The sequence below is a fragment of the Arthrobacter sp. Y3221048 genome (assembly GCF_059092685.1).
On sequence record NZ_JBNHHX010000002.1, the window covers coordinates 1 to 111,836 of the forward strand.

Annotated in this window: 107 protein-coding genes and 1 pseudogene (1 of these 108 running past the window's edge); 45 read left to right on the top strand and 63 right to left on the bottom strand. The window is 67.0% G+C overall.

Annotated elements, in window-relative coordinates; genetic code table 11:
* Positions 1-412: 412 nt before the first annotated feature.
* The gene (locus AC5RVS_RS04605; protein WP_494107853.1) at positions 413-1,777 is read left to right on the top strand and encodes a DUF2254 domain-containing protein; all 1,365 of its coding nucleotides are present in this window, start codon (positions 413-415) and stop codon (positions 1,775-1,777) included.
* Between the two features lie 86 nt (positions 1,778-1,863).
* Here AC5RVS_RS04605 and AC5RVS_RS04610 read toward each other — a convergent pair whose 3' ends face one another.
* Positions 1,864-2,229 (bottom strand): hypothetical protein, encoded by a 366-nt coding sequence (locus tag AC5RVS_RS04610; protein ID WP_494107321.1) that lies wholly within the window; start codon positions 2,227-2,229, stop codon positions 1,864-1,866.
* Positions 2,230-2,395: 166 nt separating this feature from the next.
* On the opposite strand from AC5RVS_RS04610, the gene AC5RVS_RS04615 reads away from it, so the two are divergent.
* Positions 2,396-2,842 (top strand): MarR family winged helix-turn-helix transcriptional regulator, encoded by a 447-nt coding sequence (locus AC5RVS_RS04615; RefSeq protein WP_493989831.1) that lies wholly within the window; start codon positions 2,396-2,398, stop codon positions 2,840-2,842.
* Between the two features lie 55 nt (positions 2,843-2,897).
* Here AC5RVS_RS04615 and AC5RVS_RS04620 read toward each other — a convergent pair whose 3' ends face one another.
* From AC5RVS_RS04620 to AC5RVS_RS04665, 10 genes and pseudogenes are all read right to left on the bottom strand, one after another.
* A complete protein-coding gene (locus AC5RVS_RS04620; protein WP_494107322.1) occupies positions 2,898-3,944 on the bottom strand; it encodes a HoxN/HupN/NixA family nickel/cobalt transporter in 1,047 nt (348 codons plus the stop codon).
* 56 nt (positions 3,945-4,000) lie between these two features.
* On the bottom strand, positions 4,001-4,855 hold the full coding sequence (locus AC5RVS_RS04625) for an urease accessory protein UreD (RefSeq protein ID WP_494107323.1): 855 nt from the start codon (positions 4,853-4,855) through the stop codon (positions 4,001-4,003).
* Positions 4,852-5,466 carry an urease accessory protein UreG gene (gene ureG, locus AC5RVS_RS04630; RefSeq protein WP_493940768.1) on the bottom strand — a complete coding sequence of 205 codons (615 nt, stop codon included), beginning with the start codon at positions 5,464-5,466 and terminating at the stop codon, positions 4,852-4,854. The genes AC5RVS_RS04625 and ureG overlap by 4 nt, the downstream gene beginning before the upstream one ends.
* A 65-nt stretch (positions 5,467-5,531) precedes the next feature.
* Complete coding sequence (locus AC5RVS_RS04635) at positions 5,532-6,245, bottom strand: urease accessory protein UreF (RefSeq protein WP_494107324.1); 714 nt, start codon at positions 6,243-6,245, stop codon at positions 5,532-5,534.
* Positions 6,226-6,699 carry an urease accessory protein UreE gene (gene ureE / locus AC5RVS_RS04640; protein WP_494107325.1) on the bottom strand — a complete coding sequence of 158 codons (474 nt, stop codon included), beginning with the start codon at positions 6,697-6,699 and terminating at the stop codon, positions 6,226-6,228. Before ureE ends, AC5RVS_RS04635 begins: the two co-directional genes overlap by 20 nt.
* A 29-nt stretch (positions 6,700-6,728) precedes the next feature.
* A complete protein-coding gene (gene ureC / locus AC5RVS_RS04645) occupies positions 6,729-8,441 on the bottom strand; it encodes an urease subunit alpha (protein ID WP_494107326.1) in 1,713 nt (570 codons plus the stop codon).
* Between the two features lie 149 nt (positions 8,442-8,590).
* Positions 8,591-9,025 (bottom strand): annotated as a pseudogene (locus AC5RVS_RS04650) (urease subunit beta); the annotation flags it as partial.
* 18 nt (positions 9,026-9,043) lie between these two features.
* Positions 9,044-9,346 (bottom strand): urease subunit gamma, encoded by a 303-nt coding sequence (locus AC5RVS_RS04655; protein ID WP_493989825.1) that lies wholly within the window; start codon positions 9,344-9,346, stop codon positions 9,044-9,046.
* Positions 9,347-9,569: 223 nt separating this feature from the next.
* Entirely contained in the window at positions 9,570-10,583 is a 1,014-nt protein-coding gene (locus tag AC5RVS_RS04660; protein WP_494107327.1) for a squalene cyclase, read from the bottom strand.
* Between the two features lie 189 nt (positions 10,584-10,772).
* Positions 10,773-11,471 carry a dienelactone hydrolase family protein gene (locus AC5RVS_RS04665; protein ID WP_494107328.1) on the bottom strand — a complete coding sequence of 233 codons (699 nt, stop codon included), beginning with the start codon at positions 11,469-11,471 and terminating at the stop codon, positions 10,773-10,775.
* A gap of 138 nt (positions 11,472-11,609) precedes the next feature.
* On the opposite strand from AC5RVS_RS04665, the gene AC5RVS_RS04670 reads away from it, so the two are divergent.
* The gene (locus AC5RVS_RS04670; RefSeq protein WP_494107329.1) at positions 11,610-12,194 is read left to right on the top strand and encodes a PepSY domain-containing protein; all 585 of its coding nucleotides are present in this window, start codon (positions 11,610-11,612) and stop codon (positions 12,192-12,194) included.
* A 129-nt stretch (positions 12,195-12,323) separates the two neighbouring features.
* Here the strand turns inward: AC5RVS_RS04670 and AC5RVS_RS04675 are convergent, their stop codons facing one another.
* From AC5RVS_RS04675 to AC5RVS_RS04690, 4 genes are all read right to left on the bottom strand, one after another.
* Positions 12,324-13,304, bottom strand: coding sequence for a D-2-hydroxyacid dehydrogenase (locus AC5RVS_RS04675; RefSeq protein ID WP_494107330.1), 981 nt, complete (start codon positions 13,302-13,304; stop codon positions 12,324-12,326).
* Complete coding sequence (locus AC5RVS_RS04680; protein WP_494107331.1) at positions 13,304-13,993, bottom strand: PspA/IM30 family protein; 690 nt, start codon at positions 13,991-13,993, stop codon at positions 13,304-13,306. The genes AC5RVS_RS04675 and AC5RVS_RS04680 overlap by 1 nt, the downstream gene beginning before the upstream one ends.
* A 1-nt stretch (position 13,994) precedes the next feature.
* Positions 13,995-14,693 carry a hypothetical protein gene (locus AC5RVS_RS04685; RefSeq protein ID WP_493989819.1) on the bottom strand — a complete coding sequence of 233 codons (699 nt, stop codon included), beginning with the start codon at positions 14,691-14,693 and terminating at the stop codon, positions 13,995-13,997.
* 182 nt (positions 14,694-14,875) lie between these two features.
* Positions 14,876-15,082, bottom strand: a complete 207-nt coding sequence (locus AC5RVS_RS04690; RefSeq protein WP_127512299.1) for a cold-shock protein — start codon at positions 15,080-15,082, stop codon at positions 14,876-14,878.
* A gap of 304 nt (positions 15,083-15,386) precedes the next feature.
* Here AC5RVS_RS04690 and AC5RVS_RS04695 point away from each other — a divergent pair, with 304 nt between their 5' ends.
* Positions 15,387-16,490 carry a fatty acid desaturase family protein gene (locus AC5RVS_RS04695; protein ID WP_493989818.1) on the top strand — a complete coding sequence of 368 codons (1,104 nt, stop codon included), beginning with the start codon at positions 15,387-15,389 and terminating at the stop codon, positions 16,488-16,490.
* A gap of 59 nt (positions 16,491-16,549) precedes the next feature.
* Here AC5RVS_RS04695 and AC5RVS_RS04700 read toward each other — a convergent pair whose 3' ends face one another.
* The 4 genes from AC5RVS_RS04700 to AC5RVS_RS04715 all read right to left on the bottom strand — a co-directional run bounded on the left by AC5RVS_RS04700 (position 16,550) and on the right by AC5RVS_RS04715 (position 18,766).
* The gene (locus tag AC5RVS_RS04700; RefSeq protein ID WP_494107332.1) at positions 16,550-17,380 is read right to left on the bottom strand and encodes an aldo/keto reductase; all 831 of its coding nucleotides are present in this window, start codon (positions 17,378-17,380) and stop codon (positions 16,550-16,552) included.
* A gap of 29 nt (positions 17,381-17,409) precedes the next feature.
* Positions 17,410-17,841: a hotdog fold thioesterase gene (locus AC5RVS_RS04705; protein WP_493989816.1), complete on the bottom strand. Its 432-nt coding sequence runs from the start codon at positions 17,839-17,841 to the stop codon at positions 17,410-17,412.
* A gap of 114 nt (positions 17,842-17,955) precedes the next feature.
* Positions 17,956-18,249, bottom strand: coding sequence for a DUF503 domain-containing protein (locus tag AC5RVS_RS04710; protein ID WP_493989815.1), 294 nt, complete (start codon positions 18,247-18,249; stop codon positions 17,956-17,958).
* A gap of 10 nt (positions 18,250-18,259) precedes the next feature.
* Positions 18,260-18,766: a MarR family winged helix-turn-helix transcriptional regulator gene (locus AC5RVS_RS04715; protein WP_494107333.1), complete on the bottom strand. Its 507-nt coding sequence runs from the start codon at positions 18,764-18,766 to the stop codon at positions 18,260-18,262.
* A 91-nt stretch (positions 18,767-18,857) separates the two neighbouring features.
* On the opposite strand from AC5RVS_RS04715, the gene AC5RVS_RS04720 reads away from it, so the two are divergent.
* From AC5RVS_RS04720 to AC5RVS_RS04750, 7 genes are all read left to right on the top strand, one after another.
* Positions 18,858-19,508, top strand: a complete 651-nt coding sequence (locus AC5RVS_RS04720) for an NADPH-dependent F420 reductase (RefSeq protein ID WP_494107334.1) — start codon at positions 18,858-18,860, stop codon at positions 19,506-19,508.
* Between the two features lie 29 nt (positions 19,509-19,537).
* Positions 19,538-20,581, top strand: a complete 1,044-nt coding sequence (locus tag AC5RVS_RS04725; protein WP_494107335.1) for an LLM class flavin-dependent oxidoreductase — start codon at positions 19,538-19,540, stop codon at positions 20,579-20,581.
* Positions 20,582-20,635: 54 nt separating this feature from the next.
* Positions 20,636-21,379, top strand: coding sequence for an NUDIX hydrolase (locus AC5RVS_RS04730; RefSeq protein WP_494107336.1), 744 nt, complete (start codon positions 20,636-20,638; stop codon positions 21,377-21,379).
* A 71-nt stretch (positions 21,380-21,450) separates the two neighbouring features.
* Positions 21,451-21,678 (top strand): PLDc N-terminal domain-containing protein, encoded by a 228-nt coding sequence (locus tag AC5RVS_RS04735; RefSeq protein WP_494107337.1) that lies wholly within the window; start codon positions 21,451-21,453, stop codon positions 21,676-21,678.
* A 243-nt stretch (positions 21,679-21,921) separates the two neighbouring features.
* Positions 21,922-22,767 (top strand): ABC transporter permease, encoded by an 846-nt coding sequence (locus AC5RVS_RS04740; RefSeq protein WP_493989809.1) that lies wholly within the window; start codon positions 21,922-21,924, stop codon positions 22,765-22,767.
* The gene (locus AC5RVS_RS04745; protein ID WP_493989808.1) at positions 22,764-23,537 is read left to right on the top strand and encodes an ABC transporter permease; all 774 of its coding nucleotides are present in this window, start codon (positions 22,764-22,766) and stop codon (positions 23,535-23,537) included. Before AC5RVS_RS04740 ends, AC5RVS_RS04745 begins: the two co-directional genes overlap by 4 nt.
* Entirely contained in the window at positions 23,527-24,390 is an 864-nt protein-coding gene (locus AC5RVS_RS04750; RefSeq protein ID WP_493989807.1) for an ABC transporter ATP-binding protein, read from the top strand. Before AC5RVS_RS04745 ends, AC5RVS_RS04750 begins: the two co-directional genes overlap by 11 nt.
* 107 nt (positions 24,391-24,497) lie before the next feature.
* Here AC5RVS_RS04750 and AC5RVS_RS04755 read toward each other — a convergent pair whose 3' ends face one another.
* A complete protein-coding gene (locus tag AC5RVS_RS04755; protein WP_493989806.1) occupies positions 24,498-24,971 on the bottom strand; it encodes a MarR family winged helix-turn-helix transcriptional regulator in 474 nt (157 codons plus the stop codon).
* A gap of 124 nt (positions 24,972-25,095) precedes the next feature.
* Between AC5RVS_RS04755 and AC5RVS_RS04760 the strand changes: the two genes are divergently transcribed.
* The 7 genes from AC5RVS_RS04760 to AC5RVS_RS04790 all read left to right on the top strand — a co-directional run bounded on the left by AC5RVS_RS04760 (position 25,096) and on the right by AC5RVS_RS04790 (position 33,006).
* The gene (locus tag AC5RVS_RS04760; protein ID WP_494107338.1) at positions 25,096-26,028 is read left to right on the top strand and encodes an SDR family NAD(P)-dependent oxidoreductase; all 933 of its coding nucleotides are present in this window, start codon (positions 25,096-25,098) and stop codon (positions 26,026-26,028) included.
* 2 nt (positions 26,029-26,030) lie between these two features.
* Positions 26,031-26,933, top strand: coding sequence for an amidohydrolase family protein (locus AC5RVS_RS04765; protein ID WP_493989804.1), 903 nt, complete (start codon positions 26,031-26,033; stop codon positions 26,931-26,933).
* Complete coding sequence (locus AC5RVS_RS04770) at positions 26,930-28,141, top strand: acyl-CoA dehydrogenase family protein (RefSeq protein ID WP_494107339.1); 1,212 nt, start codon at positions 26,930-26,932, stop codon at positions 28,139-28,141. The genes AC5RVS_RS04765 and AC5RVS_RS04770 overlap by 4 nt, the downstream gene beginning before the upstream one ends.
* A gap of 34 nt (positions 28,142-28,175) precedes the next feature.
* Positions 28,176-28,631 (top strand): MaoC family dehydratase, encoded by a 456-nt coding sequence (locus tag AC5RVS_RS04775; protein WP_494107340.1) that lies wholly within the window; start codon positions 28,176-28,178, stop codon positions 28,629-28,631.
* A 162-nt stretch (positions 28,632-28,793) separates the two neighbouring features.
* Complete coding sequence (locus AC5RVS_RS04780) at positions 28,794-29,789, top strand: ABC transporter substrate-binding protein (protein WP_494107341.1); 996 nt, start codon at positions 28,794-28,796, stop codon at positions 29,787-29,789.
* 249 nt (positions 29,790-30,038) lie between these two features.
* The gene (locus AC5RVS_RS04785) at positions 30,039-31,025 is read left to right on the top strand and encodes an ABC transporter substrate-binding protein (protein WP_493989800.1); all 987 of its coding nucleotides are present in this window, start codon (positions 30,039-30,041) and stop codon (positions 31,023-31,025) included.
* A 427-nt stretch (positions 31,026-31,452) separates the two neighbouring features.
* A complete protein-coding gene (locus AC5RVS_RS04790) occupies positions 31,453-33,006 on the top strand; it encodes an acyl-CoA synthetase (RefSeq protein WP_494107342.1) in 1,554 nt (517 codons plus the stop codon).
* 26 nt (positions 33,007-33,032) lie between these two features.
* Here AC5RVS_RS04790 and AC5RVS_RS04795 read toward each other — a convergent pair whose 3' ends face one another.
* Together AC5RVS_RS04795 and AC5RVS_RS04800 are read right to left on the bottom strand one after the other, a co-directional pair.
* Entirely contained in the window at positions 33,033-33,668 is a 636-nt protein-coding gene (locus AC5RVS_RS04795) for a PadR family transcriptional regulator (protein WP_494107343.1), read from the bottom strand.
* A gap of 149 nt (positions 33,669-33,817) precedes the next feature.
* The gene (locus AC5RVS_RS04800; protein WP_494107344.1) at positions 33,818-35,125 is read right to left on the bottom strand and encodes an MFS transporter; all 1,308 of its coding nucleotides are present in this window, start codon (positions 35,123-35,125) and stop codon (positions 33,818-33,820) included.
* Positions 35,126-35,286: 161 nt separating this feature from the next.
* Here AC5RVS_RS04800 and AC5RVS_RS04805 point away from each other — a divergent pair, with 161 nt between their 5' ends.
* Together AC5RVS_RS04805 and AC5RVS_RS04810 are read left to right on the top strand one after the other, a co-directional pair.
* Entirely contained in the window at positions 35,287-36,153 is an 867-nt protein-coding gene (locus tag AC5RVS_RS04805; RefSeq protein ID WP_493989796.1) for a methylenetetrahydrofolate reductase, read from the top strand.
* Positions 36,154-36,494: 341 nt separating this feature from the next.
* On the top strand, positions 36,495-36,797 hold the full coding sequence (locus AC5RVS_RS04810) for a hypothetical protein (protein WP_494107345.1): 303 nt from the start codon (positions 36,495-36,497) through the stop codon (positions 36,795-36,797).
* A 206-nt stretch (positions 36,798-37,003) separates the two neighbouring features.
* Here AC5RVS_RS04810 and ligM read toward each other — a convergent pair whose 3' ends face one another.
* The gene (gene ligM, locus AC5RVS_RS04815) at positions 37,004-38,410 is read right to left on the bottom strand and encodes a vanillate/3-O-methylgallate O-demethylase (RefSeq protein WP_494107346.1); all 1,407 of its coding nucleotides are present in this window, start codon (positions 38,408-38,410) and stop codon (positions 37,004-37,006) included.
* Positions 38,411-38,670: 260 nt separating this feature from the next.
* Positions 38,671-40,182 carry a sodium/proline symporter PutP gene (gene putP / locus AC5RVS_RS04820; RefSeq protein WP_494107347.1) on the bottom strand — a complete coding sequence of 504 codons (1,512 nt, stop codon included), beginning with the start codon at positions 40,180-40,182 and terminating at the stop codon, positions 38,671-38,673.
* Positions 40,183-40,413: 231 nt separating this feature from the next.
* Between putP and AC5RVS_RS04825 the strand changes: the two genes are divergently transcribed.
* Both AC5RVS_RS04825 and AC5RVS_RS04830 read left to right on the top strand, forming a co-directional pair.
* Entirely contained in the window at positions 40,414-42,147 is a 1,734-nt protein-coding gene (locus AC5RVS_RS04825) for an ABC transporter ATP-binding protein (RefSeq protein WP_494107348.1), read from the top strand.
* A gap of 137 nt (positions 42,148-42,284) precedes the next feature.
* Entirely contained in the window at positions 42,285-44,183 is a 1,899-nt protein-coding gene (locus AC5RVS_RS04830) for an ABC transporter ATP-binding protein (protein ID WP_494107854.1), read from the top strand.
* Between the two features lie 81 nt (positions 44,184-44,264).
* Here the strand turns inward: AC5RVS_RS04830 and AC5RVS_RS04835 are convergent, their stop codons facing one another.
* A complete protein-coding gene (locus AC5RVS_RS04835) occupies positions 44,265-45,053 on the bottom strand; it encodes an IclR family transcriptional regulator (protein ID WP_494107349.1) in 789 nt (262 codons plus the stop codon).
* A 59-nt stretch (positions 45,054-45,112) separates the two neighbouring features.
* On the bottom strand, positions 45,113-45,736 hold the full coding sequence (locus tag AC5RVS_RS04840) for a cob(I)yrinic acid a,c-diamide adenosyltransferase (protein WP_493989790.1): 624 nt from the start codon (positions 45,734-45,736) through the stop codon (positions 45,113-45,115).
* Positions 45,737-45,829: 93 nt separating this feature from the next.
* On the opposite strand from AC5RVS_RS04840, the gene AC5RVS_RS04845 reads away from it, so the two are divergent.
* Positions 45,830-47,596 carry a BCCT family transporter gene (locus AC5RVS_RS04845; RefSeq protein WP_494107350.1) on the top strand — a complete coding sequence of 589 codons (1,767 nt, stop codon included), beginning with the start codon at positions 45,830-45,832 and terminating at the stop codon, positions 47,594-47,596.
* 78 nt (positions 47,597-47,674) lie between these two features.
* Here AC5RVS_RS04845 and AC5RVS_RS04850 read toward each other — a convergent pair whose 3' ends face one another.
* The gene (locus tag AC5RVS_RS04850; RefSeq protein WP_494107351.1) at positions 47,675-49,591 is read right to left on the bottom strand and encodes an FAD-binding monooxygenase; all 1,917 of its coding nucleotides are present in this window, start codon (positions 49,589-49,591) and stop codon (positions 47,675-47,677) included.
* Between the two features lie 113 nt (positions 49,592-49,704).
* Positions 49,705-50,493 (bottom strand): IclR family transcriptional regulator, encoded by a 789-nt coding sequence (locus AC5RVS_RS04855; RefSeq protein ID WP_494107855.1) that lies wholly within the window; start codon positions 50,491-50,493, stop codon positions 49,705-49,707.
* Between the two features lie 136 nt (positions 50,494-50,629).
* Between AC5RVS_RS04855 and AC5RVS_RS04860 the strand changes: the two genes are divergently transcribed.
* Both AC5RVS_RS04860 and AC5RVS_RS04865 read left to right on the top strand, forming a co-directional pair.
* A complete protein-coding gene (locus AC5RVS_RS04860; protein WP_494107352.1) occupies positions 50,630-51,181 on the top strand; it encodes an acyl-CoA thioesterase in 552 nt (183 codons plus the stop codon).
* A 54-nt stretch (positions 51,182-51,235) separates the two neighbouring features.
* The gene (locus AC5RVS_RS04865) at positions 51,236-51,424 is read left to right on the top strand and encodes a DUF1918 domain-containing protein (RefSeq protein WP_494107353.1); all 189 of its coding nucleotides are present in this window, start codon (positions 51,236-51,238) and stop codon (positions 51,422-51,424) included.
* On the opposite strand, the gene AC5RVS_RS04870 is transcribed toward AC5RVS_RS04865, so the two are convergent.
* Entirely contained in the window at positions 51,421-52,065 is a 645-nt protein-coding gene (locus AC5RVS_RS04870; protein ID WP_494107354.1) for an SAM-dependent methyltransferase, read from the bottom strand. The two genes, AC5RVS_RS04865 and AC5RVS_RS04870, sit on opposite strands and share 4 nt — an antisense overlap.
* A gap of 160 nt (positions 52,066-52,225) precedes the next feature.
* Here AC5RVS_RS04870 and AC5RVS_RS04875 point away from each other — a divergent pair, with 160 nt between their 5' ends.
* Entirely contained in the window at positions 52,226-53,212 is a 987-nt protein-coding gene (locus tag AC5RVS_RS04875) for an LLM class flavin-dependent oxidoreductase (protein WP_494107355.1), read from the top strand.
* 105 nt (positions 53,213-53,317) lie between these two features.
* Here the strand turns inward: AC5RVS_RS04875 and AC5RVS_RS04880 are convergent, their stop codons facing one another.
* Both AC5RVS_RS04880 and AC5RVS_RS04885 read right to left on the bottom strand, forming a co-directional pair.
* Complete coding sequence (locus AC5RVS_RS04880; protein ID WP_494107356.1) at positions 53,318-54,406, bottom strand: class I SAM-dependent methyltransferase; 1,089 nt, start codon at positions 54,404-54,406, stop codon at positions 53,318-53,320.
* 130 nt (positions 54,407-54,536) lie between these two features.
* Positions 54,537-56,171 carry a LuxR C-terminal-related transcriptional regulator gene (locus AC5RVS_RS04885; RefSeq protein WP_494107357.1) on the bottom strand — a complete coding sequence of 545 codons (1,635 nt, stop codon included), beginning with the start codon at positions 56,169-56,171 and terminating at the stop codon, positions 54,537-54,539.
* Between the two features lie 155 nt (positions 56,172-56,326).
* Between AC5RVS_RS04885 and AC5RVS_RS04890 the strand changes: the two genes are divergently transcribed.
* Both AC5RVS_RS04890 and AC5RVS_RS04895 read left to right on the top strand, forming a co-directional pair.
* Positions 56,327-56,929, top strand: a complete 603-nt coding sequence (locus tag AC5RVS_RS04890) for a biotin transporter BioY (RefSeq protein ID WP_494107358.1) — start codon at positions 56,327-56,329, stop codon at positions 56,927-56,929.
* Positions 56,930-57,254: 325 nt separating this feature from the next.
* Complete coding sequence (locus tag AC5RVS_RS04895) at positions 57,255-57,917, top strand: uracil-DNA glycosylase (RefSeq protein WP_494107359.1); 663 nt, start codon at positions 57,255-57,257, stop codon at positions 57,915-57,917.
* 219 nt (positions 57,918-58,136) lie between these two features.
* On the opposite strand, the gene AC5RVS_RS04900 is transcribed toward AC5RVS_RS04895, so the two are convergent.
* Genes AC5RVS_RS04900 through AC5RVS_RS04910 form a run of 3 tightly spaced genes read right to left on the bottom strand, consistent with a single transcriptional unit; the run spans position 58,137 to position 60,779 of the window.
* Entirely contained in the window at positions 58,137-59,327 is a 1,191-nt protein-coding gene (locus AC5RVS_RS04900) for an acetyl-CoA acetyltransferase (RefSeq protein WP_494107360.1), read from the bottom strand.
* Positions 59,327-60,037, bottom strand: coding sequence for a CoA transferase subunit B (locus tag AC5RVS_RS04905; RefSeq protein WP_494107361.1), 711 nt, complete (start codon positions 60,035-60,037; stop codon positions 59,327-59,329). Before AC5RVS_RS04905 ends, AC5RVS_RS04900 begins: the two co-directional genes overlap by 1 nt.
* 25 nt (positions 60,038-60,062) lie before the next feature.
* Positions 60,063-60,779, bottom strand: coding sequence for a CoA transferase subunit A (locus AC5RVS_RS04910; protein WP_494107362.1), 717 nt, complete (start codon positions 60,777-60,779; stop codon positions 60,063-60,065).
* Between the two features lie 235 nt (positions 60,780-61,014).
* Here AC5RVS_RS04910 and AC5RVS_RS04915 point away from each other — a divergent pair, with 235 nt between their 5' ends.
* Positions 61,015-61,806: an IclR family transcriptional regulator gene (locus tag AC5RVS_RS04915; RefSeq protein WP_494107363.1), complete on the top strand. Its 792-nt coding sequence runs from the start codon at positions 61,015-61,017 to the stop codon at positions 61,804-61,806.
* 52 nt (positions 61,807-61,858) lie between these two features.
* Entirely contained in the window at positions 61,859-62,920 is a 1,062-nt protein-coding gene (locus AC5RVS_RS04920) for a Gfo/Idh/MocA family protein (RefSeq protein ID WP_494107364.1), read from the top strand.
* Positions 62,921-62,977: 57 nt separating this feature from the next.
* Here AC5RVS_RS04920 and AC5RVS_RS04925 read toward each other — a convergent pair whose 3' ends face one another.
* The 10 genes from AC5RVS_RS04925 to AC5RVS_RS04970 all read right to left on the bottom strand — a co-directional run bounded on the left by AC5RVS_RS04925 (position 62,978) and on the right by AC5RVS_RS04970 (position 73,862).
* Positions 62,978-64,156 (bottom strand): amidohydrolase, encoded by a 1,179-nt coding sequence (locus AC5RVS_RS04925; protein ID WP_494107856.1) that lies wholly within the window; start codon positions 64,154-64,156, stop codon positions 62,978-62,980.
* Positions 64,157-64,274: 118 nt separating this feature from the next.
* A complete protein-coding gene (locus AC5RVS_RS04930) occupies positions 64,275-65,003 on the bottom strand; it encodes a hypothetical protein (RefSeq protein WP_493989774.1) in 729 nt (242 codons plus the stop codon).
* Between the two features lie 27 nt (positions 65,004-65,030).
* Complete coding sequence (locus tag AC5RVS_RS04935) at positions 65,031-65,795, bottom strand: DUF5058 family protein (protein WP_494107365.1); 765 nt, start codon at positions 65,793-65,795, stop codon at positions 65,031-65,033.
* 173 nt (positions 65,796-65,968) lie between these two features.
* Positions 65,969-66,937, bottom strand: coding sequence for an Lrp/AsnC family transcriptional regulator (locus AC5RVS_RS04940; RefSeq protein WP_493989772.1), 969 nt, complete (start codon positions 66,935-66,937; stop codon positions 65,969-65,971).
* On the bottom strand, positions 66,937-67,569 hold the full coding sequence (locus AC5RVS_RS04945) for a trimeric intracellular cation channel family protein (RefSeq protein ID WP_494107366.1): 633 nt from the start codon (positions 67,567-67,569) through the stop codon (positions 66,937-66,939). Before AC5RVS_RS04945 ends, AC5RVS_RS04940 begins: the two co-directional genes overlap by 1 nt.
* Before the next feature lie 167 nt (positions 67,570-67,736).
* On the bottom strand, positions 67,737-68,705 hold the full coding sequence (locus AC5RVS_RS04950; protein WP_494107367.1) for an AEC family transporter: 969 nt from the start codon (positions 68,703-68,705) through the stop codon (positions 67,737-67,739).
* Positions 68,706-68,823: 118 nt separating this feature from the next.
* Positions 68,824-70,152: an enolase C-terminal domain-like protein gene (locus AC5RVS_RS04955; RefSeq protein ID WP_494107368.1), complete on the bottom strand. Its 1,329-nt coding sequence runs from the start codon at positions 70,150-70,152 to the stop codon at positions 68,824-68,826.
* 3 nt (positions 70,153-70,155) lie between these two features.
* Entirely contained in the window at positions 70,156-71,757 is a 1,602-nt protein-coding gene (locus AC5RVS_RS04960) for an aldehyde dehydrogenase (NADP(+)) (protein WP_494107369.1), read from the bottom strand.
* Between the two features lie 92 nt (positions 71,758-71,849).
* Complete coding sequence (kdgD, locus tag AC5RVS_RS04965) at positions 71,850-72,794, bottom strand: 5-dehydro-4-deoxyglucarate dehydratase (RefSeq protein ID WP_494107370.1); 945 nt, start codon at positions 72,792-72,794, stop codon at positions 71,850-71,852.
* A gap of 183 nt (positions 72,795-72,977) precedes the next feature.
* Positions 72,978-73,862, bottom strand: a complete 885-nt coding sequence (locus AC5RVS_RS04970; protein ID WP_493989767.1) for a LysR family transcriptional regulator — start codon at positions 73,860-73,862, stop codon at positions 72,978-72,980.
* A 158-nt stretch (positions 73,863-74,020) separates the two neighbouring features.
* Between AC5RVS_RS04970 and AC5RVS_RS04975 the strand changes: the two genes are divergently transcribed.
* The 4 genes from AC5RVS_RS04975 (at position 74,021) to AC5RVS_RS04990 (ending at position 77,646) form a co-directional block, all read left to right on the top strand.
* Complete coding sequence (locus tag AC5RVS_RS04975; RefSeq protein WP_494107371.1) at positions 74,021-75,022, top strand: tripartite tricarboxylate transporter substrate binding protein; 1,002 nt, start codon at positions 74,021-74,023, stop codon at positions 75,020-75,022.
* Positions 75,023-75,073: 51 nt separating this feature from the next.
* A complete protein-coding gene (locus AC5RVS_RS04980; protein WP_493989765.1) occupies positions 75,074-75,625 on the top strand; it encodes a tripartite tricarboxylate transporter TctB family protein in 552 nt (183 codons plus the stop codon).
* Between the two features lie 102 nt (positions 75,626-75,727).
* On the top strand, positions 75,728-77,254 hold the full coding sequence (locus tag AC5RVS_RS04985) for a tripartite tricarboxylate transporter permease (RefSeq protein ID WP_494107372.1): 1,527 nt from the start codon (positions 75,728-75,730) through the stop codon (positions 77,252-77,254).
* Positions 77,251-77,646 carry a universal stress protein gene (locus AC5RVS_RS04990; RefSeq protein ID WP_493989763.1) on the top strand — a complete coding sequence of 132 codons (396 nt, stop codon included), beginning with the start codon at positions 77,251-77,253 and terminating at the stop codon, positions 77,644-77,646. The genes AC5RVS_RS04985 and AC5RVS_RS04990 overlap by 4 nt, the downstream gene beginning before the upstream one ends.
* Positions 77,647-77,808: 162 nt before the next feature.
* Here AC5RVS_RS04990 and AC5RVS_RS04995 read toward each other — a convergent pair whose 3' ends face one another.
* The 5 genes from AC5RVS_RS04995 to AC5RVS_RS05015 form a co-directional block, all read right to left on the bottom strand.
* A complete protein-coding gene (locus AC5RVS_RS04995) occupies positions 77,809-78,504 on the bottom strand; it encodes a FadR/GntR family transcriptional regulator (RefSeq protein WP_494107373.1) in 696 nt (231 codons plus the stop codon).
* 85 nt (positions 78,505-78,589) lie between these two features.
* Positions 78,590-79,723, bottom strand: a complete 1,134-nt coding sequence (locus AC5RVS_RS05000; RefSeq protein ID WP_494107374.1) for an L-talarate/galactarate dehydratase — start codon at positions 79,721-79,723, stop codon at positions 78,590-78,592.
* Between the two features lie 80 nt (positions 79,724-79,803).
* Positions 79,804-80,790, bottom strand: coding sequence for a 2-hydroxyacid dehydrogenase (locus AC5RVS_RS05005; protein WP_494107375.1), 987 nt, complete (start codon positions 80,788-80,790; stop codon positions 79,804-79,806).
* Between the two features lie 119 nt (positions 80,791-80,909).
* Positions 80,910-81,173: a PLD nuclease N-terminal domain-containing protein gene (locus tag AC5RVS_RS05010; protein ID WP_493989759.1), complete on the bottom strand. Its 264-nt coding sequence runs from the start codon at positions 81,171-81,173 to the stop codon at positions 80,910-80,912.
* 153 nt (positions 81,174-81,326) lie between these two features.
* Positions 81,327-81,905, bottom strand: a complete 579-nt coding sequence (locus tag AC5RVS_RS05015; RefSeq protein WP_494107376.1) for a DUF1697 domain-containing protein — start codon at positions 81,903-81,905, stop codon at positions 81,327-81,329.
* Positions 81,906-82,461: 556 nt separating this feature from the next.
* On the opposite strand from AC5RVS_RS05015, the gene AC5RVS_RS05020 reads away from it, so the two are divergent.
* From AC5RVS_RS05020 to AC5RVS_RS05040, 5 genes are all read left to right on the top strand, one after another.
* Positions 82,462-84,366, top strand: a complete 1,905-nt coding sequence (locus AC5RVS_RS05020; protein ID WP_494107377.1) for an Hsp70 family protein — start codon at positions 82,462-82,464, stop codon at positions 84,364-84,366.
* Positions 84,363-86,951, top strand: a complete 2,589-nt coding sequence (locus AC5RVS_RS05025; RefSeq protein ID WP_494107378.1) for a LuxR C-terminal-related transcriptional regulator — start codon at positions 84,363-84,365, stop codon at positions 86,949-86,951. The genes AC5RVS_RS05020 and AC5RVS_RS05025 overlap by 4 nt, the downstream gene beginning before the upstream one ends.
* Before the next feature lie 209 nt (positions 86,952-87,160).
* On the top strand, positions 87,161-88,330 hold the full coding sequence (locus tag AC5RVS_RS05030; protein WP_494107379.1) for an IniB N-terminal domain-containing protein: 1,170 nt from the start codon (positions 87,161-87,163) through the stop codon (positions 88,328-88,330).
* Between the two features lie 112 nt (positions 88,331-88,442).
* Positions 88,443-90,272: a dynamin family protein gene (locus tag AC5RVS_RS05035; RefSeq protein ID WP_494107380.1), complete on the top strand. Its 1,830-nt coding sequence runs from the start codon at positions 88,443-88,445 to the stop codon at positions 90,270-90,272.
* On the top strand, positions 90,269-91,846 hold the full coding sequence (locus AC5RVS_RS05040) for a dynamin family protein (protein ID WP_494107381.1): 1,578 nt from the start codon (positions 90,269-90,271) through the stop codon (positions 91,844-91,846). Before AC5RVS_RS05035 ends, AC5RVS_RS05040 begins: the two co-directional genes overlap by 4 nt.
* Here the strand turns inward: AC5RVS_RS05040 and AC5RVS_RS05045 are convergent.
* The 3 genes from AC5RVS_RS05045 to AC5RVS_RS05055 all read right to left on the bottom strand — a co-directional run bounded on the left by AC5RVS_RS05045 (position 91,751) and on the right by AC5RVS_RS05055 (position 95,005).
* A complete protein-coding gene (locus AC5RVS_RS05045; protein ID WP_494107382.1) occupies positions 91,751-92,320 on the bottom strand; it encodes a hypothetical protein in 570 nt (189 codons plus the stop codon). The two genes, AC5RVS_RS05040 and AC5RVS_RS05045, sit on opposite strands and share 96 nt — an antisense overlap.
* Positions 92,321-92,584: 264 nt before the next feature.
* A complete protein-coding gene (locus AC5RVS_RS05050) occupies positions 92,585-93,220 on the bottom strand; it encodes a uracil-DNA glycosylase family protein (RefSeq protein WP_494107383.1) in 636 nt (211 codons plus the stop codon).
* Positions 93,221-93,433: 213 nt separating this feature from the next.
* On the bottom strand, positions 93,434-95,005 hold the full coding sequence (locus AC5RVS_RS05055) for a molybdopterin-dependent oxidoreductase (protein ID WP_494107384.1): 1,572 nt from the start codon (positions 95,003-95,005) through the stop codon (positions 93,434-93,436).
* A 263-nt stretch (positions 95,006-95,268) separates the two neighbouring features.
* Between AC5RVS_RS05055 and AC5RVS_RS05060 the strand changes: the two genes are divergently transcribed.
* Together AC5RVS_RS05060 and AC5RVS_RS05065 are read left to right on the top strand one after the other, a co-directional pair.
* Complete coding sequence (locus AC5RVS_RS05060) at positions 95,269-95,811, top strand: YceI family protein (protein WP_493989749.1); 543 nt, start codon at positions 95,269-95,271, stop codon at positions 95,809-95,811.
* Positions 95,812-95,964: 153 nt separating this feature from the next.
* On the top strand, positions 95,965-96,912 hold the full coding sequence (locus AC5RVS_RS05065; protein WP_494107385.1) for a D-2-hydroxyacid dehydrogenase family protein: 948 nt from the start codon (positions 95,965-95,967) through the stop codon (positions 96,910-96,912).
* Between the two features lie 65 nt (positions 96,913-96,977).
* Here AC5RVS_RS05065 and AC5RVS_RS05070 read toward each other — a convergent pair whose 3' ends face one another.
* On the bottom strand, positions 96,978-98,189 hold the full coding sequence (locus AC5RVS_RS05070) for an ROK family protein (protein WP_494107386.1): 1,212 nt from the start codon (positions 98,187-98,189) through the stop codon (positions 96,978-96,980).
* Positions 98,190-98,271: 82 nt separating this feature from the next.
* Between AC5RVS_RS05070 and gap the strand changes: the two genes are divergently transcribed.
* A complete protein-coding gene (gap, locus tag AC5RVS_RS05075) occupies positions 98,272-99,291 on the top strand; it encodes a type I glyceraldehyde-3-phosphate dehydrogenase (RefSeq protein ID WP_494107387.1) in 1,020 nt (339 codons plus the stop codon).
* Positions 99,292-99,427: 136 nt separating this feature from the next.
* Here gap and AC5RVS_RS05080 read toward each other — a convergent pair whose 3' ends face one another.
* The 5 genes from AC5RVS_RS05080 to hpaH form a co-directional block, all read right to left on the bottom strand.
* Complete coding sequence (locus tag AC5RVS_RS05080) at positions 99,428-100,180, bottom strand: ArsR/SmtB family transcription factor (RefSeq protein ID WP_494107388.1); 753 nt, start codon at positions 100,178-100,180, stop codon at positions 99,428-99,430.
* A gap of 45 nt (positions 100,181-100,225) precedes the next feature.
* On the bottom strand, positions 100,226-101,290 hold the full coding sequence (locus AC5RVS_RS05085) for a zinc-dependent alcohol dehydrogenase (protein ID WP_493989742.1): 1,065 nt from the start codon (positions 101,288-101,290) through the stop codon (positions 100,226-100,228).
* A gap of 83 nt (positions 101,291-101,373) precedes the next feature.
* On the bottom strand, positions 101,374-101,586 hold the full coding sequence (locus AC5RVS_RS05090; RefSeq protein ID WP_494107389.1) for a hypervirulence associated TUDOR domain-containing protein: 213 nt from the start codon (positions 101,584-101,586) through the stop codon (positions 101,374-101,376).
* A gap of 129 nt (positions 101,587-101,715) precedes the next feature.
* On the bottom strand, positions 101,716-102,534 hold the full coding sequence (locus AC5RVS_RS05095) for an HpcH/HpaI aldolase family protein (protein WP_494107390.1): 819 nt from the start codon (positions 102,532-102,534) through the stop codon (positions 101,716-101,718).
* Positions 102,519-103,304 (bottom strand): 2-oxo-hept-4-ene-1,7-dioate hydratase, encoded by a 786-nt coding sequence (hpaH, locus tag AC5RVS_RS05100; RefSeq protein WP_494107391.1) that lies wholly within the window; start codon positions 103,302-103,304, stop codon positions 102,519-102,521. The genes AC5RVS_RS05095 and hpaH overlap by 16 nt, the downstream gene beginning before the upstream one ends.
* Positions 103,305-103,589: 285 nt before the next feature.
* On the opposite strand from hpaH, the gene AC5RVS_RS05105 reads away from it, so the two are divergent.
* The 3 genes from AC5RVS_RS05105 (at position 103,590) to AC5RVS_RS05115 (ending at position 106,263) form a co-directional block, all read left to right on the top strand.
* On the top strand, positions 103,590-104,204 hold the full coding sequence (locus AC5RVS_RS05105; RefSeq protein ID WP_494107392.1) for a flavodoxin family protein: 615 nt from the start codon (positions 103,590-103,592) through the stop codon (positions 104,202-104,204).
* 28 nt (positions 104,205-104,232) lie between these two features.
* Positions 104,233-105,624, top strand: coding sequence for an MFS transporter (locus AC5RVS_RS05110; protein ID WP_494107393.1), 1,392 nt, complete (start codon positions 104,233-104,235; stop codon positions 105,622-105,624).
* 168 nt (positions 105,625-105,792) lie between these two features.
* On the top strand, positions 105,793-106,263 hold the full coding sequence (locus AC5RVS_RS05115) for a hypothetical protein (protein ID WP_494107394.1): 471 nt from the start codon (positions 105,793-105,795) through the stop codon (positions 106,261-106,263).
* 18 nt (positions 106,264-106,281) lie between these two features.
* Here the strand turns inward: AC5RVS_RS05115 and AC5RVS_RS05120 are convergent, their stop codons facing one another.
* From AC5RVS_RS05120 to AC5RVS_RS05140, 5 genes are all read right to left on the bottom strand, one after another.
* On the bottom strand, positions 106,282-106,881 hold the full coding sequence (locus tag AC5RVS_RS05120; RefSeq protein WP_494107395.1) for a protoglobin domain-containing protein: 600 nt from the start codon (positions 106,879-106,881) through the stop codon (positions 106,282-106,284).
* A gap of 162 nt (positions 106,882-107,043) precedes the next feature.
* Positions 107,044-108,297, bottom strand: coding sequence for a M20 family metallopeptidase (locus tag AC5RVS_RS05125; RefSeq protein WP_494107396.1), 1,254 nt, complete (start codon positions 108,295-108,297; stop codon positions 107,044-107,046).
* A gap of 188 nt (positions 108,298-108,485) precedes the next feature.
* Positions 108,486-109,427 carry a S1C family serine protease gene (locus AC5RVS_RS05130; RefSeq protein ID WP_494107857.1) on the bottom strand — a complete coding sequence of 314 codons (942 nt, stop codon included), beginning with the start codon at positions 109,425-109,427 and terminating at the stop codon, positions 108,486-108,488.
* 283 nt (positions 109,428-109,710) lie between these two features.
* Positions 109,711-111,168, bottom strand: coding sequence for an aldehyde dehydrogenase family protein (locus AC5RVS_RS05135; RefSeq protein WP_494107397.1), 1,458 nt, complete (start codon positions 111,166-111,168; stop codon positions 109,711-109,713).
* A 68-nt stretch (positions 111,169-111,236) separates the two neighbouring features.
* Positions 111,237-111,836: the 3' portion of an NAD(P)-dependent alcohol dehydrogenase gene (locus tag AC5RVS_RS05140; RefSeq protein ID WP_494107398.1), read on the bottom strand. The gene runs 516 nt beyond the window's last position; only the last 600 of its 1,116 coding nucleotides appear in the window; its start codon lies off the right edge, out of view — the gene reads right to left on this strand; its stop codon occupies positions 111,237-111,239.

Here is a 111,836-nt window from a genome sequence, read left to right on the forward strand (position 1 = left end):
GGATGGACAGTGTAGGAACTTCCATCATCGGAAGACCTCGACCTCTATCCGGACACCGACGCGCCAACGCTATCTACACTCTCGATTCCGATGAGCCATGTTGGCGGCCGTACAGGAAGTAGATGGTGAAGCCCGCCACCAGGGCAACCAGGGCGCCGGCCAAGATCTGCACCCGCGCCGGGGTTTTTGATGCTCGGTGGTGTGGCCCAGCCACCGCGGCAGCAGGCCGTCACGGCTCATCGCGAAGGCGACCCGGGCGAGGCCCATCAGAATGCCCATCACGCCATACTGCTGAGGCTCGGCGCCGCTAAGGAAGGGAAACATCAGGACTGGTTCCACCCTTCTGGGTCCCCGAACGCTCGAGCAACGGTGTTTTGACTGGCCTCGCGCTCCTCCATAGTCTCAGCCCATGATGTGGACAAGGTTCGGGATCAGGGCCAGTGCGGCGGCATATGCCTTTCGGGAGAGCCTGTTTCTTCTTCCGGCGATCATCGTCGTGTGCGGTGCGGGGTTGGCGGAAGCTGCCAGCGCAATTGACGCGGCGGGTAAGGAGACTCCGCTGCTTGGCTTTACGTTCGGGATGTCGAGCAACGCTGCGGTCTGGTTATTGAGCGTGGTTTCGGGTGCGACAATCACGACCGCAGGTGTTGTTTTCTCCCTGACGGTCGTGAGCCTGCAGCTGGCCAGCAGCCAGTTCTCGCCCCGGGTAATGCGCTCTTTCGTCCGGGACCGCTTGAGCCAATGCGTGGTGGGACTGCTCGTAGCATCGTTCGTCTACTGCGTCCTGGTGATGCGGAACATCAATGCCGAATCCAGCGACCCCGCGCCCCGCTTATCCATGACCATTGCGGTGCTGCTGACGGTGGGGACGGTGCTGCTCATCATCGCGCACCTCAACCACCTCGCGCACCGGCTACAGGTGGGCGAAATTGTCCGGACCATCGCCAACGAAGGCCAAAGAATTGCGGCTACCGTCCTGCACAGCAGTGGAGACGAAACAAGTCCCACAGGGTCACCGGTGCCGCCGGAAGCGCAACCAGGATTCATTGTCCGCGCGCATCGGGACGGCTGGGTGACCCAGGCCCTGAGCAAGAATATTCTTGCCGCCGTTCCCGCCCGCACCACCGTCCGGCTCGAGACCCGCGTCGGGGCTTACATCCACCAGGGCGAACCGCTGGCCACCGTCTGGCCTGACGGCGACGCGGCCGTCGCCCGCCGCTTGAGGGGGGTGATCAGGGTCAGCAACGCGCGCACTGCCCAACAGGACATCGACTTTTCCATTCGGCAGTTGGTCGATATCGGCCTGCGGGCGCTGAGCTCGGCGATTAACGACCCGAACACCGCCGTCGAAGTGGTGTTGCGGCTCGGAAGCCTCCTGCGCAAACTGGTGCTCTCGGAGCTGCCTCCGGAAAGGATCGCCGGACGCCAAGGCAGGCTCCTGCTGCGGCCCTGGGAGCTCAACATGGATGAATACATTGACCACGCTTTTGACCAGCTGCGGCATGCCGCAACGGAGCAGCCGCAGGTGGCTGCCGCAATCTTGAGAACACTCCGCATGCTCATCCAGTTGTCACAAGAGTCGGGTCGTCCCCAGCACGTCCCGGTGCTCCGCAAGCACCTGACGATACTGACGGAAGCGATCGACGGGAACTCCAGGCTGCACCCTGCGGACCGGCAGCACCTGCGTGATCTCTCAGCCAACGAAACAGACCCGGCTGACCATAGCCGGCAACGTCCCCCTCGTACCGACGCGTCGACGCCCGGTGGCAGAGGCTGATCGCCTGCCTCGGGCTTCGTGGGTCAACTGGGTAGCGGCCCCCGCAGCGCGCCATGGCGGCCGGACCGGCGTACCGGCAGAGCAGGTCAGCCGATGGCCACTAGACTCAGCGGGTTCGCGGCAGCCGCACCGGTCGGTGCCGCGAGGGCAGAGGCACACGTTCCGGCGGCTTCGGCAACCAGTTCGGCAGGTACACCGGAGGCCAAAGCGGCGGCTGTCTGCTCCTGGAAGACGGCCTTCGCCTGGTCCAGGGCCCATTCCGCCGCCTCGACTTGTCCCGCGCGGACGGTGACGGCCTCCAGTGCTTTCTTCTGCCCCGGGGTCAGGTCGGAAACTGTCTGCGCCCGCCCCACAGGGAGTGTGTCTGTCGACGCTGGCCGTCCGGTATAGATCGTGGAGTCCAACTCCGCGATGGACATGGGCAGCGTGTTGGTTTCGTTCACGGGATCCATCAATGTCCCTTTCAAGGGAAAATGCAGCGCTTCTTCCTCTGGTGAGAGAGCGCTTGCTGCGTGTTGTAGACAGACAGGCCTGCCCACTGAGTCGAATCTACAGCACGGGTGTAAAAGGCCGGCTAAACCATTGACCTCTCAACGGTCAGTTTGCTTATAATCCTGCATGCCTGATCTTTCCAAGTGGCCCATGCCCCGGCTCCTGTCCACAGCCGCGAGGCTTGTCGAATACGAGTGGAACGAGCAGCTGGCTTCCCTCGGCCTGACCCATGCCGGAGCAACTGTGCTGGAAATCCTGGCCGTGGAGGGGCCGATGGCGCAGGCACAGCTGGCAAAGCGGGTGCGGGTGCAGCCACAGACCGTGGGCAAGACCCTGGCACGGCTGGAAGCAACCGGTTACATATCCCGCGCTCGCAGCAAAAACGACCGGCGCGAGCAACGGGTTAATATCTCGGAGCGAGGCGAGGAGACCTTCCAACAGGTGGTGAAACTGGGACAGGAGCTGCTGGGTGAGGACGGCGAGGTCGAGCAGCTCAAGACGCGGCTCATCGATGTCATCCGGGACCTCGGTAATGACAGGTTCGGCATCAAGAGGCCCTTGCGCCCTGCCTGACCCGGCAGAAACCACGGGGTTCTACGCCGGCTGGGCTGCGTCCGTGCCGCACTGGTCAGGCGGCTACGGCCCGGCGGCGCCAGCCGAGGGTGGCGATGCCCCAAATGGCAAGGAAGACGGCGACCAGCAGCAGGCCGGCGTGGCCGAGGTCGAGCGCGCCCAGCCAACGGGTTAACGGATCGTTCAGGCCGGCTTCATGCAGGATGCCGCCGGCGGTCAGCACGGCGATGAACAGTGCGGAGCAGGAGGAGAGGCCGGTGATGACCATGTTGAAGCCGATCTTCTTCTGCGGGTCCAAGATGGCGGTGCGGTACATCTTCATCATGGCCATGCCGTTGGCTGTATCGCACAGCGTCATGGCGGCCGTGAAGCCCAGGGGCAGGGCCATCAGGGCCAGGGGCGAGACGCCGGCGAGGGCGGCGGAGGCGGTCAGGAGCAGGAAGGCGATGGTGGTGGCGGTGTCGAAGCCGAGGCCGAACAGGAAGCCAAGTACATAGATGTCCCGCGGGCGGTTGATGCGGGACAGCGGCTTGTCCAGCAGCCGGGCGACCAGGCCCTGCGGGCGCAGCTCCTCCGCGGTGACGTGTCCGCCGTCGCGCACGTGCCGGTAGAGCCGGGCGGTGCGGCGGAAGGCGGCGCCGTTGAAGACGCCGATAACAAGCAGGAAAGTGGCCGAGACGGCTGCGCCGATCAGGCCGAGCACCGTGTTGACGGTGGAGCCTTCCTCCAAAGCCGAGCCCATGATGGTGGCGCCGCTGACTACGAGAATGCCGGCCAGCATCACGATGGTGCTGTGCCCGAGGCTGAAGGCGAAGCCAACGCTGACCGGCGAGCGGCCCTGGGCGGCAAATTTGCGGCTGGAGTTGTCGATGGCGGCGATGTGGTCCCAGTCGTAGCTGTGCTTGACGCCGGCCAGGTAAGCGGTGAAGAACAGGCCGATGGCCAGCGGGTGCGTGTCGGTCGCGAACGAGTAGGCGAGCAGGCCGAGGCAGAGCACGTGCAGCAGGGCGACGGCGCCGAAGGTCGTGGCGATCCGGCGCGAGGCCGGCAGTTTTTCCCGCTCAAGGTAGCTGGAAGCGAGGGGGAACGGCTGTGCGTTCATGCTTTGTCTCCTTTGGGGCCTGGCCGGAGTCAGGGCGGGTGGTGTCCGGCGCCGGGTCAGTACTTGCGAAGATTCAGTGGTTGCTGGCCGAACCAGCGGTGGCGGAGCAGGTCGACGGCGGCGTGCAGCATGGCGTTCAGCGTGTCGGTGCTGCGGGACAGGGCGCGCAGGGCGAAGCCGGGGCCGTTCAGCAGCGACAGGCCGAGCTGCCCGGCGGGATCCATTGGTGCCAACAGGTCCTGCAACTCGCGCACCAGGTCACCGTCCACGCGGGGGTCGACCACGAGCATCGAGCCCAGGTGCGAGTAGTCCTCGAGGAAGAGCATGCTGGACAGCGGCGCGTCCGGATCGCCGGGGCGGATCAGCAGGTTGTCCAGGGCGAGCAGGCGGCCGTCGCGGTAGATGTCGTTGCGGATGCGCACCTCCTCGTACCGGAAGGGCCTGCCGTCTGGGGACCAGCCGGGAGTGACCACGTCGCACATCACCAGGGAGGAGTCCGCGGCGAGTTCGACGACGGTCTCCTGGCGGTAGGTAGCCTCCCGGTACGCGATGAGCTGGTCCGGCAGGAACTCCAGGCTGGCGCCGGGGCCGAGCCGGAACCGGGTGTGCTGCACGGCCGGATCGCCCGGCGTCCGGTAGATCTTGGTGGCGGACTGGGTGGTCAGCAACAGGCGGGCCTGGTCCTCGACCTGGATGTCGATCTCGTAGACGTCCCCTCCCAGGTAGCCGCCGCCCGGGTTGACGATCGTGTAGGCGACCTGCGCGGACGCGTCCAGGTAGTGCGGGCGGATGACGCGCAGCGCGCCCTGGTGGTATTGCGAGGTGGCGACGCCGCGGCCGCCGCGCTGGCCAACCGTCAGGCGCAGCTCACCGGTCGGAAGCTGCACGCCCGCCGGCTGGGCCGCGCTCATTGCGCCAGGTCCTGCATCAGCACATCGCGGCGGAGCCATTCGATGACCTTGTCCAGGCCCTCGTCCGTCTTCAGGTTGGTGAAGCAGAACGGCTTGTCTCCGCGGAATTCCTTCGAGTCGGACTCCATCACCGACAGGTCGGCGCCCACGTGCGGCGCCAAGTCGGTCTTGTTGATGATGAACAGGTCCGACTTGATCATGCCCTGGCCGGCCTTGCGCGGGATCTTCTCGCCCTGCGCCACGTCGATGATGTAGATGGAGAAGTCCACCAGTTCCGGGCTGAACGTCGCCGAGAGGTTGTCGCCCCCGCTTTCGATGAACACGACCTGCAGGTCCGGGTGCCGGTTCTTCAATTCCTCCACGGCGGCGGAGTTCATCGAGGTGTCCTCGCGGATGGCTGTGTGCGGGCAGCCGCCGGTTTCGATGCCGATGATCCGGTCCAGCGGCAGCACGCCGTTGGCGGCCAGGATCTTGGCGTCCTCGATTGTGTAGATGTCGTTGGTGATGGCGGCCATGGAGATCTCGCCGGACAGGTGCCGGGTCAGGCGTTCGACCAGCTGGGTCTTGCCGGCGCCGACGGGGCCGCCGATACCGATCTTGATGGGTTCCATTGTCTTACTCCTTGTTCCGTGGGCCGGCCGCTGGGCGGCCGGGTCTTGCGGTATGCGACGGCGGGTCAGGACATGAACATGCGGGCCCGCTGCCGCTCGTGACGCATTTGGGCGATTTCCAGCCCAGGGGCGGCGGCGCCGAAGTCGCTGCGGTCCAGTCCGGAGATCCGGGCCGTGGCCGCGGTGATCTCCGGATGGACCTGGCGCAGCACCCGCTGCCCGGCGTCCTGGCCGATTGAGATGCCGCGGATGGCGTTCTGCGTCAGCGAGGTCGCCGTCGAAAACAGGTAGGTGCCCAGCAGCTCCGGCAGCGGAACCTGCAGGCTGCGCCCGGCGACGGCGAAGGCCAGCGCCGGATGTCCGCTGCACGCGCCGCTTGCGACGTCTTCGCGGTACTGCTCGATCTCGTCGCTATCGAGGATTACCGAGGCGATCTGGAGCATCCGCGCGCCCATTTTCACGCCGGCCTCGCGCACCTGCCGCGGCAGGGCCTGCGCTGCCAGCATCGCGTCCAGCTCCCGCAGTTCTGCCGTCGAGCGGGCTTCCAGGGCCAGCCGGATGGCGAGGCCGTCGCTGTAGGTCAGCTGGCTGTGGATGAACTGGCCGAGCCAGACCGCGAAGGTCTTCTCGTCGCGGACCAGTCCGCGTTCCAGGAACGTCTCGAGCCCAAACGAGTGGCTGAAGGCGCCGGTGGGCAGGGCGGAGTCGGCCAGCTGCAGCAGGGGCAGCAGGTACGACGACGGGCGGCGGCCGGGTGCCTCAGTGCGTGTGTTCGGCATGTCGAAACGGCACGGGCATGACCCGTTCCTGCCGGGAGTAGGGCACCTGCATGTGCTGCAGATAGTCTTCGACGGTGTGGTCGTACTGCACCACCATGACCTCCGCGCGGTAGTCGCTTCCGGCGTCGAAAAATTGCGCCTGCAGGTGCCGGTTGCCCAGGCTGTGGGCCACCACGCCCATCTCCCGGATCGTGCGCGGGGCGATGACCAGGACGTCCGTGGGCAGGACGCTGACGACGATGACGTTCGACTCGTCGCGGAACAGGATGTCGCCGTCGCGCAGGTCGCCCGGCGTGACCAGGCGGATGCCGATTTCGCGGCCGTGATCGGTGGTGACGCGCTGGACGCGCTTGACCAGTTCGCTGCTGGGAAGCGCTACCTTCTCCTCGTGCAGGCCGGCAAGCTCCGTGTTGGGAAGATCGTGCCGGTTGGCGATGACGCGCTCAATGATCATTGACTACGTCCTTTCGGGTATGGCTCGGTCTAGAACAGGAAGTAGCGCTGGGCCATCGGCAGCACACTCGAGGGCTCGCAGGTCGCTACTTCACCGTTCACCGTGACGGTGTAGGTTTGCGGGTCGACCTGGATGTCCGGGGTCTCCCCGTTGTACTTCAGGTCGGCCTTGGTCAGGGTGCGGATGCCGTGTGCTGCGCGGATGGTCCGGCGCAGGTTCAGCCGGTCCGGGATGCCTTCGTCGATGGCGATCTTCGGCATGAACGTGATCGAGGATGAGTGCACTGCGTTGCCCAACGCCCCGAAGTTCCGCCGCAGGGCGCGTGGTTGCGGCGTGGGAATGGAACCGTTGGCGTCGCCCATGATCGACTGGACGATCTGTCCGCCCTTGAGCACCATCTCCGGTTTGACGCCGAAGAAGGCCGGATCCCAAAGCACCAGGTCGGCGAACTTGCCCACCTCGACGCTGCCGACCGAGTCGGCGATGCCGTGTGCCAGCGCGGGGTTGATGGTGTACTTGGCGACGTAGCGCTTGAGCCGGAAGTTGTCGCCAATTTCCGGGTCTTGCTCAAACTTGCCGCGCTGGCGCTTCATCGCATCCGCCACCTGCCAGGTCCGCAGCACCATCTCGCCGACGCGGCCCATGGCCTGGGCGTCCGAGCTGGTGATCGAGAAGACGCCGAGATCGTGCAGCACGTCTTCGGCTGCGATGGTCTCCTTGCGGATCCTGGAGTCGGCGAAGGCTACGTCCTCGGGGATGTCCGGGTTCAGGTGGTGGGCGACCATGAGCATGTCCAGATGCTCGTCGAGCGTGTTGGTGGTGTAGGGCAGGGTCGGGTTGGTCGAAGCGGGCAGGACGTTCGGCAGCCCGGCGACGCGGATAATGTCCGGGGCGTGCCCGCCGCCGGCGCCTTCGGTGTGGAAGGTGTGGATCACCCGACCGTCGATGGCGCGGATGGTGTCCTCCACGAAACCGCACTCGTTGAGCGTGTCCGCGTGGATGGCGACCTGCACGTCGAACTCGTCGGCGATCCGCAGCGACATGTCAATGGAGGAGGTCGTGGCGCCCCAGTCCTCGTGCACCTTGAAGCCGATGGCACCGGCCCGGATCTGTTCGGCCAGCGGACCGCGCGCGCTGGCGTGGCCCTTGGCAAGCAGCCCGATGTTGACCGGCAGGTCGTCGACCGCCTGCAACATCCGGCCGATGTGCCACGGTCCCGGCGTCACGGTCGTCGCCTTGGAGGCATCCGACGGGCCGGCGCCGCCGCCGATCAGCGTGGTGACGCCGTTCGCCAGGGCAACCGGCACCTGGTCGGGGCTGATGAAGTGCACGTGGGTGTCGATGCCGCCCGCGGTGAGGATCTTGTGCTCCCCGGCGATCACGTCCGTCGCGGCACCGATGGTGATGTCGACGCCGCCGGAGATGTCGGGGTTCCCGGCCTTGCCGATCTTGAAGATGTGTCCGTCGCGCAGCGCGACGTCGGCCTTGTAGATCCCGCTGTAGTCCAGCACCACGACGTTCGTGATGACCGTGTCCGGAATGTCCTGGTCGCGCGTCCGCTGTCCGTTCTGGCCCATGCCGTCCCGGATCACCTTCCCGCCGCCGAAGACCACTTCCTCGCCGTAGCGGGTGTAGTCGTGCTCGATCTCCAGCAGCAGGTCGGTGTCTGCGAGCCGGATCGCATCGCCGGTGGTCGGCCCGTACATCTCGGCATAGTGCCTGCGCTTCATCTCGAAACTCATCGCTGCTCCTCCCCGCCGCCGTTGGTCTTCCCGGTGGCAGCACCGTCGTCGGTCTTCTCGGCGGCCTCGCCACGGCCCGGCTTCTTGCCGGCGCCGCGGGCCTTCGGTCCGCGCGATTCGTCGACCGGGTCCAGGCCGTACGTGGTGTGGAAGCCGGCCCCCTCGAAGCCAACGTTGGGCAGATCAATGGCGTATTCGGCCGCCAGTTCGGGCTCGGCCTCCGCATTGATGCCGGCGGTGCCTCCGATGGCCTCGGTGTAGCCCGGGGGGACGCTGGCGCCCAGCGACCCGTTCACGTGGTTTCGGAAGCCATGGACCTCGCGGTTCCCGGCGATCTCCACCAGGTGCACGCTGCGCGCATCGCCCGGTTCGAAACGCACGGCCGTGCCTGCCGGAATGTCCAGCCGGAAGCCGCGCGCCGCGACCCGGTCCATGTCCAGCGCCGGATTTACCTCGGCGAAGTGGTAGTGCGACCCGACCTGGACCGGCCGGTCGCCCCGGTTGGTCACGTTCATAATGCGGGTCGCGGCGCCCTCATTGCAGGTGATGGGCTCGCCGCGCAGGATGTATTCTCCGGGTTTCATGGGTGCTCCTCCTTAGGCTCAGCGGATCGGGTTATGGACGGTGACCAGCTTGGTGCCGTCGGGGAAAGTGGCCTCGACCTGCACGTCGGCGATCATCTCTGCCACGCCGTCCATAACGTCGCTGCGGGAAAGGATCGTGGACCCGTAGCTCATCAGGTCCGCGACCGTCCGGCCGTCGCGCGCCCCCTCGATCAGCTCGTACGTGATCAGGGCGACCGCTTCGGGATGGTTGAGTTTAAGGCCGCGCTGCTGGCGCCTTCGGGCCAGGTCGGCGGCGACCACAATCATGAGTTTTTCGTGCTCACGGGGCGTTAAATGCATGTAGAACTCCCTAGTCCTTAACGAAAAGAAGTGTCCACCCGTTATCTACAACCGGTCAGAGACTAGACCGGGAGGCCCGTGGATAAGGCAAGGATAGCCACGGGAGATTGCACCCGGCAACTTGATGGGAATCCGGTGGCACCACCGCCTCGCAATTGCTTGAAATGGAGCTCCCCGGTGTCACCCGCTTCGCTCCGTCTGTCTCAAGGGGCCGCGATCGACCTCACACGGTCTCGGACCTGTAGCCCGGTGCAGGCGGGAAGGCGCCGGCCTCGTCCCACCACGCCAGGGCGCGCAGGCCGTGGAACGTGAGCCACTTGGACGGCTCGCCGGGGGGTACGTCGACGTCGAACCAGACGCGGCCGGGGTGGCGGCGTTCCTGCAGCCAGGTTCCGTCGGGCTGGCGCGCGGAGTCGATGAGCTCCATGGCGTCGGCCAGCCGGGGATCGGGGTTCGTGCCGTCATGGAGGGTCGCCGACCTGAAGTAGTCCACGGCGTTCAGTGTGCTGTACAGCCAGCGGAACGGGTAGGCGAAGTGCGTGGCCCACGGGGCGACGAGTTCGCCGGTCGAGTGAGTGTACAGCAGCCGGCGTTCGAGCAGGTACTCCTCGCCGGCGTGGCGGGCGGCGCGGATTTCGTCGGAGCCGCCGGTGGCGGACTCGAAGTACAGCAGCCCCTTCAGGGTGTTGAGCGTGGAGTGGAACGATGAACGGGTGGAACCTTCGATCCACTCGCAGTTCCAGCCGCCGTCGGGCAATTGGTGCTCGATGAACCAGTTGGCGATGCCGTCCACATCAGCACCCAGCCACGCGCCGTTCGCGATGGTAAAGGCGTTGATGCAGCAGTCCACTTCGCCGTCCCAGTACGGCAGGTTCTCGTATTCCCAGCGGCTGTTGGCGGCGAGCTGTTCGGCGGTGCCGGCGAGCACGGCGGCGTCGAGGCCCCAGTCCCGAAGGGAATTGAGCGACCACGTGGTGGCCGTCCACGGCTGTCCGGCACCCTCGGCTGCTTCCGGCCCCTGGAAGTCGAAGTCGCTGGGGAAGTACGCTCCGCCGGCCCACTGGCCGTCCAGGTCCTGGTGCGCGAGCAGCCGCGCGCCGAAACCCTCCGTAGCCACGCGCGCCTTCGTCGCGGCCCACTGTTCAGGGGGTGCATGTGCGAGGTCCCGTTCGACCTGCCAGCGCAGTGCCGGATCGGAGTCGAGCAACCAGTCGACCAACGCCGCCTCGGGCTTCATGGTCAACAGAGTAGCGGCCCCTGTGAAAGAACAACATGGCTGAACCGCCACGCCGCCGGGGGAGGGGCTACTTCCGCGTGCGGGGACTGCGGCCGGGCCGGCGGAAGCCGCTCCGACACTCGGTCACAAACACAAGGGACGACGTCGGTGCCAAGGTGGGCACCGACGTCGTCCTATGACTCGTGGAGGCTACTTGACCTTGTCCTTGAGGAACTGCACCGAGCGGCTCCAGGCCAGTTTGGCCTCCTCGGGACGGTAGTTGCCCTGCGGGTTCTCGTCGTTGTGAAAGGCGTGCGGGGCGTCGTAGAAGTAGTAGGTCACTTCCGCGCCCGACTCGCGGCGGATCTGCTCCTCCTGCGCCTTGGCCTTCTCCACCGGGTAGGACGAGTCCTGTTCGCCGTAGTGGCCCTGGATGGCGGCGCGGACCCCTTCGTACGATTTGGGCACGCCCTGGCCGACGCCGTAGAACGGCACGGCTGCGCTGATGCGCTCGCCCTGCTGTGCGGCCAGCGCCAGCACAAAGCCGCCGCCCATGCAGAAACCGATGGCGCCCACGGTGGAACTGGTGACCGCCTCGTGGGCCAGCAGGTAGTCCACGGCGCCGGCCAGCAACCGGGCACCTTCCTGTTCCGGCAGCTTGGACATCATCGCGGCGGCTTCCTTGCCGTCGTGGGCAATGCGTCCGCCGTAGAGGTCGGGTGCCAACGCGACGAAACCTTCGGCGGCCAGGCGGTCGGCAACGTCCCGGATGTGGTCCACCAGGCCCCACCACTCCTGAATGACGATGACGCCGGGGCCGGACCCGGACTCAGGTACGGCCAGATAGCCGTGGGCCTCGGTGCCTGCGGATTCGAACGTGACGTTCTGGTACGTCGGGTTGTTGGCCAAAGTCCTACTCCTGATCACTCGGGGGCATTCCATGTCAGTCTAGGACAGCAGCGGGTGTTGTCGTGCTTACCGGGGGTGGCGACCCGGCGGAGGCTCCGGGGCATGGCCAAGCCGGTTGTCGGGGCGGAGAATCGGTCTATGGAACAGCTGAGGAAGACCTTCACCGCCCTTTCGATTGCTGCCGGCCTGGCCGTCACAGTGTCGGCCTGTGACGCCACCGGAGACGACATATCCCAGCCCGAACCGGGCCAGGCCCAGCCGGCCGAAACCCCAGCCGGGGCCGGCAACCCCAGCCCTGCCGGCACCGGATCTGCCATGCCAAGTGAACGAAATGCGATAGCCGCTGTCGAAACCGCGGTTAATGCCGTCCACGGCAGTTCCGCGATCGAACTCGACTTCAGCGACCGGCTTCAGGCCTGGGAAGTGGACGTCTTCGACGTCGATGCTGAGGTCGAGGTGCAGGTCTCGCCGGACGGCAGCGAGGTGCTTGAGCAGCGGGAATCCGGGGGTGCCGAACCGGAGCATGCCCGGGAGTTGGAGCAGACCAGGGTTTCCATGGTTGAAGCGCTTGAAACCGCCGCGGAGGCAGAACCAGGCAACGTGGATGAAGTGACGCTGGGGAATGAGGGCGGCCTGCCGGTGTGGGAGATCGAGATCGACCGCGAAGACGGCTCCAGCATTGATGTGCTGATTGACGGCATAACCGGTGAGCAAATGCGCTAAGAGGGAGAACCTTGCGAAGGCCCGCGTCGAAACGCTTCGAGGCTGACGGGATCGGTCATTCGCGGTAGATCTTTGGCGGCGCCGCACGGATTATCAGGCTGCCCCGATCGACCCTGCCCGCATGCTCGTTCATGATTTTGCTGGGGCGGCGAAACCCAGCTTTTTGTCGATCATGTTCTCCAGCGGCAGCTGCCGAATGTAGCGCGCGAAATTGTCCGCGAACTGCCCGGCCAGCTGGGGCAGCCAGCCACGCGCGTCACCGCTGAGGTGCGGCGAGATGATCACGTTGTCCATCGTCCAGAGCGCGTGGTCGGCCGGCAGCGGCTCGGTTTCGAACACGTCCAGGGCGGCTCCGGCGATGACGCCGGATTGCAACGCTGCCACCAGCGCGTCGGTGTCCACGCACGCCCCGCGGCCCACGTTGACCAGCCGGGCGGTCGGCTTCATGGCCTCCAGCACGGTTGCGTCGACGAGGTGCCGGGTCTCTTCGGTCAGCGGTGCCACCATCACTACCCAGTCGAAGTCTCCGACGACGGCGGCAAGCTCGTTCGATGCGTAAACCTCGTCGAAATCGGCGTCACCGCTGCGGGCAGTGCGCCCAGCCCCGGCAACCCGCAGGCCGAGGGCCTTGAGCACGCGGGCGATTTCGCGTCCGATGGCCCCGGTGCCGACGATGAGCGCGTGGCCGGACTCAAGGCGTTCGGTCTCGCGGTGCTGCCAGGTCCGCCCCCGCTGCAGGGACAGCAGGCCGGGCAGGTCCTTGGCGAAGGCCAGCATCCCGGCGAGGACGAATTCGGCGATTGGCCGGTCGAAGATGCCGCGGGCGTTGGTAACCACCACGCCCGAATCCCGCAGGTCCTGGAACAGCAGCTTGTCCACGCCGGCGGCGGCCACGTGAATCCACTCCAGCGAGCCGGCGGCATGCCAGGCATCCTCCAGCGCGGGGGAGAAAAAGTCCCAGAGAAACAGCACCTGGGCGCCATCCAGGGCCTCGGCGAGTTGGTCCGCGGTGGCATAACGCACCTCCGCGGCGGCCTCGACGTCCTCCATGCCCGGCGGCAGTTGGTCTTTGTACAGGACGGTGACGACGGGTCTGGCGGCTGCGGCCATCAGGCTTCCGGCGCCTTGTTGCGCCGCGACTTCAGCGCGCCCAGTTGGTCGTCAACTTCCGTGCTGGCCTCCAGCCATTCGAAGGCCTCCTGCACTTGCGGCGAATCCGGGTCCGACCACGCGATTTCGTTGCGGGCGGATGCCTCGGCCTCGATGCGACGGGTCTCCCGCTCGGCATCCCGGGCAGCGGACTGCATTCCGGTTGCGCTGCCGGCTGCCGCCGAGGCGGCCTGCTGCATGCCGAGCGTGGCCTGGGCGACGTTGTGGCGGGCCTGGAGGGTCTGGTACCGCAGGCGGCTCTCGCCTATGCGCGAGGACAGGCGGGCGAGCTCCCCGTCCAGCCGGCGCCACTGCTCGGCCATGCGCTCATATTGCCGGGCGAGCGTTTCCACGCGCTTCGACGCCGTGATGCTCCGGTGCAGGAACTCGCGGGCCCCGTCGTCGTCGCCGCGGGCCACGCACTCTTCGGCTTGGCGGTCGCAGTACGCCTGCTCTGCTTTGGCCTCATCCAGCAGCAACCCGATGCGGCGGCAATCGGCCGCGATGTCCGCGACGCTGCGGCGGGCTTGGTCCACCGCTTCGGACTGTTGCTGCTGGCTGGCCTCAATGGCCGCCAGGGGATCGACCGGAGTCTCTTTGGCCGCGCGGTTGGCGCGGATGATGCGTCCAAGGCGGTGCTTGATGGACACGTTAGCTCCTCAGGGGATCGGGCCGACGCTGCGCCGGGGCGGGCTGGCGGCGCGGCGGGAAGCCGGACCGGGGGTGCGGCGGGACAGCAGTGGTGCGCCCGTCACGGACACCGCGGTAGGCCGAGGACCATGCGTGCAGCGCCTCGATCTCCCGCGACAAATGCCGTCCGGCCAGTTCCAGCTGTTCGGCGTCGGCAGAGTACCCGGCTTCCACCAGGTGTTGCCGCAGTTGGCCCGACAGCCGGGTGAGTTGTTCGGCCCGCCCGCTCAAGCTGGCGGCGAGGGAGCGCTTGACCTCCGGCACCGGCTCGCCTTCCGCCAACTTCAGTTGTTCGTCCAGGGACCGGGAAGCCGTCTCAAGCCTGGCCGCCACCAACGGCAGTTCCCCGACGGGGCGGCCCTCCGCCCGGGCGGCGGCGAGTGTCCGTTCCGTTGCTTCCGTCGAGCGCTGCAACCCGAGCCGCTGGCGCGCAAGGCGGCGGCCGGCGTCGTCCTTGGTGAAACTGCGGACGGTGAGAGATCCCCGGCGCAGCCCGTTGCGGAACCGGCGGGAGCGCCGGATCCTGCGGATGACCAGCCAAACGGTCACGGCCGCCGCCGTCCCGACGCACAGCACGGCGATGCCGGTGAACATCAGGATCTGCAGGACCATGTCGGCCACAAAGGTACCGGTACTGGCGGGCACTGGTGTCAAGGGCATGCCTCAAGTTTGCCCCCGGATGCTCGATTCCTGCCAGTGGGAGTGAATCGCCGGGTAAAACAGCCGGGCAAAACAGCCGGGCAAAAACACCAGCGGCAAGACAGCGGGCAAAACAATGGAGCCGGCTCCCTTACGGGAACCGGCTCCATTGGAAAGACTAGAGCGGCGTTGCCGCTGCCGTCTTAGAGGCCGCGGATGTTGGCAGCCTGCAGGCCCTTGGGGCCCTGCACGGTTTCGAATTCGACCTTCTGGTCTTCACGCAGTTCGCGGTATCCGCCACTGTTCTCGATAGCCGAGTAGTGAGCGAAGACGTCGGCCGAGCCGTCGTCCGGAGCGATGAAGCCGAAGCCCTTTTCAGAGTTAAACCACTTGACGGTTCCAGTTGCCATTTTTGTACTCCTCCGAGTAATTACACGGCCCGCGGACTTCACGGGTCGCTTGCAGCGGTGTTTTTCGTCCGCCGTTCAGAGAAGCACAAGCCCTTCGGTGAAAGGCCTGTTGCTCAAAATCAAATGCGCAACACAACAACTACAAGAACTACTGTACAGGACTTTGTCCGGGAATCCGAATGGCGCTACCACGGCACCTACTGTTCAGGACTCGTTCAGGTTGCTACCGTAAAGTGATCTTCATCTACGGGGCACTCGCCCTACTCCACGGCTGGGAAGCCGGACCCGATCCACTGAAGGCTGCATGAGCATATCTGTATCTCCCCCGACAACTTCTACCCGTAGCAAGCGCGGTTCTTCCGCCGCCAGCGGCTACTCCCAGCTGTTGAGTACGGTGCGGGATGCAGGTCTGCTGCGAAAGCGCAGGGGGTTTTACATCAGCCTCTTTGTTGCGCTGGCGCTGGGGCTGGCCGGCGCGGTCACCGGATTCGTACTGCTCGGCGACAGCTGGTTCCAGCTGTTGATTGCCGGCGCACTGGGCATCCTGTTCACCCAGCTGGCGTTCCTGGCCCACGAGGCCGCCCACCGGCAGGTCTTCGAAACCGGGCCGGCCAACGACCGTGCCGGACGGTTCCTGGCCAACGCCGTCGTTGGGATCAGCTACCAGTGGTGGATGAACAAGCACACCCGGCACCACGGCAACCCGAACACGATCGGGAAAGACCCGGACATCGAGCAGGACACCGTCTCCTTCCTGCCCGAACAGGCTGCCGAACGCCGGGGCCTGATGGCCTGGTTCACCCGCAGACAGGGCTACCTGTTCTTTCCGCTGCTGATGCTCGAGGGCATCAACCTGCACATCACCTCCATCAAGTCGCTGTTTGCCCGCGGCCCCGTCAAGGGCCGCAAGCGGGAAATCTCCGTGCTGTTCGCCCGGCTGACTCTCTACGTCGCGGCCATCTTCGTCTTCCTGCCGCCCGGCATCGCCTTCGCGTTCCTCGGAGTCCAGCTGGCCGTTTTCGGCGTCTACATGGGCGCGTCCTTCGCGCCGAACCACAAGGGCATGCCGCTGATCCCCAAGGACTCGAAGGTGGACTTCCTCAGCCGCCAGGTCCTGACCAGCCGCAACATCGTTGGCCGCACCCCCAGGGGAAGCGGTGCCATCAACGCACTCATGGGCGGACTCAACTACCAGGTGGAGCACCACCTGTTCCCGAGCATGCCCCGGCCCAACCTGGCTAAGGCGGCCCAGATCGTGCGCGAATACTGCGCCAACCACAGCATCCCGTACACCGAAACCTCGCTGCCCAAGTCCTACGGCATCGTGGTCCAGTACCTGAACAAGGTTGGCCTGTCGGCACGAGATCCGTTCGACTGCCCGATGGTGGCCGAGTACCGCCGCCTCTAGCGCTCAGCAGGTTCCCCACGGTTGCCGGTGTCCAACGCGGACACCGGCAACCGTCGTTTCTAGAGCTGCGTGAAGGCGGCCGTGGCCGGGTCCGCGCCGATGCGACCGCCGGCGTCAAGCGCCGTGATCGCGGCCAGGTCCTCCGCGTCGAGCGTGAGCCGTGCCGCGGTCAGGTTTTTCGCTATCCGGTCCGGGTTGGCGGACTTGGGGATCACGATGTTGCCGTTGGCCAGATGCCAGGCGAGCACCACTTGGGCCGGGGTCGCCAGATACTTTGCCGCGATGGCGGTGACCGTCCGGCTCTCCAAATCGGCGCCCTGGCCCAGAGGGCTGTAGGCTTCGACGGCGATGCCGTGCTGGCGGCTGAGTGCCGCCACTTCGCGCTGCTGGAACGTGGGATGGATTTCGATCTGGTTGACCGCCGGCACCATGCCTCCGGCGGCCAGCAGGGTCTCCAGATGCTCGGACAGGAAGTTGGAGACGCCGATGGCCCGGCTGAGGCCTTCGGCGTAGAGCTCTTCGAGTTCATGCCACGCCTGCACGTACAGGTTCTGCGAGGGCACCGGCCAGTGGATCAAGTACAGGTCCACGAAGTCCAAGCCGAGTTCGCGCAGGCTGTTATCAAAAGCCCGGCGGGCGTCGGCCTGTTCGCCGTTGCGGAGCTTGGTGGTGATGAACAGATCCTCACGGGGAATTCCGCTGGAGGAGATGGCGGCGCCGACGCCGGACTCGTTCCGGTACGCGGCAGCCGTGTCGATGTGGCGGTAGCCTGCTTCAAGGGCAGCTTCAACTGCCCGCTGCGTTTCAGCCGGCGGCACCTTGAAAACGCCGAAGCCCAGTTGCGGGATGCTGACGCCGTTATTGAGATCGATCGCGGGCACTACGACCATCGGGAATGCTCCTTCGGTGCGGGGCGGAACTACTTCTTCGGGACCAGCACGCCGTAGACGCGCATTTCGGCCAAGTGCTGGCCGTCTTGGTCGTGAATGGAAATATCCACGATGTTGTTGCGGCCATAGCGGGTGCGTTCGACGCCGGTGGCCACCAGGCGGGCTTCCGCCGCGCCGGGCGCAATGTACGTTATCTCGGCCTGACGGGAGACCGACGGCCGGCCCAGCGACTCGCAAACGAACGCGAAGCACGTATCGCCGAGCGTAAACAGATAGCCGCCGTGCAGGATGTGGTGGCCGTTCAGCATGTAGTCCTGCACGCCCATGGCCATTACAACGCGGCCTTCTTCGGCCTCGAGCACCTCGATGCCAAGATGCTGCGACGCTTTGTCGGAGGCATAGCGGTGGCGGACAAGCTCCTCAACGGTAGAAAACTGCTCGTCGGTGGCGGGGGTGGTCAACAGAGCCTCCGGATGTGGCACGGATCATGGGCGTGACCAACGCTACCAATATCCGCGCCGGTCGATGCGCACCAGCTGCCTGCAGGGCCGGTTTGCAGCGGTCCGCTGCCGGACTTAGTCGTCGCTGGAGTGGATTCTGCGCCGCGTGCTCAGCAAGTCCACGCCGGGGCGGTAGGCAATGTAGTTCTCGGCCGCGTCAAGCACCTGGACCACATGGGCCCGGTCGGCGCCTACCAGCCCGATGCCCAGTTCGGCCCGGCGGTAGAGGTTCTGTTGGCCGACTTCCGCCACGGAAACATCGAACCGCTTCCGTACCTCGGCGACGATCGGCCGCAGCACGGATCGCTTTTCCTTGAGTGAATGCACGTCGCCCAGGAGCAGGTCGAACTCAATCCAGCCGATCCACATGCTGACGAGTTTAGGGCAGGTGGTCCATCGCCTCGCACGGGCTGGAGTTCGGCTGCGCGCGGTGGATCTCCATGGCCAACACCTCGACCAGGGTGGAGAGCCGGCGCACGTCCTCCGGCGACAAGCCGGAGAGCAGGGCCTGCTCGGCACGTGCGACGCGGACCTCGAGGTCCGAGAGCGCTTCGCGTCCTTGCGCGGTGGGGACGATTTTCCGGGCACGCCGGTCGTTGGCGGCGGGTACGCGCTCCACCAGCCGGGCGGCCACGAGCTTGTCCAAGATGTAGGTCAGCACGGTTCGGTCAATTACCAAGTGAGCCCCGAGGGCCTGCTGGTTCGGCGGGTCCCGATGCACGACGGCGGAGAGGATTTGGTAGCCGCGGATGCCTTCCGGCATGCCGGTGACGGCCTCCTCGAATTTTTCCTGGTACCCGCGCAGCACCATGCCGAGGTTCCAGCCGAGATCGCCAGGAACCGGGCTGTGCGTCCTGTCCGCTGTGGCGGCTCGTTCTCCTGTCATGCCTCACATGATATCCAACCAAACGAAGTTGCACAGATAATCTGCGCACAATATAGTCTGTCAGACAACATATTTGCAGACTGGAGTTGGTATGGAGCTGGGCACCATTGGCATCCTGGGAGCCGGCCGGGTGGGTACCGCCGTGGCCCGTCAAGCGCTCAAAGCCGGCTACCGGGTGAAGATCGCAACATCCAAGCCGGCCGCAGAGATCGCCTTGCTGGCGGAAATCATCACGCCGGGCGCGGAGCCGGTCGACGCCGCCGAGGTTGTGACGGCGGGCCTGGTCCTCGCCGCGGTGCCGCTGCACAGATACCGCACCCTGGATCCGGGCATCCTGGCCGGACAGACCGTGATAGATGTGATGAATTACTGGGCGCCCACCGACGGCGTGATCGACGACTTCGAGAACGACCCGCGCGGCAGCAGCGAGGTCATCCAGGATTTCCTGGCGGGCGCGCGCCTGGTGAAAACGCTGAACCATATTGGCTACCGGGAACTCGAAGAGGACGGCCGCGACTCGGGCTCCGCCAACCGCCGGGCCTTGGCTCTTGCCGGCGATGATGACGACGCCAAGTCCCTGGTCGCCGGATTCATCGACCGCCTCGGCTATGACCCGGTCGATGCCGGCCCGCTGTCCGCCGGCCGCGTCTTCCAACCGGGCACCCGCATTTTCAACGCGGCCCATACCGCCGGACAGCTCCGTGGCCTCTTGGCGGAGGCCCACGAACCCGCACGTCCATGACGGCGACGACAGGCAGGACAGGACAAGACATGGAAATCGGTGCCTACAGCTTCGGCGACACGCAACTGAATCCGGACGGCACCCAGCGGGCGACGTCCGAGGCCATCCGCAACCTCTTCGACGCGATCGTCCACGCCGACAAGGTTGGCCTGGATTACTTCGGGATCGGCGAGCACCACACCACCAGCATGCCCGCGTCCTCGCCGGGCGCAATCGTCGCCGCGGCCGCGGCCGCCACGAAGCAGATCCGGCTCGGGAGCGCCGCCAGCATTATTTCCACGGACGATCCCGTTCGCGTGTTCCAGCAGTTTTCCACCGCCGACGCGATCTCCGGTGGCGGCCGTGTGGAAATCACCGCCGGCCGCGGTTCATCGGTGGAAACCTTTCCGCTGTTCGGCTACGACCTGGGCGACTACGACGAGTTGTATGCGCAGAAGCTGGATTTGTTGATGACCATCAACAACAGCCGCGCCCCGGAAGTGTCGTGGAGCGGATCCCGGCGGCCGGCCATCACGGACCTGGCCGTCGTGCCGCGGCCCGCCGCCGGGCCGCTGCCGATCTGGCTGGCAACCGGGGGCAACGCCGCTTCGTCGGCCCGGGCCGGGCAGCTCGGGCTGCCCGTCTCCTATGGGATTATCGGCGGAGCCCCGCACCGGTTCGCGCCGCTGGCCGAGCTCTACCGGCGCACCGCGGCCCAGGCCGGACACAGCGGTCCGCAGATCAAGGTTTCCGTAGCCGCCCTCGGGTTGGTAGCGCCGAGCAAGCAGGAGGCCCTCGACCGGTTTTACCCCGGCTGGCACAACCTCAATGTGGAAATGGGCCGGCTGCGTGGCTGGCCCGCGCCGGACAAGCGCGCTTTCCTGGCCCAGGCCGAAGCGCCGGGCGCCTATTATGTCGGCGATCCGGACGACGTGGCCGAGCGGATTGTCCACCTGCACGGATACTTGGGACACATGCGCCACTTCCTGCAGACCGACATCGGCGGGCTGCCGCACGAGCACCTGATCGAATCCATCACGTTGCTGGCCACCGAGGTCAGGCCGCGGGTTGAGCGGCTGCTGTCACGGAAGTAGGCGCGACAGGGTTGGCTGGAACCAACGCTTCAGCCATCGTCCTAAGCTAAGGGCGTGGATAAAGCGGAGGACAAGCAGGCGAACCAAGCGGAACTGGCGTCAACAGTCATCCTGCTGCGCGATTGCCCCGAGGGACTGGAAGTCCTGATGCTGGAACGCCCCGGCAGGGGGTCCTTCGCCGGTGCCTGGGTATTCCCCGGCGGCAAGGTGGATCCGGGGGACTACCTGGCGGCCGAAGCGGAAGCCCCCGGCGGCACGGGGATCGGCAGCGCCGTCGAGGGTGAACATGGCAGGCAGCTGGCGGCGGCGAAAGTTGCAGGGGTGCGCGAGACATTCGAAGAGACCGGACTGCGGATCGCCGCGCAGGAACTGGTGCACCTGTCGAACTGGGTTCCGCGGCACAGCTTGGTCCGCCGCTTCCAAACGTGGTTTTTTGCGGCAGCGGCGCCGGCCGGGGAGATCGTGCTCAACGACGGCGAGCTGGCCGGCTTTGCCTGGATGCCGCCCGGGGAAGCGCTCCGCCGGCATGAATACGGCCGGATGCGGCTGGTCCCGCCGACCTGGGTGACACTGCATGAACTGGGCCGCTTCGGCACCGTGGCGGACGCGCTGGAAGCCGCCCGGAAGGCGGAGCCTTTCAACTATGAGAGCCACGTGATTGACGACCCGGCCGGCGGGCAGGTCATCGTGTGGGCGGGTGATGACGCCTATCCCGGTCCGGGGCCAGCGGCTTTCGCCGGGTCCCGGCACCGGCTCTCCACCGCGTCGCTGCCGTGGCTGTACGAACGGGACCGCTGAGCCCCTACGCGGCCGGCCGGTGCACGCCTACACTTGAGGCACCTGCTGCCAGAACAGACCGGGAGGCCGCCATGAAGAAAGCCATGAAGAAGAAGTCCTTCAAGGATTTGAGCGGGGGACAGCGGCTGCGCGTGGCCATCATGGCCGGACTGCAGCTTGTCTTGCAGACGGCCGCACTCAAGGATTTGAAGAAGCGCCCGGCCGCCTTGGTCAACGGGCCGAAGCCGGTGTGGTTTGCGGCATCCTTCCTGAATTTCATCGGCCCGTTGGCCTACTTCCTGCTCGGCCGAAAGCGCTGAGCTGCCAAGCACAAACCGTTGATCATTTCAATTCACTGGCGTTAAACACCGTCGCGCAGTGTTGCCTGCGTAACGATGGCCTAGAGTGTTTGACGTCACCAAGTGGCGTCGACCACACTGGAGCTAGTGAACGCATGTTCGGCTAGCGAACAGGGCGGTCTGTATCCCCGTTCTCCGCGGGGCAGAAGGAGTGGAAATGAAATGTGCGCTGTATAGGGCGCCGCACCTCGCGGAGATGCTCTCATGAGCGCCCCCGCGGTGACCACGGACAGCAAGGGTCCGGCGGCCAGCCGGTCCCGCCGGCGCCCGTCGAAGAAGCGTCCCGCCAAGCAGTTGCTGGGGCTTGCCGGGATCCTCGCGTTCCTGCTGGTGTGGGAGCTGGTTCCGCGGGTGGGGATTGTCGAGGCGCGCTTCCTGCCGCCGGCGTCCGAGGTGCTCGCCGTGCTCTTCAACGACTTCGGTTTGGCGGCGTTCTGGTTGGCAGTGGGCGAGACAATGCTCGCGTGGTTCCTTGGCCTGCTGATGGCGGTGCTGCTGGCCGTGGTGCTTGGCTTCATTATCGGTTCGTCAAACTTCCTGCGGAAGTTCACCAACTCCACGGTGGAGTTCCTGCGGCCGATCCCGTCGGTGGCGCTGATTCCGCTGGCCGTGCTGCTGTTCGGCGTGAAGATCGAATCCTCGTTGATGCTGATCGTCTACGCATCGTTCTGGCAGGTCTTCATCCAGGTCCTGTACGGGGTGGCCGACGTGGACAACGTTGCAATGCAGACGGCGAAGTCCTACGGCCTGGGCCGGTTCGCCCGGGTCCGCCACGTGGTGTTCCCCACCGCCCTGCCGTACCTGATGACCGGGGTGCGGCTGGCAGCAGCGGTCGCCCTGATTCTGGCCATCACGGCAGAACTGGTGATCGGCTCTCCTGGCCTGGGTCGGGAAATCGCACTGGCGCAGTCCGGCGGCGCGATCGCGGGCATGTACGCGCTGGTGCTGGCCACCGGCCTGATCGGCGTGCTGGTCAACCTGGTGATGCGCTTCATCGAGCGCAAGACCCTGTCCTGGCATGAATCGATCCGTTCCGAGGTGATCGCATGAAAGTCCTGAAAAGCATTGCCTACGCGCTGGCACTGCCGGTCATCCTGGTGCTGATCTGGTGGGCCTCAACGCTGGGCGAGGCAAACTTCTTCGTACCCACGCCGGCACTGCTCGTCGACGCGTTCGCCGAGACCTGGTTCGGCGAACGGCTCCTGTCCGACGTGCTGCCCTCGATCGGCCGCCTGCTCATCGGGGTGGCCGCCGCGATCATCCTGGGCATCGTCGCCGGCCTGCTGATCGGCTCGATCAAGTGGCTGCGCGACTTCACCGAGCCGGTGCTGGAGTTCTTCCGCGCCATCCCGCCGCCGGTGCTGATTCCGGTACTGATGCTGCTGATGGGCATCACCGACACGATGAAGATTGTGGTCATCATCTCCGGCTGCATCTGGCCGGTGCTGCTGAACACCATTGAAGGCGTCCGCGCCATCGACTCGGTGCTTTCGGACTCGGCGCACACCTACGGCATCGGCGGTATGGCCCGCGTGCGTCACCTCGTGCTGCCCTCGGCGGGGCCCCAGATCATGGCCGGGGTTCGCCAGTGCCTGTCCATCGGCCTGATCCTGATGGTCATCTCCGAAATGTTCGCCTCGTCGTCGGGGCTCGGCTTTACCATCGTGCAGTTCCAGCGCTCCTTCGCGATCCCGGAAATGTGGTCCGGCATCGTAGTGCTGGGCCTGATCGGTGTTGCCATGTCATTCATCTTCCAATGGACCGAGCGCAAGATCCTGCGCTGGTACCACGGCCTGCGAGAGGTAGAAAATGCAGCCTGAAACCACCCCGGTTCCGACCGGCAAAACCCTGCCCGAAGGCCAGGCCATGCTCTCGGTCCGCGGCGTCAAGAAGGTCTACCACACCGACGGCGGCGACATCGAGGCGGTGCGCAACCTTACCTTCGACCTGAGGGCAGGGGAGCTGGCCTGCCTGGTCGGCCCGTCCGGATCCGGCAAGACCACCTTGCTCAAGTGCATCTCCGGCCTGCTGGCACCCACCGAGGGTGAGGTGCTGCTGGACGGCGCCCGGGTGACCGGCCCGCCGAAGAAGATGGCCGTGGTGTTCCAGGAATACGGCCGCTCGCTGTTCCCCTGGATGCGGGTGCGCGAAAACGTGGAGCTGCCGCTGAAGAACGCCGGCATGGGCAAGGCCGAGCGCGACAAGCTGGTGGACGACGCCCTCGAGGCCGTGGGCCTGGACCACGTGCCGCAGTCCTACCCGTGGCAGCTCTCCGGCGGCATGCAGCAACGCGTGGCCATCGCCCGGGCCGTGGCCTACCAGCCCGAGGTGCTGCTGATGGACGAGCCGTTCGCCGCCGTCGACGCACAGACCCGCGCCGACCTGGAGGACCTGATCCGCACGGTCTGGAAGAAACTGGGCGTCACGGTCCTGTTCGTCACCCACGACATCGACGAGTCGGTCTACCTGGGCCAGCGCGTGATCATCCTGTCCTCCTCGCCGACCGTCATCCAGGAAGACCTCCAGATCGATCTGCCCGACGAGCGCGACCAGTTGAACACCCGCGCGCTGCCTCGGTTCACCGAACTGCGCCACCACGTCTACGAACAGATCCAGCTGGCCAAGCAGGGCCACCGCCCGGCAGCGGCCACCCAGGCCGGCAGCGCCAGCTAGCAGTCCGGGCAGGGAGGAGCCGGCCGCATCCTCGCGAGGGTGCGGCCGGCTCCGCTGTTTAATCGGCTGCCCAAGAGCCGGTGCCGCTCATGGCCCGGTGCCGCCGCTCAGAAGGCGATGCGCCGCAGCAAATCGCGCAGCGTCTCCCGTTCCTGTTCGTTCAGCTGGGCCAGGGACTCGTCCGACGCCTGGCGGATGATTGCTTCGGCCTGCTTGTACAGCTTTCGGCCGGGCGCCGTCGCAACGATGACCTTGGAGCGGCGGTCGCGCGGGTCGGCTTCGCGGGTAACGGCACCGCGCCGCTCCAACTGGTCCACCAAGGCCACGATCTGGCTGGGATCCAGGCTCAGGAAGTCGGCGAGTTCGCGCTGCGACGGGTTCTGTCCGCTGCACGCCAGCGACAGCACCGAGTAGGACCGCACCTTCAGGTCCAGCTCGGCCAGCATGGTGTTGGCCAGGCCTGACCCCAGCGAACGCGCCCGCGCCGTGAGGAACTCGATCTCGTTGGCCAGCTCGGTACCGTACAGCCGTTCGAGGCCGTTGGTTGCCGACGGGCGGACGGCCGTGGTTGGTGCGGACATGTTCCCTCGCTCGAAGTCGGTACTACCCAAAATGATTGACTTTTTCAATCATATGGGTTGTCATTGGTTTTAGACCAGCATAAACCGCAACGCACCTCCCCGGTGCGGGACGAAGGAGCAGCAGATGTCTTTGGCCGGAAAAGTAGCGATCGTCACCGGAAGCGGCCGGGGCCTCGGCCTGGCCTACGCGCAGGAGCTTGCCCGGCAGGGCGCCTCCGTTGTGGTCAACGATGTGGCCGCGCAGGTCGCGGAGGAAGCCGTTGCCAGCATCACCGCCGCCGGCGGCAAGGCCACGGTCGTCGTTGCCCCGGTGGGGTCCACCGAAACCGCCCAGCAGTTGGTGGGCGCCGCCGTGGAGACTTTCGGCCGCCTTGACATCCTGGTGGCCAATGCCGGGGTGCTGCGGGACAAGTCGCTGCTGAAGATGACCGACGAGGACTTCGACCTGGTGATCAACGTGCACCTGCGCGGCACCTTCACCTGCGCGCGCGAGGCTTACGCCTACTTCAAGGAGAACGGTGTCGCGGGCCGGATCATCACGATCGGTTCGCCCACCGGCCAGCGCGGCAACTTCGGCCAGACCAACTACGCCGCGGCAAAGGCCGGCATCGTCGGCATGGTCCGCACCTGGGCGTTGGAAATGAAGAAGGCCGGCGTTACCGCCAATGCCGTCATCCCGGTCGCAGCTACCGCGATGACGAAGACCGTGCCGTTCTTCCAGAAGGCCGTGGAGGCGGACGAACGCGGCGAGGCCATGCCCGACTTCTTCCGCAAGGACCTGGGCTTCGGAACGGCCGACGACGTCGCGGGGCTCGTTGCCTACCTCGCCTCCGACGCGGCAGCCAACGTGACCGGGCAGGCGATCGGTGTGGGCGGCGACCGCCTGCAGCTGTGGTCCCACCCCGAGGCCGTCGCCACCGAGTTCATGGACGGTGGCTGGACCTACGAGGCGCTGACCGAGCGCTTCGACGACCTGTTCGGCGGTCGCCTGCAGGGCGTGGGCGAGGAATTCCCCGAGCTGCCGGCCGACCTGCAGCCCGAACCGGCGGCCAAGTAGCCATGGCTCCCACGCGCTACGAACCGGGGCTCGACGTCGCGTCGCTGGCCGCGATCGACATGCATGTGCACATCGAGATCGACGGCCATGGGCACGTCTCGCTGCCGCAGGAACTGATGGACGCCTCGAGCAAGTACTTCAAGGCGGAGGAACGGACGCCGTCGCTGGACGCGATTGCAGCAACGTATCGGGAACTGAAGATGGCGGCCGTGGTGTTCACCGTGGACGCCCGGACCCGCCTGAAGCACGAGCCGAACAGCATCGAGGACATCGCCGAGGGCGCCGCCCGCAACAACGACGTGCTGATCCCGTTCGGCTCCGTCGATCCGCTGACCGGTCCGGCGGCCATCGACCGGGCCAAGTCCCTGGTCGAGGACTACGGGGTGCGGGGATTCAAGTTCCATCCGAGCCTGCAGGGCTTCAATCCGTCCGACGAGCGGTTCTACCCCCTGTGGGAAGCCCTGCAGTCGCTGGGCCTGCCGGCGGTGTTCCACACCGGCCAGAACGGCATGGGTGCAGGCACTCCCGGCGGCTCCGGGATCAAGCTCGGCTACTCGAACCCGCTGCTGCTGGACGAGATCGCCGCTGACTTCCCGGAATTCCAGATCATCATGGCGCACCCCTCGGTGCCCTGGCAGGACGAGGCCAACTCGATTGCCACGCACAAGTCCAACGTGTTCATCGACCTGTCCGGCTGGTCGCCGAAGTACTTCCCGGAATCCCTGGTAAAACTGTCCAACTCGGTCCTTCAGGACAAAGTGCTGTTCGGCACCGACTACCCGCTGATCACCCCGCAGAAGTGGCTGGGCGCCTTCGCGGACCTGCCCTTAAAGGACGAGGTCCGGCCGAAGATCCTCAAGGACAACGCAGTGCGCCTGCTCGGGCTGGGCGGTGGGCAGGCATGAGCGCGGTGGCCGAAGAGAAGGCAGGCACCGCAGGCGGGCCGTTCTATCCCTCCGACCAGTACGGCTACGCCACCCTCCTGACCGACGCTGAGCGGACCGTGCTCGGCCGGCTGCGCAGCGTGCTGGAGGAGCAGGTTCAGCCGCTGCTGGCGGACTACTGGGAACAGGGTGAGTTTCCGTACCAGATTGCCCGGCCGCTCTATGACCTGAACCTGATGGCGCCGACCGAACTGACCGACGGCGGCGCGAAGCCCTCCGGACTCTACGAGGGTTTCCGCAACTTCGAGCTCGCCCGGACCGACGCCTCCGTCGCCACCTTCTACAACGCCCAGTCGGGCCTGTTCCGCACGGCCGTGAACCTTGGCGGCAGCGCCGAGCAGGCTGCAGAGCTGGACCCGAAGATCCGCAGCTTCGAGCTCAAGGGCGTCTTTGCGCTGACCGAACCGGAACACGGATCGGATATTGCCGGCGGGCTCGAGACCAGCGCCCGCCGCGAGGGGGACGAATGGGTTATCGACGGCGCCAAGCGCTGGATCGGCGGGGCCGTCACCGCTGACGTGCTCGCCATCTTTGCCCGCGACCAGGCGGACGGACAGGTCAAGTGCTTCCTCGTCCCCACCGATGCCCCCGGCGTCGGCATCGCCAAGATCCTGCGCAAGACCTCGCTGCGGATGATGCAGAACGCGGACATCACGCTGGCGGGGGTCCGCGTACCGGAGTCCGCGCGCCTGCAGAACGTCAATTCGTTCGCGGACGTAGCCTCGCTGCTGCGAAACATGCGCTCTGACGTCGCGTGGATCGCCGCCGGCGTTCAGGCCGGCGCCTACGAGGCCGCGCTGCGCTACGTCAAGGAGCGCCGGCAGTTCGGCAAGCCGCTGGCCGGATTCCAGCTGGTCCAGGAGAAGCTGGCCACCATGCTCGGCAACCTCACGGCCTCGCTCGGCATGGCGGTGCGGCTGACCCAGCAGCAGGAGGAAGGCATCTACAAGGACGAAAACTCGGCTTTGGCCAAGATGTTCTGCAGCGCCCGCATGCGCGAGACCGTTGCCTTGGCCCGGGAAGTCGTTGGCGGCAACGGCATCACCCTGGACACCGACGTCGCGCGCTTCCACGCCGACGCCGAAGCCGTCTATTCCTATGAAGGCACCCACGAGATCAACGCCCTGATAGTCGGCCGGGCCATCACCGGCACCGGCGCATTCCGCTAGAACCATTCCGCACCGCATTCCCCAAGGAGCACCCATGAGCAACACCGTCGTCAGCCTCGAAGAACTGCCCAACCTGGTCGGCAAGGACCTGGGCTACACGGACTACCGTGAAATCACGCAGGACCAGGTCAACACCTTTGCCGATGCCACCGATGACCACCAGTGGATCCATACCGACCCGGAAAAGGCCAAGGAAGGCCCGTTCGGCGCACCGATCGCCCACGGCTTCCTGACCTTGTCGCTGATCATTCCGCTCTGGAGCGAACTGTTCGACGTGGAAGGCATTACGACCAAGGTCAACTACGGCCTGGACCGTGTCCGCTTCACCAGCCCGGTGAAAGTCGGCTCCAAGGTCCGCATGCACTCGGTGATTTCCGAGGTCACCGAGGTCAAAGGCGGCGTCCAGATCAAGACCAACAACACCATCGAAATCGAAGGCGAGGAGCGCCCCGCGGTCATCGCGGAGTTTTTGGCCCGCTTTTACGCCTGACGCCGGGCCGCTCCCGGTCGCAATGGAAGGCAGGTCTACAAATCCTGCCTAACTGTTGATTTATTCAACTATTGTATCTACATTGTATCTAGGTGTGGTGCCGATCACAGTCAGTCTCCCGACGGCGGGGGCGGCGGCGCCGAGGACCGCGAGGAGCAATTCATGAAGAAGCACTTGGCGAAGTTACTGGCCGGTGGCGCGATTGCCGCAATGGCATTGACCGGCTGCGGCTCCGGCTCCCCCTCCGGGACGAACGAAGCGCCGGCGGAACAGTCCGGCGCCGCCGGCTCCGGGATCACCAAGCTCACCGTGGGCGTGCTGCCGATCGCCCCGTCGGGAGCCATGCAGTACGGCATCGATAAAGGCATCTTCGAGAAGCACGGCCTGGAGCTGGAGTTGCAGACCGGGCAGGGCGGCGCTGCCATGCTGCCCGCCGTTTCGACCGGCACCATGAACTTCGCCGTCGGCAACCCGCTGTCGGTCATGACTGCGGTGGACAAGGGCCTGGACATGAAGATTGTCTCCGGCTTCAGCGCCTCGCGCGCCGAGGGCGAGGACAACAATGCCGTCATCGTCAAGGCCGACTCGGGAATCGAGACCTTTGCCGACCTGGCCGGCAAGACGACTGCCGTCAATACGCTCAAAACCCAGGGCGACCTGACCATCATGGAATCTGCCGAGATGGATGGGGCCGACCCCTCCGCGCTGAAGTTCAGCGAAATGCCGTTCCCGGACATGGAAGCGCAGCTGGAACGCGGCAACGTGGACGCCATCTGGGTCCCGGAGCCGTTCCAGTCCAAGGCCCTCTCCAACGACGCCTACAAACTCCTGGGCTACCCGAACCAGAAGACGCTGCCGGGCCTGCCCACCATGGTCACATTCACCAGCGGCAGCTACGCCGAGCAGAACCCGGACATCGTGGCCGACTTCAAGGCCGCGGTGACGGAAACCCTGGAGGCCGCCGAGGGTGACACCGACGGCGTCCGCGCGGTCCTGCCGGAATTCATGGGCATGCCGGAGGAGGTCGCCAAGAACCTGAAGATGGAAGTCTTCGACGGCGAGGTCCGCACCGAGGTGCTCAGCGACATGGGCGAGCTTATGGTCAAGTACGAGTACGTGGACAAGGCACCCGACGTGCCGGCCATGATCGTGCAGTAGCCTTCGTTCTTCGCAAGCGGCAGGGCGGTTCCGGTGATGCGGCAGCCGCCCTGCGGCGTGTTTCAGCCCGTGCCGCACGGGCGTCGGGCCCAGCTGGCCCGCCCGGACGTCTCGGATGGTCCCGGGGCCGGCCGTGGCCCGGACCGGAGCACGGTGACCCCGGATCGTTGACTGCCTCCACTATGTCCGTAGATACTGTGACCTAAGGCACACTCTTGCTGCATGGGGCGGTGAGTGGGAGAGGGACCCATGAAGAGAATCAGAACGGTAGCTGCGTTGGCGGCAGTGCTGGCGGCAACAGCCTGCGGAGGCGGCAGTCCATCCGGTGGCGGCGGTGCACCGACAGGCGGCACCGAAGCCGCCGGGGGGCTCACTCCGATCAGCGTTGGGGTCATCCCGATCGTTGACGTGGCCCCCATCTACCTGGGCGACCAGGAAGGATTCTTCGAAGAGGAGGGCCTGGATCTGGAGCTCGTGCCGGCACAGGGTGGCGCGGCCATCATTCCGGCCATCACCAGCGGTCAGATGGACTTCGGCTTCAGCAATGTCACGTCACTGGTGATTGCCCGCTCCAAGGGGCTGAACATGCAGATGGTGGCCAATGGCGCTTCGACCACCGGCAACCAGGATGAGGATTTTGCCGCCGTGATGGTCAAGCCGGACAGCGGGATCAAGGAGATTGCGGACCTGACCGGCAAGCGCATCGGCGTCAATACGCTGAACAACATCAGCGACTCCACGATCCGTGAGGCGGTGGAGCAGTCCGGTGCGGACTCGTCCGACCTGAATTTCGTGGAAATGCCCTTCCCGGACATGCCCGCGGCTCTCGCCAACGGCAACGTGGACGCGATCGCCGCGGTCGAGCCGTTCGTGACCATCGTCGAAGGTGACGGTGCGGTGCCGGTGTTCTCCAACTACGCCTATCCCGTGGAAAATCTGACCGTGGCGACCTACTTCACCTCGGACGACATCGCCGGGGAGAAGCCGGATGTCACCCAGGCCTTCGTTCGGGCGATGAAGAAGTCGTTGGCGTTCGCCGACGAGAACCCGGACCGGGTGCGCGAGATCCTGCCCGAGTACACCCAGTTGGACCCGGCGGTCATTGAGCAGCTGACCCTGCCGAAATTCCCGCAGGAGGTCAATGCCGAATCCATCCAGGAGATCGCCGACATCTCGCTGAAGAACGGCCTGATCGAGGAGATCCCGGACATGGAGGCGCTCCTGCCGCAGCAATAAGGGTCCACCGGCCTGCGTTGGCCGACGTGTTGCCGGGGGCCTGGCGGCGCCGCTACGGGCGGGCCTTGGGCAGAAACGCCTCTCCGCGCTTGCGGAGGGGCGTTTCACTGGCCTGGGGCGGGCCGAACCCGCTGCCTTTTGGGGCGGGCGCCCTTTTGCGGGCGGGCCGAGCCGATCGCGTTCTTGAGGCCCAGAGGAGCCGGCCGGAAGGCGCGCACACCCTCGGTTGTTGGTGCGCCGAAAGCCGGCGGTAGGCCGGCATCCTCAACTATTGACTTTCTCAACTAAAAAGCCCTAGGTTGGAAGTGTCCGCTGTGACGCGGTTCACCGCGGAGCCGTGAGTTCGGCCCCGCCGGGCTATGAGTTGGGCCCGCTTGCCGGGGCTGTCCAGACCCGCTCGCCGGGTATGTCGGAAGGGTATGTCACGATGCAGAATCAAGGGCTTGGCGCCTGGATTTACAAGCGCCGCATGAAGTCTGCGGAGAAGACCGCGATCATCAGCAGCGCGGGCGACCTGAGCTACGGCGCGTTCGCCGAGCGGGTGGACCGGCTGGCCAACGCCCTGGCGGACCGCGGCATCACCCGCGGCGAGCGGGTGGCCTACCTGGGGGAGAACCACCCGGCGTTCCTTGAAACCTTTTTTGCCTGCGGGACCCTGGGCGCCATTTTTGTCCCCCTGAACACCCGGCTGGCCCCGCCCGAGGTCCAGTTCGCCCTGCAGGATTCCGGCAGCCGCATCCTGGTGCACGCACGCAGCCTGGAAGCGCTGGCCGCCCGGGGCAGTTCGCTCCTGGGGTTGAGCCACCGGATAGTGGTGGAAGATGCCCCGGCGGGAACCGTTGCCGAGGCAGGGGAGCAGGGCACCGCCGTCGAGCTTCTGGAGGAGGTCATTGCCTCCGGCAGCGCAGAACGCCGCGATGAAGCAGTGTCGCTGGACGACCCGGCCATGATCCTCTACACGTCCGGCACCACAGGCCGGCCCAAGGGCGCGCTGCTCACCCACGGCAACATAACCTGGAACAGCATCAATGTGCTGGTGGACTTCGACATGGCCAGCACCGACGTCGCCCTGATGATCGCCCCGATGTTCCACGTTGCCTCCCTGGGCATGGGCGTGCTGCCGGCCCTGCTCAAGGGGGCCACCGTGGTGCTGGAGCCAAAGTTCGATCCGGGGCGGACCCTGATGCTAATCGAGAAGTACAAGGCGACCAGCATCAGCGGCGTGCCGACCACCTACCAACTGCTGTGCGAGCACCCGGACTGGGACAGGACGGACATCAGCTCCCTGAACAAGCTGACCTGCGGCGGATCGGCCGTGCCCATGCGGGTGCTGGAAGCCTACGAGGCCCGCGGGCTGTCCTTCACCAACGGCTACGGGATGACCGAAACGGCGCCAGGCGCCACCACGCTGGCAGCGGAAAAGTCCCGCCCGAAGGCCGGATCGGCCGGGCTTCCACACTTCTTCACGGACATCCGGATCGCCGATCCGATGGGCGAGGTCCTGCCGGCGCGCGAGGTCGGCGAAATCCAGATTTCGGGTCCCAATGTCATCCGCGAGTACTGGAACCGGCCCGATGCCACGGCCGAGAGCTATGCCGACGGCATCTGGTTCAAGTCAGGCGACATGGGCTACGTGGACGACGAAGGCTTCCTGTTCATCTCCGACCGGCTCAAGGACATGATCATCTCCGGCGGCGAGAACATCTACCCGGCCGAGGTGGAGCAGGTCATCCTGGAACTGGAGGCCGTCAGCAGTGCCGCCGTCATCGGCATCCCGGACGAGAAGTGGGGGGAGGTGCCACGCGCGGTGGTCACGGTCCGCGACGGTTTCTCGGTGTCCGCCGAGGAGATCCAGCAGCACCTGGACGGGCGGCTGGCCCGCTACAAGATTCCCAAGTCCGTGGTATTCGTGCAGGACCTGCCGCGGACGGCCAGCGGAAAGATCCGCAAGGCCGACCTGCGGAAGGAATACTCGAACTAGCCCCGGGGCTGCCTTCGCGAGCGGGGCTACTTGCGGGCGCCGGCCGGCTGCGGGGCCTTCGGCTGACGGACGTCCGGCTGGTCGACGTAAAGGCGGTCGATGAGGGCGAGACCGCGGCGGGCCCAGGTAATCTCCTGTTCCGCGCGGGCAACCAGCCCTTCATAGGTGAAGCGCTTGAAGGCCTTCACCCGCGCCCGTTCGCTGTCCGGGGTGCCCGCCAGCCGGCGATTGAGCATCTCGCTGCTGTCGCCGTCGATCTCGCGGATCCGCTGCTCCCACTGCTGCCGGAGTGCGGCGTGGTGCTCAATGTGCGCGCGCATCTGCTCCCGCGCGGCGTCCGGTTCGGCCCACTCCAGGTAGGCCGCCTTCAGGTGGGCGGGATCCCGCACGCGGGTGTAGTCCAGCGTGGTGTTCATCCAGTCCCGGAAGGCCTGCAGGCCGGCGGCGGTGATGTGGTAGCGGCGCTTTTTGCCGCGCTGGCCCCAGACGACCTCCTCCCCGTCGAGCAGGCCTTCCTGCTCCATCCGCCGCAGCTCCGGATAGATCTGGGAGTCGGGCGCGTGCCACACATTCCCGACGGACGCCTCGAATTCCTTGTAGAGGTCGTAACCGGTCATTGGTTCGACGCTGAGCAGCGCCAGTAACGCATAGCGGAGACTCACTGATTCAACTTCCTTTTCAGTGTTGTGTTGCCAATCACTATATCCATCGATAGTCGGATGGCCACGAAAAATCGATGTTGATCCTGAGACGGCCGCTTCGAATCGGGCCGTTTTCGGGATGTGCCCCTGCGACTCTGCGGCCGGCCGTGCTAGGTGCGCGCCTGCCCCGACGGTTCGAGGGTCCGGTCCAGCGGGTGCTCAAGCTCGTCCTTCAGCATTCCGCCGAAAATGAGCGCCAGCACCGCCAGGAGCGGCAGGGCGAGGCCGATCAGGAGGAAGATCAGCCAGATGGGCACGACTTCGCCCAGCGGGCCGGCCAGCGCCATGGAGACCGGCATCAGCGCCAGCGAGACGAAGAAGTCAAGGCTGGAGATCCGGCCGAGCAGGTGCGGCGGCACCCGGCGCTGCAGCAGCGTGCCCCAGATGACCTGGCCCGCGCTGCCGGTCGCGCCGACCACGAACAGCGCGGCGGCCATCGCCCAAAAGCTGCCGGTGAAGCCGATGACGGCGATCGGCAGCGCGCCGGCGCCCCAGAACAGCAGCATCACCGTCAGGTAGCGCCGTGGCAGCCGCAGCGAGGCGGTGACCATCGCCCCCGTGGCGCCGCCGATGCCGAAGATGCCAAGCAGGAAGCCGAACGTGCGTGAGTCCCCGCCCAGCTGGTCTGCAACCGCAAACGGCAGCAGTACCTCGATGGGGCCGATGAAGATGAGTACGCTCACGACGGCCCACAGCAGCGTCCAGAGCAACCAGGGAGTCTTCAGCGTGTAGGCCACGCCCTCCCGCAAATCCGCCAGCACGGAGCCCCGCTTGGCCGTGGGCTCGTCTGCAGCGGCGACCGACGCCCTGGTCCCTGCATCCGGAACCAGTTCCTGGCCGAGGAAGTTCAGGATGATCAGCGCGGCCAGATGGCACAGCGTGATCCACCCGATGGCCGCACCGGGGGAGAAGGAGGCGACGATCATGCCGGCTGCCGCCGGGCCGGCGGCCTGCTGCAGCAGCGGCCGCATGGTGCCCTCCATGCCGTTGGCCGCCAGCAGGTCCTCGGCTGGCAGGATCCTCGGCAGGATGGCCGAGTAGGCAGGGAAGAAGAACGCGGCTCCCACACCCAGCAGGAAAGCGGCGGCGGCCAGGTGCCACAGCTGCAGCAGCCCGGTCATGGCCAGCAGGGCCACCGCGCCGATGGCCACCAGGTTGGCCGCTTCCACGCTGATAATCAGGCGGCGGCGCGGAAGCCGGTCGGCCGCGATGCCGCCGAGCAGTACGAACGCCAACAAACCGATGCTGGCGCAGGTGGCGACGAGCGAGAGCTGGATGGGCCCGCCGCCCAGGGCAATGACCTGATAGACCATGGCCACGGCCCACATGCCGGTGCCAAAGACCGAGATGGCCAGGGCCGAGATGAGGATCCGGTAGTTGCGGTGGGCGAACGGCCGCAGCGCGCGGGGCGTGGACATGGTGGTTCCTGGGATTAGAAGGGAAGGCTCCCATAGTATCCACCCAGTGATTGAGAAATGCAAACCACTCTTCAACCCCTATATCCGTAGTGGTTTTACGGCTAGACTCGCTGCAGGTCGGTCAAGGGTGACCGGCACCACACGTGGAAGGACTTCCGACTATGGCCGACCCCAAACACGCCCCGTCGCAGGCAGCCCGGACATTGCTTGACGACTTCTCGCTCGAGATGACCGGCAAGGATGTCCCCGCACTGGAAGACGCCGCCGGCACCATCCCGGCGGGGACGCGGATCAATGTCACCTTCCTGGGGAACGAGGACCTGCCGACACGGGTGGCGGCGGCCGCCGCCGTCAAGCGGCACGGCTTCGTGCCGGTGCCGCATGTCTCCGCCCGCCGGTTGGCGTCACGGGCCGAACTCGAAGACTTCCTGCGGGCGTTGTCCGCCGACGCGGCACCCGAGGACGTCTTCGTGGTAGGCGGCGACCCGGTCGAGCCGATGGGGCCCTATCCGGACTCGCTGGAGGTCATCCGCAGCGGGCTCCTGCCCCGGTACGGAATCCGCCGGGTCGGCATCAGCGGCTACCCGGAGGGGCATCCGGACATTTCCGGCGAGGTGTTGTGGAAGGCGCTGGAAGACAAGCACGCCGAACTGCAGCGGCAAAACCTTGAAGCGGTCATCATCACCCAATTCGGCTTCGACGCCGATCCCGTCTTCGAGTGGCTGGCCGAGGCCCGCCGCCGTGGGATTAACGCGCCGGTGCGCATCGGCATCCCCGGGCCGGCCGGGGTCAAGAGGCTGCTGAACTATGCCAAGCGGTTCGGAGTGGCGTCGTCGGCCGGAATCGTTCACAAGTACGGGTTCTCCCTGACCAACCTGCTGGGGACCGCCGGGCCGGACAAGTTCCTCGAGGAATTCGCCAGCCGCTATGACCCCGCTGTGCACGGTACCGTGAAGCTTCACTTCTACACCTTTGGCGGGATGAAGGCCACGGCCGACTGGGTCAAGGACTTCCGCGCCGCCCGCTAGCGGCGCGCGAACGGAAGCTCATCGGGGACGGTGACTCCGCGCCGCGGCGATGGTAGCGGGCTTCCCGGGGGCTGCGCTGTCCACGTTCAGACGGAATTGTCCATCTCTTGGTGCGCCATGGCGCCCTGACAAGGGACGATGCTTGAGCAGGTTTTAATACTTGGACAGCGCCGCTCCTTAGCAAGGCCGGAGTTAGGCCGGATTGGGCCACCCCATGGCCCCGCCCAGGTCGGCTGATCGAGCTCCAGAGGGCGTGGTGCGCAGTTCCCGGCCCTGTTGCGCGCCGCCGCTCTGTGATTAGGTGAAGGCAGGGCGCACCAGCGCTTGAGGGAAGGAGATTCATGAGCGAGGAAATCAACAACCCGGACCGCTACGACCGGACGGATCGCCGGGAGAGCCAGGGCAGCGAAACCTCCCGGGACGAGGAGTTGCTCCCGCCGGGCGAGTTGCCCGCGGACGCCAAGAAGGGCCTGGCGAACGTCTACGGCGATGCCGACCGGACAGCTATTGACGATCCAGTCAGCGCGCCCGGCCCCGAAGACGCCGCGGCCATCGAGCACATGGAACAGCACTACCGCGTCGGGGAGACCGAATCGGGCGAGCGGTACATCGAAGAGGCCGGCGGCCAGGACAACGGCAGCTGAAGCAGGTCCCGGCTGAGCAGCACCCGAAGACGGCGGCTGTCGTCGGTCCCTGCCTGAGGCAGATCGGCGCCTGAAGCGGGTCGGCCTCCGGGCGGGTTCGCAGGCCGGCGTCCAGTCGGCGTCGGCACAGCAACGCGGACGGCGGGGAAGGTGCCCCAGGCACTTTCCCCGCCGTCCGTCGTCGTCCTTGCCTAACGCAGGGTGAATCAGGCCTTCTGGCCGGAGCGCCAGCCGCCGGGGTAGTCCTGGCGCACTGCCTGGGAGTACGGCACGGGACTGACGATCGCCCGCACGTTCAGCTGCTGGTGCGGCTCCACGGTGGTCTTGCGGGTCCCGCCGTCGGGCTCGCCCCAGACCACTGTGACCTCCGTGCCTTCCGGTACATCGGCGTCAACCGTGGCCAGGGACAGCGCCCGGTTCTCGTTGGCGGAGTAGCCGGTGAACATGGACAAGCCGATCGTCTCGCCGGCCGCGTCGAGCACCGCGTCGTAGTTGGACGAACCGTAGTTGGCCAGCGGCAAATCGAAGTACTTGTACGGCGTGCCCTCGGTATCGAAGAGCGAGGCGAAGATCTTCGCCATGTCCTCGGCATTCCATTCGAGGGTGACCTTCTTGCGCTGGGCTGCCGGGTCGATCTTCTCCAGCGCCTCCCGGCCAATGAAGTCATGGTCGAACTTCACCATGTGGCCGTACCCAAGCTCCCAGGGGTTGAGGTAGTAGTCCTCGATCTTGTCGGAGACGAAGCTGCCGGCGACCGCGTTGACCGCCTCGTAACTGTCGGCGCCGAGCCATTCGCGGTAGGGGCGCAGCTCCTCGCCGGTGTAGATGGCCGGCAGCGGGGAAGGGATCCAGCCCGATTCCAGGGTGTTGGACGGATAGGCGCGTGAACCGACGGCCAGCAGTCCGAACTCCTGGCCGGCTTCCAGGATGGTGTCCCGTACCTGGTCATAGGTTTCGTACGGCCCCCAGATCTCCAGCCCCGGTGCGCCCGCCATGCCGTGGCGCAGGGTCTGGACCTGCTGGCCGGCGACCTGCATCTGGTCCATGTTGAAGAACTTCAGCTGTTCAACCTGACCGCCGTTGACCTTTTCAATGATCTTCCAGGCGTTCGGGCCCTGGATCTGGAAGCGCCAGTACTTGCGCTTCACCGGCTGTCCCATGGGCCGCGACGGCGAGCGCCGGTCCACCTCGATGTCCACGTCGTAGCCACCGGTTTCACCGTGGTAAATCAGCCAGTTGGCGGCGGGGGAGCGGCCCACGTAGACGTACTGGTCCTCGGTTTCGTGGAACAGGATGCCGTCGCCGATGACGTGCCCGGCCGGTGTGGTGGGAACGTACTGCTTGGCCTTGTTCACGGGGAAGCTGGCGACGGAGTTGATGGCGGTATCCGAAATCAGCTTCAGGGCGTCCTTGCCCCTGATGAACAGATTGTCCATGTGGTGCGACTGGTCGAACAGCACCGCGGAGTGGCGCCAGGCGCGCTGCTCGCTGCGCCAGTTGGTGAATTCCGGGGCGACGACGGGGTAAATGTAGGCGCCGATCTGCGAGTTGCGCAGCATCTCGACGGTGTTGCCGGATTGGTTCAAAACTTCCTGAAGATTCTTGGCGCTCATGGGTTCTTGTCCTCCTCGATGGCGGGCCGGAGTGTGACGCAATGCACATTTCCAAGATACTCCGACTCTATACCTATGGAGATAGGTATGTCGATGGTTTGAGGCGGGTGATTTTGGCGGAGGTTCGTCGGCCGGTACCGGCCGAGGATTGGCACTGCCGGGGGACGGATGACGGCGGGGCCGCGCGTGGTCCGCCATGCAAAAGGTGCCTTTCCCGGCGTCGGGAAAGGCACCTGTGCGGTCCGTTGGGCGGGAACCGGTCAGCGCTCCGCGGCGGCCATGGACGGCTTCCCGGCGGCGGCACGGCGAATCGCTTCGGCGAACTCCGTCTCGATGTCCGGCTGGGGCTTGTGCGTCAAGAGGCTGACGACGACGGCGACGGCGACGTTGAGGATGAAGCCCGGGACGATTTCGTACATGGTGGCCGAGAGCGCCGAGGTGCCCCAGACGAACACGGTGACCGCGCCGGCCAGCATGCCGGAGAGCGCGCCGGCGACGGTGAGCTTGCGCCAGAACAGGGACAGGATGATGGTCGGCCCGAACGATGCACCGAAGCCGGCCCAGGCGAACGCCACGAGCCCCAGGATGGTGTCGTTGCGGCTCCAGGCGAGGATGCCCGCCACGAGGGCGACGACCAGCACGCCCATGCGGCCGAGCATCACCTGCGTCTTAGCCGGCGCGTCCTTGCGGGCGAAGATCTTGTACAGGTCCTCCACCAAGGCAGACGAGCACACGATCAACTGGGAGGAGATGGTGCTCATGATCGCCGCCAGCACCGCGGCGAGCACGAAACCGGCGACAAGCGGGTGGAACAGAATCTGCGCCAGGTCCAGGAACACCGATTCGGCGGACTCGGCGTCCGTGAGGGTGGCGCCCGGGTTCTGCTGGAAGTAGGCCACACCCACCAGCGCGGTGGCAATAGCGCCGAGTACCGTCATGAGCATCCAGCCGATGCCGATCCGGCGGGCGGCCTTGGCCTCGCCGGGCGTGCGCAGAGCCATGAAGCGGACAATGATGTGCGGCTGACCGAAGTAGCCTAGTCCCCAGGCCGCAGCTGAAATGCCGGCGACTGCGCCACCGGTGAACAGGCTGAGGTGGCTCGGATCCACTTCACGGATGGAGTCGATGGTGGCGCCCAGGCCGCCGGTGGCGAAAACACCGACGATCGGAACCAGCAGCAGGGCCGCGAACATCAGCAGCCCCTGGGCCACGTCGGTGTAACTGGCGCCGAGGAAGCCGCCGAACAAGGTGTACAGGACCGTGACGCCGCCGACCACGAGCATGCCGAGCTCATAGCTGGAGCCGAAGGAGGATTCGAAGAAGACGCCGCCGGCCACCATGCCGGAGGAAACATAGAAGGTGAAGAAGACCAGGATGATCACGCCGGAGACCACCCGGAGCAGGCGGGAGCGGTCCTTCAGCCGGTTCTCCAGGAAGCTGGGTACGGTGATCGAGTTGTTGGATACCTCGGTGTAGGCACGCAGCCGCGGGGCAACGAACTTCCAGTTGAGCCAGGCCCCGATGGTCAGCCCGATGGCGATCCAGGCCTCAAAGAGGCCGCCGACGTAGAGCGCGCCGGGCAGGCCCATCAGCAGCCAACCCGACATGTCCGAGGCGCCGGCACTCAGTGCCGCGACGCCGGGCTTGAGGCCGCGGCCGGCGAGCATGTAGTCGTCCAAATCGCTCGTGCGCCGATAGGCCCACCAGCCGATGGCCAGCATGCCCGCCATGTAGATCAGCATGGCGATGATTTGGAACATCTGGTCGTTCACGAGGTTTCCTCCGCCGTGTATCGGTTTGGTGCGCCTCAGTCTTCCAGCGGGCTGGATGTGTGGCCAATTACCGGCCGCTATATGTCGCCCGGGAGGGGCCACCGCAGGGAAATCGACGTGCCTTCGAAGAGGGGAGAGAAGTTCATCCGCGGCGGGTTACAGCCGCTCCGGCCACGGTGTAGCCTCTATCTGGCCTCAATCCCTTTTCGCCGAAAGTTGCGTCACGTCCCGATGCTGCTCCGCCTCATCCGCCATTACGGCCGCCCCTACCTTCCCTACGTGTTCGCCGTGGTGGTGCTGCAGCTGATTGCGACCATCGCTGCGCTGTACCTGCCGAGCTTGAACGCCCAGATCATTGACGAGGGCGTGGCCCGCGGCGACACCGACTACATCTGGGGCACCGGCGGCCTCATGCTGGTCGTCAGCTTTATCCAGGTGGCCGCCGCGATCGCCGGGGTCTATTTCGGCTCCAAGGCCGCAATGGCCATGGGCCGTGACCTCCGCCGCGGCATTTTCCACAAGGTCACGGGGTTCTCCGCCCGCGAGGTAGGACGATTCGGCGCGCCCAGCCTGATCACCCGCGGCACCAACGACGTGCAGCAGGTGCAGATGCTCGTGCTGATGGGCCTGAACTTCATGGTGATGGCACCCATCATGTGCGTCGGCGGCATCATCATGGCGCTGCGCGAGGACCTCCAGCTGTCATGGTTGGTGTGGGCGTCGGTGCCGCTGCTGTTCGTCGTCGTCGGTGTGCTGGTCTGGAAGCTGATGCCGCTCTTCCGCATGATGCAAACGAAGATCGACAACATCAACGGCGTGCTCCGCGAGCAGATTACGGGCATCCGCGTGGTCCGGGCGTTTGTCCGCGAGCCTTACGAAGCCAAGCGCTTCGAGAAGGCCAACCGGGAACTGACCGATGTCTCGCTCTCGGTCGGCAACCTGTTCGTGCTGATGTTCCCCTCGATCGGCATGATCCTGCACCTGGCCACGGCGGCAGTGCTGTGGTTCGGCGGCCTGCGCGTGGACGCGGGCGAGATGCAGGTGGGCGCCCTGACCGCTTTCCTGCAGTACCTGCTGCAGATCCTGATGGCGGTGATGATGGGCACCTTCATGGCGATGATGATCCCGCGGGCCTCGGTCTGTGCCGAGCGCATTGGCGAAGTGCTCGATGTCGAGCCCTCCGTGCATGAACCCGACGAGCCGCAGAAAGCCCGGGAACCCGCCGGCGTCGTCGAGTTCCGCGACGTCACCTACGCCTATCCGGGCGCCGAAGAGCCGGTGTTGCGCAACATCAGCTTCACCGCCCGGCCGGGGCAGACCACGGCGATCATCGGCAGCACCGGCGCGGGCAAAACGACGCTGATCAGCATGCTGCCGCGGCTGTTCGACGCCGACAGCGGTCAGGTGCTGATTGACGGCGTTCCGGTCACCCGGATGGAGCGCACCGACATCACGGACCGCGTGGCGCTGGTGCCCCAGCGGCCGTACCTGTTCTCCGGCACGGTGGCACACAACCTGCGGTTCGGCGACCCGCACGCCACGGATGAAGAACTCTGGGAGGCGCTGCGGGTGGCCCAGGCGGAGGACTTCATCCGCGCCAAGGACACGCGGCTTCAGTCCGCGCTCTCGCAGGGCGGCACCAACGTTTCGGGCGGCCAGCGCCAACGGCTGTGCATTGCCCGCGCGCTGGTGGCCAAGCCCAAGGTCTACCTGTTCGACGACTCGTTCTCCGCGCTGGATGTGGCAACCGACGCCAGGCTGCGGGCGGCGCTGAAGGGGACCACCGGCGACGCGACGGTGATCATCGTCGCCCAGCGCGTGGCCACCATCATCGACGCGGACCAGATCCTGGTGATGGAGCACGGACAAATCGTGGCCCGCGGCACCCACGGGCAGCTGCTGGAAAGCTCGGAAACCTATCAGGAAATTGTTCAATCCCAGACTGCGGTGGAGGAAGCGGCATGACGCCGGACAAGGAAGCCCCGGCCGAGGTCGCCGCCGGGCCGGACCCCGTGACGGCGCCAACGCCGGGAGCCGCCGCCGAGGCCGAGGCCGAGGTGCTGGAAGAACAGTTCCAGCCGGGCGAGGCCGACCAGGATTTCATGACCGGGACGCCGGTCCGCAAGGCCCAGCACTTCTGGCCGTCCGCCAAGCGCCTGTTCGGGCTGCTGAAGCCGGAGAAGGCCGGGATCATCCTGGTGCTGGGCATGGTGCTGGTGGCAGTTGTGCTTAACGTGATTGCGCCCAAGGTGCTGGGCAACGCGATGGACGTCATCTTCAGCGGCGCGATCGGCGCGAACCTGCCCGCCGGCGCCAGCCAGGAAGAAGTCATCACCGGGCTCCGCGCCCAGGGCCAGGACCAGTTTGCCGACATGCTCAGCGGCATGGAACTGGTCCCCGGCGTCGGCATCGACTTCCAGCTGCTGGGCAACCTGATCCTGCTGGTGCTGGGGATGTACGTCGTCGCGTCGCTGTTCATGTGGCTGCAGGGTTGGCTGCTGAACCAAATCGTCATGCGGGTGGTCTTCGGGCTGCGCCGCGATGTGGAAGCCAAGCTGAACCGGCTGCCGCTGAACTACTTCGACACCCGCCAGCGCGGCGACATGCTCTCCCGGGTGACCAACGACGTCGACAACATCCAGCAGGCGCTGCAGCAGGCTTTCGCGCAGCTGATCATGTCCGCGCTGAGCCTGCTCGGCATCACCATCATGATGTTCATCGTCTCCTGGCAGCTGGCCCTGATCGCCCTGATTGCCTTGCCGCTTTCCGCCGTGGCGGCCGGCCTCATCGGCACCCGCAGCCAGAAGCTGTTCACCGCGCAGTGGAAGAACACCGGAGCGCTCAACGGACACATCGAGGAATCGTTCAGCGGCCATGATCTGGTCCGCGCCTTCGGCCGCGAGCAGCAGTCGGTGGAACAGTTCGACGAGAAGAACGAGGAGCTCTACAAGGCCTCGTTCGGCGCGCAGTTCGTCTCCGGCATGATCATGCCGGTCATGCAGTTCATCTCCTACCTGAGCTACGTGGGCATCGCCGTGGTGGGCGGCCTGCGCGTGGCGTCCGGTTCCATGACCCTGGGCGATGCCACGGCGTTCATCCAGTACTCGCGGGAATTCAACCAGCCGCTGGGCCAGATGGCGGGCATGGCCAACATGCTGCAGTCCGGCGTCGCCTCGGCCGAGCGCGTCTTCGAACTGCTCGACGCCGACGAGCAGGCTCCGGACACCGCCACCGCATCGCTGCCGGCCAAAACCGAAGGGCAGGTCCAGTTCCACAACGTCAGCTTCAGCTACAGCCCCGACAAGCCGCTGATCGAGGACCTCTCCTTCGCCGCGCGGCCGGGCGAAACAGTGGCGATCGTGGGGCCGACGGGCGCGGGCAAGACGACGTTGGTGAACCTGGTGATGCGCTTCTACGAACTGGATGCCGGCCGCATCACCCTCGACGGCGTGGACATCACCGCCCTCAGCCGCGCCGAACTGCGCTCCAAGGTGGGCATGGTGCTGCAGGACGCCTGGCTGTTCGGCGGCTCCATCTACGAGAACATCCGCTACGGCAACCTGGACGCCACCGAGGAAGAAGTCATGGCGGCGGCCAAGGCCACCTACGTGGACCGCTTCGTGCGGGCGCTCCCGGACGGCTATGACACGGTGATCGACGAAGAGGGCAACAACGTCTCCGCCGGTGAGAAGCAGTTGATCACCATCGCGCGCGCGTTCCTGGCGAACCCGTCGCTGCTGATCCTGGATGAAGCCACCAGTTCGGTGGACACCCGCACGGAACTGCTCGTCCAGCACGCCATGGCCGCGCTGCGCACGGACCGCACCAGCTTCGTCATTGCGCACCGGCTCTCCACCATCCGGGACGCCGACGTGATCCTGGTGATGGAGGACGGCAAGATCGTGGAGCAGGGCAACCACACGGCGCTGCTGGCGGCCGAAGGCCCGTACTACCGGCTGTACATGTCGCAGTTCGCGGCGGCCGCGGATCCGGTGTCCTGATCCCCTGAAGCGCAGGACGACGACGGCGGTGCCCGCTGCGGGCGCATCCCGCACCGCCCGCAGGCCCCCGCCGTCGGGCTCTTAGCGCGTGGCGCTTTCGGTGATCCGCTCCGCGGCGCGGTACAGCAGCGGGAGGTGGGCCGCGGTGGCGGCGTCCAGCGTGTCCGGGGTGGCCAGCATGTTGACCCCGACGGCGGCGACCACCGCTCCGGCGGCGTCGCGGATGGGCACGGACACGGTGCGGTGGCCCGGCTGCAGCTCGCTGTCGTTGACCGCGTAGCCCTGCCGCCTGACCCGCTCGATCTCCTGCCGGAAACGCCAGGTGCTGTCGATGGTCTGCTCGGTCAGCCTGCTGAGGCTGCCGTCGACGGCGGACCCGAAGTCGTCCGCGCGCAGTCCGGCCACCAGCACCTTGCCCATCGACGAGGCGTGCGCGGGAATTTGGATGCCGACCGTCAGGCCCGCGCGGATCATCCCGGGAACGCGGGTGGCCGCGATGCAGATCACGTCGCCGCCGGCCAGCACGCCCGCAGTGCACGGTTCGTTAAATTCCTGCGTCAGCCACTGGACCGCCGTCCGGGAGGCGCGGACCAGCGGAGAACCGGAGAGGTAGCCGTGGCCCAGCTCCAGCGCTTGATGGGTCAACGAGTACCGGTCGTCGCGGCAGCGCAGATAACCAAGGTAGACCAGTGTCCGCAGCACCCGCGCGGTGGCGGCACGGTTGAGGCCGGCACGGGCGGCAATCTCGGCGGCCCGCATCTGCGGGTGCCCGTCATCGAAGACGCTCAACACGGACAGGCCGCGCGCCAAGGTACGCACGGACGGCTCGGTCTTGGCCCCGGTTGCGGGCTCGGCGGAGGTGATGCTCATCACCGTCGAGGATACCCCCGGACCAATGCGTCGCGACGGCGGTTACACCCCGCGTAGCACTACTCGGTGCCGGACTGGTCCTCGAGGACGCCGCGAACGGAGGATTCCGGGACCCACATCACGTCCCCGTGCTCGGCGTTGGCCACCCGGGCCATCACGAAGAGCAGTCCGGAGAGCCGGTTGAGGTAACGGCCCGCCTCGGAATTGACCACGTCGCCGTACTCGTCCAGTGCGGCCCAAACCGCGCGTTCGGCGCGGCGCACCGCCGTACGGGCCTGGTACAGCAGCGCAGCGGAGAGGGTTCCGCCCGGCAGCAGCATGCCGCTGAGGTCCTTGGCTTCCTGCCTGAAGTGCTCGATGGCGCGTTCCAGCCGCTCCACATGCTCGGGAATGATGCGGGCGTCCGCAGGGTGATTGCCACGATACGGCACCAGCAGGTCGGCCATCAGGTCGAACAAATCGTTCTGGACGCTGACCAGCATGGCGCTGACCTCCGGGGACACCCCCCCGCTCGCCATGGCCACGGCCACCGCGGCGTTTGCGGCATCCACTTCGGCATGCCCGACAACCCTCGGGTCGTTCTTGGACACCTCGCCGTGGCTGCCGAAGTCGGTGTACCCGGTGTCTCCATAGTGGTCCATCCGGGTCTGGTCATCCCTTTGAAAGTCGCCATCTCCACTCATGCCTGCCATCATACTGACGGGACGTTTGACATCGAAGAGCCGCAGGAAGCCCGGGGCGCAGCATGCGCACAACCGGTGACAACAGTGAGGATCATGATGAGCAGCGAATTTACCGGCCCCTTGCCGACGGTCTCCCAGGATACGGGTGACGACGGGCAGCGGGGCTGGAATACCGTCGACAAGACGGTTTTCTTCGTTTCCGGCGGCATTATTGTTGCCATCTGCCTGCTGGGCGTTTTCTTTACGCAGCAGGTGACCGAAGTAACCGGATCCATTCTCGGCTGGGTGACCAACTCTTTCGGCTGGTTGTTCATCCTCGGCGCCACCGGCTTCGTGGTCTTTTCGCTGGTGCTGGCTTTCGGCCGGTATGGCAACATTCCGCTCGCGCGGGAGGGCGAAACAACCGAGTTCTCCACGATGTCGTGGATTGCCATGATGTTCAGCGCCGGCATGGGCATCGGTTTGATGTTCTTCGGCGTCTACGAACCGGTCACCCATCTGGCCTCGCCGCCCCCCTTCGTGGACGCGGCACCTGGATCCCCCGAGGCCGCGAACAGCGCCATGGCCTACACGCTCTTCCACTGGGGCCTGCACCCGTGGGCCATCTACTCGGTCGTTGGCCTGGCACTGGCCTATTCGACGTACCGGATGGGCCGCGGCAACCTGATGAGTTCGCCCTTCCAGGCGATCTTCGGCAAGGAACGGATCGAGAAAAAGGGCTGGGGCAAGCCGATCGACATCCTGGCGATCATCTGTACCAAATTCGGCTCAGCCACCTCGCTGGGCCTGGGGGCACTGCAGATTGCCGCCGGCCTGTCGCTGCTGCGGACCGGCCGGTTCGAGGAGAACCCCGGAGTCGCGGCTCCGATCCTGATCATCTGCGTGCTGACCGTGGGCGTGGTGATTTCGGCGGCCAGCGGCGTTGCCCGCGGCATCAAGTGGCTGAGCAACACGAACATGGTGCTGGCCGCGGTGCTGCTGCTGTTCGTGTTCGTGCTGGGTCCCACCGTCTTCATCCTTGACCTGGTCCCTGCCGCGATCGGCGACTACCTGGCCAACCTCGTCCCCATGAGCTTCCACTCGGCCGTCTTCGGCGGCACCGAGTGGCTGGCCAACTGGACCATCTTCTACTGGGCCTGGTGGATCTCCTGGACCCCCTTCGTGGGCACGTTCATTGCCAAGATCTCCCGCGGGCGGACGATCAAGGAGTTCGTCCTGGGCGTGCTGCTGGTCCCCACCGCCGTGAGCGTTGTCTGGTTCTCCGTGTTCGGCGGTGCGGGTATCCACCTGCAGCTGGGCGGTGAAGACATTGCCGGGACCGGAGACGAGGCGGCCGGCTTCTTCGCGACCCTGCAGAACTATCCGTTCTTTATCGGCGCAGCCATCGTGGTGATGGTGCTGACTGCGGTGTTTTTCGTCAGCGGCGCCGACGCCGGCGCCGTCGTGCTGGGAACGCTTTCCTCCCGTGGCCGAAAGGAGCCGTGGAAACCGCTGGTCATCCTCTGGGGCGTTCTCACCGGTACCGTCGCGGCCGTGCTGTTGTTCGTCGGCGGGCTTGACGCGCTGCAGACTTTCACCATTCTGGCCTCAACGCCGTTCGTGCTGATCATGGTCGGGCTTTGCCTCTCGCTGTACGTGGACTTGCGCCGGGATCCGCTGCGGCAGCGGCGCATGGGGCCGGTGCGCGGAGCCGTCAGCGTCCCCAGCAACGTGCCGTTTGCGGTGCCCTTGACGTCCGAGACGCCCGTCGTTCAGGCCGGACAGCCGGAGCGCATCAATGGTTCCGGCGGCCCCGACCATCCCGCCGGGGGACTGCCGGAGGACCTCGGCGACGGCAAAAAACACGGACACCACCCGTAGCCGGAACAAGCCAGGGGGCGGATCCAGCGTCGCGACGCCGGCCCCGCCCCCTTTAGTCCTTAGTGCGGCCTGTGGGAACTAGACCATGATGCCGGCGAAGAATTCCGACAGTTCGCCATGGGCGTCCAGTGGCAGCACATGCGCCACATACTGGTCCGGGCGGACCACCACCATGGCGCCCTGCTGCCGGTCGATCCCGCGCAGCTCGAAGATGTCTTCTCCGGAGGCCAGGTCGGGCGTGAAGACCTTTTCGTAGTCCTTCAGGCCGAACGGCCCTTTCCGTGGAAACAGGAAGGCCGGCACGTCGTTGGTGTCCAGTTCCCGGTGGCCCTGCTGGAGGACGGCGCGGACGTCGAAGACGGCGTCGGCGTCGGCTCCGGCCGGCGTGTAGCGGCGGACCGGCGAGTCTTCCGAACCGGCGAGGAAGCGGCACAGGCCGGCAAGGCGGGAATCTGCGGCCTCCGGATGCGCGGAATCGGCGAAGACGTAGATCCGCCAGCGGCCGTCCGCCCGCGCCGCATGGCCCAGGCCGACCGGCTTGGCATCGGCCAGGCGGACGACCGGGGCGGAATGGAACCTCTCGCCGATGGGGAAGCCCTCGGCCAGGTGCTCGTAGGTATCGCGCCCGGTAATCATTGACGGTGCATAATCGGTGGCGAACCCGGCGGTGAAGCGCCCGGCTGCAACGAACTGCCGTTCCACTTCCTCCGGGTCCAGGCCTTCGCCGCCGGGCTGGTTCGGGTCTTTCGGCCGGGCGCTCACGGTCTTGGACCAGCGGGTGTCGAAGTCGATTAACTCCTGGGCCACGGCCCGGCGCTCGCCGGAGTACGTATCCAGCAGGGCCTCGGGGCTGCGGCCCTCCAGGACCGCCGCGAGCTTCCAGCCGAGATTAAAGCCGTCCTGCATGGAGACATTCATCCCCTGGCCGGCCTTCGCGCTGTGCGTATGGCAGGCGTCGCCGGCGATGAAGACGCGGGGCGTGCGCTGACCACGTTCCTCCGGCAGCACGTCGTCGAAACGGTCGGCGATGCGCTGGCCCACTTCGTAGACCGACCACCAGGCAATGTCCTTCACCTCCAGCGTGTACGGGTGCAGGATCCGCTGGGCCGCCTCGATTATCGTGTCGGACGTGAACCGCTTCCGGGCCTCGCGGTCGACCGGGTCCAGGTCGCCCAGATCGACATAGAGCCGGATCAGGTAGCCGCCTTCCCGCGGGATCAGCAGGATGTTGCCGTCGTGGGCGGACTGGATCGCGGCCTTGAAGCGGACATCCGGGAAATCCGTGACCGCCAAAACGTCCATGACACCCCAGGCGTGGTTGCGCGCGTCGCCGCGCAGCTCGGCGCCGATCGACCTGCGCACTGTGCTGCGGGCGCCGTCGCACCCCACCACGTATTTCGCGCGGACGGTCACTTCTTCGGCACCGGCTTCGGCGGCGGTGCGGCGCATCGTCACCCGGACGGGATAATCGCCGGAGGACGCAACCTCGACGTGGGCGACCTCCAGGCCGTAGTCCGGCTCGAGCCGACTGGGGGACTTGCGCATGTGCTCGAGCAGGTAGTCCTGCATCCGGGCCTGGTTGACGATTACGTGCGGATACTCGGACAGCCCATCGGCAACGTCCTGGACCCGCCCGCTGCGCACGATGCTGGAACGGTCCTGCTCGTCCGGACGCCAGAACACGGTTTCGTTGACCCAGTACCCCTCGCGGACCAAACGCTCGGCGAGGCCAAACGCGTTGAACATCTCGACGGTGCGGCAGGCGACGCCGTCGGCCTGCCCCAGGGCCAGCGGGCCCTCCCGGCGCTCCACCACACGGGTGGTGATCCCGGGGAACTCCGCCAACTGTGCTGCCAGTACGACGCCGGCCGGGCCGGTGCCGACGACCAGGACATCGACCTCTTCCGGCAGGTTGCCCCGTTCGTCGGGCCGGCCGGCAGCCGCCGGGCGGAGCTCCGGATCGCCGGGGTGGTAGCCGTCGAGATAAAACTGCATGATGCTCCTGGTCGTCCGCCGGGCAGCAGCCCGGGCTGAAGGTAGTGGTCGCGGTGCATCACAGCGTAGTGACCGGCGCCACGCTTCAGCCAAGGCATTCTGCTCCACAGAATTCAGGAAACCGGCAGCAGCCCCTCGCTCTCCAGATCCTTCAGCACCGCGTCACAGGTGGCGTGGAGGGCGCCGATGACCGAGGGGCATTGGATGTCGCCGGCGCGGGATAAGGGTGAACTGACGGACAAGGCCAGTGTTGCCGGCCCGCCCGCGCGTGCCAGGGGCGCCCCGACCGCCGCGAGGTCGGCCTCGCTGCGTCCGAGGTTGATCGCGAAACCCCTCGCCCGTGCTTCCGCAAGTTCGTGCTGCAGCGCCCGCAGTTCGGCGGCCCCGAGGCTGCTGCCTTTCTGCTGCGCTTGCCTGCCGCTGTACAACTGCGCGACGGCCGGCTCGGGCAGCGTGGCGAGGGCGGCCTTGCCCGCGGAGGAGATATGGGCGGGCAGGACCGTGCCGGTGCGGTTGCCCACGCGCAGCAACTGGGGCCCCTCGGCGGTGAACAGGTAGCGGGCGGTGACGCCCACCCGTTCCACGAGGTTCACCGTTTCGCGGACGGCGAGGGCCAAGGCCTCAAGATGGGGGCGGGCAACGGCGACGAGGGTACGCCTCGGGCCCGCGGAGGCGTCGCCACGCAGGAGGGGGCCCGCACAATAGCGCCGCTGGTCATCCTGCAGGGCGAAGCCCCGGTACACCAGCATGGCCATGAGCCGGTGGGCCGTGGACGGTGCGACGTTCAGCGCCCTGGCCGCCTCGGCTATCCGCAGCCACTCGCGCTCCTGCAGCAAGATGATCAACTGCAGCGCCCGGTCCACCGAATCGACGGCGTATCCCGGCTTCTTCACGATGCTCATGTTCTGCACAGCAGAAGCATAGACCAGATGCGCGGTACCGAACCTGGGGCACCGGGGGCGTTTTTTGTCCGCAGTGTCGTGGCCTGACGGGCCGCGTTGCGGCCGGCGTTATATTACCTGCGGGTAACATGGCGGCATGCATCTGATCTTCAGGACCCTCCTGCTGCTGTTGACGGCTCGCCGCCGGCCCGCCCTCGGCATCTGGGATTCAGCCACGCTGTCCCTGCGCGTGCTGCCCACCGACATCGACATCGCCATGCACGTCAACAACGGGATGTATTTCTCGCTGATGGACCTGGGCCGCTTTGAGCTGATGGTGCGCGCCGGCGTGTGGAACATCTTCCGCCGCAACGGCTGGTCGCCGGTGGTCGGCGCGGAGACCATTGCCTTCCGTAAATCGCTCACGCTCGGCCAGCGGTACAGCATCGAAACCCGGATCATCGGTTTCGACGACCGTGCCATCTTTTTCGAGCAGCGCATGGTGTCCGCCGGCGAAATATATGCCCGCGCCTACATCGCCACCCGGCTGGTTTCGAAGCAGGGGCCGGTCGCCACTGAGGAAATCTTCGCGGCCGCCGGCCAGCAGCCGCCGGCCGACCTGGTCCTGCCCGAATGGCTGCATGAGTGGCGGGAGAACAACGCCCTGCCCAGCACCCGCCGTCCCGCGCCGCACCGCTGGGTCCGCTGACTCTGGTCGGCGACGACCTGTTCCCCTACGCTATGGGAAAGGAGGTGAGCGGTCATGATCGCAGCACCCGGAGACCGCATCGTCATCAGGGGCAGGACCGTGGAATCGGCGGACCGGCACGGTGAAGTCATCGAGGTCAGGGGCGACGACGGTGCCCCGCCCTACTTCGTGAGGTTCGACGACGGCCATGAAAGTATCGTCTTCCCGGGCACCGACTGCAGCATCGAGCCGGCTGCAGGTTAGCCCGCGAGCCGCCGGGCGCGCAGGACGCTGTCGGTGATCGTGGCGGTCTGTCCGCCCGGGTTCGTGACCTCGCGGGGGACGGAGTCGAGCGTGTCGAGGGCCCAGTCGGGGGAATCGAGTCCCAGCCCGCCGGCCAGTTCCGCGGCGGTGGGCAGCGGTTCTTCCGGCTCCGGATGCCCGGACCAGGGCGGAAACGATTCGTGGCCGACGACCAGCAACGTGCCGCCGGGTGCGACCGCGCGGGTCGCCGTGGTGAGGATGGCGTTCCGGGGCAGCTCGACCGGCGAGTGCAGGAACTGGGCGCAGACCAGGTCGTAGCTCTCCTGCGGTTCCCAGCGGGCCAGGTCCTGCCGGAGCCACCGGACGCGGTCCGTAACTCCGGCTTCATCGGCGTGCTTGGCCGCCCGTTGCAGCGCGAGCCCGGACATGTCGAGCCCGGTGACCAGCCACCCCTTGCCGGCGAGCCAGATGGCGTCCGCGCCCTCGCCGCAACCCAGTTCCAAGGCGGTGCCTGGCCGCAGGCCGGAGACCTCGCGGACCAACATGGCGTTGGGCCGGCCGCTCCACACCTGGTCCCGCTGGCTGTAGAAGGATTCCCAGAACTGGTCGGGATCTTCCCTGCGGTCGTGATGATGCTCCATGCCTGCAGACTCTACGCCCGTGTGGTTTCGGCGGCGACGGGCGTGTAGCCAGCCCCCCACAGGCGGGAGGAAGAAATAAAGACGGGCACCGCCGTCGTTGTGCAGGATGTGTGCCCGCGGCAACCACCGTGGGCGTCCCGCAACGAAAGGCTCCGCCGACGTGAACGTACCCCTTTCCATCCTTGACCTGGCAACCATCGGCAGCAACGAAACCGTGGGTGAAAGCCTTGCCGGCAGCGTGTCCTTGGCGCAGCGGGCGGAGGAGCTGGGCTACCGGCGGGTGTGGTACGCCGAGCACCACAACATGGCGTCGATCGCGTCCTCGGCCACCAGCGTGCTGATTGCCCACGTGGCAGCGCATACCAACAGCATCCGCCTCGGTGCCGGCGGCATCATGCTTCCGAACCATGCCCCGCTGACCATCGCCGAGCAGTTCGGCACGCTGGAAGCGCTCCACCCGGGACGGATCGACCTTGGCCTGGGCCGCGCGCCGGGCAGCGACCAGAACACCATGCGGGCGCTGCGCCGTGATCCGATGAGCGCCGAATCCTTCCCGCAGGACGTGCTGGAACTGCAGGGCTACCTGACCGGGCAGACGCGCATCAAGGGCGTGGATGCGACACCGGGCAAGGGCACCAACGTGCCGCTGTACATCCTGGGCTCCTCGCTGTTTGGTGCCAAACTGGCCGCTGCGCTGGGGTTGCCGTACTCGTTCGCCTCGCACTTCGCGCCCAATGCGCTGCAGGACGCCGTGTCCGTCTATCGCCGCGAGTTCCAGCCCTCAGAGCAACTCGCCGAGCCCTACGTGATCGCCGGCGTGAACGCCATCGCCGCGGACAGCAATGAGGAAGCGCAGGAGCAGTTCCGGATTGTCCGGCGCAGCCGGGTCTCGCTGCTGTTCGGCCGCGACCGGACGTTCACCGACGAGGAAGCGGACCTTATCCTTGACTCGCCGCAGGGCCAGCACGTGGAGCAGATGGTCAAGTACTCGGCCGTCGGGACGCCCGATGCGGTGGCGGAATACCTGGAAGGCTTCGCCAAGCACGCCGGCGCCGACGAACTGATCGTGGCGTTCCAGGCGCCGACCGTCGCGCAGCGGCTGCGCGCGCTGGAGCTGACGGCCCAGGCCGCCGGGCTGGCGGCCTGAGCCGCGCGGACCTGACCGGCTGAGCCGGTGCCGGCCAGGCCGGAGTGGCGGCCGGTTGCGGCCGGGGTGCCCACTCGGCGTTCACTGGGTGAGCCGCCGTCGGGGTTACTGTTTGGCCGCGATGTAGTAGGTGTTGAACGGGTCCTGCTCGACGTCCTTGACGACCGTCCCGGAAAAGCCCGCATCCGCCAGCATGGACAGGGCGAGCTGCTGGCCCCAGACGGTGCCCAGTCCCGCGCCACCCTGGCCCAACGAAACGCTCATGCAGTGCATCACCGAAATGGTGTAGAGGAAGCCCGCCCAGGGCAGCGACACGTTGTCCTCCACATTGCTGGAGGCCTTCATGTCCACCATCAGGAAGGTTCCGCCGGACCGCAGGGCCGCGTGGACTTCGCCGAGCACGCGCGCCGGCTGGGCCTGGTCGTGGATGGCGTCGAAGGCGGTGACCAGGTCGAACCGTCCCGGTTCATTCAGCTCGGCGACGTCCCGGACCTCGAACGAGGCATTCTGCAGGCCCATGCGCGCCGCTTCCTGCCGTGCCCGGGCGATTCCCTCTGACGAGAAGTCGTAGCCGGTGAACCGGCTGGCGGGAAACGCCTGCGCCATCAGGTTGATGGCGTGCCCGCTGCCGCAGCCGACGTCGGCCACGTCGATGCCCCGGCGCAGGCGTTCGACCAGCCCGTCGGCCAGCGGCAGGATCTCCTCGATCAGCCCGGCGTCGAAAACCGCCGAGCTTTCCTCCGACATCAGCTGGTGGAAGCGCGGATAGTCGGCATAGGACAGCCCGCCGCCCTGGCGGAATGCGGCGACGACCCCTTCCTCCACGCCGCCGAGCAGCGGGATGTACTGAAGCAGCCGCGCCAGGTTGTCCGGGCCCGCGGCCCTGGTCAGCGAGGCGGCGTGTTCGGCCGGCAGCCGGTAGGTGCGGGCAACCGGGTCGTAGACAACCACTTGCGACGCGGACAGGCCGTTAAGCCATTCGCGCACGTAGCGCTCGTCCAGCTCCGCGGCGTCCGCGATCTGCTGGCTGGTGGCCGGCGGCAACGCCGCCAGGGTTTCGAACAGCCCGGTCTGGTGTCCGATGCTGGCCAGCATGGCCAGCGCGCCGTCGTTCAGGATGGTCAGGCAGCGCTGCCCGAAGGCTTCGGCGGCCTCGGTGTCGAACTGCCCGGCAGTTTCCTGGATGGTGGTCATAACTTCTCCCGTGGTCTGGAAGCAGGCACCTGCTGCCTGCTGAATTCCACGGTAGGGAGCCGGCGGCAGCCGGAACATCGGGCAAGTTCTGTGGGTTCGGGCGGCGCGGATGGGGCAAAAGATGCAGGCGTCAGTGCCGCGCCAAGGGAGCGGTGATGCCGTGCTCGTGGGCCCACGCCGCGGCCGCGGTGCGGGACGAGACGCCGATCTTCAGGAAGATGTTGGCCAGATGCCGGCCCACCGTCTTTTGGCTGATGAACAGCTCCGCCGCGGTTTCCTTGTTGGTGGCGCCGCGGGCGATGCAGGCCAGCACCTCGGCTTCGCGGTCGGTCAATCCGCCCGGGGACTTTTGCCCGTCCAAGCGGCGCACATCGGGTTCCGCGCCGAGTTCCCGGTAGATGGCCAGGGCGATGGCTGCCTCGGAAGCCGCGGCGTCCGGCTGGTTCAGTTCCCGGCGTACGGCAGCGAGCCGTTCGTAGACGCGGGCAGTATCGTGTCGGTGGTGCAGGGAACGATAACCCTGCAGCGCCGACCTCAGCACGGAGAGGGCCTGCGCGGCCTGGCCGCCGGAAAAGAGCAGGACGCCGCGCGCATGCCGGGCCCAGGCCAGGAAACCGGGGCTGCTGAAGTCACTGGCCGCTTGCTCCAGTTCGCGGCAGTATTCCTCGGCTTCCGCCAGCAAATGCATCTGCACCGCGAGTTCTACGGCGGGAAGCAGCATTTGCGCCCGGGTCAGCCGATCACTGGATTCCAGTGCCGCTGCCAGGCCGGCCCACGCCGCGTCGACATTTCCGCGAGCGGCCAGCAATTTGGCCTCGCCGGGCTGTGGTTCAACACCCAGGTCGCGCGCCTTGGCATAGGACTCGGTGGCACCTTGCAGGTCGCCGCGCAGCCGGCGCAGCTCGCCGAGTTGGTAGTAACCTTCGCCGGCGGCCCACACGTTTCGGTCCGTCAGCTCCAGGCTGCTTTGGGCGATCTCGCGTTCCACCCCGTCCCAATTGCCTTCTATGCTGCGGATTTGGAGCCGGTGGATATGGCACACGCCGGAATAGACCAAGCCGCCCGCCAGTTGCTCGCACCAGCGCTCGGTGGCTTCGGTCCATGCCCGCATCCGCGGCAGGTCGGCCAGCTGGTAGCAGGCATGGAGTACTGTGCAGTAGATGTCTCCCGCCCAGGTGGGTGGCACCTGCCCGGCCAGGACCGGGAGCATCGCCTCGTCCAGGGCCGCAAACCCCGAAGCGGTCCGCCCCGCTCGCAGATCGGCCAAACCTACCAGGGTGAGACTGAAGGAATGCAGCACGGGTGCGTTGAACCTCCGCCCCATCTGCTGCAGTTCATCGACCGCGGCCAGGGCCGGCTCCGGGTCTTCGGCGAACAGCAGCGCGTTGACGGTGTCCAGATACAGCAGGTAACCGTGGACCGGGCTCTCCGGGGCATCCAGCAGCATGCGCCTGGCCCGGTTGATCCAGCCGGAGGCGATCATCAGGTCCCCGCGCAGAGTCCACAGCAGCCCCAGATCCAGGGCCTTCATGGCGGCGGCGAGATTCTCGCCGTCGTTCTCGTAGCGGTGGAAAACCTCCTCGGAGTCCACTACCGATTCGCGGACATCCCCCACCCACCAAGCGGCATCGCCCAGCCGGGCCAGATCCTCCACGTCCAGCGGCGAGAGGCTGCGGGCCTTCTCGAATCCGTCATAGGCTGGGCGCCATTCCCCGCGCGCGTAGGCATCGCGTGCAGTAGCCAGCAGGGTTTCAATTGGCTCCATAGCGCTCCTGGCTATCAGGGTAGTCCTCCTGCAGCCAGCAGGGAACCGCGTAATCATCGCCATAAACGGCTCCGCAGCGGAGGGCTGCCGGTACAGTGGTGCCGAAACCGGATCAGCAGTTTCCGCAGGGAAATATCCCCCGAGAAGGAGCAAACATGAGTTCAGCCGCCGTCGCGCGTCAGGGTGTCCTGGCCGACGCCCTCGTCCCCAGCACCGCCCTGACCAACACCGCGCTGGTTGTCGGCGGCGCCGGCCTGACCGCTGTGATGGCGCAGCTGGCGGTGCCGCTGTGGCCGGTCCCGATCACCGGCCAGACCCTGGCCGTCCTGCTGGTCGGCAGCACCCTAGGCCCTGTCCGCGGCATGCTGTCGATGGCGCTGTACTGGGTGGCCGGCGTGGCCGGCATGCCGGTGTTCAGCGACGCATCCTCCGGCCTGGCCGCCGCCGTCGGCCCGACCGGCGGCTACCTGGTGGGCTTTATCGCCGCCGCGGGGCTGACCGGTTGGCTGGCCAAGCGCAACTGGGACAAGAAGTTCCTGGGCGCCACAGTGTCGTTCTTGGCCGGCACCGTGATCACCTTCGTCTTTGGCATGGCCTGGCTGGCCATTTCCCTGGGCGCCGACCTGCAGCAGACCCTCGAGTGGGGCCTGTACCCGTTCATCATCGGCGGCATCGTTAAGTCGCTGATCGCGGCAGCCGTCATGCCGGCCGCGTGGAAGCTGGCGGCCCGCCTGCCCAAGGACTCTGCCCGCGCCTAGCGTGCGGGCGGCAGGCTTCGCGCCCGCTGCAGCTGGACAACTTGATAGCACGACGCCGGTGCCCGGGCGGGGATTCGTTCCTCACCCGGGTGCCGGAGTCGTTGTCTGTGGGCCGGCGGGACGAATCCCGGGCGGGCTCCCTGGCGCCTGTTCCCGCAAGCAGTTCACTGACATGTATTCCCCTGCGCACTCGAGTGGAGAGAAGATGCAGCGAACAGGGCCCTTTCGCTGCGTCTTCCCGCCACTGGATTGTTGACAGTTCGGTGGCAGGGGTTCGGGGGTTCAGGTTCCGCCGTCTGCAGCGCAGATCGCATAGGTTGGGATGGTGACGGCGCAGCAGGAGATCAGGGACTTTGTGGTGCGGCTGGGGGAGTTCGAGACAGGCCCGGCGAGCCGCAACTTCTTCTCGGCATCGACGCCGGAGAACGCTGCGCGCCGGCACAACATCACCAGATACTTTGAACAGATGCTGGAATGCCGGCCACAGGTCCTGCTGGTCGGGGAGGCCCCCGGGTACCGCGGCATGACCGTGACCGGAGTCCCCTTCACCAACAAGGCACTGATTTCGGGGAGTGACCCGTTCGGTATGTTCGGCCCGGACAACGGTTACATGGTTCCGCCGGAAGTCCTCACCGTCCCGGCGGAGCCGACGGCAACGGTCATGTGGAACGTGCTGGCAGACCTGGACTTCCTGCCGCTGCTCTGGAGCGCGTACCCGTTCCACCCGCACCGGCCCGGCCGGCCGCACTCCAACCGGACACCCTCAAGCACCGAAATCCAAGACGGTTTGCCGCTCTGGCAGGAGCTGGCCCGGATTTTCGGCATCGACACTGTTGTTGCCGTGGGGAACATAGGGCACCGAAGCGTCGCGGCAGCCGGGCTCAACGTGCCGAAGGTTCGCCACCCGGCCCATGGCGGCAAGGAGCTGTTCCGCCGGGGGCTGCAGGAGTTGCTGGCGGCCGGCATCAACCAATCCGCGGGGACGTAGTTCGGCACGGGGTCGGCCGCAGCCTGCCAGGCGCAAGGCTGCCCGGCGGCAAGGCTGCACGGCCCGCTTCCGCCCCTCCCGGGCCCCGCGACGTGCGGCTTGTGCCAGCAGGCCAGGCCGGCGGCGTGCCGCGGCCGGCCCAGGCGGCGGCAGGGGCCAGGGACGCGAACGGACGCCCGGCCGGTTGCCGGGCGCCCGTTGCCGCGAGGACGCCGCGAACTACACCGCTTCGAGCACGCTGACGTAGTTGGCGATCGCCAGGCCGCCCATGTTGTGCACGGCCGCGCGCCGGGCGCCGGTGAGCTGCATGTCGCCGGCCGTGCCGGACAGCTGCATGGCGGCCACCACGTGCTGGGAGACGCCGGTGGCGCCGACGGGGTGGCCCTTGGCCTTCAGCCCGCCGGACAGGTTCACCGGCAGCTTGCCGTCGCGGTACACCCAGCCTTCCTCGATGGCCCGGCGGCCCTCGCCGGCCCGGGTCAGCCCCATGACCTCGTACATGATCAGCTCCGCAATGGTGAAGCAGTCGTGCACCTCGGCCAGGTCCAGGTCCTCCAGCCCCACCCCGGCCATGTCCAGGGCGCGCTGCCAGGCGGCACGGCTGCCCGCGAAGGCGGTGGGATCGCGCTTTTCGGCCGGCATGAAGTCGTTGGCGTGGCCAAACCCTGCCAGCCGGACTGCGGCAGCGGCGGCCTCGGGGCGCGGCGCCTCGCTGCTGAGCACCAGTGCGGCCGCCCCGTCCGAGACCGGCGAGCAGTCCGTCCGGCGCAGCGGCTCGGCGACCACGGGGTTCTTCTCCGAGACCGTCCGGCAGAACTCCTCGCCCAGATCCTTGCGCAGCTGCGCGTAGGGATTGGCCACGCCGTTGCGGTGGTTCTTCGCGGCGATCGAGCCGAGGACGTCGCCCACCTCGCCGTAGCGCTTCTGGTAGTGCTTGGCCGTTTCCGCAAAGAGGCCGGCGAACCCGGTGGAGCTCGGCTTGCCGGCGGCCTCGTAGTCGGCGCCGAGCAGCGCAGCACCCACCACGTCCGCGCCGGCATGGGTCATCTTCTCCGCGCCGATCACCAACACGTTGCGCGCCGTGCCGGCCAGCAGCGACTTGGCCCCCTGCTGCACGGCGGCAGAACCGGACGCGCAGGCGTTCTCCACCCGGGTGGCCGGCACGTTTGCCAGGTCGTCGGAGACCTGCAGGGCCAGCGAGGACGCGAAGCCCAGCGGGACCATGCCGGAGTTGAATTGGCCCAGGTAGATTTCGTCGATCTGTCCCGGCTCCAGTCCGGCATTGGAGATGGCGTCACGGGCCACCGTGACGATCAGCGACTCCAGCGTCTCGTCGGCCAGCTTGCCGAAGGGGGAATGCCCCCAGCCGGTCAGCAGGATGTCCCGGCCGAAATGTTGCTTCAGGCTCATCAGTGTGTTCCTTCCAGGGCTGTCTCCAGTGCGCCCGCCGGTGTGGCGGCGTCGTCGTCCAGTTCAGGGGCGACGGCGAAGTCCGGCTCGGTCTTCTCCCGCACCTCGGCCACGGTGACCCCCGGCGCCAGGCGCACCAGCCGCAGCGGGAGGGTGCCGCCGTCGTCGTCAATGTCGAAGACGGCGAGATCCGTGATGATCCGGTTGACCACCTTCACGCCGGTCAGCGGCAGCGAGCATTCGTTGACGATCTTGGGCGTGCCGTCCTTGGCCACGTGCTCGGTCAGCACCACCACGCGCGGGGTGCCGGCGACCAGGTCCATCGCGCCGCCCATGCCCTTGACCATCTTCCCGGGGATGGTCCAGTTGGCCAGGTCGCCCGCGGCGGAGACCTGCATGGCGCCCAGGACGGCGGTCTCCACGTGGCCGCCGCGGATCATGCCGAAACTGGTGGCCGAATCGAAGATGGACCCGCCGGGCAGCACCGTGACGGTTTGCTTGCCGGCGTTGATCAGGTCGGCGTCCTCGTCGCCGTCGTACGGGAACGGGCCCATGCCCAGCAGGCCGTTTTCGCTCTGCAGCACCACGCGCACGCGGTCCGGCAGGTTGTTGGCCACGAGCGTGGGGATGCCGATGCCCAGGTTTACGTAGTCGCCGTCGTTTAGTTCGGCGGCCGCGATGGCCGCCATCTCGTCTCGGGTCCAAGCCATGATGTGCTCCTTCTGGTCTGAAATGTCAGGCGCCGACGGCGGCGGGGCGGGGGCGGACGGTGCGCTGTTCGATGTCCTTGGTACGGTCCGAGGCCTGCACGAGGCGCTGGACGTACACGCCCGGGGTGACGATGTGGTTCGGGTCCAGCTGGCCTGGCTCCACGATCACCTCGGCCTCGGCGATGGTGACGCGGCCGGCGGTGGCCACCACCGGGTTGAAGTTGCGGGCCGTGTAGCGGTAGATCAGGTTGCCGTCCGTGTCAGCGGTGTGCGCATGGACCAGCGCCAGGTCGGCCACGATCCCGCGCTCCTGCACGTACAGCTCGCCGTCGAACTCCTCGTGCGGCTTGCCCTCGGCGATCACGGTGCCCACCCCGGTCTTCGTGTAGAAGGCCGCGATGCCCGCACCGCCGGCGCGGAGGCGCTCGGCGAGCGTGCCCTGCGGGTTGAATTCGACCTCCAGCGTCCCGGCCAGGAACTGCTGGGCGAACAGCTTGTTCTCGCCCACGTAGGAGGCCAGCACCTTGCGGACCTGCCCGGCCTCGATCAGTACGCCCAGGCCCTTGCCGTCCACACCCATGTTGTTGGAGATGATGGTCAGGTCCTTGACCCCGGAATCACGGACAGCGTCAATCAGGTCCGCGGGGATGCCGGAGAGCCCGAATCCTCCCACCGCGATCGTCATCCCGTCATGCAGCACGCCGGCCAGTGCGGCGGCGGGTCCTGCCGTCAGTTTGGACATTGCTTCCTCCTCGTTGAGTGCCGTCCCGGCCCACTCGTCTGCACAGGGGCGCGGAATTTGTCCATCTTGTGGACAGCTGTTATCCGGCAGACTAGTGCGGCGGCGGCGGAACCGTCAACGGTGGGTCAAGCGCCGGATTCACACTGTGGACGGCCGGAGGTAGACTGTCCACATTGTGGATTGGTTGGCGGCGAAGCTGAGGCGGCCGGCCGGTCAGGACCCGCCAGGAGGACAGTTGCCGGACAAACAGGTGCAGGGTGCCCAGGTGGTCGGCCGGGTGGCCCGGCTGCTGCGGATCGTCGGGCGCGCCCCGGAGACCGGCGCGGCCCTGGCCGACATCGTACGGGCGTCGGGCCTGACGCGGCCAACGGTCTACCGGCTGCTGAATTCGCTGGCTGCCGAAGGCCTGCTGGACCAGCATGTCGAGACGGGCACCTGGCATTTGGGCCCGGAGCTCTACGTGCTCGGCTCGGTGGCCGCCGGCCGCTTCGCGATTGAGGACCTGGCCCGGCCGCGGCTGCAGCGGCTGGCGGACGAGACCGGCGAGAGCGCCTTTCTGTCCATCCGGCGGGGCGACGAAACCGTCTGCCTGGTCCGGGTGGAAGGCAGCTTCCCGGTGCGCTCCTTCGTGCTGCACGAAGGGGTCCGCTTCCCGCTGGGCATCGCTTCCGCAGGGCTGGCCATCATGGCCTTTTTGGAACCTGCGGAAATCGACCGGCTGCTCGACGACGGCGGTGCCCGGGTCGAGCGCTTCGGCCCGGCCCATGCGCCGGAGCGGATCCGCGCCAACCTGGCCGAAACCCGGGAGAGGGGCTATACGGTCAACCCCGGGCTGATCCTGGAGGGCAGTTGGGGGATGGGCGCGGCCGTCTTCGACCGGCAGGGCCAGCCGGCCTGGGCGCTGTCACTGACCGGCATCGAGCAGCGGTTCCGGCCCGACCGACAGGAGTTCCTGGGCAAGTTGCTGCTGGAGGAAGCGCACATCCTCACGCAGCAGTTGCGCGAGCAACCGCAGATCCGCCGGTAAGCTCGGGGCAGCCGCCACCTCCGGCCGGCACCAGAGCATGCTAGGAGCAACCATGGCCGGTCACCACCCCCTGCGCACCGCCGTGATCGGCTACGGACTCTCCGGGCGGGTCTTTCACACGCCGTTGCTGGAAGCCTCGAGCGACTATTCACTGGACGCCATCGTGACGGCCAAACCGGAGCGGGCGGCACAGGCAGCGGCCGCGCACCCCCACGCCAGGATCGTGGCATCCGCGGACGAACTCTTTGCGGCGCCGGAGTCAATCGACCTCGTGGTGGTGGGCACCCCGCCGGCCAGCCACTACGCGCTCGCCGACGCCGCGATTGACCGCGGACTGCACGTGGTGGTGGACAAGCCCTTCGTGCCGGACTCCGCCCAAGGCGAGGCCTTGATGGCCAAGGCCGGGCGGGCCGGCGTGGTGCTCTCCGTCTTCCAAAACCGCCGCTGGGATTCGGATTTCCTGACCCTGCAGAAGCTGATCGAGGACGGCGAACTCGGCCGGGTGCACACCTTCGAGTCACGCTTCGAACGCTGGAAGCCGGAGGGACTGCGGGCGTGGAAAGCGACGGCCGGCGCCACCGGGGGCGGCGGCATCCTCTTCGACCTCGGCGTGCACCTGATCGACCAGGCGCTCACGCTCTTCGGCCCGGCCGCCACGGTCTACGGCGAGACCGCCCGCCACACCGTCCCCGAAGCATCCGCCGCCGACGAGGACGCCTTCGTCTCCCTGCTGCACGAATCGGGCGTGCGCTCGCGGCTGTCGATGAACCTCATCTCCGCGCTGCCCGCGCCGCGGTTCCATGTGCTTGGCTCGGCCGCCGCCTTCACCTCCTGGGGGACGGACAGCCAGGAGGCCGCGCTGGGGGCCGGTGCGGTTCCCGGCGCAGCCGGATACGGCGAGGAACCCGAAGAGCGGTGGGGGACCCTCGGCACGCCGGGCCATGCCCGCAAGGTTCCCTCCCTGGCCGGCGCCTACCCGGAGTTCTACCGGCAGCTGGCCGCTGCCATCAACGACGGCGCCCCCGTTCCCGTGGAGCCCGCGGACGCCGTGGCAGCCATCCGCATCATCGAGGAGATCCACCGGCAGAACCGGGGGCGGAATCCGTGCAGCTGATCGGGCGGACCTGGCACTTAGGCCTGTCCGGGCGGCCGCTGCCGGTGCAGGGCTCCGTCAGGTTGCGAGCCGCGAGAGCAGCGCGGCGACCGCCGCGTTGACTCCGGTGGACAACGTTGGTTCGATGGCCGGGCCGAAGAACGGCGAATGGTTCATCGGCACCGGGCCGGGACCGTCCACCAGTGCTGCTGGATGGCCCCCGAACATCCAGAACACCGACGGGACACCAATTGCCGCGCCTAGATGCCCGAAATCTTCGCTTCCCATCAGCGCAGGTTGTACCGACACGGCCTCATCGCCGAGCAGCTCGCCGAAGACGGCGGCGAGTGCCTGAGCTTCCTCCGGTTCGTTGTAGCAGGCCGGAAAGGTGTAGAGCTCCTCGACCTGCGGCTCGGGGGCGCCGGAGGCTGCGGCCTCTGCAGCGATGATGCGCCGCACCGATGCCAGCACTTTGGCGCGCACATCGTGATCAAAAGTGCGGATGTTCAGCGTGAATTCCGCCGTTGCCGGGATGATGTTCTCCTTGAGCCCGGAATGAAACGTTCCCACCGTCACCACGGCGGACTTCCGGGGGTCGAGCTCGCGGGCGACGATGGTCTGTAGCCGGACTACCATATGGGCGCCCAGGACTATCGGGTCAATCGAATCCTGCGGCTGCGACCCATGGGACTGGCGGCCGAGGACGGTGACCTTGAGCGAGTCCGCCATCGCCATCGCGCTGCCCACCGAGAGTGACACTGTTCCCGCCGGCCCGGGCATCACGTGCTGGCCGAAAATGATCTCCGGCTGCGGCGCGCGCTCCCACAAACCGTCTGCCACCATGGCTGCCGCTCCGGCGCCGGTTTCCTCGCCGGGCTGAAAGATCAGGACCAGCGTGCCCGACCAGGCACTGGGCGCCTCGGCGAACAGGCCCGCCACGGTCAGCAGCACCGCAAGATGGGTGTCGTGCCCGCACCCGTGCATCACTGGTACGACCGTGCCGTCCGGCAAGGTGCCGGTGGCGGTGCTGGCATAGTCCAGGCCGGTGTCTTCCTGGATGGGCAGCCCGTCGATGTCCGCCCGGAAGCCGACGACGGGACCGGGGCCGTTGCGCAGGATCCCCACAACGCCCGTTCCGCCGCAGCGAAAGTGTTCAATGCCCAGCTTCGCAAGGCGCTGCTCGATCAGCTCAGCGGTGTTGTGCTCCTGCATTGAGAGCTCCGGGTGCGCGTGCAGGTGCTTATATAAGTCGTGCATGTCCGCCTGGGCCTCGCCGGTCAAGGCGAGGGAGGCAGAGGCGGCAGAATGAGGAGCGAGTAGGTCTGTCATGTTTCTCCGATGGATCGCTTTGGGGATCGAGGGTCTTCGGTAGGGGTCAGGGCTCGACGGCGGGCAGCGGCTTGCGGTCCCGTACCAGCCAGGAGAGCGCGATGGTTACCATGACCGCGATTCCCGTTGCCAGGAAGGCGGTGCCGGGCACCAGGGGCACCAGGACGAATTGGACCAGCAGCGAGACAGCCACGGCCACGGCGGTGATGCGCGGCTGCTTGACGGAGATGATCGCCTGCACTACCACGGCCCCCAATACGGAGGGCAGGATGTACAGCCGGACCACATCGATCACGTCGACGGGAATGATACTGATCAGCCAAGTACCCAGCAGGCCTACGAAGACGGCCAGCGAGAGCAGATGAAGGGCGGCGGCCCCGCAAATAGCGGCGACGGCGGCGAAGTCACCGCGCGGCGTGCCGGGCTTGGCGCCGATGCGGTTCTGGGCCACCAGCGCCGAGGGGAGCAGCTTGCTGGAGATGTTGCCGATCATGAAGGCCTGGTACATTGCAGCCGGACCCAGGATCGGGAAGTAGGTGATCGGCTCCACCAGCCAGATCATCACGAATACAGCGGCGACGGCGCCAAAGGCCGTCCACAGCTGGGCGGCGGTCACGTCCAGATCAGCGAAGAACACCAGGTAGAGCGGCCCCGCGAGCGAGAACAGCAGGCCGGCGAGCATGGTCAGGCGCCCCCAGCGGGACGTGGTGCGGTCGAATTCGGCCAGCCCGTCTGCTGCGGCGTCCGGAGTTGTGGCGACAACGGGTGAAGACATATCGGTTCCTTCTCGGGTCGGGTCGGGTCAGGCCGCGTGCATGCCGGCGGTGTGGACAACGTAGGCGACCGCAAGGGCGGCCACGATGGCGAAGCCCAGGCTCCATTCACGCAGCCAGGCGCGCCTGGGGGACCGACCGATCACGGCGCACAGCCCCATGACGGCAGCAGCGGTGAGAAGTGCGACCACGTGCACCAGTGACTTGGGCACCTCGGCAATGCTCAGCGAAACGAAGGCGCCGAGCAGGGCGGCGGTGGGAACAATGGCCATGGCCACGGGGCTGGCCTTGGCGAGCTTGCTGCCGCCGCGCTTTAACAGCGGGGTCAGGAGCAGGGTGGCCAGCATCCACATGGCTCCGCCCAAACTCATGGCAAAGAAGGCAATGGCGAAGGCATTCTGGGTGTAGCTTGGTCCGCCCAGTTCGGCTCCCGTGGTCCCGATTGCGATGCTCGCGGCGCCGGTTTCGTAGGCCGCCGATCCGATCAAGCCGATCCGCACCAGTACCGCCGGAGTTCCGAAGACGGCCAGCAGAGCGACGGCCACGAGCGCGACGGCGAGTGATGGCCCGATGGCTGCAATGGCGCCGGAGCGGAACGAGACCCTCAGTTCCTCCGGCGTGATTCCAGCCGCAGGCGCAGCCTTCCGTGCAGCCTTCATGTAGATGATGGACTGCACGGCGATGACGGCAAAGACGCCGGCGGCACAGATCCACAGGAGCGGCATATTGGCCAAAGCCAACACATCCGTCGAGCTGCCGCCATTGGTGGCGGTTGGTACTGAATGGGTCAGCATATTTCCTCCGGCGTGATGCAGGTCTCACAAACTTGGACAGGATGGACCCACCTTGCGTGTTTCGGCCATTCAGGCGCAATAGATGAAGGAAACGGCCATGATTCTGTCGCAATCCGCCATCAGGGCAGCTGAGGAGGTGCCCGTGTGGCGAAAAGCGCCGTCCAGCAGGGACCTTAGGACATGACCGGGTTGAGCCGCCCGCCGCGCTTGCGAGCATCCAGCAGTATCGAGGTACTCAGCGCTGCCACGTCCACCGTCCAGTCGCTGCTGCTGGTGAAGTCGTAGAGCGCCTCATTGCTGGCCACCGTGACGTCGGCCAGAATTTGGTACTCGCCCGTGATCGCGGCGACGTAGCGCGATTCCGGGAGCTGGGCCAGCCGCTGACCCAAAGACTCCAGCCGGTCCGGTGCAGTTTTGATCCAGAGCAACGCTTCCACCGGCAGTCCCATCGATGCTGGCTCCACCAGGGCGCGCAGGTTCACGCAGTTGTTCTCCAGAAGCCACTCCGTCCTGCGCCGCGCGGTTGCTTCCGAGGTGCCCGCACGCCGGGCGATTGCTTCAAACGACATCCGGCCGTCTTCGCAGAGCGCGGCAACGATCGCCTTGTCCGTTTCGGTCAGGGCAGGGTGTTCGCCGAAAATCGTCGGATCGTTCAGCGGGAGCGGGCGGAGCGCGCGCTGCTGTTCGCCGGTCAGGATGCCCGGCTGCCACGAACGGAGGGTCTTGAAGTAGCGCAGGATGGGATAGGTGTTCACGCGTTGGAGTCCGACGATGGAGGGCAGTTCGTCAGACAGCGCTGTGTGCAGCCGGGCACGGTCGGTCAGTATCTCCGCCAGACAGTCGCTGCTGCCGGTGATGGTGTACGCGAACGAAGTATCAGCCCGCTGGGACAGCGCCTGGACTGCCATCCGGGAGGTGCCCGGAGCGCAGCGTACCTCGACCAGGACTGGTTTGGGCATCAACCGGATGCCCCGCACAGCCACGACGCCGGAAGCCAACAGGTCGCTGCCCCGCCTGGCCACGGTCCGTTCCGGTTCCCGCAGTACGGTAGCGATGGTGCGCCAGGAAGCCCGCGGCTCCGTCTGGAGCGCCGCCACGATCTGCTTCTCCAGCCAGCTCAACTCAACCATCGTGTTTCCCATCAGTCGTCCTCCTGCGGCAGGCGCGATACCGGGGCGGCGTGCGGAATGTGCCAGCCAAAGTGCAGCGAGACCACGCGGAGTCCGAACACCACGGCGGCCACGCCCACGGCGGCCGCCGTCCCGTAGACGCCGGCAAACCACAGCACGACCACCAAGGCAGAACCTAACATGGCAGGCACGGCATACAGATCGTCCGGGCTGAACAGTTGGGGCACCCGGTTGGCCACGACGTCGCGCAGCAATCCGCCGCCCACGGCCGTGGTCAGGCCCAGCAGCGCCGAGGCAACCGGGTTCATGCCCAGGCTCAGGGCCTTGACCGTACCGGTGATGCAGAACAGTGCCAGCCCGCCGGCGTCGAAGATCAGCAGCGGACGCTGGAATCGTTCCACGCTCCGGAACAGGAAGAAAACCACCAGGGCTGCCAGCACCGGCGGGACAAAATACAGCGGATTATTAAAAGCGCTGGGGACGGTGCCCAGGATCAGATCGCGGATGACTCCGCCGCCCAGCCCTGCCAGCGAACCCAAGAACAGCGAGCCGATGATGTCGAACCTTCGCCGGGCCGCCAGGATGCAACCGGACATGGCGAAAAAGAACGTGCCGAAGAGGTCCAGTATCAACGCGAACGTCATGCCTGCCATCCAATCATCGCCGAGTCCTGCTCACGCCACGGCACTGCTGCACCGGCAACACAGCCACCCACGTCAACAGCAGTCGATTCTGTCACAGGTCTGGCCGGCAAACCCCGGAAGCAGCGTCCGCTGACACGGCTCGCTGCCACACGTCTGCAGGCCGGACCCTAGCCCAGCAGCAGGGCGACCAGCAGGACGGCGGGCAGCGAGAGCAGGGAGCTCAGGAAGATGATGTCCCGCACCAGCGTGGACTGCATCCGGAACTGGCTGGTGAACAGGAAGACGTTCTGCGCCGTCGGCAAGGCCGCCATGACCACCACGCCCAGCAGCGGGATGCCGCCGACGTTGAACACGAAGTGCGCCACCGCCCAGGCGATGGCCGGCATCAGGGCCAGCTTCACCACCGAGCCCAGCGCGACGTCGGCCCGCAGGGCGCGTTGGGTCAGCGGCTTCTGCCCGTGCAGGCTCATGCCGAACAGCATCAGCAGCAGCGGAATGGACGCGTTGCCGAGCATTTCCACCGGCGTCCAGACCACCTCCGGCAGGTGCAGCCCGGTCACGGAGATGAGCGCGCCGGCGGCGGTGGCGACGGTGACCGGATTAAGGATGGACTTCACCACGGTGCGCCACAACGGGACAGCCACGGCAGCACCGTCGTCGTGCTTGAGTGGCGTTCCCGCCGCCGCCTTCCGCTGGCACCAGGCGAAGACGGTCAGGTACACGGGCGCGATGATCAGCAGCTGTGCCAGCAGCACCGACACCACCGGATCGGCGCTGCCCACGGCGTAGAGGGCGATCGGCACCCCGATGTTTCCCGCGTTGACATAGGTGGAGGCCATGGCGCCGCCGGCCGTCTGCGCTGCCGGGCGGCGCAGCACGAAGCGGCTGAACAGCGCGTAAACCGCACCCGCGAGGGCGGCGGTAATCAACGCGATCGGTGTGTAGACGCCGACGACGGACGCGAGATCCGTGTTGGACAGCAGCACCAGCATCAGCGCCGGGTTGGTGATGTAGTAGATCACCGGCGTGAGTCCGCGCTGCATCTCCGGCGCCTTCTGCGGCACGATGGCTGCGGCGGCAAAGCCGACGGCCACGATCACCAGCACCACGCCGAAGCCGAGCAGCACACCTTCCACGGGACCTCCAGAAGTCACGGCTCTGTCCGGCCGGCCCAGGGCGGCCAACCGGACAGAGAGTCAAACGGCGGAACAGAAAAGACCGCCCGCCCCGCAGGGTGCGGAGCGGGCGGGAGGTTTAGCGGACCAGGCAGGGGCGCTTGGGATCGAATTCCCAGCCGGGCACCAGGTACTGCATGGAGACGGCGTCATCGCGGGCGCCGAGGCCGTGTTCCAGGTACAGGGCGTTGGCCTCTGCCAGGCGGTCGCGGTCCAGTTCAACGCCGAGGCCGGGGGCCTGCGGGACCTTGATCTCGCCGTCGCGGATCAGCAGCGGTTCCTTGGTCAGGCCCTGGCCGTCCTGCCAGATCCAGTGCGTGTCCAGGGCGGTGATCTCGCCGGGAGCCGCCGCACCAACCTGCGTGAACATGGCCAGGGAGATGTCGAAGTGGTTGTTCGAGTGCGAGCCCCAGGTCAGCCCGAACTCGTTGCACAGCTGCGCCACGCGGACTGACCCGGCCATGGTCCAGAAGTGCGGATCGGCCAGCGGGATGTCGACGGCGTTGTTACGGACCGCGTGCGCCATCTCGCGCCAGTCGGTGGCGATCATGTTCGTGGCGGTCTGCAGGCCGGTGGCGCGGCGGAACTCGGCCATCACTTCGCGGCCGGAGAACTTGCCTTCGGCGCCGCAGGGGTCCTCGGCATACGCGACCACGCCCCGCATGCGCTGGCCCAACCGGATGGCGTCCTGCAGCAGCCAGCCGCCGTTCGGGTCCAGGGTGATGCGGGCGTTGGGGAAGCGCTGTTTGAGTGCGGTTACGGCGTCGACTTCCAGGTCGCCGGCCTGCACCCCGCCCTTGAGCTTGAAGTCCTGGAAGCCGTAGCGGGCCTGCGCGGCTTCGGCCAGGCGGACCACGGCCTCCGGCGTCATGGCTTCTTCCCGGCGCACACGCTCCCAGTCGTCCGCGCCGTTGGGTTCGCGCAGGTACGGCAGGTCGGTGGCGTCCGGGTTGCCCACGTAGAACAGGTAGCCGAGCATCGGCACCGCTTCGCGCTGCTGGCCGTCGCCCAGGAGTTCGGCCACGGGAACACCCAGGAACTGGCCGTGCAGGTCCAGCAGCGCCGACTCGATGGCGGTCACGGCATGCACGGTGGTGCGCAGGTCGAAGGTCTGCAGCCCGCGGCCGCCAGCGTCGCGGTCGGCGAACGCGGCGGCGATCTCACGCAGCAGGCTGCGGAAGCGTGCCACCGGGCGGCCGATAACCAAGGCGCCGGCGTCCTCGATGGTGGTGCGGATTTTCTCCCCGCCGGGGACCTCGCCCAGGCCGGTGCGGCCGTCGGAATCGGTCACAATGACCACGTTGCGGGTGAAGAACGGCCCGTGCGCGCCGGAGAGGTTCAGCAGCATCGAGTCGTGCCCGGCGACCGGGACCACCTCGACGGCGGCAATGGTGGGTTGGTTGCTCATGCGTTACTCTCCTGCGAGTTCCAGCGCGCCGTCGATGCGGCGGTTCAGCTTCCAGGGGTTGTCCTGCTGCAGCGGTGCCGGCAGCAGGGAGTCGGGGATGTTCTGGTAGGCCACCGGGCGCAGGAACCGCTCGATCGCCAGTGTGCCCACCGAGGTCGTGCGGGTATCCGAGGTGGCCGGGAAGGGGCCGCCGTGGACCATCGCGTGCCCGACCTCGACGCCGGTCGGCCAGCCGTTGGCCAGAATGCGGCCTGCCTTGCGCTCCAGGACGGGCAGCAGCGGGGCCACGGTGGCGTGGTCCTCGTCGCTCATGTGCAGGGTGGCGGTCAGCTGCCCTTCGAGCCGTTTGGCGGCGGTGACCAGGTCCTCGGTGGAGGTGTAGCGGACCAGCAGCGAAGCGGCGCCGAAGATTTCCTCGTGCAGCACGTCATTGGTCAGGAAGGTGCGGACATCGGTGCCGAAGACCGCCGGGGCAGGGGCGTTCTGCGTGCTGCCTTCCTGGCCGCGGGCCACCAGTTCCACGCCGTCCTGCCGGCCGAGGGAGTCGACGCCGGCGGTCCAGGAGTCGGCGATGCCGCGGGTCAGCATGGTCTGGCCGGCGGCCGGGGCCAGGGCGCGGCTCACGGCGGCCGCGAAGGCGTCCCCGGCGTTGCCGGCCGGCACGAAGGCAAGTCCTGGGGCGGTGCAGAGCTGGCCGCTGGAACCGGTGACTGAGCCGACGTAGGCGGCGGCAAGGGCATCCAAGTCGCCCTTGAGCGCGCCGTCGAAGAAGAAGACCGGGTTGATGGAGCTCATTTCGGCGTAGACCGGGATGGGTTCCGGCCGTGCCGCGGCCGTGGCCACCAGGGCGGTGCCGCCGGAGCGCGAGCCGGTGAAGCCGACGGCCTTGATGGCCGGATCGGCGACCAGGGCCTGCCCGATGCTGGCGCCGGGGCCGTAGACCAGCGAGAACACGCCGGGGTGCAGGCCGGCCTCGGCCACCGCGCTGGCGATCGCGTGCCCGACGATTTCGCTGGTGCCCGGGTGGGCGTTGTGAGCCTTGAACACCACCGGGCAGCCCGCGGCCAGCGCGGAGGCGGTGTCTCCGCCGGCGGTGGAGAAAGCCAGCGGGAAGTTGCTGGCGCCGAAAACGGCGACCGGACCCAGCGGAACCTTGCGCTGGCGGATGTCCGCCCGGGGCATCGGCTGGCGGTCCGGCTGGGCCGGGTCGATGCGGACGCCGCGGTGGTCGCCCTGGCGCACCACCGCGGCAAACAGGCGGAGCTGGCCGGTGGTGCGGCCGCGTTCGCCGTTCAGCCGAGCGGCGGGCAGGCCGGTTTCGGCCATCGCGCGTTCCACCAGCTCTTCACCGACCGCTTCGATGTTCTCGGCAATCTTCTCCAAAAAGGCAGCGTGCGTTTCCGGATCCAACGTGCTGAAGGAGTCGAAAGCTTCCGCGGCGGCGGCGGTGGCGGTAGCCAGCTGGGCTGCGTCGATGAGGCTGTAGGCCGGTTCGAGGACGTTGTTGGTGGCAGGATCGAAACCGTTGACCGTGCCGCCGGTGCCTGTCACGGCTTCGCCGGCGATGATCGAGTGGCCTGTCAGAGTTGTCTGCGTGCTGGGCATCGGATGCTCCTTCTGGACTGCGGATGGTCTGCTGTGGCTGATCGGCGGAAAGCGGCCGCCCCTGTCAGGGCGGCCGCTTCCGGGCGTGGAACCTAGGCGTTCTGCGGGACGTCTGCCGGTCGGATGCCGGCGGCGTCAATCAGGGCCGACAGGTCGGCGATGTCCTTCTCGGTCAGGTCCTGCAGCGGCGGGCGGACGAAGCCTGCGTCGCGGCCGACGGCCTTCAGGCCGCCCTTGACGATGGAAACACCGTATCCCTTAACCCGGTCGCGGATGTCGAGGTAGGGGAGGACGAAGCGGTTGAGCTTCTCGGTCACGGCATCGCGGTCCTGGTTGCGGACGTCGCGGTAGAAGTCCAGGGCGAACTCCGGCACGAAGTTGTACATGGCGGAGGAGTAGGTGCTCATGCCCAGCTGCAGCAGCGGCAGGGCGAAGGTTTCCGCGGTCGGCAGGCCGCCGAGGTAGAACAGGCGGTCGCCGTTCTTGGCGTAGACCTTGGTGAGGTGCTCGATGTCGCCCAGGGCGTCCTTGAAGCCGATGAAGTTCGCGTGCCGGTCGGCCAGTGCCGCCACGGTGTCCGCGGCGTAAATGGCGTTCGCCCGGTTATAGACGATGACGCCGATGTTGGTGGCGGCGCACACGGCCGAAACGTGCGCCAGCAGGCCGGCCTGGTCGCATTCGGTCAGGTACGGCGGCAGCAGCAGCAGGCCCTCGGCTCCCGCGGCCTCCGCGTCCTTGGCGTTCTGGATGGCCTGGGCGGTGGAGCCGCCGGCCGAAGCAAGCACCGGAACCCGGCTGCCCGCTTCCTCGACGGCCATCCGCACCACGCGGGCGGACTCGGCCGGGGTAAGGCTGAAGCCTTCACCGGTGCCGCCGGCGGCGAACAGGCCGGCGACCTCGAAGCTGGACTGCCAGTCCAGGTGGTTGCGGTAGGCGGCTTCGTCGATGTTCAATTCCGCATCGAACGCCGTCACCGGGAAGGACAGCAGCCCGTCCTTGAGCTTGTCTGCGAGTTCATGGGGCGTGTACTGGGCCACGTGCATCTTCCTTTGCGATGGTGCCGCGGGCGGCGGGGGTTGAATGCGTTGGTTCCACCCTAGAAAGGCCAGATGATGCCTGTCCAAGCCCACTTTTGTATGGATTGATGCCCGAAGAGTATTGCGCTGGGGACGGGCAGATAGGTGCCGGCCTCTGACGGGCACGTAATTGTCGGCCTGCAGTTACGCGGCTTTGGTCCAGATGCTGTCGAGCATCCTGCGCAGCGCGGGGTTTTGCGTGTTCCGGTTCCAGATGGCGTGCAGTTCCACCGAGTCCGGGGCCAGCCCCGGCAGGTGCACGTAGCTGACGCCGTCAACACCCAGCAGTTGCGCCGACTCCGGGACGAAGGCGACGCCGCGGCCGGCCGCCACCAGTGCCACCATGGTCAGGATCTGGCTCACGGTGTGCACTACGTTGCGGTGCTCGATCGGGATCTGGCGTACCACCAGATCGTAGAAATAGCGCGCCTTGGTCGGCGAATGCATGATCAGCGGCACGTCTTTCAGGTCGGCCACGGCCAGCGGCCGCGCCAACCGGTCCAGCGGATGCCCGCTGGGAACAGCCAGCATCAGGTTCTCGGAGAGAAGCAGGTGCGATTCGAACAGGTCGGTGTCGAAGGGCGGACGGGCCAGGCCCAGGTCGAGATCGCCGTCCATGATGGCTTGGACCTGCTCTCCGGTCACGAGTTCCTCGAGTTCGACGTCGACATCGGGCAATTCCTGGCCTATCTCGGCGAGCAAAGGACCCAGCAGGCTGAAGGCCGTGGCGGCGGTGAATCCGATCCGGATTTCGCCCGCCCGGCCCGCGGCGATGCGGCGCGCCGTCCGGGGCGCCCGGTCCGCCGAGACCACCAGCTTGCGCGCCTCGGCGAGGAAGGCATTTCCTGCGGCCGTCAGCGACACCTTGCGGTTGTCACGCTCCAAGAGTTCGACGCCGATGCTGCGCTCCAGTTTCTGGATCTGCCGGCTTAGCGGCGGCTGGGTCATGCTCAACCGCTCCGCGGCGCGGCCGAAGTGAAGTTCCTCGGCCACAGCGATGAAACTGCGGGCCTGATCCAAAGTGAACATGATGCCTTCCAAGTATCATTCAATGCAGTAATGGGCTTGGACATGCATCATAGTCTGTTTCTAAGCTCAAGGACCGAGCCGTAGGTGACCTGCTTCATATGAACCCGGTCACGGCCCACCCGTTCGAACACCGCTGTTCATCGAGCAAGGAGCCCGAAGTGAAAGCATTCCCCGTCCGCCGGACCATCATCGGTATGACCGCCGCCTCCGCCGCCCTGGCGCTGACCGCCTGCGGCGGCAACGTCGGCAGCACCGCGTCCGAAGGGGAGGCCTTCCCCGCCGGCCCCATCACCCTGACTGTCGGGCAGGCCGCCGGCGGCTCTACCGACCTGATCGCACGCACCACTGCCGAAGGCATGGCGGACGAGCTCGGCGTAGCTGTTCCCGTGGTGAACAAGCCGGGCGCCAACGGTGCCCTGGCTACCCAGGAAGTCGCGGCCATGGAGCCCGATGGCCAGAACCTCATCCTGCTGAACGCCTCGCTGATCACCATTACTCCGCTCGCCGTCTCCGAGGGCGAAGCCGTCACGCTGGACGACTTGGACGTCATCAAGGGCCTGTCCCAGGACGATTACGTCCTGGTGGCCAGCGCCGACTCCGGCATCGAAACGCTGGACGACGTCAAGGACAGTTCCAAAAAGCTGACCTTCGGCACCACCGGCGTGGGCACCGGCTCGCAGCTGGCCCAGGCCATCTTGTTCGCCCAGGCCGACATCAAGGGCACCGAGGTTCCCTTCGACTCGGGTTCGCCGGCGCTGACCGCGGTCATGGGCAACCAGGTGCAGCTCGCCACCATCCAGCTGGGTGAGGCTAAGCCGCAGATCGACGCGGGCACCGTCAAGCCGATCGTCGTCTTCTCCGACGAGCGCAACACCTACCTGCCGGACGTTCCCACCGCCATCGAAGAAGGGTACGAGGTTCCGGTCTCCCAGTACCGTGCCCTGGCCGCTCCGAAGGGCCTGCCGGAGGACGTGAAGGCCAAGCTCGTGGCGTCCGTCGAGGCAGCCCAGTCGGCCGACAGCTACAAGGCTTTCAACGAGAAGAACATGCTGACCCCCAAGGAGATCTCCGGTGAGGAAGTCGTCCAGCAGTGGAACGACTTGGCCGCCAAGTACAAGGAACTCACCGAGAAGTACGACATCTCCCTGGCCGGCGAGTAGCAACACCCCCGCACGGCCCCGTTCGGCCGTCACAGCGAATCGAGTAAATCCATGACGCCCCACCGCGACACGCCCGCCGAGGGCCCCGAGGCAGTCGACATCGTCGAAGACGACCTGACGCCGGAGCAATTGGCCGCCCAATGGGAGGCCGAGGCTCCGCCACCGGCCGGACCCGTAGCGAACCTCGCATCATCCATCGTGGTGCTCGTGCTGGGCGTGACCGGACTCGTCCTCTCGATCGGGCTGGGGCTGGGTACACCCTCTCAGCCCCGGCCCGGAATGTGGCCGTTCCTGGTCAGCTTGATCATCGCTGTCCTCGCGCTCGCCCAGCTTGTTGTTGGGCGGCGCGGGGGCAAGGATGGCGAGAAGTTCTCCAAACTTTCCTTGTTGGCCGCCAGCGGTTTCGCGACGCTGCTGGTCATGGTGTGGCTGATGCCGATGATCGGCTTTGAGGTTCCCGCGCTGCTCCTGTGCCTGGTCTGGATGAAGTTCCTCGGCGGTGAATCCTGGCGCGGCGCCATTCTCTACTCGTTGCTGATTGTTGCCGCCTTCTATGGCATCTTCATCCTGGCCTTGGGAACCTCGATTCCCCACCTGCTCTAGCAGCCACCTGTTCCAGCAGGTCGTGCGCTCCCATAGTGTCGGCTTCGCCGCCGCGTGGGAGCCTCGCGCCCCACCCTTGCCCACTGATCCAAAGGTTCCCGCATGGATTTCCTGCAACCGGTCATCAACGGCTTCGGCGTTGTCCTTGACCCTTCCAACTTGCTCTACTGCCTGCTGGGCGTCGTCATCGGCATGCTCATCGGTGTCCTGCCTGGCCTCGGCCCGGCAGCCACCATCGCCATCCTGCTGCCGCTGACCTATGGGATCGAGCCCGTCACAGCGATCATCATGCTGGCCGGCATCTTCTACGGTGCACAGTACGGCGGCACCATCACCTCGGTGCTGCTTCGGCTGCCGGGCGAGGCCAGTTCCGTGGTCACCGTCTTCGACGGCTACCAGCTCGCCAGGCAGGGCAAGGCCGGGACCGCCTTGGGCATTGCGGCCATCGGTTCATTCATTGGCGGCACCGTCGCCATCGTCGGGCTGACCTTCCTGGCGCCGCTCGTGGCCGGGTTCGCCCTCGACTTTGGCCCGCCGGAGTACACGGCGCTGGCCCTGGTCGGAATCCTGCTGGTGGCCACCATCAGCAACGGTGCCAAGATCAAGGCCCTGATCGCAGCCGCGTTCGGCCTGCTGCTCGCGACCGTGGGCCGCGACATCTTCACCGGTGCTGAACGCTTTACCTTTGGCAACCTGAGCCTGGCTGACGGCATTGACTTTGTCCCGGTGGCCATGGGGCTGTTCGGTGTCGGCGAGATCCTCTACAACCTGGAAGAACGCCACCGCGCGGCCCAAGCGCCGGCAGCCGTGGCCAATGTGTGGCCGTCCAAGAAGGACCTTAAGCAGTCGTCCGGTGCCATCGGACGCGGCTCCGTGCTCGGCTTCTTCCTCGGCATTTTGCCCGGAGGCGGCGCCACCATTTCCTCGCTGGCCGCCTACGCCGTCGAGAAGAAGCGTGCGAAGAACCCGGAGCGCTTCGGCAGGGGCGCCATTGAAGGCGTCGCCGGTCCGGAGACAGCCAACAACGCGGCTGCCACCAGTTCCTTCATCCCGCTGCTGACCCTGGGCATTCCCGCCAACGCCACCATGGCCATCATCTTCGGCGCCTTGCTCATCCAGGGCGTGACCCCGGGGCCTCAGCTGATGACCGAAAACCCCGAGCTGTTCTGGGGCGTGGTCAACTCCATGTACATCGGCAACATCCTGCTGTTGATCATGTCGATCCCGCTGGTGGGCCTGTTCGTCCGCATCCTGCGGGTGCGCGCCGCCATCCTGGCTCCCATCACCGCGCTGATTACCTTGTTGGGCGCGTACACCATCCGCAACTCGATGTTCGATGTGCTGCTGGTGGTTCTCTTCGGCGCGGTCGGCTACTTGATGAAGAAGTTCGGGTTCGAGCCGGGACCGCTGGTGCTGGCCTTCGTGCTGGGTTCACTGCTTGAATCAAGTCTGCGCCGCTCGCTGCTGGTGCTCCAAGGAGACGTCGCGGGATTCATGACCCGACCGATCTCCGCCACGTTGCTGGTGATCTTCGTGGTCGTCGCTGTCTGGCCGATGGTCAAGTCGGGGATGGATCGCCGGAAAAACTCCCGTACCGAAGCCCTTACCGAAACCAAGGAGAACGCATGAGCATCCTCGTCGGCTATGTACCCACCCCCGTGGGAGAAGCGGCCGTGTCCGCCGCCATCGCGGAGGCCAAGCTCCGCGGTGAAGACCTGCTGATCGTCAACTCCACCCGCGAAGGGGCGCTGGTGGACAAGACCGTGGCGTCCGAGGGTGACCTCCTGCGCCTGAAGTCGGCGGCCGATGCGGCAGGCGTGACCGCGGAGGTGCTGCGGCCGACGCACCGCGACGACCTGGCCGACGAGATTCTTGAACTCGCCAGCGAACGCGAGGTCTCGATGATTGTCATCGGCCTTCGCCAGCGCACCCAGGTGGGCAAGTTCATCATGGGCTCCCACGCCCAGCGCATCCTGCTGCAGGCCGACCGGCCGGTGCTGGCCGTCAAGGCAACGGAGTAGAGCCCCCGACCACATCGGATCCACCGCACCTGAACGGAAGCGGCAGCAGACCCGGTCTGCTGCCGCTTCCATGTTCAACGGGACCATCGGTGGATGCTGCCATGGCGGCCTTTCAGCGACGAATGAGGGTGATGCCCGGGTTTCGGCGGGCGGTGCCCCGGATCAGTGGCCGGATTCGCGATCCAGCCGGTGCCGCGAATTGACCAGGTGGGTGCGCATGGCAGCGGCCGCGGCCATGGCATCGCCGGTTTCCACTGCGGCCAGCACCGCCGCATGTTCGGCGGCCACGGCCGAGAGGCGGGAGGTTTCGGCTTCGGACCCGCTGGCCTCCAACCGGTAGCGCGGCATGGCGATCATGGCCGGGCCGAGTGCCGCAATCGCATCCAGCAGGAAGGGGTTGCCGCTGGCTTCGGCGATGGTGCGGTGGAACTCGAAGTCGTGGGCCAGTGCCGCGGCAGGGTTGGCGTCGGAGCGGGAGAAGTCATCGAGTGCAGTACGCAGGGCGATTAGCTGCCGGCCTGTTCGGCGCGCGGCGGCCAGGCCTGCGGCTTCGCTTTCGACGCCGGTGCGGAATTCCACCAGCGCCCTCCGGTCCTCGAGCGTCCGCACGGGCCGGAGGCCCCGGGGTCCCCTCGCTTCCGCCGGCGGCGTCAGGGCAAAGCTCCCGCTGCCGCGCCGGGTATGCACAAGTCCCTCGGCCTGCAGCCGGGTGATGGCCTCGCGCACCACTGTGCGGCTCACGCCGTGCTCTGCGATCAGCGTGTTCTCGCTGGGCAGCTTGTCGCCGGGAGCGATATCGCCGTCGACAATGCGCCGACGCAGGTCGTCAACCAGGGTGGCCGTCAGGTTCGGTTTCATCGCTCCCGTTTTCTCTGGGGCAGGTGGAAGGGGGAACGACGGCAGTGTGGCACCGCCGTCGTCATGGGACCAAGGCGCGGCGCGGCTAGGCGAGGCCGAACTCGACGCTGTCCGTCGTCCAGGCGCGGGCCTGGTCACTGAAGGTGAAGCCAAGGCCCGGGCGGTCAGGCACAATCATGCGGCCGTCGCGGGTCTCGAGGCGCTCGTTGAACAGCGGATCCAGCCAGTCGAAATGCTCTACCCACGGCTCACGCGGGTAGGCCGCGGCCAGGTGCAGGTGGATCTCCATCGCGAAGTGCGGTGCCAGATCCAGTCCGGCCTGGTCCGCCAGCGTGGCGAGGCGCAGGAACTGGGTGATGCCGCCGACCCGGGGAGCGTCGGGCTGGATGATGTCGCACGCGCGGGCGGCGATCAGGCGTTCGTGCTCGGCCACCGAGGCCAGCATTTCGCCCGTGGCAATCGGGGTGTCCAGCGCGGCGGCCAGGGCGGCGTGGCCTTCGGCGTCGTAGGCATCCAGCGGTTCCTCGATCCAGACCAGGTCGAACTGCTCCAGGCGGCGGCCCATCCGGAGTGCGGTGGCGCGGTCCCATTGCTGGTTCGCGTCCACCATGAGCGGCACGCCGTCGCCAATGTGCTCGCGGACGGCGGCGACACGGCGCAGGTCCTCGGCCGAGTCCGGCAGGCCGACCTTGATCTTGATGCCGCCAATCCCTTCGGCAAGGGATCGGCTGGCACGGTCCTTGACCTCGTCGATGGAGGCGTTGAGGAAGCCGCCGGAGGTGTTGTAGGTGCGGACGGAATCGCGGTGGGCGCCCAGGAACTTGGCCAGCGGGAGCACGGCCCGCTTGGCCTTGAGGTCGTAGAGCGCTATGTCCAGTGCGGCCAGGGCCTGGGTGGCGACGCCGGAGCGGCCCACCGACGCGCCCGCCCACAGCAGCTTGTTGTACAGCTTGGCGATGTCGTTGGGGTCCTCGCCGAGCATCGTCTGGGCGACTTCCTTGGCATGGGCGTATTGCGCCGGGCCGCCGGCCCGCTTCGAATAGCTGAAGCCCAAGCCCTCGTGTCCCTGTGCGGTGGCAATTTCGGCAAACAGGAAGACCACTTCCGTCATCGGCTTCTGGCGGCCGGTGAAAACCTTCGCGTCGGAAATGGGGGTGGCCAGCGGCAGCGTGGCTGTGGAGAGTTTGACGTGCCGGATGGTATCGGGGGTGTAGGGCATGGCGGTCCTAACGCGGGAGGTGCTGGTGCACTGATCGTACAAGTCGACTACTTGTTATACAAGTAGAGTGCCCTGCAGGCTTAGCAGACCGGGGTCACCAGCGAGGCGTCGCGCAGGAAGCCGCGAAGGTTCTCCAACGTCAAAGCGGCCATGCCGGCCCGCGTCTCGCGGGTTCCGCTGCCCACATGGGGCAACAGCACGACGTTCTCCAGTTCCATCAGTCCGGCAGGAACATGCGGTTCGGAGGCAAACACGTCCAGCCCTGCGCCCGCCAGGCGGCCCTCGGCCAAGGCGGAGACCAATGCGTGTTCGTCCACAATGGTTCCGCGGGCGATGTTGACCAGATAGCCGCCAGGGCCGAGCTTGGCCAGCACCCCCGCATCGACCAGGTTGACCGTCTCCGGGCCTCCGGCGGCGGCGATGACCAGCACCTCGACGGCTTCGGCCAGTTCCGCGGGGGAGGAGTGGAACGTGTAGCCCGAGCCGTTGAGGGGGCGGCGGCTGTGGTAGTGGATCTCGCAGTCGAAGGCTTCCAACCGCTTGGCGATCGCCTGGCCGATACGGCCGAGGCCGAGGATGCCGACCCGTTTGCCCGAGGCGCGCGTGGTCAGGGGGTAGGACGGGGCTGATTCCCAGGCGCCGCGGCGGACGAACCGGTCGGCCGCGCTGGTTTGACGCAGTACATCCAGGTAGAGGGCCAGTGCGGTGTCGGCCACGCAATCGGTGAGCACATCCGGGGTGTTGCTGATCTGGATACCGCGTTCGTTTGCCTGGGCGACGTCCGTGGCGTCGTAGCCGACGCCAAAGTTCACGATGGCTTCGAGGCTCGGCAGTCGGCGCATCAGGTGGGAGTCCACCCCGTGGCGGCCGGAACACACCGCCACGCGGATACCGTGGGCGTACCGCTGCAGGAATTCCCCGCGTTCCGGGCCGTCCGGAAGCAACAGGGCGCCGAACTCGTCGGCCAAGGCGGCTGCGACAGCGGGGTTCACCGGTCCAACCTGAAGGATCTGCTTGCCGTTGATGGCTGCGGCGGTCTCGCCGGGCGCGGCTGTGCGGGTGGTCATGCCAGAAGGGTAAGGACATTGACCAAAGCGCGTCCAACACGGATATTGCATGGACCGATACCCGGCGGGACATGGGCCATCACTTTCCCAGGACGGCTTGCGCCTTTTCGGGCGCAGGCTCATCGAAGAGAGGGTCCCGCCGCCTGCGTCGCCTGACCGGGATCGCGCTGGGGCACACCGGCGGCGGCCCGGCGCGACGCGGTCCGGAACCACGCCAGGGGGCCAAGGATGGGCAACGCGAGCACCACCAGCGACCAGCCTGCTTTCGCCTGGCGCTGCCGTTTGCTCCGCCCGATGCTGACCAGCGCTCCGACCGCCAGGAAAAGGGCAAACGGTCCGGCACAGACGAGAGCTGATATCCACGTGACCGAGTCGAACAGCATAGGATCCCCCCTCCTTGGCCGTGCCCGGCCGCCGGCAGCCACAAAAGCCGCAACAATGACGAGTCTAGAATCGCAGCGGTGCTGCGGCTATCCCCCGGGAGGATGAGTTGGGCGCGGTTCCGATCCTCCCTTGGTAGCAGGGACCCCGGGACCTCAGTCCTCCGTATGGAACTTGGCCAGTACCTTATGCAGCGTGTTGAGGTTCCTGGTGGTGGTCACCGGCTTGTACATGGTTTTGGCCATTTGCTTGGCCAGCTTCGACTCCAGCGTGCTGCCTTTGGGCACTTCCCAGTACAAGACGTCGCCAATTGGGGCCGCGCGTTCTTCGGGCGAAAGTCCCGGGCAATCCCCGAGCAGTCGTTCCACAACAGCCGCACCCGTGGTGAGCACCGCGTAAGCGTGCCGGGGGACACCGTCGTCGGCCGGGATGTACGGGTAGCCGTCGACGATGGCCGACAGCTCCTTCGGCGTCTTGACGATGACCCACGCGTCATAGCCGAAAGCCGTCCTTAAGCTCGCTTCGACTCTTTCCTTGACCGCACCCGGGTCATCGGTCTCCGCGCACAGCACGACGTTGCCCGAGGCGAGGACCGTTTCCACCTGGCTAAAGCCGGCTTCGGTGAGGACCCGCTGCAAGTCCTTCATGGCAATCCGGATGCCCCCGACGTTGATGCCGCGCAAAAAGACTGCGTAAGACCGCAAGGAATCGGGTTCGCTGCATTTATTTTTCATTGAGCTCCCGGGTCAGATTGGCGAAAAATCATTGTATGCACCGCCCGTAATCGCTTGGTGGTCCCACCCATCCAGGCGCTAGGCAAAAGAAGATGCGCGGCTTTGCATATGTATTACGCGAGGGCAGGAAAATCAAGGGCGAAGGCGCTTCCTGAAGTAAACCATTAACCAAGTTTTGGTGGCGTGCGTGCCTCGAATCCGGGGAAGCGTTCCCTTGTCTAACCCCTTATCCCCTCCTAGGCTGAATGTAACGGAACGGCTTCTGAAGGACGCCGGATCCATGTATGGGGAACTGGGGCCGGCGGCGGCTGAGGGCGTCTTTTCGCAGCGGCTTCATGGGGACACGGGCGGATGGAAACCGCCCGCCTAGCGGGGAAGCAGAGCATGACTCTGGAGACAGTATAAAGAAGCGGTGGGGGACGTTCCTTGCTGGGCGTACCTGAGGGGATTCATGGCTTATGTACTGAGTGTCGATGTCGGCACAAGTTTTACGGCAGCAGCGATAGCGCGATATCGGAGCGGGGACCGAAAGCCTCAGCAGCCGCAGGCTGTCCACTTGGGTTCGCGTGCGGCGGCCGTGCCGTCGGTGATCTATCTAGGCGACGACGGCGCAGTCCTGGTCGGCGAGGCAGCCGAACGCCGGGGCACGACTTCCCCTGACCGGGTAGTTCGTGAATTCAAACGGCGGATCGGCGACGCTGTGCCGATGATGGTCGGAGACCTGTTCGTCACGCCTGAAGATATTTTCGCCACGGTGGTGCGGTGGGTCGTAGACCGCGTCCACGAACGCGAAGGCGAAGCTCCGGAAGGCATGGTGGTGTCGCATCCGGCCAGCTGGGGTGACTACAAGACCGGCCTGATCCGTGATGCCATGGCCGGCGTCGGGCTAGCCGACGTCATTCTGTTGAGCGAGCCGGAAGCAGCCGCGCTCCATTACGCCTCCCAGACCCGCGTCAGCACGGGCAGCCTGGTCGCGGTCTATGACTTTGGCGGCGGTACCTTCGACGCGGCAGTTCTGCACAAGAACGACACGTCCTCGTTCACCCTGCTGGGCAAACCGGAAGGTTTGGAGCGGTTGGGGGGAGCGGATGTCGACGACATTGTCTTCGCCCACGTCGTCGCCAGCTTGGACGGCGGGCTCAGCGCCGTGGACCCCGACTCGACGCAAACACGCGTGGCACTGGACCGTATCCGGCGGGAGTGCGTTGAAGCCAAAGAAGCTCTCTCAGCCGATTCCGAGGCAACGATCCCTGTGTTGCTGCCGGATCTGCAGACAAGCGTCCGCCTGGTGCGGTCCGAGTTTGAGGGCATGATTGACGAGTTGGTGCGCGATACGATCCGCTCCCTGCGCCGGTCCCTCGAAACAGCGGAAGTAGCTGCCGAGGACCTCACCGCGGTCCTCTTGACTGGCGGCTCCTCCCGCATCCCTCTGGTTGCCCAATTGCTATCCGCCGAACTGAACCGTCCCCTCGCCGTGGATGCGGACCCGAAGGCCTCGATCAGCTTGGGCGCCGCATACTTCGCGGCGCGAAACCGGCTCGCCCTGGCACCTGAACATGCTGCGGAGCCGAAGCCGGAAGCCGTCGCCGCTGAAGGTCGTGCATTCCCGCCACCCCACTTCCACGCCCACGCCGCGTCCGCGGTGGACGGCGCCGGCGGCGCGCGCAAACCCGTGCTGGCCATGCGCGCCGCTGCCGTAACGGTGGCGGTCGCGGCCCTCACGGCCTTAACGGCGACCGCCGCGCAAAGCCCGCACGAATTCGGCCTTTTCGGCTCCCGGCCGGGAGTTGCCCAAGGCAGCACAGCGGAACGGAACGGCTACGTACCGGGGGGAGCACCGCAGGGAAGTAAAGGGGCGGGACCGGCCAATTCCGTGATGGCTGCTGAGCCGTCGCAGCCTGGCATGAGTCCTGTGGTTTTCTGGGAGAACCCGGCTGCGACGTCCCCCGGCGGGGTGATTCCCAGCCCGGAAGGCTCACCAGGGTTTGGCGGCGCCTTGGACTTCGCGCAGGGTCAGGCAACGGGAACGGCGACGACGGCGCCGGACGGCACCCGGTCAACGGGCCCAGGCGGCGCGTCTACGCCTGCCGGCGATTCCGGGCAGGGGTCGGGAACGAACCCGGACAACGGCACCAACAACCCTGCTCCGGGAACCACCGGAGCCCCCGTGCCGCCCGCTACGCCAGAGCCAGGCACGACTCCCCAACCTCCCGTCCCGGAGCCGGAACCGAGTGTTCCAACTGCACCGACAACGGCACCGGAACCTGATCCGGTGCAGACGCCTCCGTCTCCCGCGCCCGCGCCGGAACCTGACCCGGAGCCAGCGCCGGAGCCTTCATCGGCACCGTCAGAGACGGCTGTTGTCGATCCTCCGCCGACCGCGCCGGCCTTGATGGATCCGACGCAGCCGCCGGTTCCGTCGGGTGACCCCACCGATGCGCCTGCTCCGGGGCCGGCATGACAGGTGCGATACCGGCCCAGCCGGCGGCGGCACGTCGTCTGGTGAACCGGGATGCCGCGCAACTGCTGACGGAAGCCGCGACGGAACCCACGTCGCGTTTACGGGCTACGGTGTCCGGTCCGGGAGGGTCGGGCAAGAGCCTTCTGCTGGAGAACTTGGCGGCAGCCTATGACGAAGCAGGAGTCCCCGTCAGCTCGGGCAGGCAAGCACTGGGGCAAGACCCTGTGGATGAAGGCACCGCGGTCCTGATCGACGATGCCCACCAATTGGACGACGCCGAACTGGAGCGCGTCCATCGATTGGCCGACGAGCAGAACGTGAATCTTGTGGTCGCGTATCGGACGTGGCCGCAGTTGCCGGCGCTGCAGCGGCTGACGGCGGTGTTGGAGGCGCACCGGCGGCCGGTCTTGTTGGGGCCCTGGACCCGTAACGATATCGCCCGCCATGCAGCGGCTGCCCGCTCGGACCGGCTTCCTGCTCCCGTCATTGAACAGGTTTTCCGGCTAACCGGGGGCCTGCCCTGGCTGGTCCAGCATGTGTTGGAAGCGACCGATGACGCCCGCCAAATACCATCAGATCCGGGTAAGTTCGGTGGGTTGGTCAACCATGTGGGCTACGAACTCGAACGGCTGGAGCCAAACCTTCGGGAGCTGCTGCTGGCACTTGCGGTCGGGTTCGATCCAACCGGGCCGTTGCCTTCCGGACTGCGGGAGCTGCCTGGCGGAATCGGGCCGCTGATGTCGCAGGCAGCGGCCGCAGGGTTGATCCTGCCCGAGGGAAACCTTGCTCCCCTCATGCGCAGCGTCCTGCTTCACGTCACCCCGCACCACCACGTCCGGGCCACCCAGCGGGCCCTGGCGGACTGCTTAACGAACAACAACAGCACACCGGCGCCCCTGGATGTGGCCCGCGGCCTGGTTCGGGACGGGTTCCAAGATCCACGGGTCGCCCGCGTCCTCGAAGATGCAGGCGACGGCGCCCTGGCTTCCGAGCCGCTGGTAGCCGCGACACTCTACGACGAAGCGGCGGCAGCCGGAGCCGACGGGGTGGCAACAGCGGCACGGCGGGCCCAGGCGGCCCTGGCCTCCGGCGACCTCGAAACAGCCGGCCGCATCCTTGACCGGGTGCTGGCTCAACCGGACGCGCCCGACAGGCTCCGCGGAGCGGACGTGGCGGCGTCGCTGTGGGCGCAGCGGGGAATGCTGGCGCGCAGCGCACAGGTCTACCGGTGGCTCGGATTTCCCGCCACTGAGGCGTCCAGGGCGCTGGCCGCCGTCGTCATGATCGGTACGGGCGAGCCCGACGCGGCCCGAAGCCTGCTTGCCGGCAACCGCACCGACAACTCGCCAACACTGACGAACGTAGCCGTCTCGCTGATGGGACAAGGCATTGCCGAGTCCATCGGCGAGCACGCCGAGCAGGCGCTGCCGGCCCTGGTACAAGCTTCCGACATGCTCACGGCCTCGGGCGCCGCGGTTCCGCTCCCGGACAGCCCGGCTGCCCTCGCGGCCTTGGTGGCCCTGCACAGCGGTGAGCTTTCCGTAGCGGAATCCATCCTCGACGATGCACTGCGCGGAGGGCAGGGAGGTCCGGCGGCCCGGTTGAGGCTGCTGCTCCTGCGGGCCTGGGTCTCCATGCTGCAGGACCACCCGGACAGCGCCGGAGCAGCCATTGCAGAGGCGACCGCCAGCGGAATCCCTCCCACACCACGCGACGAATTGTTGCTGGACGCACTACGGGTCGGGCTGGCGCGCCGAACCGATGACACGGCCGGCTTGGTGCGCGCTTGGGACCGGGCGCGGGGCCGGCTGCTGCACGTCGCCGTCGATCTCTACAGCCTTCTGCCGCTGGGCGAACTGGCAGTAGCCGCTGCCCGCCTGCGCGATTCCGCGAGGCTGCAGCCGCACTTGACGGAGGCGTGGGCGCTGTTGGAGAGATTGGGCGAACCGGCGCTCTGGTCTACGGCGCTGCATTGGTATGCGGTCCAGGCAGCCCTTTTGGCGGACAGCCCCAACGAGCTCGCCCCGCACGCCGCGGCGCTAGTGCGCGCCTCGGGGACGTACCGCCTGGCGGGCGTGCTTGCTGCGGCCGGCCGGGCGTGGGTGACGGTGCTGGCCGGTCGGATTGATCCCCGGCTGGTGGAGGAGTCCGCCCGCGCGCTCGCATCCGTCGGCCTCACATGGGACGGGGCGCGGCTCGCCGGGCACGCGGCAGCGCACGCGGACGAGCGCAAGGACATGAGCCGCCTCCTGGCCTGCGCCAGGGACCTTCATCCCGGGACGCGCGGGACCATGGACGCGACGGCCGAGACAGCTGCCGTGGAGCACGAAGGGCAGGCACCAGTCCCCGCCGGGGCAGCACAGGGACAGGAGGGGGCTCTCTTGAGCGAGCGGGAGCGCGAAGTTGCCCGGTTGGTTTTGGAGGGCAAGACTTACCGGGAGATCGGTGCCGCGATTTTTATTTCGCCGCGTACCGCCGAGCACCACATCGCGCGTATCCGCCGCCGCCTAGGGGCTTCGAACCGCTCCGAACTGCTGACCCAGTTGCGGCTTGCGCTCGGCGAAGACACTTCCCAAGGGCAGTAAATCCGCGGACTTCCGGGCTTGGAACCCCTGCCTACCTAGTCCCCGGAAACCGCGATCCCCCTGCAGGGGCCGGGTAGCGGGGGAGGAAGCCCCGATGCGGGCGGCAGCACCCCGACCGTAGCTTTGAATCAAGCCAAGCAGCTCAGCTCGGCGGGCCACCATCCATAATTTGGCCAGATCCAGTAGGAACAAGAATGGGGATTCATATAATGCCTACGCTCGCAAGCTCTCTTCTCGAATTCATCATGAATCTGCTCCGTGATCCGCGCGCCGCCGCGGAATTCCAGGCGGACCCGGAGGCCGCCCTAGCCGAGGCCGGCCTGGGCGACGTGTGCTCCGATGATGTGGACGCGATCATGCCGGTCATCCTCGACTACGCTCCCGTGGATGCCAGCTCGTCCTTCGACCGGGAGTACAACACCGGTGGGAACCACTCCGGCGGCGACACCGGCGACTGGTCCAGCGACAACTCCGGCAATAATGGCGGGGGCTGGGGCGGCGGCGGTCACGGTGACGGCGGCCACGGCCACGGCGGGGGCCACGGGGGTGGTCATGACGACGATGACCACGGTCACGGCGGCGGCAGGGGCAACGATCATGATGACCATGCCCATGCTGTCCAGCAGCTGACTCACATCGTGAACAACTACTCGTACACCTCGACGATCGACGATCGGGACACCATCACGGACCAGTCCGTCAACCAGAACATCTGGGCGGACGGCGACGTCAACCAGTGGTTCGACAATGACGCCGTGATTGCCTCGGGCGACGACTCTGTTGCAGCCGGCGGCGACGCCACCCTGGATAACTCGACGGATTACTCGAAGGATTACTCCACCGATAATTCCACTACCGTAACCACCGGTGACATTGAGGGCGATGTAACCGTCGGCGATACCGACATCTCCGTGGAGGACTCCTTCAACGTTGAGGATTCCTACAACGAGGATTCCTACAATGAGGACTCCTATAACGAGGACTCCTACAACACGGATGTCGACCTGGACGTCGAGGTGGAAGACTCCTTCAACGACAACTCCGACCACTCGACGGATAACTCGACCAACGTGGAAATCGAGGACTCCTACAACGGCAATACCACCGAGATCGAGGTCGAGGATTCGTTCAACGAGGACAACTCCACCACCGACATCAACGTGGAGGATTCCTTCAACAAGGAGGTCGAGATCGAGGATTCGTTCAACGAGGTCGAGGTCAAGGATTCGTTCAACGACAACTCCACGAACACGGACGTGCAGGTGGACGCCAACATCGATGCCGAATTCACGGACAACTCGGTGAACGACTCCGTGATCATCGCGGAGAACGAAGTGGAAATCGAAGACAGCGTTGTTGCCGAAGAGGTCAACCTCTAACCCGGTCTGATAACTGAATTACGACAGATCAGCTGTCCAGCAGGAGGCCGGGGGACCTCCTGCTGGACAGTGTCACGGTCCGGCCGGCTGGCCGGACGCAGAAGGGGGTACGGTGGTCGAGCTCGTCAAGCTGGTGGATCAGGGCCTGGAATTGGCCAAGAAGGGTGAGCGCGCAGACTTGCAGCGGCGCCTGGAGCAGACCCGCAAGCGATTGCAGGACCCGACTACCCGGGTGATCGTCGTCGGTGAATTCAAGCAGGGCAAGAGCCAGCTCATCAATGCGCTGGTGAATGCGCCGGTTTGTCCCATTGACGACGACGTCGCCACCTCGGTGCCGACGGTAGTGAAGCACGGAGAGCCTGCCTCAGCCGTGATCCTGGTGCCGAAGGAAGGCGCCGAATCCAACGACGGGGACGTTGAACTGGAGCGTCGCCCGATCGCCTTGGACGAACTCGCCGAGCACGTTTCGGAACGGGGAAATCCGGGTAACGAGCGCCGGCTCGCGGCCGCGGAAGTTTCCCTGCCCCGGAAGGTCCTGCAGGGCGGACTTGCGTTGGTGGACTCGCCGGGGGTTGGGGGGCTGGACTCGGCGCATACTCTCACCACGCTGACGGCGTTGCCGACGGCGGACGCCATGCTGTTGGTCTCGGACGCATCCCAGGAATTCACCGAACCGGAGATCCGGTTCCTGCGGCAGGCCCAACGAATCTGCCCCAATGTGGCCGGCGTGCTGTCCAAGACGGATCTGTACCCGCAGTGGCGGCAGGTGGCCGAACTGGACAGAAGCCATTTGAAGCGGATCGGGGCAGACATGCCGCTGATTCCGATCTCCTCGGAACTTCGCCTGCGGGCGGCCGAAATGCGTGACAGCGAACTGAACGCCGAATCAGGATTTCCGGAGCTGGTGGCATATCTCCGGCAAAAGATCCTGGGCCAGACCGAGCGGCTCCAGCGGCGCTCCGTGGCGCAGGACCTGATTTCGGCCGTGGACCATTTACGGCTGTCGCTGAAGTCGGAACTGAGCGCGCTGGAGAATCCGGACGGCACGCCCGAGATGCTGGCCGAGCTGGAGGCGGCCAAGGAACGCGCCGACGAGCTCCGCCGTCGTTCTTCCCGTTGGCAGGTCACGCTCAACGACGGCATGAGCGATCTCATCTCCGACATGGAACACGACTTGCGCGACCGGCTGCGCAGCATTTTGCGGGAAGCCGAACAGTCCATCGATGCCGGGGATCCCGGTCCGCAGTGGGAGCAGTTTGTGCACTGGCTTGAACAGCGAGTGGCCGCTGCCGTGTCCGACACCTTCGTGTGGACGAACGAACGGTCGCTGTGGCTGGCGGAAAAGGTGGCCGAGCATTTCAACCAGGACGACGTGACCTTGCCGCTGCTGCAGGTCGATTCCACGGAGAACGTGCTCGACCCGGTCGAGGAGATCCCGGGCCTGGATGCGGGCCGCCTGGGACCGGTCCAGAAGATACTGATCGGCATGCGTGGCTCGTACGGCGGTGTGTTGATGTTCGGCCTCCTTACCGGGATCGTGGGCATGGCGCTGATCAACCCGATCTCCGTCGGAGCCGGCCTGTTGCTCGGCGGCAAGGCTTACCGCGAAGACAAGGAAGCCCGGTTGAAGCGCCGCCAGTCGGAAGCCAAGGCCCTGGTCCGGAAACAAGTTGACGAGGTCGTGTTCCAAGTGGGCAAGCAGCTCAAGGACCGGCTCCGGATCGTGCAGCGGGCCACGCGCGACCATTTCACCGAACTGGCCGAGGAGCACCATCGTTCGCTGGCGGATTCTGTGCTGGCGGCACAGAAGGCCGCAAGCAGCTTCCACCAGGAACGCGACCTGCGGATCAAGGAGCTCAAGGCGTCCCTCGCGCTCGCTGAGTCGCTGCGCAAGCAGGCACTGGCGCTGGATGCTGCACCGCAACCGGCGGGACAGGCATGAACCCCGCGGCAGCCGGAGCGGACGTCGAAGCGGCGCGCGGGCTGGTCCGGGAAGCGCTCGAGGCCTACCGCGACGACCCTGCGGTGCGTCGGGTGTTGGAGGAGTATGCGCGCCGGCTCGACGAGCCGCTGCGGGTAGCCATTGCGGGCATGATCAAAGCCGGCAAGTCGACACTGCTCAACGCCATCATCGGCGAGGAGATTGCCCCGACTGACACGGGAGAGTGCACCCGGGTGGTCACCTGGTACCGCTACGGCGACACTCCGCGCATTACCCTGTATCCGCGCTCCGGAGCGCCCCGGGACCTTCCGACCAAGCGCACCGACGGCCGGTTGGTCTTCGAGTTCGGCGGGATCAACGCAGAGGAAGTCGACAGGCTCGTGGTGGACTGGCCGTCCCGAACCTTGCGCGACCTGACGTTGATCGACACGCCGGGCATTGCCTCGCTCTCCCGGGACGTGTCGGCCCGCTCCACCGATTTCCTGACGCCAGTAGACGCACCTTCGGAGGCCGATGCAATCATCTACCTGCTGCGGCACCTGCACGCGTCCGACCTGGGCTTCCTGGAGTCCTTCCGTGATACCGCGGCCGGCCAGAGCGGTACCGTGAACGCGCTGGCGGTGCTGTCCCGCGCGGACGAAGTCGGGTCCGGCCGGATCGACGCCATGCTCTCCGCCCGGGAAATCGCGGCGCGCTACCGCCGTGACGGCGCGTTGCGTTCACTGGCCCTCGGGGTAGTGCCGATCGCCGGCCTGCTGGCCCAGTCGGCGCGCAGCCTGCGGCAGGGGGAATACTCCGTCCTCGCCGAGCTCGCTTCCTTGGACAGGCGGGAACGGGAGCGGCTCTTGCTGTCTGCCGACCGCTTCGTCCGCCCCGAGGGGCCGCTGTCCGCCACACCGGAAGCGCGGGCGAGGTTGCTGGATCGGTTCGGGCTCTTCGGGCTCCGGCTGGCAGCGGCGCTGCTCCGTGGAGGAATCTCCGAGCCGACCGAGCTGGCCCACGAACTGGCCCGCCGCAGCGGGCTGGACGAATTGCTGGCCGTGATGACCGGGCAGTTCCAAGCCCGGGCCGGACAGCTCAAAGCCCGCACGGCCCTGGTCGGTATCGAAAAGCTGCTGAACGACCATCCCCGCCCGGGCACTGCCGGAGTCGCGGCCGGCCTGGAACGGCTGCTCGCCAGCGCTCACGCCTTCCGCGAATTGCGCCTGCTGGCGGCTGCGCGCACCACCGGGCTGCCGCTGGAACCGGAGCTGGCCGCCGAAGCTGAACGGATGATTGGCGGCGAAGGTGTCTCGGCACCCGAACGCCTGGGACTGCCCCGTGACACTCCCGACGAGGTCCTGCGGGAGCACGCCCTGGCGTGCGTGCGACGTTGGCACGCCGTAGCGGGCGATCCGCTGCGCGGCCGTGACGTTGCCGAAATCTGCCAGACCGTCATTCGCAGCTGCGAGGAACTGCTGGCAGGCATGCAGCTTGCTTCAGGCGGTCGGCCGGCCTCGTCGCCCCTGGTGCTCGGCCCGGAACCATTGGTTGGCCCCGCGCAGGACGCTGGCGATTACCGCCGTGCCGGCTAGCACCAGCTGCAGAACCAGCATGATCCTGATGCGCAATTCCTGATCGCCGGGGGCGGCCAGGAATTCGTCGGCCAACAGGGTCACCGCCCCGTGGACAAACAGCAAGGCCAGCAGCACGAAGCGCGCCTTGCCGTGTCGGCGCATGAGGGCCCGCAGCAGCACGGCCTCGATCAGAATGACCAGCGCCAGCATGCCCAAGGTTCCCCAGAACACCACCACCGCGAGGGCTTCCACGGTCTCCTCGTCGGCGCCCTGCTCCAGGCCGTTGATGAGCCCGCGCAGGTGCTTGAGGATCTCGTCCTGGGCGAAGTACGCGAATACTCCTGCAATCAGCCCTGAAACGAAACTGAGGATCCACAAGAAGCGGACCCTCTTGACTGCAGGCGGCGGCACCAAAATCCCGGTGATGGGCGGCGGCGTATGGTCGGACATCTGCGGACGCGGCGGCGCAGGACGGTCCGGTTCCCCAGACATCCCCCCGGTTCCCTGAGCTCCAGGCGCCCCCCTCCCTGGTTCATGAGACATGCAAGTAATGTAGCCGCGCCCCGGCGGCACCGCAATGCCCGTCCGCAGGCGTAGCGGCCCGCCGGCTACCGTCCGCACAACGACGGCGGCGGGCGGTACCCCGCCGTCGAAGCGGGCTTCCGCCGCCGCTATCCGCGGGCATGCCCCCAACCGGCGCCAACTTTTGGGCGAGCATGCCGCCCCGGGCGTCGGCGATGCCTGGGTGCCGAAGGGCTACTTGGCGGGCCGGCCCAGCCCGGTGCGGGCCATCGCGTCCGCGTAGGCCTCGTGCATGGCGTCCAGCCATTCCTGCTGGCGGGCCGGCGAACCTGCGAACGCCCGGCCGCTGAGCGCCCTGACCTTGTACGTCTTGAAACCGCGCCGCCAGAGCAGCGGGTTCTCGGTCTTCAGCAGCAATCCGGCCAGCCGCTGGGCTTCGGTTCCGTGGGCCACGAGCACCGAGGCCCGCGGCACCAGTGTCAACATCTTCAGCAGCGGCTTGAGGCCGGCACTGATCTGGTCCGGGGTGAGCTTGCCGTTGGCCTCTCCCGGCGTGAACCACGGGTGCACATTCCAGGGCATGACATATTGGGGCCGCAGGCCGAGCTGCCACTGCAGTCCGAGCATCCGCGTAGCAGCCTCCTGGTCCCCGGGCCAGATGAAACCGGTGTCCGATGCCTGCCCGATGTTGGAGTAAAGCGAGACGATCCGGCATTCATCGGCGTCGTGGATCGGATCCACGTAAGGGACCTCGGTACCCGGCTTCAGGTCCCGCAGTTCGTCGCAGAGACGGTTAATGTCGGCGACGCCGGAATCGTACCTGCGGTCCATGAGGTCCTTGTGCTGATCGGATACTGCCGGGCTGGTCATCGGGGTGCGGGTCTCCTGGAGGGAAGGGAAGGTGAACGGTAGGGAAATCGGGCCGCCGGGAACGACGGCGGTGCCGCCTTGGGAACGGGCAGCCGCCTGCGGCTGCGGGAGGCGGGGTATTGAGCATAGCAACCGAAGCTGGGCGCCCCCTGCAGACCGGTGGCGGAATCCCGGGCTTGATGCCCAGACCCTGTGACGAAGATGACCCGGCGGTTAATCAACGGTGAATTCAATGCTGTGCCATCCGGTGGCGCCATCCGGAGCAGGCGGCGTGGCGGCCTCGGTCTGCAGCGTGCCGTCCGCCTCCCAGGCACGCACCCGGAGCCGGTGCTGCCCGGCCGGAACATCGTCCTGCACCGAGTACCACTGGCGCCAGGTATCCACGGAAGCCTCCGCCGCCAGTTGAGCGTCCACCCAGTCACCGTCGTCCAACTGCACCTGGACTTTCGACAGGCCCCGGTGCTGGGCCCATGCCGTCCCCGCAAAGGCCATGGTCCCGGCCGGCAGGCGGGCTCCGGGGCGAGGCACCTCGATTCTCGAGGCCGTCTTAATCGGGCCGCGGTCCGACCAGCCGCGGGTGGTCCAGTAGGCAGCCTTGTCCGCAAACCGCGTGAGCTCCAGGTCAACCACCCACTTGGTCGCGGACACGTATCCGTACAGTCCCGGCACCACCATCCGAACGGGGAAACCGTGCTGCAGCGGCAGGGGCTCACCGTTCATCCCGATCGCGAGCAGCGCGTCCCTCCCATCGGTGAGCACCTGCAAAGGGGTCGAAGCAGTGAAGCCGTCGACGCTGGTGGACAGGACCATGTCCGCCTCCGGAAGCGGCCGTGCACGCGCCAGCAAGTCCCGCAGCGGATAGCCCAGCCAGCGGGCGTTGCCGGCCAGTTCCCCGCCCACTTGATTCGAAACGCAGGTCAGCGTGGTGTAGCTCTCCACAAGTTCGGCCTCCAGCAGCTCCTGGAAGCCGATGCTGAATTCTTCCTCAACCAGTCCGTGAACGCGCAGCTGCCATTGCGCCGGATCCACCGACGGGACGATCAGCGCGGTGTCGATGCGATAGAACTCCTCGTTAGGGGTCACGAAGGGAACCACTCCGTCCACCGGCGCCTGTACGTCCTCCGGCAACGGCCCGGCCGGCCGCGCGGGGGCAGGCAGCCCCAGTGCCTGGCGCACCTGCCGTGCCGTGTTCCGTGCGGCAGAAACGGCGCCGGCGGCGATTCCCAGGACGGCGGCGACACCCGCCATCGCCGCGGCGTTCGCCAGGAAGCGGCGGCGGTCCGGATCCTCCGGCAAGACGGCCGCCCTGCCAACGGACAAGGTCGCGGCTCGGGGCAAGAGCCTGATCAGCCGGCGCAGGCCGAGCAGGCCTGCCGCGGTTCCCAACGCCGTCGGGATGGCATCGGCCGGCACCGCCCCGGCCCGGGTGAGCACGCAGGCCGCCATGCCCGCCGCGAGCAGCACCACCAGAAGCGCGCCGGCGGTCCAGCGCCGGGCGGCGAGCAGGCCGGCCGCGGCGGCGATCAGCGCCGCAACAATCCCCATGGCGATGAACAGCACCAGTTTGTCCGCTGTCCCGAATGTGGAAATGGCGAATTCGGTCAGCCAGATCGGGGAGAGCTCGACGACGGCGGCACCCACCGAGCCGAAGGGGGAGGCGGCCGGGCCGAAAAACGCGGCCGCCAGTTCCGCTGTGGCAAAGAGGGCGGCCGCCGACACGACGCCCGCCAGCATGGCCGGCGTCGACCCGGTCAACGCGGCTTTCGTGGCTGGCGGTGCTGCCATGCCGACCTTGTCCTTCGCTTGATGACGGGCTGTGTGGCTCCAAAGGGATGGCACTGTGCCCTGATCCGATGATCTACCTGAAGCAGGCCGCAGGACAACCACCGTGGCTGTTTGCCGATCGGTCCCGCGCGCGGGGCGGATAGTTGTTGCCCCGCCGTTCACCGGCTATTAGTTGACTCTTCAACTATCAGCGTGTTACGATAAATGCATAAGCATGGAGTTCACCCGAGCTTCACATCCTAACTTCAATCAGGAGGCACTTAATGGCCGTTCAGCTCACCCCAGGAACTTGGAATCTCGACCAGTCCCACACCGAGGTCGGCTTCGTCGTCCGCCACGCCGGCATCAGCAAGGTGCGCGGCCAGTTCACCGAAGCCGATGCCACCCTCGTGGTCGGCGACAGCCTGGCCACTTCCTCCGTCGAGGCCGTCGTGAAGACCGCCTCGTTCGACTCCAACGATGACAACCGCGACGCCCACGTGAAGGGCGAAGACTTCTTCAATGTGGAGCAGTACCCGGAGATGACCTTCAAGGCCACCAGCGTCGAAGGCACTCCGGAAGAGTTCCAGCTGGCCGGCGAGCTGACCATCAAGGACACCACCAAGCCGGTGGTCTTCGACGTCGAATTCGGCGGCATGGCTGTTGACCCGTTCGGTGCCACCCGCGCCGGCTTCTCCGCCACCACGCAGATCTCCCGCAAGGAATTCGGCATCACCTGGAACGCCGCCCTGGAAGCCGGCGGCGTGCTGGTGGGCGACAAGGTCACCATCACGGTTGACTCGGCCTTCGTGCTGCCGGCCAACTAACCACGCGCCACACAGGCAGGGCCCGGATCTCTCTCCGGGCCCTGCCTGCTGCGTTAACGCCGTGGGCAACGGCGCTGATCCGGAACTGCTCGGAGCCGGCAGCGCGCCGCAAAGCCGGGGCTTTCCCGTGTTCCAGGCGGATACGCTGGCAACGTGAAGATCGCCATCCTCGATGACTACCAGGACGTAGCACTGTCCAGCGCCCCGTGGGAGCAGTTGCCGGCGGGCATCGCCGTCGAGCGTTTCACGGACCATGTTGACGACGACGGCGCACTCGCCGAGCGCTTGAACGGGGCGCAGGTGGTGGTCACCATGCGCGAGCGGACTCCCATCTCCGCCGAGCTGATGGACCTGCTGCCAGGACTGGAGCTTGTGACCACCACCGGCATGCACAACGCCTCGATCGATCTGGACGCCGCGCGCGCCCGCGGGGTGACCGTCTGCGGAACCCGGAAAACCACGCAGGCTCCGGCCGAGCTTGCCTGGGCACTGGTGATGGCCGTGGCCCGGGAGATCCCGCAGAACGACCGTGATGTGCGCGCCGGAACCTGGCAGGCCCGAATGGGGGTCGACCTGGCCGGTTCCACCCTCGGACTGCTCGGACTTGGCCGGCTGGGGCAGTTGATGGCCCGGTACGCGAACGCGTTCGGGATGGACGTGCTGGCGTGGAGTCCGCACCTGACCCGGGAGCGCGCCGCCGGCCACGGGGCGGAGCTGGTGTCCAAGGAGGACCTGTTCCGGCGCTCGGACATCGTCAGCGTCCACCTGAGGCTGGCGGAGTCCACCCGCGGGATCGTCGGAGCCGCCGAGCTGGACCTCCTCGGTCCCGGCGGCCGGCTGGTCAACACCTCGCGCGGACCGCTGGTGGATGAGGCCGCCCTGGTGGCAGCGCTCGCCGGGCGGCGGATCGCCGGCGCAGCGCTCGACGTCTACGACGTGGAGCCGCTGCCGCAGGACAGCCCGCTGCGCAGCGTGCCTAACCTGATCCTCAGCCCGCACGTCGGCTTCGTCACCGAGGAGGCCCACAGGCTGGGGTACACGCAGATGCTCGAGGACATCCTGGCCTACCTCGACGGGTCGCCGATCAACACCCTTACCTGACCGGCAGCGGCGCGCCCCGCCGTCGTCGTTTCTGCCGAACGGGGAAGTGCCCGACGGGACCCCGCCTACCTCCCCGGCATCCCGGCCGGGACAAGTTCCATGGCATGCTCCTCCACGTAGTCCAGCGCCAACCGGACGGCCCCCGTGGCCACTATCGCGTCGCCGAACCCGGAAACCGCCACCCGCGGAGGCGTCGCGGTGAGCAGGGGAAGTTCCCGGGTGATGGTGGGCAGCAGGGCCGACGCCGAGGCAGCCACCGCACCGCCGATCACCACGAGCTCCGGGTTGAGGAAGGTGCCCAGTATCGCTATCACGCGGGCCATTCGCCGGCCAATGCGCTCCAGGATTTCTTGCGCCACCGCGTCGCCTCGGGCGGCTGCTTCGAAGACGAAGCGGGCGGACACGCGCGTGGTGCCTGGTCCCACCAGCTCCCGGATCAAGGTGGGCCGGCCGGACGCCAGGGCCTCGTTGCCCCAGTAGCGGGCCAGCCGTGCGATGCCGTCCTGGCTGCCCACCCCGTCCACCAGTTCCAGGGTGCCCACTTCGCCGGCGCCGCCGTTGCAGCCGTGCAGCAGCCGGCCCGATTCAATCAGGCCGGTGCCCAGCCGCTCGCCGGCCAGCATGACCGCCAAGTCGTCAACGCCCTTGCCGGCGCCGCTCCAGCGCTCCGCCAGGGCCGCCAGGTTCGCATCGTTCTCCAGCAGTACCGGCCAGCCGTAGCGGGCGAAGACCTCGGTCTGCAGGCCGATGTCGAAGTGCTCGGAGAGTTCGTGTCCGGGTGCCACGTTGCCGTGGCGGTCCACGACCGTGGACACGCCGATGGCCGTGGCCAGTACGGATGCCGGCTGGAGTCCGGCCTCGGCCAGGGCGGAGGCGACTGCTTGTTTGATGGTGGAGCGGCGCGACTCCGCCGTGGCCGGTGGCTTCTCGAACCGCTCGGAGATGCGGGCCAGCACCAGGCCGTTCAAGTCCGCCACCAGCACGGTGGCGGTGGCCATGCCGACGTCCAGTCCCAGCACGCAGCCCGCGCCGGGATTGAATTCGAACCGCCGGGCCGGCCTGCCCTTCGCCGTGCCGACAACGCGTTCGCCGGCCACCTCGCGGGCCCAGCCCCGGGCCACCAGGTCGTCGCAGACCGCGATAACCGTGGCACGGGTCAGCCCGGTCGCCCCGATCAGGTCGCTCCCGGTCACCGCGCCGTTGTCCCGCATCACTGAAAGCACGGCTTTCAGGTTGGTCAGCCGCAGGACCTGCGGAGTGGTGGCTGTGGTGCTCACATGGATCCCCTTGACCTTGTCCGGCAGTATCAGGATAATAATAATGGAACATAAATTTAGAGGCTAAATAAAAGGAGTTCCCATGGCAGTACGGATTGGCATCAACGGTTTCGGGCGCATCGGCCGCAACTACTTCCGGGCGGCCATGGCGCAGGGAAAGATCGGCTCAGACCTCGAGATCGTGGCCATCAACGACCTCGGCTCGCCGGAAACCCTGGCGCACCTGCTCAAGTACGACTCCGTCGTCGGCCGGCTGGGCGCGGACGTCACGGTCGCCGACGGCAATCTGGTGGTCGACGGCCGCACCATCAAGGTGCTTGCCGAACGCGATCCCGGAAACCTCCCCTGGCGCGAGCTCGGCGTCGACATCGTGATCGAATCCACCGGGCGCTTCACCAGCTCGGCGGATGCCGAAAAGCATCTGGTCGCCGGCGCCCGCAAGGTCCTCATTTCCGCTCCCGCCAAGGGCGATGTGCTCAGCGTGGTGATGGGCGTCAACGACGGCGAGTACGACGACGGCACCCACCACCTCATATCCAACGCCTCCTGCACCACCAACTGCCTGGCCCCGCTGGCGAAGGTGCTGCACGAGAACTTCGGGATCGAGCACGGCCTGATGACCACCATCCACGCCTACACCGCGGACCAGAATCTCCAGGACGGACCACACCGCGACCTGCGCCGGGCCCGGGCAGCTGCGATCAACATGGTTCCCACCTCGACCGGGGCCGCCAAGGCGATCGGGCAGGTGCTGCCGGAGCTCAAGGGCCGGCTGGACGGCTTCGCCATCCGTGTGCCGGTGCCCACCGGTTCGGCCACGGACCTGACGGTCACGGTCGGCCGCGAGGTGACGGTCGAGGAAGTCAACGACGCGTTCAAGGCGGCCGCCGCGGATCCCCGCCTGGCCGGCATCCTGACCTACACCGAGGATCCCATCGTCTCCTCTGACATCGTCACCGACCCTGCCTCGGCCATCTTCGACTCCGGGCTCACCAAGGTCATGGGCAACCAGGTCAAGGTCGTGGGCTGGTACGACAACGAATGGGGCTACTCCAACCGCCTGGTGGATCTGACCTCCCTGGTGGCGTCCAAGCTGTCCTGATTCCGCAGGGTTCGGGCCCGCCGTCCACCTAAGCCAGCAGGTGCCCTCACGAGGGCACCTGCTGCTCTTTTTCCCAGGCGGTTGGGCTCCGCGCGGCTGCGACAGCACGAAGCACCAGGGTTCCGCCGGCCCGGTATCAGGTGTACATCAGCGAGCCGGGTGTGGTGAGCATTTCCCCGGTCTCCAGCCACGTCTTGAGGCCGGAAAGGACCATCGGCCAACCGCCGTAAACCTGCTCGTTGGCCCCCTCACGCAGCTGGTCGTGCGTGACGGTGAGGCGGCAGGAATCCTCCACCTGCTCGATCTCCCACGTCACCCGGGACGTGCCTTCGGCCACGACGTCCTCGCCCCACAGCGCGCGCATGGTCTGGACCAGCCTGCGCGGCGGATCGACTTCCAGGTTCTCGCCTTCGCTCAGCGGCGCATCGGCCCTTGGGTTGGTCACCGCGTATCCGGAACCCGGCGTCCAGTCGGTCTCGATCCGGTTGCCGAACTGGTACTTGCTTCTGATCTCGCTGTCCGTAATGGCTTCCCAGAGCTGTTCCGGAGTGGTGCGGATGTAGATCTCGAAGATTTTCTCCATGGGACTTTCCAATCGGGATTTGAGGTCGCTGAGGGCAGCGGCCCATGGTTGTGCATACTTGCTCACCCAGCGGTCGTGGATGAGCCGAATGGGCACCGGATTCAGGAAGTGGAGTTTTTCGCGGCCACGGCGGCGGGTGACCACCAGGCCGGCCTCTTCCAGTTGCTTCAGGTGCTTCATGACGCCGAAGCGCGTGATGCCGAACCGCGCTTCGAGTGCGGTGAGGGTCTGCCCGTCCTCGCGGAACAGTTCATCCAGCAGCCCGCGCCGGGTGGGATCCGCCAAGGCCTTGAACACGGCATCCATGCACCCATAATAGGTGACTGTTTGGTCACATGTCGAGGGTTCCGCTCAGCCGTTGGGGTCCAGGACGGCTTTGACCAGCGGCCGCCCGGCGGCGTCAGTGCTGGCTTCGGCTGTCAGCCGCAGCGCTTCGACGGCCTGGTCCATGGGATAGGTCGTGATGAGCCGCTGGCCCAGATCGGGGAAGCCGGCGAGGAATTCGAGGGCCTGCTCGAAGTCCGGGCGGGTGGAGATGAAGCTGTCCAGGACAGCCAGGTTCTTGCGCGTCCGGACCGCCGGAGCGGCGGAACCGGTGGCGTACATGGCCACCATGACCAGCCGACCGCCCGGACGCAGCTCCTGCACGGCCCGTGCCAGGTGAGTGCCCGCGCCTGTGGCTTCGATCCATACGTCGTAGCCGTCGGGACGCTCCCCGGTGGAGCTGGGCAGCCCGAGGCTGTCGGCCAGCCGGACCCGGGCGGCATGCCCCGGCCCCTCGCGCCCGATCATGGTGACCTCGGCACCTGCGCCTTGCGCGATCAGGCCGGCGAGCAGGCCGATGCTGCGGGTGGTGGATATCCCCACCCGTTCGCCGGGTTTGATCTTCCCGACGGTGGTCACGGCACGCCAGGCGACCGACGCCGGCTCGGTGAGCACCGCCGTCGAATCCGGAACGGCATCCGGTACGGGAACCACATTGCGCCACGGAACAAGGGCGCTGGCGGCCGCCTGGCCATGTTGGGTCAGGCCCAGGATCGAGCGCCGGCGGCACAGGTGCGGCTGGTCCGCCCGGCAGGCGTCGCAGTGGCCGCAGCCAACGGTGGACATCGGTACCACCCTTGTGCCGGGGGAGAGGCCCTCCGGGGCCAGCAGCCCGGCGGAGGTCACGGTCCCGACCGATTCGTGTCCCAGCACCATGCCTGCGGGTACCGAAGCCGCTGCCGGATCCGCACGGTAGACGAGCACGTCCGAGCCGGACAGCCCGCACAGGCCGATCTGCAGCTCCAGCTCGTCCGCACCCGGAGCGCGGAGCGTGTGCTCGATCAACCCGACGCCGCCCGGTTCTTGGGTGACGCGGGCCAGGGCGGGAGCCCGGTGCAGCGGGCCGGTAGTCCGGTTAGCTGCAGCTGCCACGTTCTCAACCTCCTGGAACCGGTGCGGAGCCTCAAACGTCGGTGGAGTCCCAGGCCCGAGAGCCTTCGGCGGCGTCGCCGGTGTTAGTCCGTTTTGCGCAGCGCCGAGCCCTTGTGGACAGCCAGGTGGCCCGTCTTGTCGCTCTGGACTTCGTACTGGGGCTCATCCTCGGAGCAGCGCCTCGTGCGGCCCCGGAATTCGAAATCCTTGGTGTGGACCCTTGTGACTCTGCCGTGAATTTCGCCGGCCTCTGAGTTCCAGCACACTCTATCGCCAACCTTGAAGGAATCAGCCATGGTCAAGTCTTAGCATTTTTAGCCGAAGGACGCTTCCAACCCACAGTCGCTGCACCTCGCCGCGTATGACGGCGGCGCTTCGGGTGGGCTGCGAAACCCACCCAAGCGCCACCGTCGTCATGCCGCAGATCAGTAGCTGGCGGGAGTTCCGGCCTCGCCGTCCCCGTCCGAGGGGATGTACTTCGCTGCCAGGGTTTCGGAGCCGCGGGCCAGCAGCGCCACGTCGGCCCCGACGCCGACGAAATCGGCGCCCCACTCCATGTAGCGGCGGGCGGAGGCTTCGGCGAAGGCGTTGACCCCCACGAACTTGCCGGCCGCCTTGGCCGCCTTCAGCGCCGTCTCCACGCCGGCGACCACATCCGGGTGCTCCTGCTGGCCAATCACGCCCATCGAGGCGGCCAGGTCGGACGGGCCGATGAACACGCCGTCCACGCCGTCCACCGCGGCAATCTCCGCGGCGTTCTCCACGGCCTCGGCGGACTCGATCTGGACAATGAGCGTGAGCGTCTCCTCCGCGCGGGTGAGGTAGTCCGGGATGCGGTTCCAGCGGGCCGACCGGGCGAGCGCGGAACCGACCCCCCGCACGCCGGCCGGCGGGTAGCGGGTGGCCGCGACGGCGGCGCGGGCCTGCTCGGCGGTGTGCACCATCGGGATGATCAGTGACTGCGCGCCCAGGTCCAGGTACTGCTTGATCAGCACGGTGTCGTTAACCGGCGGGCGGACCACCGGGATGCCCGGGTAGCCGCGCACGGCCTGCAGTTGGGCCAGCACCGACTCCAGCCCGTTGGGGGAGTGCTCGGCGTCGATGAAAATCCAGTCGAAGCCGGCGCCGGCGCACAGTTCGGCCACCAGGGGCGAGCCGGAGCAGACCCAGATGCCGGCCAACGGGCGGTCGGCGGAGGACAGGGCGTCCTTAAGGGACGGATCGGGTTCTACTCGAAACGGCATGTGATGGTTCCCAGCTGCCCGTAGTCGGCGAAGACGGTGTCCCCCTCGTGGACCCACATGGGACGGGTGAAGGAGCCGGCGAGGATGGTTTCCCCGGCCTTGAGGTGGTCGCCGTGCGGGGCGATCTTGTTGGCCAGCCAGTACACGCCCGCGGCCGGGTGGTTGAGCACGCCGGCGGCGACGCCGGTTTCCTCCACGGTCTGGTTCTTGTACAGGATGGCGGAGATCCAGCGCAGGTCCACGTCCTGCGGGCGGACCGGGTTGCCGCCGATCACCATGGCGCCCATGGCGGCGTTGTCGGAGATGGTGTCCACGATGGTGCGGCCCTCCATCTCGATCCGCGAGTCCAGGATCTCGAGCGCGGGAACCACGTACTCGGTGGCATTCAGGACGTCGAAAATGGTGGCGTTGGGTCCCTTGACGTCGCGGTTGAGCACGAACGCGAGTTCGACTTCGATGCGCGGGTGGGTGTACTGGTCCCACTTCACCGTGCAGCCGTTCTCCAGGATCATGTCGTCAAAGATGATCCCGTAGTCCGGTTCGCTGATGCCGGTGGCGTATTGCATCGCCTTGGACGTCAGGCCGATCTTCCGGCCGGCCAGCGTGCGTCCGGCGGCCTCGCTGCGCTCGCGCCACAGGTTCTGCACCTTGTAGGAGTCCTCAATGGTCATCTCCGGGTAGCGGGCGGTCAGCCGTTTCACCGGCGTCCGGGTCCGTCCGGCTTCCACCAGCTCGTCGGCGATGGACTCGATCGTTGACGGGTCAAGCATCCTTGGCACCACTTCCTAGTTCTTCGCGGGCCGCAGCCGCCCCTGGCGGGCGGTTGTGCGGTCGCGGCGCCGCACGGGAAGGGCGCCAGCACCATCTTACGGTGGCACTCGTCACCGCCCGGAAGTCGGTTACGACGGAAGGGAACAACGACGGCGGTGTCTCTTTCCGGAGCATCATTGCTCGAGGTGCGGAACACCTTCCCCGAACACCAGATCCGGTAGTCACAGCTCGGCCACTCATTGCCTCCCCTTCCCGACGGAATGGCGAAGCCGCAGAATGGCGCTATGGAGGAGACGAAACTCAACGCACTGGCACTGGTCTGCACCCTGACGCCGTCGCCCAAACCGTCCAGCAGCGAGTTGCTGGCCCGGCAGGTGATTACGCAATTATCGGCACACGGCGTCACGTGTGACCTCATGCGGGTAGTGGACCACGACGTCAAACCCGGCGTGCAGACCGACATGGGCGACGGCGACGCCTGGCCATCCATTCGCACCAAGATCCTGGCCGCGGACATCCTGGTGCTTGCGACACCGATCTGGCTGGGCCACCCCGCGAGCCTGGCGCAACTCGTGCTGGAACGCCTGGACGCCGAGCTATCCGAAACCGACGAGCAGGGGCGGCCCAGCATGTACGACAAAGTCGCGCTGGTGGCCGTCGTCGGCAATGAGGACGGCGCCCACCACGTCACGGCCGAGCTGTATCAGGGCCTGGGGGACGTCGGTTTCAGCCTGCCAGCACAGGGGTCCACCTATTGGGTGGGCGAGGCGATGCACGGTACCGACTTCCAGGACCTGCCGGAAACCCCGGAAGTGACGGTGACGACGACGGCGACCGCGGCGCGCAACGCCGTTCATCTGGCCCGGCTGCTGCGCTGCGAACCGTATCCGGCCGGGTAAGCGGGCCGGCCGCCGCTAGGGTAGGCGGGTGAACTACTTCCTCCGCAGGCCGTGGACCGGGCGGATCGGCGCGCTGCTGGGCATCCTGCTGATGGCGCTGAGCCTGCGCGCCGCGGTCTCCGCCGTCGGGCCGTTGCTGGGCGAGCTCGGCCCCGAACTTGGCTTCGACGCCACCACCATCGGAGTGTTGGCGATGCTGCCGCCGTTGGTGTTCGCCGCCGCAGGCCTGGGCACCCCGGCGCTGATCCGCTGGCTCGGGCTGGAAAAGGTGCTGGTGGCCGCCGTGCTGCTGGCGGTCGTCGGCCAGTTGGGCCGCGCCGCCGCCGACGGCGTGTGGCCGTTCCTTACCCTCAGCGCGGTGGTGATGGCCGGGTACGGAATCGGCAACGTCGTGCTGCCGCCGCTGGTCCGGAAATACTTTCCGGACCGGATGGGCGTGGTGACCGCAGGCTATGTGACCCTGCTCGCGGTCAGCACGGCGATGAGCCCGCAACTGGCTGTCCCGGTGGCGGACGCCGCGGGCTGGCGGACCTCGATCGCGCTCTGGGCCTCGGTCAGCGCCGTGGTGCTGATCCCGTGGGCGGTCCAGGCGGTACGGGACCGCCGCAAGGGCCGGACGGACGACGCCGGTGGGCCTGCTCCGGCGGCTGCCCCGCCCAAACCTGCGGACGAGGACGCCCTCGAGCCGATCCGCCGCAAGGGGCCTGCCGTTCGCGCTCCGGAGCCTCCGGCGGCGCCGGCGAAGCTGAACCCGTGGCGCTCACCGGTCGCCTGGGGCCTGGCAATCTTCCTGGCTGGCAACTCCGCGCAGACGTATGTGTACTTCTCCTGGTTACCGCCTTACCTGACCGAACACGGCATCGACGCTGCGACGGCGGGTTCGGCCCTGGCGTACTTCGCCATCCTCGGCCTGCCCGCCAGCCTGCTTGTGCCACTGATCGTGCCCCGGCTGAAGCACCCCATCGCCGCCATCCTGGTGTTCACCGCCTGCTGGATCGGCGGGCACCTGGGCCTGCTGCTCTCGCCGGAGAGCGGCACATGGTGGTGGATGACCCTCTCCGGGCTGGGCCAGGGCACCTTCGCCACTGCGCTGCTGATGGTGAACCTGCGCTCGCGCACCACGCACGGCTCGGCAGTGCTGTCCGGCTTCAGCCAGGGCATCGGCTACGCCGGCGCCGGCGTAGCCCCGCTGCTGTTCGGCGTGGTGCACGAAGCCACCGGGTCCTGGACCGCTTCCTTCGCCATGCTGGGGGCCTGCATCGTGGTGATGCTGGTCGGCGCCGTCATGATCAACGGGCCCAGGAACATCGAGGACCCGCCCGGCACCATCCGTCGAACGAACGTGCGCTACCGCACGAATGACACGGCGCTGCCCAAGACTCTGTCAGCCGGCACCGAGGGTACAGGGTTGGCGAAATAGATAGCGGCCGCCTCCGCCGGGCCGATGCAAGCCGGGAGCCCAGGGTGCCGACTTTAGGACTGCGTGCAGGCCGCTGTGCGCGGCCCGGTTCAACCTCAAGGAACGTGGGCGGGCGCCCGTGACGCTCCGGCGGAAACGTAGGATGAAGGGTGGACTGGGAGGTACATCATGGTTCGCCTGCGCATTGCCGCACGGCTGGTGCTGCCGGCCCTCTGGTTGGGCCTGATTGTCGGCATTTCGCTGATCGAGGCGCCGCTGAAGTTCCAGGCGCCCGGCGTCACCCTTCCGCTGGGGCTGGGCATCGGCAGGCTGGTGTTCACCGCGATGAACATCGTGGAACTCGTCTTGGCCGCGCTGCTGGTGCTGTCGCTGGTGGGGCAGCGCGTAGACCGTCGGTTTTGGGCGCTGGTCGGCGGCGCCGTCGTCGTGCTGCTGGCCAAGGTGATAGTGGTCCGGCCGCTGCTCAACCGCCGGACCGACATGGTGCTGGCAGGCACCGACGACGGGGGTTCCGCGCTGCATTATCTCTACATCGCGGCCGACGGTGTCCTGCTCATCCTGCTGGTCCTGATACTGATCGCCGCGGCACGGCGCTGGCTGCCAGCGGCTGACGCCGTACCGGAGCGGCCCCGGCGCTGAGCCTTCTGCCTGGTTCCGTTACCACTCGCCAGGGAGCGTGTAGGGCCGGGACCACAACGCAATCTGCAGGACCACGGCCTTCAGCCAGGACTGCATCATGGCGTCCACGTCCTCGGCCGGAGCTCCGCCGCGGGCCAGGAACGGCCGCATCGTGGTGACTACGGGCCCGATCAGCGCGATGAGATGCCGCAGCGGGACAACCTGTGTCGACCCGACATGGTCCGTGTCGTTCTTGTGCTCGGGAGTGTGGCGCAGGGCAATCTCATTCTGATAGTCCAGCCACTCCTGGTCGTAGGGCTTGGTGCAGGTGTCCCGGATCCACTGGCCGAACCGCAGGCGGACTGCCGCCAGATAGTCCTCGATCGGCGGGCCGTCAGGCCGGGAAAAGTGGGCCACGAGATGTGGCTGCCCGGCTATGAAGCCGTACCAGACGTCGAGCACGTCCTCCACCTGGCCGTAGAGCACCTCGCCGGCACGGCGTAGCACGGCGGCGTCCTCCTCGCCGAACATGGCGCTTGCTTTGAGCTCCTCGAGCTCGGCCAGAGTAACCGGTGAGTGGGCCACCGTGCCGTACTCGTAGCCTGGAATGCTTGAACCGCTGGATGCATGGACCGACATGGCAGTGCCTCCACTGAAGGATTGGCGAACGGCGACCTGAACGGCCATTTATACTCCGGGTCGCCGCTGCGGTCAACGACGCTTTTAGTTCCCGAAGGCCGGCGGCGCGACTTCGTCCGGCCTGGCCTCCTCCTCATCCTGGCTCCGGACGGCACCGACCGCTTACTTTGCCAGGTACTCCAGCGCCGCAACGACGTGCGCCTGGGTGGCGACCGAGAGTGTCGGGTCGATGGCGGGAGCGAAGAACGGTGAGTGGTTGGCCGGAATGTCTTCGGCGACAGTGCCGTTTTCCACGGCTTTCCGGTAGACGTCGGCCGGGACGGAGCCGACCGTCCAATAGGTGTAGGGCACCCCAAAGGCATCCGGAATCCGGCTGAAGTCCTCGGAGGCCGTGGCGGGTTCGGCGTGGTAGACCTGATCGTCCCCGAAGTGACGGATGAAGGCGGCCGTGATGCGCTCGGTGGTTTCGGCGTCGTTGTTGGTCAACGGGAACTGGTCGTAGTACTCGAACTCCGGGTCGCGGGGCGACCCGGCGGCCGCACACTCGCCGCGGACTATCCGTTCGATCGAGGCCATGATCCGTTCCCGCAGCACCACATCGTACGTGCGCAGGTTCAGCAGCAGCTCCGCACGGTCCGGGATGATGTTCGACTTGGTGCCCGCGTTGGAGGCGCCGACGGTCACCACCGCGAATTCGCCCGGCTTGGTCTCGCGGGACACGATGGTCTGCAGCCGCAGCACGATCGACGCGGCCAGCACCACCGGATCCACGGCGTTGTGCGGCATGGAGCCGTGGGCGCCGCGCCCGTAGACCGTAATCTTCAGGGAGTCGCCGGCAGAGAGGATGGGGCCGGCCGTGGTGCCGATCTTTCCGGCCTCGGTGGGCATCACATGCTGGGCGAAGGCGACGTCGGGTTTGGGAATCCTGGTGGTCAGGCCGTCGTCGACCATTGCCTGGGCTCCGGCGGCAGTCTCCTCTCCCGGCTGGAAGAGCGCCACGTAGGTGCCTGCCCAGCCGTCCCGCTGCGCGGCCATCAGCTTCGCCGCGCCAAGCAAGGACACAACGTGCATGTCATGGCCGCAGGCGTGCATGACGCCGGTGGTCCCGCCGCCGGGAAGCTTCATGGTGGTCTCCGCGGCGTAGTCCAGGCCGGTGGCCTCGGCGACCGGCAGCGCGTCGGTGTCCGCCCGTGCCAGCACGGTGCTGCCGGAACCGTTGGCCAGGACCCCGACGACGCCCGTACCGCCGATCCGCTGGACCTCGTAGCCGAAGCCGGTCAGCTCTGTTGCGATCCGATCGGCGGTGTTGTGTTCTTCCATGCTGAGCTCGGGGTTCCGGTGCAGGTCCTTGTACAGGTCCCGTTGCCAGCCCAGCTCTTGCTCCAGTGAGCCGGCGAGGTCGTCCGTGATCGCCACGTTTGCCCCTCCTAATCCGCCGGCCCGACGTGAGGGCCGGCTGGTTCGGTCGCGGTTTCTCCAACCGTAGGACTTGGCCCATGCAGACACAACGACGGCGGTGGCTTGGGCCGGCGTTATCCCTCACCCAGGCAAGGGTGCCGGCAGGGGCAAGAGCCGGCGGGGCAAGAGCCGGCGGTGCCCCGAATCTAACCGGCTGACATTTCCACCGGCCAGGCGATCAGCTCCAGCACGGACCCGCTGCGCAGCACGGCCAGCGGAAACTCCACGCCGATGGCGTCTGCGAAGAGCAGCCGCTGCAGGCTTTGCGCGTTTGCCACCGGCTGGCCGGCGGCCCGGATCACCAGGTCGCCGGATCGCAGTCCGGCCTGCTCGGCGGGGGAGCCGGGCAGCACCTCGACCACCCGCAGCGCGTTGCGTTCGCCGGTACGCATGATGTCCCGCGCGGACAGCGGCACCGGCGTACTCACCAGGCCAAGGTAGGCGCGCCGCACGCGCCCGTCGGCCAGCAACGCGGAGATGATCCGGCGGGTCGTGGCGTTGATCGGCACGGCCAGGCCAAGCCCGATCCCGGCGACGGCCGTATTGATCCCAATAACCCGTCCGGAGGCGTCGGCCATGGCGCCGCCGGAATTACCCGGGTTCAGCGCGGCGTCGGTCTGGATGACGTCCTCAATCACCCTCCGGTTCCTGCCCGCGGCGACCGGGATGGAGCGCCCCAGCGCGCTGACCACCCCCGCCGTCACCGAGCCGGAGAGGCCCAGCGGGCTGCCCACGGCGACGACCAACTGGCCCACGCGCAGCTTGGAAGCATCGCCCAGCTCGACCGGGCGCGGCACCGTGAGCCGGCCGCGCAGCACGGCCAGGTCGGAGAGTGGATCTGCGCCGACCACGTCAACGTCCGTGCGTGACCCGTCCGCGAAGGCCGCACGGCCGCCGTCGGAGTTGGCCACCACATGCGCGTTGGTGAGCAGGTAGCCGTCTTCCGTGAAGACCACGGCGGAGCCGCCGCCGGACGGGAAGGTCCGGTCCCGGCGTCGTACTTCCATCTGGATGCCCGCCACGTGCGGCGTGACGGTCTCAGCTACGCGCACCACGGACGCCGAATACGAGTCCAGCGGGTCCTGCATGGTGTCCGCGGCCTGTGGTTCGGCATGCGGTTCCGGGATTGTGTTCACGGCCCACCTCCGGGAGTTTTGCTTGCTCTCCATGGAACCGCAGAAACGGCAGGTTTAATCCTGCTGCCGCTACGCCTTCAGTGAACCCGATACGGGCGGTTCTCCGCCGGGTAACCGCGGCGCCTTCCCCACGCCGGCCGGCGGCACATTGCAGCCTGGTCCGGGAGTTAAAACCACGCGACGGCGAGGGGCTGGCTCGCTGCCAGCCGCTCGCCGTCGTTGGTACCCGCGGGGTTTAGAACGGGTACTGTGCGATGTCCGGGCGGACGGTGAGCCACTGGGTCTCGGTGAAGGAGTCCATGTTGGCTTGGTGGCCGCCGATGCGGGAGCCGTTGCCGGAGTTCTTGGTGCCGCCGAACGGGGAGTTGGCTTCGTCGGAGACGGTTTGTTCGTTGATGTGGACCTTGCCCGAATCGACGCGGTCCGCGATCTGCATGGCCAGGCCGACCTCGCCCAGGATGGACAGCGAGAGTCCGTACTCGTTGGCGTTGGCCAATTCCACGGCCTGGTCGATGGTGGAGAACTTCATCACCGGGGCGACCGGGCCGAAGATCTCGTCCTTCCACGCGGTGTTGGCCGGGTCGAGGTCGGCCAGCACGGTGGGGGAGTAGAACGGGCCGTCGTTGGTGCCGCCGGCGGCGAGCCGGGCGCCGGCGGCGACGGCGTCCTGCACGATCGAGTCGATGCGCTTGAGCTGGTTCTCGTCGATGATCGGGCCGAGCGCGACGGTGCCGGTCTTGGGGTCGCCGACCGGCAGGTTCCTGGCCTTCTCGGCCAGCGCGGCGACGTAGTCCTCGTAGATGTCCTCGTGGACGATGTGCCGGCCGGTGGTCATGCAGATCTGGCCCTGGTGCATGAACGAGCCGAACGCGGCGGCGGACGCGGCCTTGGCCAGGTCCGCGCCGGGCAGCACGATCATGGCGTTGTTGCCGCCGAGTTCCAGGTGCGCGCGCTTGAGGTTCCGGGCGGCGGATTCGCCGATCTTGCGGCCGGCGGCGGTGGATCCGGTGAAGGAGATGACGCGCACCTCGGGGGCTTCGACCACGGCGGCGCCGATGTCCGCGCCGCCGGGCAGCAGGGACAGCAGCCCGGCGGGCAGGCCTGCTTCTTCGAAGACGCGCATCAGGGTCACGCCGCCGCACACCGCGGTGCGGGGGTCCGGTTTGAGCAGCACCGCGTTGCCCAGCGCGAGGGCGGGGGCGACGGCGCGGATGGAGAGGATCAGCGGGAAGTTGAACGGCGCGATGACCGAGACCACGCCGACCGGGCGGCGCCGGGCGAAGGACCAGCGGTCCTCGTTGGAGGTGAGCACGTCGCCGGCGGGCAGCGAGGGCAGCGCTGCGGCTTCGTAGCATTCGTTGGCGGCGATGTGGGTTTCCAGGCCGGCCTTGGGGCCGATGCCGCCGGATTCGCGGACGATCCAGGACTGGATTTCCTCCGCGTGTTCTTCCCACAGCGCACCGGCACGACGCAGCACGGCGGAGCGTTCTTCCGGCTTGCGGGCGGCCCATTCCTTCTGCGCCGCGGCAGCCACTGCTGCCGCTTCCTTCACGTCCTCGACCGAGGCCAGCCCGTAGCGGCCCAGGGTCTCGCCGGTGGCCGGCTCCACCGAAGCGGCGGTGCCGGCACCGCCGTCGCGCCAGCCGTTGACATGGATCTTGCCCTCCCACAGGGAGGCATCAAGCAGGGACATATCCCGTCCTTTCAGGTTGATTGCATGGTTGTGCCGGCCGCAGCTGTGCGGCCGTGCGGAGCAGGGTTTCAGCCGGCGGTTTTCAAGACGGCCTTGATGGTCCCGCCGGCGGCGGAATCGGCGATGGCCGTGTCGATCTGGTCGAACCCGTAGTACTTCACCAGCTTGTCGAAGGGGAACCGTCCGGCCTTGTACAGGGCGATGAGCCCGGGGATCAGTTGGGCGGAGGTGCTGGAACCGCCGAGCGTGCCGATGATCCGCTTGCCCCAGAGCGTGCGCAGGTGGTCCACCGAGAACCGCGCCTGAGCCGGAGCCCCGCCGATCAGCACCAGCGTGCCCAGCATGCCCACGGCGTCCGCAGCTTCTTCAACCACCGTGATGTTGCCGGTGCATTCCAGCACGTAGTCGGCCGGGCCGCCGCAGATGCGCTGGATCTCCTCGAGGGCGTTGGTGTTGCCGGAGTTGATGGTGTGGGTGGCACCCAGTTCGCGTGCCAGTTCCAGCCGCGAATCATGCAAGTCGATGGCAATGATGGTGGCAGCGGGCGTGTTCTTCGCGGCCATGATCGCGGCCAGGCCCACCGCGCCGGCTCCGTACACCACCAGCGACTGGCCGGGTTCGGGCTTGGCTGTGTTAAACACCGCGCCGGCCCCCGTCGTAATACCGCA

Coding starts and splice junctions, on each gene's coding strand:
- AC5RVS_RS04605 (WP_494107853.1), top strand. CDS start 413: ATGTGGACAAGGTTCGGGATCAGGGCCAGTGCGGCGGCATATGCCTTT.
- AC5RVS_RS04610 (WP_494107321.1), bottom strand. CDS start 2,229: ATGGATCCCGTGAACGAAACCAACACGCTGCCCATGTCCATCGCGGAG.
- AC5RVS_RS04615 (WP_493989831.1), top strand. CDS start 2,396: ATGCCTGATCTTTCCAAGTGGCCCATGCCCCGGCTCCTGTCCACAGCC.
- AC5RVS_RS04620 (WP_494107322.1), bottom strand. CDS start 3,944: ATGAACGCACAGCCGTTCCCCCTCGCTTCCAGCTACCTTGAGCGGGAA.
- AC5RVS_RS04625 (WP_494107323.1), bottom strand. CDS start 4,855: ATGAGCGCGGCCCAGCCGGCGGGCGTGCAGCTTCCGACCGGTGAGCTG.
- ureG (WP_493940768.1), bottom strand. CDS start 5,466: ATGGAACCCATCAAGATCGGTATCGGCGGCCCCGTCGGCGCCGGCAAG.
- AC5RVS_RS04635 (WP_494107324.1), bottom strand. CDS start 6,245: ATGCCGAACACACGCACTGAGGCACCCGGCCGCCGCCCGTCGTCGTAC.
- ureE (WP_494107325.1), bottom strand. CDS start 6,699: ATGATCATTGAGCGCGTCATCGCCAACCGGCACGATCTTCCCAACACG.
- ureC (WP_494107326.1), bottom strand. CDS start 8,441: ATGAGTTTCGAGATGAAGCGCAGGCACTATGCCGAGATGTACGGGCCG.
- AC5RVS_RS04655 (WP_493989825.1), bottom strand. CDS start 9,346: ATGCATTTAACGCCCCGTGAGCACGAAAAACTCATGATTGTGGTCGCC.
- AC5RVS_RS04660 (WP_494107327.1), bottom strand. CDS start 10,583: ATGAAGCCCGAGGCGGCGTTGGTCGACTGGTTGCTCGACTCCGATCCG.
- AC5RVS_RS04670 (WP_494107329.1), top strand. CDS start 11,610: ATGGAACAGCTGAGGAAGACCTTCACCGCCCTTTCGATTGCTGCCGGC.
- AC5RVS_RS04675 (WP_494107330.1), bottom strand. CDS start 13,304: ATGGCCGCAGCCGCCAGACCCGTCGTCACCGTCCTGTACAAAGACCAA.
- AC5RVS_RS04685 (WP_493989819.1), bottom strand. CDS start 14,693: ATGCCCTTGACACCAGTGCCCGCCAGTACCGGTACCTTTGTGGCCGAC.
- AC5RVS_RS04690 (WP_127512299.1), bottom strand. CDS start 15,082: ATGGCAACTGGAACCGTCAAGTGGTTTAACTCTGAAAAGGGCTTCGGC.
- AC5RVS_RS04695 (WP_493989818.1), top strand. CDS start 15,387: ATGAGCATATCTGTATCTCCCCCGACAACTTCTACCCGTAGCAAGCGC.
- AC5RVS_RS04700 (WP_494107332.1), bottom strand. CDS start 17,380: ATGGTCGTAGTGCCCGCGATCGATCTCAATAACGGCGTCAGCATCCCG.
- AC5RVS_RS04710 (WP_493989815.1), bottom strand. CDS start 18,249: ATGTGGATCGGCTGGATTGAGTTCGACCTGCTCCTGGGCGACGTGCAT.
- AC5RVS_RS04715 (WP_494107333.1), bottom strand. CDS start 18,766: ATGACAGGAGAACGAGCCGCCACAGCGGACAGGACGCACAGCCCGGTT.
- AC5RVS_RS04720 (WP_494107334.1), top strand. CDS start 18,858: ATGGAGCTGGGCACCATTGGCATCCTGGGAGCCGGCCGGGTGGGTACC.
- AC5RVS_RS04725 (WP_494107335.1), top strand. CDS start 19,538: ATGGAAATCGGTGCCTACAGCTTCGGCGACACGCAACTGAATCCGGAC.
- AC5RVS_RS04735 (WP_494107337.1), top strand. CDS start 21,451: ATGAAGAAAGCCATGAAGAAGAAGTCCTTCAAGGATTTGAGCGGGGGA.
- AC5RVS_RS04740 (WP_493989809.1), top strand. CDS start 21,922: ATGAGCGCCCCCGCGGTGACCACGGACAGCAAGGGTCCGGCGGCCAGC.
- AC5RVS_RS04745 (WP_493989808.1), top strand. CDS start 22,764: ATGAAAGTCCTGAAAAGCATTGCCTACGCGCTGGCACTGCCGGTCATC.
- AC5RVS_RS04750 (WP_493989807.1), top strand. CDS start 23,527: ATGCAGCCTGAAACCACCCCGGTTCCGACCGGCAAAACCCTGCCCGAA.
- AC5RVS_RS04755 (WP_493989806.1), bottom strand. CDS start 24,971: ATGTCCGCACCAACCACGGCCGTCCGCCCGTCGGCAACCAACGGCCTC.
- AC5RVS_RS04760 (WP_494107338.1), top strand. CDS start 25,096: ATGTCTTTGGCCGGAAAAGTAGCGATCGTCACCGGAAGCGGCCGGGGC.
- AC5RVS_RS04765 (WP_493989804.1), top strand. CDS start 26,031: ATGGCTCCCACGCGCTACGAACCGGGGCTCGACGTCGCGTCGCTGGCC.
- AC5RVS_RS04770 (WP_494107339.1), top strand. CDS start 26,930: ATGAGCGCGGTGGCCGAAGAGAAGGCAGGCACCGCAGGCGGGCCGTTC.
- AC5RVS_RS04775 (WP_494107340.1), top strand. CDS start 28,176: ATGAGCAACACCGTCGTCAGCCTCGAAGAACTGCCCAACCTGGTCGGC.
- AC5RVS_RS04780 (WP_494107341.1), top strand. CDS start 28,794: ATGAAGAAGCACTTGGCGAAGTTACTGGCCGGTGGCGCGATTGCCGCA.
- AC5RVS_RS04785 (WP_493989800.1), top strand. CDS start 30,039: ATGAAGAGAATCAGAACGGTAGCTGCGTTGGCGGCAGTGCTGGCGGCA.
- AC5RVS_RS04790 (WP_494107342.1), top strand. CDS start 31,453: ATGCAGAATCAAGGGCTTGGCGCCTGGATTTACAAGCGCCGCATGAAG.
- AC5RVS_RS04800 (WP_494107344.1), bottom strand. CDS start 35,125: ATGTCCACGCCCCGCGCGCTGCGGCCGTTCGCCCACCGCAACTACCGG.
- AC5RVS_RS04805 (WP_493989796.1), top strand. CDS start 35,287: ATGGCCGACCCCAAACACGCCCCGTCGCAGGCAGCCCGGACATTGCTT.
- AC5RVS_RS04810 (WP_494107345.1), top strand. CDS start 36,495: ATGAGCGAGGAAATCAACAACCCGGACCGCTACGACCGGACGGATCGC.
- ligM (WP_494107346.1), bottom strand. CDS start 38,410: ATGAGCGCCAAGAATCTTCAGGAAGTTTTGAACCAATCCGGCAACACC.
- AC5RVS_RS04825 (WP_494107348.1), top strand. CDS start 40,414: ATGCTGCTCCGCCTCATCCGCCATTACGGCCGCCCCTACCTTCCCTAC.
- AC5RVS_RS04830 (WP_494107854.1), top strand. CDS start 42,285: ATGACCGGGACGCCGGTCCGCAAGGCCCAGCACTTCTGGCCGTCCGCC.
- AC5RVS_RS04835 (WP_494107349.1), bottom strand. CDS start 45,053: ATGAGCATCACCTCCGCCGAGCCCGCAACCGGGGCCAAGACCGAGCCG.
- AC5RVS_RS04840 (WP_493989790.1), bottom strand. CDS start 45,736: ATGAGTGGAGATGGCGACTTTCAAAGGGATGACCAGACCCGGATGGAC.
- AC5RVS_RS04845 (WP_494107350.1), top strand. CDS start 45,830: ATGATGAGCAGCGAATTTACCGGCCCCTTGCCGACGGTCTCCCAGGAT.
- AC5RVS_RS04850 (WP_494107351.1), bottom strand. CDS start 49,591: ATGCAGTTTTATCTCGACGGCTACCACCCCGGCGATCCGGAGCTCCGC.
- AC5RVS_RS04855 (WP_494107855.1), bottom strand. CDS start 50,493: ATGAGCATCGTGAAGAAGCCGGGATACGCCGTCGATTCGGTGGACCGG.
- AC5RVS_RS04860 (WP_494107352.1), top strand. CDS start 50,630: ATGCATCTGATCTTCAGGACCCTCCTGCTGCTGTTGACGGCTCGCCGC.
- AC5RVS_RS04865 (WP_494107353.1), top strand. CDS start 51,236: ATGATCGCAGCACCCGGAGACCGCATCGTCATCAGGGGCAGGACCGTG.
- AC5RVS_RS04870 (WP_494107354.1), bottom strand. CDS start 52,065: ATGGAGCATCATCACGACCGCAGGGAAGATCCCGACCAGTTCTGGGAA.
- AC5RVS_RS04880 (WP_494107356.1), bottom strand. CDS start 54,406: ATGACCACCATCCAGGAAACTGCCGGGCAGTTCGACACCGAGGCCGCC.
- AC5RVS_RS04885 (WP_494107357.1), bottom strand. CDS start 56,171: ATGGAGCCAATTGAAACCCTGCTGGCTACTGCACGCGATGCCTACGCG.
- AC5RVS_RS04890 (WP_494107358.1), top strand. CDS start 56,327: ATGAGTTCAGCCGCCGTCGCGCGTCAGGGTGTCCTGGCCGACGCCCTC.
- AC5RVS_RS04900 (WP_494107360.1), bottom strand. CDS start 59,327: ATGAGCCTGAAGCAACATTTCGGCCGGGACATCCTGCTGACCGGCTGG.
- AC5RVS_RS04905 (WP_494107361.1), bottom strand. CDS start 60,037: ATGGCTTGGACCCGAGACGAGATGGCGGCCATCGCGGCCGCCGAACTA.
- AC5RVS_RS04910 (WP_494107362.1), bottom strand. CDS start 60,779: ATGTCCAAACTGACGGCAGGACCCGCCGCCGCACTGGCCGGCGTGCTG.
- AC5RVS_RS04920 (WP_494107364.1), top strand. CDS start 61,859: ATGGCCGGTCACCACCCCCTGCGCACCGCCGTGATCGGCTACGGACTC.
- AC5RVS_RS04925 (WP_494107856.1), bottom strand. CDS start 64,156: ATGCACGACTTATATAAGCACCTGCACGCGCACCCGGAGCTCTCAATG.
- AC5RVS_RS04930 (WP_493989774.1), bottom strand. CDS start 65,003: ATGTCTTCACCCGTTGTCGCCACAACTCCGGACGCCGCAGCAGACGGG.
- AC5RVS_RS04935 (WP_494107365.1), bottom strand. CDS start 65,795: ATGCTGACCCATTCAGTACCAACCGCCACCAATGGCGGCAGCTCGACG.
- AC5RVS_RS04940 (WP_493989772.1), bottom strand. CDS start 66,937: ATGGGAAACACGATGGTTGAGTTGAGCTGGCTGGAGAAGCAGATCGTG.
- AC5RVS_RS04945 (WP_494107366.1), bottom strand. CDS start 67,569: ATGACGTTCGCGTTGATACTGGACCTCTTCGGCACGTTCTTTTTCGCC.
- AC5RVS_RS04955 (WP_494107368.1), bottom strand. CDS start 70,152: ATGAGCAACCAACCCACCATTGCCGCCGTCGAGGTGGTCCCGGTCGCC.
- AC5RVS_RS04960 (WP_494107369.1), bottom strand. CDS start 71,757: ATGCCCAGCACGCAGACAACTCTGACAGGCCACTCGATCATCGCCGGC.
- AC5RVS_RS04970 (WP_493989767.1), bottom strand. CDS start 73,862: ATGTTCACTTTGGATCAGGCCCGCAGTTTCATCGCTGTGGCCGAGGAA.
- AC5RVS_RS04980 (WP_493989765.1), top strand. CDS start 75,074: ATGACGCCCCACCGCGACACGCCCGCCGAGGGCCCCGAGGCAGTCGAC.
- AC5RVS_RS04985 (WP_494107372.1), top strand. CDS start 75,728: ATGGATTTCCTGCAACCGGTCATCAACGGCTTCGGCGTTGTCCTTGAC.
- AC5RVS_RS04990 (WP_493989763.1), top strand. CDS start 77,251: ATGAGCATCCTCGTCGGCTATGTACCCACCCCCGTGGGAGAAGCGGCC.
- AC5RVS_RS04995 (WP_494107373.1), bottom strand. CDS start 78,504: ATGAAACCGAACCTGACGGCCACCCTGGTTGACGACCTGCGTCGGCGC.
- AC5RVS_RS05000 (WP_494107374.1), bottom strand. CDS start 79,723: ATGCCCTACACCCCCGATACCATCCGGCACGTCAAACTCTCCACAGCC.
- AC5RVS_RS05005 (WP_494107375.1), bottom strand. CDS start 80,790: ATGACCACCCGCACAGCCGCGCCCGGCGAGACCGCCGCAGCCATCAAC.
- AC5RVS_RS05010 (WP_493989759.1), bottom strand. CDS start 81,173: ATGCTGTTCGACTCGGTCACGTGGATATCAGCTCTCGTCTGTGCCGGA.
- AC5RVS_RS05015 (WP_494107376.1), bottom strand. CDS start 81,905: ATGAAAAATAAATGCAGCGAACCCGATTCCTTGCGGTCTTACGCAGTC.
- AC5RVS_RS05025 (WP_494107378.1), top strand. CDS start 84,363: ATGACAGGTGCGATACCGGCCCAGCCGGCGGCGGCACGTCGTCTGGTG.
- AC5RVS_RS05030 (WP_494107379.1), top strand. CDS start 87,161: ATGCCTACGCTCGCAAGCTCTCTTCTCGAATTCATCATGAATCTGCTC.
- AC5RVS_RS05040 (WP_494107381.1), top strand. CDS start 90,269: ATGAACCCCGCGGCAGCCGGAGCGGACGTCGAAGCGGCGCGCGGGCTG.
- AC5RVS_RS05045 (WP_494107382.1), bottom strand. CDS start 92,320: ATGTCTGGGGAACCGGACCGTCCTGCGCCGCCGCGTCCGCAGATGTCC.
- AC5RVS_RS05050 (WP_494107383.1), bottom strand. CDS start 93,220: ATGACCAGCCCGGCAGTATCCGATCAGCACAAGGACCTCATGGACCGC.
- AC5RVS_RS05055 (WP_494107384.1), bottom strand. CDS start 95,005: ATGGCAGCACCGCCAGCCACGAAAGCCGCGTTGACCGGGTCGACGCCG.
- AC5RVS_RS05060 (WP_493989749.1), top strand. CDS start 95,269: ATGGCCGTTCAGCTCACCCCAGGAACTTGGAATCTCGACCAGTCCCAC.
- gap (WP_494107387.1), top strand. CDS start 98,272: ATGGCAGTACGGATTGGCATCAACGGTTTCGGGCGCATCGGCCGCAAC.
- AC5RVS_RS05080 (WP_494107388.1), bottom strand. CDS start 100,180: ATGGATGCCGTGTTCAAGGCCTTGGCGGATCCCACCCGGCGCGGGCTG.
- AC5RVS_RS05090 (WP_494107389.1), bottom strand. CDS start 101,586: ATGGCTGATTCCTTCAAGGTTGGCGATAGAGTGTGCTGGAACTCAGAG.
- AC5RVS_RS05095 (WP_494107390.1), bottom strand. CDS start 102,534: ATGCCGTTTCGAGTAGAACCCGATCCGTCCCTTAAGGACGCCCTGTCC.
- hpaH (WP_494107391.1), bottom strand. CDS start 103,304: ATGCTTGACCCGTCAACGATCGAGTCCATCGCCGACGAGCTGGTGGAA.
- AC5RVS_RS05105 (WP_494107392.1), top strand. CDS start 103,590: ATGGAGGAGACGAAACTCAACGCACTGGCACTGGTCTGCACCCTGACG.
- AC5RVS_RS05115 (WP_494107394.1), top strand. CDS start 105,793: ATGGTTCGCCTGCGCATTGCCGCACGGCTGGTGCTGCCGGCCCTCTGG.
- AC5RVS_RS05120 (WP_494107395.1), bottom strand. CDS start 106,881: ATGTCGGTCCATGCATCCAGCGGTTCAAGCATTCCAGGCTACGAGTAC.
- AC5RVS_RS05130 (WP_494107857.1), bottom strand. CDS start 109,427: ATGCAGGACCCGCTGGACTCGTATTCGGCGTCCGTGGTGCGCGTAGCT.
- AC5RVS_RS05135 (WP_494107397.1), bottom strand. CDS start 111,168: ATGTCCCTGCTTGATGCCTCCCTGTGGGAGGGCAAGATCCATGTCAAC.